The 115,343-nt window shown below is 71.6% G+C and carries 96 protein-coding genes (2 of these 96 cut by a window edge); 53 read left to right on the top strand and 43 right to left on the bottom strand.

The features are described from left to right. A protein-coding gene (locus tag NAG42_RS35870; protein WP_438872495.1) for an endo-1,4-beta-xylanase crosses the window boundary here: on the bottom strand, positions 1 to 386 show its start. Its footprint begins 1,081 nt before the window's first position; 386 of the gene's 1,467 nt are visible here — the first part of the coding sequence; it begins with the start codon at positions 384 to 386; its stop codon lies beyond the left edge, outside the window. 490 nt (positions 387 to 876) lie between these two features. Between NAG42_RS35870 and NAG42_RS35865 the strand changes: the two genes are divergently transcribed. Together NAG42_RS35865 and NAG42_RS35860 are read left to right on the top strand one after the other, a co-directional pair. Next, positions 877 to 2,136, top strand: coding sequence for a CE1 family esterase (locus NAG42_RS35865; protein WP_250036538.1), 1,260 nt, complete (start codon positions 877 to 879; stop codon positions 2,134 to 2,136). A gap of 101 nt (positions 2,137 to 2,237) precedes the next feature. Further along, complete coding sequence (locus NAG42_RS35860; protein ID WP_250036536.1) at positions 2,238 to 3,437, top strand: serine/threonine-protein kinase; 1,200 nt, start codon at positions 2,238 to 2,240, stop codon at positions 3,435 to 3,437. Positions 3,438 to 3,472: 35 nt separating this feature from the next. On the opposite strand, the gene NAG42_RS35855 is transcribed toward NAG42_RS35860, so the two are convergent. From NAG42_RS35855 to NAG42_RS35815, 9 genes are all read right to left on the bottom strand, one after another. After that, the gene (locus NAG42_RS35855; protein ID WP_250036534.1) at positions 3,473 to 4,852 is read right to left on the bottom strand and encodes a non-reducing end alpha-L-arabinofuranosidase family hydrolase; all 1,380 of its coding nucleotides are present in this window, start codon (positions 4,850 to 4,852) and stop codon (positions 3,473 to 3,475) included. Between the two features lie 201 nt (positions 4,853 to 5,053). After that, positions 5,054 to 6,415, bottom strand: coding sequence for a glycoside hydrolase family 10 protein (locus NAG42_RS35850; protein ID WP_250036532.1), 1,362 nt, complete (start codon positions 6,413 to 6,415; stop codon positions 5,054 to 5,056). A 264-nt stretch (positions 6,416 to 6,679) separates the two neighbouring features. Beyond that, positions 6,680 to 8,197, bottom strand: coding sequence for an FAD-dependent oxidoreductase (locus NAG42_RS35845; protein ID WP_250036531.1), 1,518 nt, complete (start codon positions 8,195 to 8,197; stop codon positions 6,680 to 6,682). 55 nt (positions 8,198 to 8,252) lie between these two features. Beyond that, the gene (locus tag NAG42_RS35840) at positions 8,253 to 9,290 is read right to left on the bottom strand and encodes an aldo/keto reductase (protein ID WP_250036530.1); all 1,038 of its coding nucleotides are present in this window, start codon (positions 9,288 to 9,290) and stop codon (positions 8,253 to 8,255) included. A 65-nt stretch (positions 9,291 to 9,355) separates the two neighbouring features. After that, entirely contained in the window at positions 9,356 to 11,941 is a 2,586-nt protein-coding gene (locus tag NAG42_RS35835) for an ATP-binding protein (protein WP_250036529.1), read from the bottom strand. Positions 11,942 to 11,999: 58 nt separating this feature from the next. Further along, a complete protein-coding gene (locus tag NAG42_RS35830; protein ID WP_250036527.1) occupies positions 12,000 to 13,235 on the bottom strand; it encodes a lipopolysaccharide biosynthesis protein in 1,236 nt (411 codons plus the stop codon). After that, a complete protein-coding gene (locus NAG42_RS35825) occupies positions 13,199 to 14,221 on the bottom strand; it encodes an NAD-dependent epimerase/dehydratase family protein (protein ID WP_250036526.1) in 1,023 nt (340 codons plus the stop codon). The genes NAG42_RS35830 and NAG42_RS35825 overlap by 37 nt, the downstream gene beginning before the upstream one ends. Then, positions 14,218 to 15,003: a glycosyltransferase family 2 protein gene (locus tag NAG42_RS35820; protein ID WP_250036524.1), complete on the bottom strand. Its 786-nt coding sequence runs from the start codon at positions 15,001 to 15,003 to the stop codon at positions 14,218 to 14,220. Before NAG42_RS35820 ends, NAG42_RS35825 begins: the two co-directional genes overlap by 4 nt. Further along, positions 15,000 to 16,178, bottom strand: coding sequence for a nucleotide sugar dehydrogenase (locus NAG42_RS35815; protein ID WP_250036522.1), 1,179 nt, complete (start codon positions 16,176 to 16,178; stop codon positions 15,000 to 15,002). Before NAG42_RS35815 ends, NAG42_RS35820 begins: the two co-directional genes overlap by 4 nt. Positions 16,179 to 16,269: 91 nt before the next feature. Here NAG42_RS35815 and NAG42_RS35810 point away from each other — a divergent pair, with 91 nt between their 5' ends. Genes NAG42_RS35810 through NAG42_RS35795 form a run of 4 tightly spaced genes read left to right on the top strand, consistent with a single transcriptional unit; the run spans position 16,270 to position 20,681 of the window. After that, positions 16,270 to 17,028 carry an FkbM family methyltransferase gene (locus tag NAG42_RS35810; protein WP_250036520.1) on the top strand — a complete coding sequence of 253 codons (759 nt, stop codon included), beginning with the start codon at positions 16,270 to 16,272 and terminating at the stop codon, positions 17,026 to 17,028. Then, positions 17,025 to 18,836, top strand: coding sequence for a hypothetical protein (locus NAG42_RS35805; RefSeq protein ID WP_250036518.1), 1,812 nt, complete (start codon positions 17,025 to 17,027; stop codon positions 18,834 to 18,836). Before NAG42_RS35810 ends, NAG42_RS35805 begins: the two co-directional genes overlap by 4 nt. Beyond that, on the top strand, positions 18,833 to 20,485 hold the full coding sequence (locus NAG42_RS35800; RefSeq protein WP_250036517.1) for an MmpA family trehalose lipid delivery protein: 1,653 nt from the start codon (positions 18,833 to 18,835) through the stop codon (positions 20,483 to 20,485). Before NAG42_RS35805 ends, NAG42_RS35800 begins: the two co-directional genes overlap by 4 nt. A gap of 34 nt (positions 20,486 to 20,519) precedes the next feature. Beyond that, positions 20,520 to 20,681, top strand: coding sequence for a hypothetical protein (locus NAG42_RS35795; RefSeq protein WP_250036515.1), 162 nt, complete (start codon positions 20,520 to 20,522; stop codon positions 20,679 to 20,681). On the opposite strand, the gene NAG42_RS35790 is transcribed toward NAG42_RS35795, so the two are convergent. Then, positions 20,666 to 21,847 carry a glycosyltransferase family 4 protein gene (locus NAG42_RS35790; protein ID WP_250036513.1) on the bottom strand — a complete coding sequence of 394 codons (1,182 nt, stop codon included), beginning with the start codon at positions 21,845 to 21,847 and terminating at the stop codon, positions 20,666 to 20,668. The genes NAG42_RS35795 and NAG42_RS35790 overlap by 16 nt on opposite strands. Positions 21,848 to 21,950: 103 nt before the next feature. Here NAG42_RS35790 and NAG42_RS35785 point away from each other — a divergent pair, with 103 nt between their 5' ends. From NAG42_RS35785 to pgfA, 4 genes are all read left to right on the top strand, one after another. Further along, on the top strand, positions 21,951 to 23,651 hold the full coding sequence (locus NAG42_RS35785) for a substrate-binding and VWA domain-containing protein (protein ID WP_250036511.1): 1,701 nt from the start codon (positions 21,951 to 21,953) through the stop codon (positions 23,649 to 23,651). Next, positions 23,648 to 28,036 carry an alpha-(1->3)-arabinofuranosyltransferase domain-containing protein gene (locus tag NAG42_RS35780; RefSeq protein ID WP_250036509.1) on the top strand — a complete coding sequence of 1,463 codons (4,389 nt, stop codon included), beginning with the start codon at positions 23,648 to 23,650 and terminating at the stop codon, positions 28,034 to 28,036. Before NAG42_RS35785 ends, NAG42_RS35780 begins: the two co-directional genes overlap by 4 nt. Next, entirely contained in the window at positions 27,960 to 28,712 is a 753-nt protein-coding gene (locus NAG42_RS35775; protein ID WP_250036507.1) for a class I SAM-dependent methyltransferase, read from the top strand. The genes NAG42_RS35780 and NAG42_RS35775 overlap by 77 nt, the downstream gene beginning before the upstream one ends. Before the next feature lie 99 nt (positions 28,713 to 28,811). Further along, the gene (pgfA, locus tag NAG42_RS35770; protein WP_250036505.1) at positions 28,812 to 29,879 is read left to right on the top strand and encodes a cell envelope lipid trafficking protein PgfA; all 1,068 of its coding nucleotides are present in this window, start codon (positions 28,812 to 28,814) and stop codon (positions 29,877 to 29,879) included. A 59-nt stretch (positions 29,880 to 29,938) separates the two neighbouring features. Here pgfA and NAG42_RS35765 read toward each other — a convergent pair whose 3' ends face one another. From NAG42_RS35765 to NAG42_RS35755, 3 genes are all read right to left on the bottom strand, one after another. Continuing rightward, the gene (locus NAG42_RS35765) at positions 29,939 to 30,961 is read right to left on the bottom strand and encodes an SMP-30/gluconolactonase/LRE family protein (protein WP_250036504.1); all 1,023 of its coding nucleotides are present in this window, start codon (positions 30,959 to 30,961) and stop codon (positions 29,939 to 29,941) included. A 28-nt stretch (positions 30,962 to 30,989) separates the two neighbouring features. Next, positions 30,990 to 31,721, bottom strand: coding sequence for a hypothetical protein (locus tag NAG42_RS35760; protein ID WP_250036503.1), 732 nt, complete (start codon positions 31,719 to 31,721; stop codon positions 30,990 to 30,992). An 83-nt stretch (positions 31,722 to 31,804) separates the two neighbouring features. Then, positions 31,805 to 32,236 carry a hypothetical protein gene (locus NAG42_RS35755; RefSeq protein WP_250036501.1) on the bottom strand — a complete coding sequence of 144 codons (432 nt, stop codon included), beginning with the start codon at positions 32,234 to 32,236 and terminating at the stop codon, positions 31,805 to 31,807. A 124-nt stretch (positions 32,237 to 32,360) separates the two neighbouring features. On the opposite strand from NAG42_RS35755, the gene NAG42_RS35750 reads away from it, so the two are divergent. Next, complete coding sequence (locus tag NAG42_RS35750) at positions 32,361 to 32,660, top strand: hypothetical protein (RefSeq protein ID WP_250036500.1); 300 nt, start codon at positions 32,361 to 32,363, stop codon at positions 32,658 to 32,660. Between the two features lie 51 nt (positions 32,661 to 32,711). Here the strand turns inward: NAG42_RS35750 and NAG42_RS35745 are convergent, their stop codons facing one another. Further along, positions 32,712 to 34,061 (bottom strand): glycoside hydrolase family 6 protein, encoded by a 1,350-nt coding sequence (locus NAG42_RS35745; protein WP_250036498.1) that lies wholly within the window; start codon positions 34,059 to 34,061, stop codon positions 32,712 to 32,714. After that, positions 34,025 to 34,567, bottom strand: coding sequence for a hypothetical protein (locus tag NAG42_RS35740; RefSeq protein ID WP_250036497.1), 543 nt, complete (start codon positions 34,565 to 34,567; stop codon positions 34,025 to 34,027). The genes NAG42_RS35745 and NAG42_RS35740 overlap by 37 nt, the downstream gene beginning before the upstream one ends. 119 nt (positions 34,568 to 34,686) lie before the next feature. Here NAG42_RS35740 and NAG42_RS35735 point away from each other — a divergent pair, with 119 nt between their 5' ends. The 13 genes from NAG42_RS35735 to NAG42_RS35675 all read left to right on the top strand — a co-directional run bounded on the left by NAG42_RS35735 (position 34,687) and on the right by NAG42_RS35675 (position 50,849). Beyond that, the gene (locus tag NAG42_RS35735; protein ID WP_250036495.1) at positions 34,687 to 37,725 is read left to right on the top strand and encodes an AfsR/SARP family transcriptional regulator; all 3,039 of its coding nucleotides are present in this window, start codon (positions 34,687 to 34,689) and stop codon (positions 37,723 to 37,725) included. A gap of 86 nt (positions 37,726 to 37,811) precedes the next feature. Continuing rightward, positions 37,812 to 38,063: a DUF4242 domain-containing protein gene (locus NAG42_RS35730; RefSeq protein WP_250036494.1), complete on the top strand. Its 252-nt coding sequence runs from the start codon at positions 37,812 to 37,814 to the stop codon at positions 38,061 to 38,063. Between the two features lie 13 nt (positions 38,064 to 38,076). Then, entirely contained in the window at positions 38,077 to 39,825 is a 1,749-nt protein-coding gene (locus NAG42_RS35725; RefSeq protein WP_250036493.1) for an AfsR/SARP family transcriptional regulator, read from the top strand. Positions 39,826 to 39,949: 124 nt separating this feature from the next. Beyond that, on the top strand, positions 39,950 to 41,497 hold the full coding sequence (locus tag NAG42_RS35720; protein ID WP_250036491.1) for an LPXTG cell wall anchor domain-containing protein: 1,548 nt from the start codon (positions 39,950 to 39,952) through the stop codon (positions 41,495 to 41,497). Positions 41,498 to 41,606: 109 nt separating this feature from the next. Beyond that, positions 41,607 to 42,533 carry a hypothetical protein gene (locus tag NAG42_RS35715; protein ID WP_250036490.1) on the top strand — a complete coding sequence of 309 codons (927 nt, stop codon included), beginning with the start codon at positions 41,607 to 41,609 and terminating at the stop codon, positions 42,531 to 42,533. A 34-nt stretch (positions 42,534 to 42,567) separates the two neighbouring features. Next, entirely contained in the window at positions 42,568 to 43,743 is a 1,176-nt protein-coding gene (locus tag NAG42_RS35710) for a lycopene cyclase family protein (RefSeq protein ID WP_250036488.1), read from the top strand. A 32-nt stretch (positions 43,744 to 43,775) separates the two neighbouring features. After that, a complete protein-coding gene (locus NAG42_RS35705; protein WP_250036486.1) occupies positions 43,776 to 44,468 on the top strand; it encodes a hypothetical protein in 693 nt (230 codons plus the stop codon). Continuing rightward, positions 44,465 to 44,821, top strand: a complete 357-nt coding sequence (locus NAG42_RS35700; protein ID WP_250036484.1) for a transcriptional regulator — start codon at positions 44,465 to 44,467, stop codon at positions 44,819 to 44,821. Before NAG42_RS35705 ends, NAG42_RS35700 begins: the two co-directional genes overlap by 4 nt. Positions 44,822 to 44,895: 74 nt before the next feature. Beyond that, positions 44,896 to 45,066: a hypothetical protein gene (locus NAG42_RS35695; protein ID WP_250036482.1), complete on the top strand. Its 171-nt coding sequence runs from the start codon at positions 44,896 to 44,898 to the stop codon at positions 45,064 to 45,066. Positions 45,067 to 45,194: 128 nt separating this feature from the next. After that, positions 45,195 to 46,127: an NADP-dependent oxidoreductase gene (locus tag NAG42_RS35690; protein WP_250036481.1), complete on the top strand. Its 933-nt coding sequence runs from the start codon at positions 45,195 to 45,197 to the stop codon at positions 46,125 to 46,127. A gap of 778 nt (positions 46,128 to 46,905) precedes the next feature. Next, complete coding sequence (locus NAG42_RS35685) at positions 46,906 to 48,669, top strand: AfsR/SARP family transcriptional regulator (protein ID WP_250036479.1); 1,764 nt, start codon at positions 46,906 to 46,908, stop codon at positions 48,667 to 48,669. 187 nt (positions 48,670 to 48,856) lie between these two features. After that, positions 48,857 to 49,717: a phytanoyl-CoA dioxygenase family protein gene (locus NAG42_RS35680; protein WP_250036478.1), complete on the top strand. Its 861-nt coding sequence runs from the start codon at positions 48,857 to 48,859 to the stop codon at positions 49,715 to 49,717. Between the two features lie 166 nt (positions 49,718 to 49,883). Further along, positions 49,884 to 50,849, top strand: a complete 966-nt coding sequence (locus NAG42_RS35675) for a carboxypeptidase regulatory-like domain-containing protein (protein WP_250036476.1) — start codon at positions 49,884 to 49,886, stop codon at positions 50,847 to 50,849. A gap of 46 nt (positions 50,850 to 50,895) precedes the next feature. Here the strand turns inward: NAG42_RS35675 and NAG42_RS35670 are convergent, their stop codons facing one another. Together NAG42_RS35670 and NAG42_RS35665 are read right to left on the bottom strand one after the other, a co-directional pair. Beyond that, the gene (locus NAG42_RS35670) at positions 50,896 to 51,963 is read right to left on the bottom strand and encodes a DUF1989 domain-containing protein (RefSeq protein WP_250036474.1); all 1,068 of its coding nucleotides are present in this window, start codon (positions 51,961 to 51,963) and stop codon (positions 50,896 to 50,898) included. Continuing rightward, the gene (locus NAG42_RS35665; RefSeq protein WP_250036473.1) at positions 51,960 to 53,294 is read right to left on the bottom strand and encodes a uracil-xanthine permease family protein; all 1,335 of its coding nucleotides are present in this window, start codon (positions 53,292 to 53,294) and stop codon (positions 51,960 to 51,962) included. Before NAG42_RS35665 ends, NAG42_RS35670 begins: the two co-directional genes overlap by 4 nt. 223 nt (positions 53,295 to 53,517) lie before the next feature. Here NAG42_RS35665 and NAG42_RS35660 point away from each other — a divergent pair, with 223 nt between their 5' ends. Together NAG42_RS35660 and NAG42_RS35655 are read left to right on the top strand one after the other, a co-directional pair. Beyond that, positions 53,518 to 54,906: a serine/threonine-protein kinase gene (locus NAG42_RS35660; RefSeq protein WP_250036471.1), complete on the top strand. Its 1,389-nt coding sequence runs from the start codon at positions 53,518 to 53,520 to the stop codon at positions 54,904 to 54,906. 57 nt (positions 54,907 to 54,963) lie between these two features. After that, positions 54,964 to 56,364, top strand: coding sequence for an alpha/beta hydrolase family protein (locus NAG42_RS35655; RefSeq protein WP_250036470.1), 1,401 nt, complete (start codon positions 54,964 to 54,966; stop codon positions 56,362 to 56,364). Positions 56,365 to 56,371: 7 nt separating this feature from the next. Here NAG42_RS35655 and NAG42_RS45195 read toward each other — a convergent pair whose 3' ends face one another. Beyond that, positions 56,372 to 56,902: a CGNR zinc finger domain-containing protein gene (locus tag NAG42_RS45195; protein ID WP_250036468.1), complete on the bottom strand. Its 531-nt coding sequence runs from the start codon at positions 56,900 to 56,902 to the stop codon at positions 56,372 to 56,374. A 62-nt stretch (positions 56,903 to 56,964) separates the two neighbouring features. Here NAG42_RS45195 and NAG42_RS35645 point away from each other — a divergent pair, with 62 nt between their 5' ends. Both NAG42_RS35645 and NAG42_RS35640 read left to right on the top strand, forming a co-directional pair. Next, positions 56,965 to 58,137: an epoxide hydrolase family protein gene (locus NAG42_RS35645; RefSeq protein WP_250036467.1), complete on the top strand. Its 1,173-nt coding sequence runs from the start codon at positions 56,965 to 56,967 to the stop codon at positions 58,135 to 58,137. A 96-nt stretch (positions 58,138 to 58,233) separates the two neighbouring features. Next, positions 58,234 to 60,291 (top strand): carbohydrate binding domain-containing protein, encoded by a 2,058-nt coding sequence (locus NAG42_RS35640; protein ID WP_250036465.1) that lies wholly within the window; start codon positions 58,234 to 58,236, stop codon positions 60,289 to 60,291. Between the two features lie 305 nt (positions 60,292 to 60,596). Here NAG42_RS35640 and NAG42_RS35635 read toward each other — a convergent pair whose 3' ends face one another. The 3 genes from NAG42_RS35635 to NAG42_RS35625 all read right to left on the bottom strand — a co-directional run bounded on the left by NAG42_RS35635 (position 60,597) and on the right by NAG42_RS35625 (position 61,713). Then, positions 60,597 to 60,923: an STAS domain-containing protein gene (locus NAG42_RS35635; protein WP_250036464.1), complete on the bottom strand. Its 327-nt coding sequence runs from the start codon at positions 60,921 to 60,923 to the stop codon at positions 60,597 to 60,599. A gap of 7 nt (positions 60,924 to 60,930) precedes the next feature. Further along, complete coding sequence (locus NAG42_RS35630) at positions 60,931 to 61,419, bottom strand: ATP-binding protein (RefSeq protein ID WP_250036462.1); 489 nt, start codon at positions 61,417 to 61,419, stop codon at positions 60,931 to 60,933. Between the two features lie 69 nt (positions 61,420 to 61,488). Beyond that, positions 61,489 to 61,713 carry a hypothetical protein gene (locus tag NAG42_RS35625; protein ID WP_250036461.1) on the bottom strand — a complete coding sequence of 75 codons (225 nt, stop codon included), beginning with the start codon at positions 61,711 to 61,713 and terminating at the stop codon, positions 61,489 to 61,491. A gap of 84 nt (positions 61,714 to 61,797) precedes the next feature. On the opposite strand from NAG42_RS35625, the gene NAG42_RS35620 reads away from it, so the two are divergent. After that, a complete protein-coding gene (locus NAG42_RS35620) occupies positions 61,798 to 62,208 on the top strand; it encodes a PIN domain-containing protein (protein WP_250036460.1) in 411 nt (136 codons plus the stop codon). A gap of 34 nt (positions 62,209 to 62,242) precedes the next feature. On the opposite strand, the gene NAG42_RS35615 is transcribed toward NAG42_RS35620, so the two are convergent. The 3 genes from NAG42_RS35615 to NAG42_RS35605 all read right to left on the bottom strand — a co-directional run bounded on the left by NAG42_RS35615 (position 62,243) and on the right by NAG42_RS35605 (position 63,948). After that, positions 62,243 to 62,785 carry a hypothetical protein gene (locus NAG42_RS35615; RefSeq protein ID WP_250036459.1) on the bottom strand — a complete coding sequence of 181 codons (543 nt, stop codon included), beginning with the start codon at positions 62,783 to 62,785 and terminating at the stop codon, positions 62,243 to 62,245. Positions 62,786 to 62,929: 144 nt separating this feature from the next. Next, complete coding sequence (locus NAG42_RS35610; RefSeq protein WP_250036457.1) at positions 62,930 to 63,538, bottom strand: LuxR C-terminal-related transcriptional regulator; 609 nt, start codon at positions 63,536 to 63,538, stop codon at positions 62,930 to 62,932. 143 nt (positions 63,539 to 63,681) lie between these two features. Beyond that, positions 63,682 to 63,948, bottom strand: a complete 267-nt coding sequence (locus NAG42_RS35605) for a hypothetical protein (protein WP_250036455.1) — start codon at positions 63,946 to 63,948, stop codon at positions 63,682 to 63,684. A 1,060-nt stretch (positions 63,949 to 65,008) separates the two neighbouring features. Between NAG42_RS35605 and NAG42_RS35600 the strand changes: the two genes are divergently transcribed. Next, positions 65,009 to 65,407 carry a pentapeptide repeat-containing protein gene (locus tag NAG42_RS35600; RefSeq protein ID WP_250036453.1) on the top strand — a complete coding sequence of 133 codons (399 nt, stop codon included), beginning with the start codon at positions 65,009 to 65,011 and terminating at the stop codon, positions 65,405 to 65,407. After that, complete coding sequence (locus NAG42_RS35595) at positions 65,404 to 65,607, top strand: hypothetical protein (RefSeq protein ID WP_250036452.1); 204 nt, start codon at positions 65,404 to 65,406, stop codon at positions 65,605 to 65,607. Before NAG42_RS35600 ends, NAG42_RS35595 begins: the two co-directional genes overlap by 4 nt. Positions 65,608 to 66,370: 763 nt before the next feature. Here NAG42_RS35595 and NAG42_RS35590 read toward each other — a convergent pair. Together NAG42_RS35590 and NAG42_RS35585 are read right to left on the bottom strand one after the other, a co-directional pair. Then, complete coding sequence (locus NAG42_RS35590; protein ID WP_250036451.1) at positions 66,371 to 67,561, bottom strand: right-handed parallel beta-helix repeat-containing protein; 1,191 nt, start codon at positions 67,559 to 67,561, stop codon at positions 66,371 to 66,373. Between the two features lie 116 nt (positions 67,562 to 67,677). Next, a complete protein-coding gene (locus NAG42_RS35585; protein WP_250036450.1) occupies positions 67,678 to 68,877 on the bottom strand; it encodes a PP2C family protein-serine/threonine phosphatase in 1,200 nt (399 codons plus the stop codon). A 180-nt stretch (positions 68,878 to 69,057) separates the two neighbouring features. Here NAG42_RS35585 and NAG42_RS35580 point away from each other — a divergent pair, with 180 nt between their 5' ends. The 5 genes from NAG42_RS35580 (at position 69,058) to NAG42_RS35560 (ending at position 73,138) form a co-directional block, all read left to right on the top strand. Then, on the top strand, positions 69,058 to 70,515 hold the full coding sequence (locus NAG42_RS35580; protein ID WP_250036448.1) for a sigma-70 family RNA polymerase sigma factor: 1,458 nt from the start codon (positions 69,058 to 69,060) through the stop codon (positions 70,513 to 70,515). A 99-nt stretch (positions 70,516 to 70,614) separates the two neighbouring features. After that, positions 70,615 to 71,343: an alpha/beta fold hydrolase gene (locus NAG42_RS35575; protein ID WP_250036447.1), complete on the top strand. Its 729-nt coding sequence runs from the start codon at positions 70,615 to 70,617 to the stop codon at positions 71,341 to 71,343. 2 nt (positions 71,344 to 71,345) lie between these two features. After that, the gene (locus NAG42_RS35570; protein WP_250036446.1) at positions 71,346 to 71,546 is read left to right on the top strand and encodes a hypothetical protein; all 201 of its coding nucleotides are present in this window, start codon (positions 71,346 to 71,348) and stop codon (positions 71,544 to 71,546) included. Positions 71,547 to 71,577: 31 nt separating this feature from the next. Next, positions 71,578 to 72,288, top strand: a complete 711-nt coding sequence (locus tag NAG42_RS35565) for an HAD family hydrolase (RefSeq protein ID WP_250036445.1) — start codon at positions 71,578 to 71,580, stop codon at positions 72,286 to 72,288. A 37-nt stretch (positions 72,289 to 72,325) separates the two neighbouring features. After that, the gene (locus NAG42_RS35560; protein ID WP_250036444.1) at positions 72,326 to 73,138 is read left to right on the top strand and encodes a ThuA domain-containing protein; all 813 of its coding nucleotides are present in this window, start codon (positions 72,326 to 72,328) and stop codon (positions 73,136 to 73,138) included. A 19-nt stretch (positions 73,139 to 73,157) separates the two neighbouring features. Here the strand turns inward: NAG42_RS35560 and NAG42_RS35555 are convergent, their stop codons facing one another. Continuing rightward, positions 73,158 to 73,685, bottom strand: coding sequence for a hypothetical protein (locus NAG42_RS35555; RefSeq protein WP_250036443.1), 528 nt, complete (start codon positions 73,683 to 73,685; stop codon positions 73,158 to 73,160). A 169-nt stretch (positions 73,686 to 73,854) separates the two neighbouring features. On the opposite strand from NAG42_RS35555, the gene NAG42_RS35550 reads away from it, so the two are divergent. The 3 genes from NAG42_RS35550 to NAG42_RS35540 all read left to right on the top strand — a co-directional run bounded on the left by NAG42_RS35550 (position 73,855) and on the right by NAG42_RS35540 (position 77,162). Continuing rightward, positions 73,855 to 74,448 (top strand): sugar O-acetyltransferase, encoded by a 594-nt coding sequence (locus tag NAG42_RS35550; protein ID WP_250036442.1) that lies wholly within the window; start codon positions 73,855 to 73,857, stop codon positions 74,446 to 74,448. Between the two features lie 155 nt (positions 74,449 to 74,603). After that, positions 74,604 to 75,407, top strand: coding sequence for an Fpg/Nei family DNA glycosylase (locus tag NAG42_RS35545; RefSeq protein ID WP_250036441.1), 804 nt, complete (start codon positions 74,604 to 74,606; stop codon positions 75,405 to 75,407). A gap of 126 nt (positions 75,408 to 75,533) precedes the next feature. Further along, complete coding sequence (locus tag NAG42_RS35540; protein WP_250036440.1) at positions 75,534 to 77,162, top strand: methyl-accepting chemotaxis protein; 1,629 nt, start codon at positions 75,534 to 75,536, stop codon at positions 77,160 to 77,162. Between the two features lie 7 nt (positions 77,163 to 77,169). On the opposite strand, the gene NAG42_RS35535 is transcribed toward NAG42_RS35540, so the two are convergent. After that, complete coding sequence (locus NAG42_RS35535; protein ID WP_250036439.1) at positions 77,170 to 79,434, bottom strand: putative bifunctional diguanylate cyclase/phosphodiesterase; 2,265 nt, start codon at positions 79,432 to 79,434, stop codon at positions 77,170 to 77,172. A 190-nt stretch (positions 79,435 to 79,624) separates the two neighbouring features. Here NAG42_RS35535 and lon point away from each other — a divergent pair, with 190 nt between their 5' ends. Then, the gene (lon, locus tag NAG42_RS35530; protein ID WP_250036746.1) at positions 79,625 to 81,877 is read left to right on the top strand and encodes an endopeptidase La; all 2,253 of its coding nucleotides are present in this window, start codon (positions 79,625 to 79,627) and stop codon (positions 81,875 to 81,877) included. A gap of 24 nt (positions 81,878 to 81,901) precedes the next feature. On the opposite strand, the gene NAG42_RS35525 is transcribed toward lon, so the two are convergent. Next, on the bottom strand, positions 81,902 to 82,708 hold the full coding sequence (locus tag NAG42_RS35525) for a helix-turn-helix domain-containing protein (protein WP_250036438.1): 807 nt from the start codon (positions 82,706 to 82,708) through the stop codon (positions 81,902 to 81,904). Positions 82,709 to 82,804: 96 nt separating this feature from the next. Between NAG42_RS35525 and NAG42_RS35520 the strand changes: the two genes are divergently transcribed. From NAG42_RS35520 to NAG42_RS35510, 3 genes are all read left to right on the top strand, one after another. After that, entirely contained in the window at positions 82,805 to 83,659 is an 855-nt protein-coding gene (locus NAG42_RS35520) for a serine/threonine-protein kinase (protein ID WP_250036437.1), read from the top strand. Between the two features lie 771 nt (positions 83,660 to 84,430). After that, positions 84,431 to 85,849 (top strand): tetratricopeptide repeat protein, encoded by a 1,419-nt coding sequence (locus tag NAG42_RS35515; RefSeq protein ID WP_250036436.1) that lies wholly within the window; start codon positions 84,431 to 84,433, stop codon positions 85,847 to 85,849. A 5-nt stretch (positions 85,850 to 85,854) separates the two neighbouring features. Next, positions 85,855 to 89,127, top strand: coding sequence for an ATP-binding cassette domain-containing protein (locus NAG42_RS35510; protein ID WP_250036435.1), 3,273 nt, complete (start codon positions 85,855 to 85,857; stop codon positions 89,125 to 89,127). A gap of 9 nt (positions 89,128 to 89,136) precedes the next feature. Here the strand turns inward: NAG42_RS35510 and NAG42_RS35505 are convergent, their stop codons facing one another. Further along, complete coding sequence (locus tag NAG42_RS35505; protein WP_250036434.1) at positions 89,137 to 89,724, bottom strand: polysaccharide deacetylase family protein; 588 nt, start codon at positions 89,722 to 89,724, stop codon at positions 89,137 to 89,139. Next, a complete protein-coding gene (locus NAG42_RS35500) occupies positions 89,721 to 89,978 on the bottom strand; it encodes a hypothetical protein (protein ID WP_250036433.1) in 258 nt (85 codons plus the stop codon). Before NAG42_RS35500 ends, NAG42_RS35505 begins: the two co-directional genes overlap by 4 nt. A gap of 33 nt (positions 89,979 to 90,011) precedes the next feature. Between NAG42_RS35500 and NAG42_RS35495 the strand changes: the two genes are divergently transcribed. Continuing rightward, positions 90,012 to 91,427, top strand: a complete 1,416-nt coding sequence (locus tag NAG42_RS35495; protein ID WP_250036432.1) for a YcaO-like family protein — start codon at positions 90,012 to 90,014, stop codon at positions 91,425 to 91,427. On the opposite strand, the gene NAG42_RS35490 is transcribed toward NAG42_RS35495, so the two are convergent. From NAG42_RS35490 to NAG42_RS35475, 4 genes are all read right to left on the bottom strand, one after another. Next, complete coding sequence (locus tag NAG42_RS35490) at positions 91,424 to 92,299, bottom strand: carbohydrate ABC transporter permease (protein WP_250036431.1); 876 nt, start codon at positions 92,297 to 92,299, stop codon at positions 91,424 to 91,426. The two genes, NAG42_RS35495 and NAG42_RS35490, sit on opposite strands and share 4 nt — an antisense overlap. Continuing rightward, complete coding sequence (locus NAG42_RS35485) at positions 92,296 to 93,243, bottom strand: carbohydrate ABC transporter permease (protein WP_250036430.1); 948 nt, start codon at positions 93,241 to 93,243, stop codon at positions 92,296 to 92,298. The genes NAG42_RS35490 and NAG42_RS35485 overlap by 4 nt, the downstream gene beginning before the upstream one ends. Then, complete coding sequence (locus NAG42_RS35480; RefSeq protein ID WP_250036429.1) at positions 93,240 to 94,559, bottom strand: ABC transporter substrate-binding protein; 1,320 nt, start codon at positions 94,557 to 94,559, stop codon at positions 93,240 to 93,242. The genes NAG42_RS35485 and NAG42_RS35480 overlap by 4 nt, the downstream gene beginning before the upstream one ends. A 180-nt stretch (positions 94,560 to 94,739) precedes the next feature. Continuing rightward, complete coding sequence (locus NAG42_RS35475) at positions 94,740 to 95,213, bottom strand: nucleoside deaminase (RefSeq protein WP_250036428.1); 474 nt, start codon at positions 95,211 to 95,213, stop codon at positions 94,740 to 94,742. A gap of 32 nt (positions 95,214 to 95,245) precedes the next feature. Here NAG42_RS35475 and NAG42_RS35470 point away from each other — a divergent pair, with 32 nt between their 5' ends. Both NAG42_RS35470 and NAG42_RS35465 read left to right on the top strand, forming a co-directional pair. Next, positions 95,246 to 96,016 carry an LLM class F420-dependent oxidoreductase gene (locus NAG42_RS35470; protein ID WP_250036427.1) on the top strand — a complete coding sequence of 257 codons (771 nt, stop codon included), beginning with the start codon at positions 95,246 to 95,248 and terminating at the stop codon, positions 96,014 to 96,016. A 133-nt stretch (positions 96,017 to 96,149) separates the two neighbouring features. Next, positions 96,150 to 96,926, top strand: coding sequence for a polysaccharide deacetylase family protein (locus NAG42_RS35465; protein ID WP_250036426.1), 777 nt, complete (start codon positions 96,150 to 96,152; stop codon positions 96,924 to 96,926). 183 nt (positions 96,927 to 97,109) lie between these two features. Here the strand turns inward: NAG42_RS35465 and NAG42_RS35460 are convergent, their stop codons facing one another. The 4 genes from NAG42_RS35460 to NAG42_RS35445 all read right to left on the bottom strand — a co-directional run bounded on the left by NAG42_RS35460 (position 97,110) and on the right by NAG42_RS35445 (position 100,040). Next, entirely contained in the window at positions 97,110 to 98,801 is a 1,692-nt protein-coding gene (locus NAG42_RS35460; RefSeq protein WP_250036425.1) for a M4 family metallopeptidase, read from the bottom strand. 25 nt (positions 98,802 to 98,826) lie between these two features. Beyond that, the gene (locus NAG42_RS35455; RefSeq protein WP_250036424.1) at positions 98,827 to 99,237 is read right to left on the bottom strand and encodes an HAD family hydrolase; all 411 of its coding nucleotides are present in this window, start codon (positions 99,235 to 99,237) and stop codon (positions 98,827 to 98,829) included. 114 nt (positions 99,238 to 99,351) lie between these two features. Beyond that, positions 99,352 to 99,522, bottom strand: a complete 171-nt coding sequence (locus NAG42_RS35450; RefSeq protein ID WP_250036423.1) for a hypothetical protein — start codon at positions 99,520 to 99,522, stop codon at positions 99,352 to 99,354. Between the two features lie 116 nt (positions 99,523 to 99,638). Beyond that, positions 99,639 to 100,040: a plastocyanin/azurin family copper-binding protein gene (locus NAG42_RS35445; protein WP_250036422.1), complete on the bottom strand. Its 402-nt coding sequence runs from the start codon at positions 100,038 to 100,040 to the stop codon at positions 99,639 to 99,641. A gap of 301 nt (positions 100,041 to 100,341) precedes the next feature. Between NAG42_RS35445 and NAG42_RS35440 the strand changes: the two genes are divergently transcribed. Together NAG42_RS35440 and NAG42_RS35435 are read left to right on the top strand one after the other, a co-directional pair. After that, positions 100,342 to 102,018 carry an alpha/beta hydrolase gene (locus NAG42_RS35440; protein WP_250036421.1) on the top strand — a complete coding sequence of 559 codons (1,677 nt, stop codon included), beginning with the start codon at positions 100,342 to 100,344 and terminating at the stop codon, positions 102,016 to 102,018. A 1,531-nt stretch (positions 102,019 to 103,549) separates the two neighbouring features. Next, a complete protein-coding gene (locus NAG42_RS35435; RefSeq protein WP_250036420.1) occupies positions 103,550 to 104,587 on the top strand; it encodes a hypothetical protein in 1,038 nt (345 codons plus the stop codon). Between the two features lie 292 nt (positions 104,588 to 104,879). On the opposite strand, the gene NAG42_RS35430 is transcribed toward NAG42_RS35435, so the two are convergent. Further along, positions 104,880 to 106,376, bottom strand: a complete 1,497-nt coding sequence (locus NAG42_RS35430) for a DNA polymerase IV (protein WP_250036419.1) — start codon at positions 106,374 to 106,376, stop codon at positions 104,880 to 104,882. Between the two features lie 87 nt (positions 106,377 to 106,463). On the opposite strand from NAG42_RS35430, the gene NAG42_RS35425 reads away from it, so the two are divergent. Further along, entirely contained in the window at positions 106,464 to 107,528 is a 1,065-nt protein-coding gene (locus tag NAG42_RS35425) for a magnesium and cobalt transport protein CorA (protein WP_250036418.1), read from the top strand. A gap of 48 nt (positions 107,529 to 107,576) precedes the next feature. On the opposite strand, the gene NAG42_RS35420 is transcribed toward NAG42_RS35425, so the two are convergent. Then, complete coding sequence (locus NAG42_RS35420; protein ID WP_250036417.1) at positions 107,577 to 108,770, bottom strand: thioester domain-containing protein; 1,194 nt, start codon at positions 108,768 to 108,770, stop codon at positions 107,577 to 107,579. A 108-nt stretch (positions 108,771 to 108,878) separates the two neighbouring features. On the opposite strand from NAG42_RS35420, the gene NAG42_RS35415 reads away from it, so the two are divergent. Beyond that, positions 108,879 to 111,161, top strand: coding sequence for a putative bifunctional diguanylate cyclase/phosphodiesterase (locus NAG42_RS35415; protein WP_250036416.1), 2,283 nt, complete (start codon positions 108,879 to 108,881; stop codon positions 111,159 to 111,161). Here the strand turns inward: NAG42_RS35415 and NAG42_RS35410 are convergent. Further along, positions 111,156 to 111,443, bottom strand: a complete 288-nt coding sequence (locus NAG42_RS35410; RefSeq protein ID WP_250036415.1) for a YiaA/YiaB family inner membrane protein — start codon at positions 111,441 to 111,443, stop codon at positions 111,156 to 111,158. The two genes, NAG42_RS35415 and NAG42_RS35410, sit on opposite strands and share 6 nt — an antisense overlap. Positions 111,444 to 111,579: 136 nt before the next feature. On the opposite strand from NAG42_RS35410, the gene NAG42_RS35405 reads away from it, so the two are divergent. The 3 genes in view from NAG42_RS35405 to NAG42_RS45190 are tightly spaced (each overlapping or abutting the next) and all read left to right on the top strand, a layout consistent with a single transcriptional unit that may run on beyond the window. After that, entirely contained in the window at positions 111,580 to 113,076 is a 1,497-nt protein-coding gene (locus tag NAG42_RS35405) for an ATP-binding protein (protein ID WP_250036414.1), read from the top strand. Then, a complete protein-coding gene (locus NAG42_RS35400; protein ID WP_250036413.1) occupies positions 113,073 to 114,053 on the top strand; it encodes a PD-(D/E)XK motif protein in 981 nt (326 codons plus the stop codon). The genes NAG42_RS35405 and NAG42_RS35400 overlap by 4 nt, the downstream gene beginning before the upstream one ends. Continuing rightward, a protein-coding gene (locus tag NAG42_RS45190; RefSeq protein WP_250036412.1) for a Z1 domain-containing protein crosses the window boundary here: on the top strand, positions 114,050 to 115,343 show its 5' end (the start). 1,685 nt of this gene lie beyond the right edge of the window; the window shows 1,294 of its 2,979 coding nt (coding positions 1–1,294); its start codon is at positions 114,050 to 114,052; the stop codon falls past the right edge of the window. The genes NAG42_RS35400 and NAG42_RS45190 overlap by 4 nt, the downstream gene beginning before the upstream one ends.

Raw genomic sequence — 115,343 nt, 5'->3', positions numbered from 1 at the left:
GCCAGGGTGTGCCCACGGACCTTGAGCCCGCGCTGGGTGGCCCAGTTGTAGATCTGGTCGCCGGAGCTGAAGTTGAACTGACCCCGGTTGGGCTGCAGGGCGTCCGGCTTCATCTCGTTCTCGGCGGTGATCATGTTGAACTCACGCGCGGCGATGGTCGAGTACGTCGAGTTGCTGAGCCGGCTCGCCGCGATGGCCGTGCCGAAGTACCGGCCGGATTGCGCGGCCGCGGCGCCCAAAGTGCTCTCGGCGGCGCTCGCGTCCGGCATCACCGCCATCACGCCGGCGGCCGCAATGACGGCGGCGGCGCCGCCGCCGAGCAGTCGGAGCCAGGGCGACCGGCGTTTCGCGGAGCCGGTGGAATGGACAGGAGGGCTGGCTGCCACGGTGGTCTCCTTTGCGGATCCGCGTCCCGGCGCCGAATCGCCAACGTATAGGCGCTGGTAAATCGCACCGGAACGCGGGACTGATGCACTTCGATTGCCGGTCATGCTGACACGCGTAACCGCGACGAAACAACAGTTTCGGAGAAGTTCCGGAAGCTATCGGCAGCGAGCGCCGCTGTGAGCTGCGCATCTAATGAGCTGGAGACACCACCTGCCAATTGCCATCGGGATCCGGCTCTCTGCCGCACAGATGCTGGTCCGAAACTTCCGGTCGTCTGGGCAAAAGCTTCGTGTCATATCGGTGTCGCGGCAGGCGCCAAAAATCGTTACTGAAAAACTGTTATGAAAGCTGGGCATGCTTATAGGGGACGTTGCGGAATTGTTTTATTGATTCCCTGGGAGCGCTCCCGTACCGTTTCGTCATTCCCTGACGGCGCCCGCCCCCGGCGCCCGGACTTTCTCGAGCGATCCCTCCCGGAAGGGGTTTCCGATGCTCATCCCCCGACGTGCCCGTCCCACGCCGCTCGCGGCCGCCGCCGTGTCGGTCCTGCTGGCCGTGGCCGCTTGCCTGGCCGTCCTGAACGCGACCCCGGCCGGCGCCGCGCCGACCGCCGGGTGTGGCCGGGCCCCCACGTTGACCAGCGGCACCCGCACCATCTCCAGCGGTGGCCAGAACCGGTCGTACATCCTGCGGATCCCGGCCGGCTACGACCGCGCCAAGCCGTACAAATTGATCTTCGCCTTCCACTGGCTGAACGGGAGCGCCGCCAACGTGGCGAGTGCGGGCTACTACGGGCTCCAGGGGCTCTCGGGAGAGTCGGCCATCCTGGTCGCGCCCCAGGGCATCGACAACGGCTGGGCCAACACCGGCAACCGCGATCTCACCCTCGTCGACAACCTGACCTCGTTGATCCAGGGCGATCTGTGCGTCGATACCACGCAGGTGTTCGCGCTCGGCTGGAGTTACGGCGGCTCGATGAGCTACGCGGTCGCCTGTGCCCGGCCGGCGGTCTTCCGCGCGGTCGCGGTGATCTCCGGCGCCAACCTCAGCGGCTGCACCCCCGGCACCCAGCCGGTCGCCTATCTCGGCATCCACGGCACCCACGACAGCGTGCTGGACATCTCGCTCGGCCGGTCGATCCGGGACACCTTCGTCCGCAACAACGGCTGTACGGCGCAGAGCCCACCGGAGCCGGCCCGTGGCAGCCTGACCCACGTCGTCACCGCGTACGCGGGCTGCCGGTCGGGATACCCGGTGGTGTGGGCGGCGTTCGACGGTGATCACACCCCGGAGCCGGTGGACGGTTCGACCTCGACCAGCGGCGCCCGCACCTGGGTCGGCGGAGAGATCTGGAAGTTCTTCTCGCAGCTGCCCGGGACCACGCCGTCCTCGCCCACTACGCCCTCGCCGACCACGCCCGCGCCCACCACGACCCCGCCCGCGGAGCCGGGCGGCTGCACCGCCACCTACCGGGTGACCGGCCAGTGGCAGGGCGGGTTCCAGGCCGAGGTCACGGTGACCGCCGGCGCCGCGGCCGTGTCCGGATGGCGGGTCGGCTGGACCTTCGCCGACGGCCAGACGGTCAGCCAGCTGTGGGGCGGCCGGCACACCGCCGCCGGCAACACGCAGACCGTCGTCAACGAGAGCTGGAACGGCACCCTCGGCGCCCGGGCGTCGACCACCTTCGGATTCCTCGGGACGGCGAACGGAGCCAACGGCGCGCCCACGCCCACCTGCACTCCCGCCTGAGCGGGAGGGCGACACAGACTCACCGTCCCGCCCGCGCGGGACGGTGAGTCAGGTTTACCCGGACCTGCCGGGGAAACAGATCGTGCGTGGATCCTGGTCAATTGATCGCCGGACGCTACCGGCTCCGTGAGGTGCTCGGTCAGGGTGGGATGTCGGTGGTCTGGCGGGCCGACGACGACGTGCTCGGCCGCGAGGTGGCGGTGAAGGTCCTGTCCGTCCGGCTGGCCGGCGACCCGGACGGACAGCGGCAGATCCGCGACGAGGCCCGGACGGCCGCCCGGCTGCGGCACGCGAACGTCGTCGCGGTCTACGACTACGGCGAGTTCACTGACGCCGGCCGCCCGCTGTCGTACGTCGTGATGGAGCTGGTGGACGGCCGGACCCTGGCCGACATGCTGACCGGCGGCCGGCTTCCCTGGAAGGTGGTGACGCTGGCCGGCGCCCAGGTGGCGGCGGCCCTGGCGGCCGCCCACGCCGACGGCATCGTGCACCGCGACGTCAAGCCGGCCAACGTCATGGTGACCAGCGCGGGGGTGAAGCTGGTCGACTTCGGCATCTCGGCCGCGGTCGGCGCCTTCGACGGTGACGACGGCCAGGTGCTGGGCACCCCGGCCTATCTGGCCCCGGAGCGCATCGAGGGCGGCCCGGTCCGTCCGGCGACCGACGTGTACGCCCTCGGTCTGCTGCTGTACCTCGCTCTGGCCGGCCGGATGCCGTGGCAGGCGTCGACCGTCACCCAGATGGTCCGGGCCCACATCTATGCCAAGCCGGCGCCGCTGCCGCCGGTCCAGGGCCTGCCGCCGGTGATCGCCCGGCTGGTGTCGCGCTGCCTGGCCAAGAGTCCGGCCGACCGGCCCAGCGCCATCGAGGTCGCCGAGGTGCTCGGGGAGATCGCCGGCCTGCCGTCCTCAGCCCTGATGCGCAGCGTGGCCGCGCCCACGGTGTCTTTGCCCGTCGCGAGGAAACGGCGCCCCGCTCGCGCCGTGCTGGTCGGTGCCGGAGTGGCGGCCGGGTTGGTTATCGCGGGCGGCGTCTGGTGGACCGACGACGGTCCGGTGAAACCGGCCCCGGCCGAGGCCGTCACGGCGCCGTCGGGTCCGGCGACCACCACCACACCCGAAGCCGGACCGTCGACGTCCACGCCCGGACGAACTGTGCGAGCCGCGGTGGTCGCGAAGCGCGAGCGGACCGTGACCACCGAACAACCCGAGGCCGCGGCTGCGCCGGTGAAGAAAGCGAAACCCGCGTCGCCGAAGAAGAAGCCCAAGACCAAGCACGCCAAGAAGCACGGCCGTCCCTGATCCTCGAGCGATCAAGGGACGGCCGACGTCGGCGGTCAGCGTTGGCGGGTGAGCAGGCCGGGGCGGTAGGGCAGCAGGCCGTAGTCGCCGCCGCTGCTGGGGGAGCGGCCTTGGTAGAGCAGTTGCAGGTTGCAGGGGTCGATGGTCATGGTCTGGTCGGCGGTGGTGCGCAGGAGTTCGCCGTGGCTGATGTCGTTGGTCCAGGTGGCGCCGCTGTTGGCTTTGCCGGCGAAGGGGTTGTTCTCGGTGGCGGCCTGGGGTGTCCAGGTGCCGTTGAGGGTGGTGGCGGTGAAGGAGCGGAAGTAGCGGCCGTTGGCGCCGATGGCTTCGACGATCATGAGGTATTGGTTCTGGCCTTGGACTTTGTAGACCTGGGGTGCTTCGAACAGGTTGTTGGTGGTGTCGCTCATGATGGTGGTGTAGGAGGAGCCGAAGTTGCCGGGGAAGTTCCCGATGGGCATGCTGGCTCGGTAGATCTTGCCGTTGTCGCCGGCGAAGAACAGGTACATGTTCGTGCCGTCGCCGATGACGGTCTGGTCGATGGGTCCGGTGCCGGAGCCGGTGATGCTGCCGGTGAACAACGGCTGCGCGGCTGACCACCCGTTCGCGTTTGTGGGGTCGGTCGAGGTGCGGTAGGAGAACGCGGTCGGCCCCCATTGATAGGTGAGCACCCAGATGTTCTTGGGGGCGAAGTAGAACAGCGACGGCGCGACGGTGCCCGAGGACATGGCGTTCTGACTGGCTGAGGCGAGTTCCGACCAGTTCGAGATGAGACCGAAATTCATCGATCCCCATCGGGTGCCGGTGTCGTGGGTGGTCGCGTAGACCAGTTGCCGGCCGTTGTAGGGCGCGGTGGTGAAGTCCTTGAGCGACACCCAGCCCGACTTCGGGGTGGCCAGCGAACCGGTCGAGCTCCAGCGGTACGACGACGGCAGAGCGCAGGCGGCCGGTGGCGGCGTCGTCGTCGTGGGCGGGGTGGTCGGCGGGGTGGTCGGAGTCGTGCCACCCGTACAGGCGACGCCGTTGACGGCGAAACTCGCCGGGACCGGGTTGGCGGTCGTCCAGGACCCGTTGAATCCGAACGAGACCGCGCCGCCGGTCGGGACCGCCCCGTTGTAGCTCGCGTTCTTCGCGGTCACCGCCGATCCGCTCTGCGTCAGCGATGCGTTCCAGGCCTGGGTCACCGATTGCCCGGCGCCGAACGACCACGACAACGTCCAGCCGTTCCACGCGTCACCCAGGTTGGTGACGGACACGCTCGCGCCGAAGCCGCCCTGCCACTGCGACGACACCGCGTAGTTCACCGAACAGCCCGCGGCCGCGGCGTCGGCGGGCAGGGCCACGAGTGCACCGGCCGACGCCACCACCGCCACGCCGGCCGACGCCAGTGCGGTCTGTGCTCTGTGTTTGATCATCTTTTCTCCTGTGGGGACGTCAGAGGGGACCGGGCCGCCTTGGCCCTGGCGGCGACGGCGGTGCCGACCAGGCCGAAGACGAGGACGAGCCCGCGCCGATCCGGAGCCGGTCACGCGTACGGGACATCCGGTTCTCCTCCCTGGGCGAGGTGCCCGCCGGCCCGGAGGTCCGGGCCGGCGGGTCGGCCGAGGGTGCCCGGGTCAGCCGGCGGCGCAGGTGGGAGAGCCGGTCGGACCGGAGCCGGTGCCCTGGAAGCCGAACTCGGTGGAACCGCTGGACGGGATCTGCCCGTTGTAGGCGACGTTGCGGAAGGCGACCGTGCCCGACGTGCTGCTGCTGGTCGCGCTCCACAGTCCGGTGACGGCGCTGCCGCCCGGGAGTGTCACGGTGACCGTCCAGCCGTTGACCGCGGCGGATCCGGCGTTGACGCGGACCGTGGCCACGTAGCCGCCGTTCCAGGAGTTGAGCGACACCGTCGCGCTGCACGCGGTGGTCGGCGGGCTCGTCGGCGGGCTGGTCGGCGGGCTGGTGGGCGGGCTGGTGGGCGTGGTCGGGCCGGCGGCGTTGAGGGCGTTGAGCACCGAGGTGTACGCGGCCTTCTTGTTGCCCGAGCCGTCGAACAGCAACGGGTTCTCGCCGCCGCGCCACGAGTCGGTGTCGCGGATGCCCCAGACGGTGATGCCGGTGCACCGGGCGACGGCCAGGCAGGCTCGGGTGACCCCGGCGTAGACGTTGGCCTGGTTACCGCCCTGAGCCACGTCGAGCTCGGTGATCTGCACGTCGACGCCGAGGTCGGCGAAGCGCTGGATGTTGGCCTGGTAGGTCGAGTCGAGGCCGGTGCCCAGGTGGGATTGCAGGCCTACGCAGTCGATCGGGACGCCGCGGGACTTGAAGTCGCGGACCATGTTGTAGATGCCGGTCGACTTCGCGTTGATGCCGTCGGTGTTGTAGTCGTTGTAGCAGAGCTTGGCCGCCGGGTCGGCCGCGCGGGCGGCGCGGAAGGCCGCCTCGATCCAGTCGTTGCCGGTGCGCTGCAGGTTGGAGTCGCGCCGCCCGCCGCTGCCGCCGTCGGCGAATGCCTCGTTGACCACGTCCCAGGCATAGATCTTGCCCTTGTAGTGGGTGGCGACCTGGGTGACGTGGTTGATCGCGGCGTTGCGCAGGGCGGTGCCGGACAGCGACTGCGCCCAGCCCGGCTGCTGGGCGTGCCAGAGCAGGGCGTGGCCGCGCACCTTGGAGCCGTTGGACAGGCCCTGGTTGAGGATGCGGTCGCCGTTGGTATAGGTGAACCGGCCCTGCTGGGGCTCGGTGGCGTCCCACTTCATCTCGTTCTCGGGCGTCACCGAGTTGAACTCGGTGGTGAGGAGGCGGGTGTACGTCGAGTCGCCCAGCCGGCCGGCGGCGATGGCGGCGCCGAAGTAGCGCCCGGACTGGGCGGCCGAGGCACCCAGCGTGGTGGCCGCCTCAGCCGTGCCGATCACGGCGATGCTCGCGGCTACGACGGCGCTCGCGACCGCTGCCGAGAGCAGCAGGGTGCGTCGTCTTCCGGTTCGGAGGTTCATGAGCGGGTGTGCCTTCCTGCCGGGGGATAACAGCTGCCGGCGGCGCGCGTTGATGCGAGGGATGGCGCCGTACGGCTGGGAGCGCTCCCAGTTCGTCGCATATTGCCAGCATGTATCGGACTCCTCAAGACGATGTGAACGTGACTCATTTACCCGAGCCGGCATAACAGCTTTCCGCAGCCGGAATTTAGTGCGATGTGGACCCCGGCGGCGCGACTCATCGCCTGTTATCGATAACAAACAAGAGTGGCCGCCGGAGTCGGGTCAGCGCCGGCGCGCGGCCAGCAGGCCGCGGGTCGGGACCGAGAACACCTGCACCGGCCGGACGCCGTGCCGGTGCAGGACCGCGTTGGCGGCCGTGGCGGCCGAGGCGGCCGAGCGCTCCATCAGCGCGCACGGGAACGGCATGCGGACCCAGTCGCCGGCCAGGAACAGCCCCTCGGCCTCCGTGGTCACGCTGGGCCGGGTGGCATCGCTGCCCAGATCGAAGGCCGGAGCGTCGTAGCCGATCCGGCTGTCGACGTCGACCGCTCGCAGCCCACCCATCTCCGGCCAGATCCCCGCGAGCTGCGACCACATGTCGCGCGCGGCCGGGCCGGCTTCGACATCGGCGTTCGCGGCGTACGCATGCAGTTCCACGACAGCGCCGCCGGTGCGCCGGGCCCATTGCGCCGAGCCGCGCTCGACCCGGTGGAACAGGCTCACCGAGTCCAGCAGCGGCTCGCGGGCGACACCGCTGAAGGCCGCGCGGTGGGCGGCGACGTCCCGGTCGGTCCAGAACCGGCTCACCGCGTACGGCGCCGTGGTCTCGACCGTCTTCATCCCGGTCGTCAGGCTCAGCGGCAGATCGGGCGAGGCCGCGACGATGCTCCGCGCCGCCGCCGGATCGGTGGCCAGGACGACATGGTCGGCCTGGATCTGGGCGCCGCCGGTGAGCGTGACGGTCCAGCCGGGTTCGATGCGGTCGACGCCGGCGCCGGTGCGGATGTCCGCACCGAGCGCCTGCAGCCGCTCGCTCAACGGGGCCCAGATGGCCGACTGGTAGTCGTCATCGGGCGCGTCGAAGTCGAGCCCCTCCGGGTTGCGCAGGAAGTAGAAGTGGAACTGCATGATCATCTCTGCCGCCGACATCTCGGCCGCCCGGTTGAAGAACGAGTGGGCGAACACGTCGAACAGCACGCTGCGGGCCCGCTCCGGCATGGCCAGCCGGTCGAGGAACTCGGCCGCCGACATCGAGTCGAACTCGCGGTAGGTCTCGGCCCGCGAATACCGCAGCAAGGCCAGCGACGTCGGCCCGTCGACCTCCCGCATCTCGCTCATCCGCAGGCTGGGCGAGCGCGCCATCAACGCGAACAGGCTCCAGGGAGGTCCACCCGGCAGGTTGCCGAAGTCCTCGTCCGGCCAGTCCCGCGACACCACGGGATAGTGCTCGGCCGGGCGCAGGAAGGACAACGACGGGTCGATGCGGCGCAGGATGTTGCGCCAGTTGTAGTACTGCCGGAAGAAGGCGTGGAATCCGTGGCCGACCATCTGGACCGACCCGTCGGCCATCGTGCGGGGCCAGGCCGAGAGCCGGCCACCCAGCCGGTCGTCGCGTTCCAGCACAGTCACGGTGACGCCGCGCTCGGCGAGCAGCAGCGCTGCCGTCATCCCCGCGATGCCACCCCCGACCACGACGGTACGCACCGGGTGCTCCACCGTGCGCGGCAGTGATCGGTCGACGCGGACCAGGCGCTGGGCCCGGCGAGTGGTGATTCCGGCGGCGGCGCGAAAAGGGATCATGACTGCGAATGCCCGCCCGCCGCCGGCTCAATCCTCGGCCGGGCCCACCCCGGCTTCACTTCCCGGACACGCCCTCGATGAGCCGGCTCCGCTGATTGATGCCGAGCGGACCGTACGGATAGTCGTTGGGCCGGGGAACGCTCGCCTCGTCGAGGGCGCGGGTCTCGGAGTCGCTGAGATGCAGCCCGGCCGCCTTGAGGTTCGTGTCGAGCTGGTCGAGGGTCCGGGCGCCCAGGATCGTCGACGTCACCGCCGGACGATCGGTGACCCAGGCCAGCGCCACCTCGGCCATCGACACGCCCCGGGCCTCGGCGACCCGCTGGACGGCTTCGACCACATCCCAGGTCCGCGCGCTGTTGCGCCGGTCGTAGGCCTCCATGCCCCGCTCCGGGTTGTCACCCAGGCGGGTGGCGCCGGTCGGCCGCTGATCGCGCCGGTACTTACCGGTCAGCCAGCCGCCGCCGAGCGGGCTCCAGGGCAGCAGGCCCAGGCCGGCGTCGAGCGAGGCCGGCACGATCTCGAACTCGATCTCGCGGACCAGCAGGTTGTATTGCGGCTGGAGGCTGATCGGGCCGGTCAGCCCGAGCGAGCGGGCCAGCGAGACCGCCTTGGTCAGCTGCCAGCCGGTGAAGTTGGAGAAGCCGTAATAGCGGATCTTGCCGGCCCGGACGAAGCCGTCCAGGGTGCGCAGCGTCTCCTCGAGCGGGGTGATCGGGTCCCACGCGTGGGCCTGGTAGAGGTCCACCGCGTCGACGCCGAGCCGGGTCAGCGAGGCGTCGAGCGCGCTGGTCAGATGACGCGCGGACAGCCCGGCACCGTTGGGGTCGGTCGCCATCGGGAAGCGGCCCTTGGTGGCGAGCACGACGGCGTCGGTGACGTCGGCCGGTCGCGCGGCCAGCCAACGGCCGATGATCCGCTCGGACTCGCCGGCCGAATACACGTCCGCGGTGTCGATGAACGTGCCGCCGGCCTCGACGAACCGGTCGAGCTGGGCGTGCGACACCTTCTCGTCGGATTCGTCGCCGAAGGTCATGGTGCCCAGGCAGAGCGAGGAAACGGCGCATCCGCTGCGCCCGAGTGTGCGGTATTCCATGGGCCCAAGGTAACCGCTGCCGGTCGGTCCGGCTCGGCGATCGGTTCCCCTCCCGGCCGGCGGTGTCAGTCGTGCGGTGCCAGGACGGCCAGGTGGGCGCGGATCTCGTCGGCCTCGGGCAGGCCGAGCTCGAGATAGATGGTCAAGGCCCGCTGGAAGTGCCCGGCCGCCCGGGCGTGATCGCCGAGGGCGCGGTGGAGGTGGCCGAGACCCGCCTCGGCGAAGGCCTGCTCGTCGGGCAGCCCGGCGTCGACGGCCAGGGCGAGCGCGGCGGTGTGATGGGCGAGCGCGTCGGTGGGCCGGCCGGCGGCGAGGGCCGCCCGGCCGAGGAGGTTGACCGCCCCGGTCTCACCGCCCTTGTTGCCGAGTTCGCGAAAGATGGTCAGCGACTGCTCGAGATACCCGATGGCCTCCTCGGGCCGGCCGAGGGCGTTGGACAACATGCCGAGGCTGTCCAGCGCCCCGGCTTCGTTGTTGCGGTTGCCGAGCTGCCGGAACAACGTCCGGGCCTGGGTCAGGTGCGCGGCGGCGTCGTCGTACCGGCCCGCCCGCGTCTCGATGTCGCCCAGGATGTTGAACGCCTGGGCCTCGCCGTGCCGGTTGCCGGACTGCCGATGCAGCACCAGGGCCTGCTCGCAGTGGTCGATCGCCTCGGGGAAACGGCCGGCCCGTTCCAGGACGAGGCCGATGCCGCTGAGCATGTTCGCCTCGCCGTTGCGGTCACCGGCCTGCCGATACAGGTCCAGGGCCTGCGTCTTGTAGTCGATGGCGGCCTGGTAGCGACCCATCCACTGCACGACGGTGCCCAGGTCGTAGAGGGCGGCCGCCTGCCCGGCCGGGTCCCCGATGAGGCGGAACAGCTCGAGCGCCCGCTGAAGGTCGTCCGACGCCTGCCCGGGCAGGCCCAGCCGCCGGTGGGCGACGCCGCGGTCGGTGAGGGAGTGGGCCTGTCCGGCCAGGTCACCGAGGTCGTGAGCGGCTCGCAGGGCGTGGCCATGCACGGTCAGCGCATCGCCGTGGTGGCCGCCCTTGAGGTAGCGCGACAGGGTGCGGGCCAGCCGCACGGCCCGGGCCGGCGAGCCGTGTGTCGCGGCGTGGGCCACGACGGCGATCAGCGTGGGCCGCTCGGTGTCCAGCCAGGCGACCGCGTCCTCGGGATCGGTCAGCTCCGGGCCCGGGGCCGGGTCGGCCGGCCGCGGCGGACGCTCGTGAGCCTCACCCGGGTGCAGCGCGTTCATGGCTGCCCCGGCGGTGGCGAGATAGTAGTCGGACAGCCGGTCGAGCGCGGCCCGGCGGGCGGCCGGCGGGTCCTGGTCGAGCGCGCGATCGGTGGCGTGCAGGCGGACCAGGTCGTGGAAGCCGAACCGCCCCGATCCGGTCGGCTGCAGCAGATGGTCCCGGACGAGGTGCTCGAGGCCGGTCGCCGCGGCGGCCGGCTCGGTGCCGGTCAGGGCCCCGGCCGCGTACGCGTCGAAGTCCTGACCCGGGTGCAGCGCGACCAGCCGCAGCAGTCGTTGCCGGGCGGCCGGCAGATCCTGGTAGGACAGATCGAGGGCCAGCTCGACCCCGGATTCCAGGCGGCGGCCCCGGTGCCGGTCGTCGAGCCGGTCGGCCTGGTCGGCCAGGGTCCAGTCGGGGAAGCCGCGAATGTGCCCGGCGACCAGGCTCAAGGCGAGCGGCAGGTAGCCGCAGCGGGCGGCGATCCGGGCCAGGGCGGCCGGGTCCGGCGCCCGGTGGGTCTCCGCGACCGCGGTCCTCAGGAACGTCACGGCCTCGTCCGGGGTGAACACGTCGACGGAGAGGGCGGTGGTCGCGGGCAGACCGGACAGGCTCCGCCGGCTGGTGACCAGCGCCAGACAGCCCGGCGTGTCCGGCAGCAGCGGCCGGACCTGCTCGACCGTGGCCGCGTTGTCCAGTACCACCAGCGCCCGGGTCCCGGCCAGGCGGGCGCGGTAGGCGGCGGCGCGGGCCTCCAGACCGTGCGGGATCCGGTGGCCGGACACGCCGAGCACGCGCAGGAACCCGTCGAGCACCGCCGCCGGGTCGGCCGGCGGCTGGGCCGGGTCGGGGTCGAAGCCGCGCAGGTTGACGAACAGCACCCGGTCGAACAGACCCTCCCCGGCCAGCAGGTGACCGGCGCGGACGGCGAGCTGGGTCTTGCCGACCCCGGCCATCCCGGCGATCGCCGAGATCACCACGGCGCCACCGTCGCGCCGGGCCGCACTGAGCGCGAGACGCAACCGCTCCAGCTCGTCCGTGCGACCGGTGAAACCGGCCAGATCCTGCGGCAACGTGTCGTGAACCCGGACCTGCGACACGGCGTCGATCTCGCCACCGACCGCCCGCAGGGCCTGCCGCCACAGAGCCACATAGCCCGCGTCCGGGTGCACCGCCTCGACCACGGCGATGACAAGGTCCGCGTTCAGCCGCCGCCGCCCGGCCCGGAAGCAGTCGGCCACGGTGGACTTGCTGGTCAGTTCCGTCGCCGGCCGCCCGGCCGCGGTCCAGGCCGCGTTGACCCGCTCCTTGATCGTGTCGTAGGACGGGTTGCCGCCCCACACCTTCAACAGCCGGAGCCGCTCGGCCACGTCGTCCAGACCGCCGGCCCGCCCCGGATCCGGCGGCCCACCGAACCCCTCCGGCTGCAGCATTTGCTCACCCATCGACATGTCGCGATCACTGACCGCTCGACCCTATCCACCCCGGCGGTCAGGCGCCGGGTCGGACTCGCCCGGAGCGGCCGGCGCCGAGCCGGCGCTGGCAGAGGGCGGCGCCGGTCAGGGCCAGGGCGGCGGTGGCGGCCGCGCACCACATGATGGCGGGCAGGGTCGGTGGGACCAGCCATTCGGCCGTCACCACCAGGACCGCGGTGGCCGCCCACAGTGGGGCCGACGGCCAGCGGGCGCCCGCCGCCACCTGGGCGTTGATCAGGACGAAGACCAGGGCGTAGAGGGCGCCGGTGGTGGCGAAGACCGGCGCGTAGCGGCCCAGCTCGGCGTAGCCGGCCCCGCCGGCCAGCTGGAAGGCCAGGCCGCCGGCCGCCGCCGAGGCCGCGACCAGCAACAGGCCGCAGGCGGCGACCAGGCCGACGGCGGTCAGCAGGGCGCGGCGGCTGCCCTGGGCGAGTTTGGGCAGGGCCAGCACGGTGACCACCTGCGGGGCCCACAGCGCACCCTTGGTCAGCACGGCTCCCACCGCGTAGGCGCCGGACGCGTCGGCCGGCAGCACGTGGCGGGCCAGGATCACGTCGGCGTACGAGACGGCGAGCATGGCCAGGGTGGCCGAGCCGGCGGTGAAGACCTGCCGGGCGGTGAGGCCGTGGTCGCCGGTCACGGCGCCGGGGGTGCGGGCCAGGACGGCCAGGACGAGCGGCACGCCCAGGGCCAGTGCGGTGCCGAGCAGCACGGAACCGGTCAGTCCGAGACCGAGCAGCAGGCCCGCGATCAGGCCCGCGTACCGGCCGGTGGCCAGCACCGACATGCCCAGCGCCAGGCGCAGGAAGCGCTCGTCGCCCTGCAGTTCGCCCAACCGGCGGCCACTCAGGACGATCGCGAAGGTGTAGACGGCGAGCAGGGGAGTGAGCGCGGGCGGCAGGTCGAGCAGCGGGCCGGCGACCGGCGCCAGCAACAGCACCGCGCCGCCGCAGACCAGCGCGGTGACCACGGCGACCCGGCCGGCGGTCGCGCCCGGGTGACGGGCCCGGCGGACCGCCATCGCGATCTGCAAGCCGGTGCCGGGCACCGAGGCGATCGCCACGATCGCCAGCACGGTGGCCAGCGCGCCGAGGTCGCCGGCGCTGAGCCGGCGGGCGCCGAGCACCGGTACGACGTACCCGAAGGCGTTGGTGACCGCGCCGGCCACCGTGACGGCGGCGCCGGCCAGGCCGATGCTGCGCCGGGACGGGGTCGTCAGAGACGACCCTCCGCGACCGCTCGGGTGATCCACGGGATCACCTCGTCGAGCATGGCGTCGAGCGGGGTGCCGGCGGTGAAGCCGAGCACCTCGCGGGCCTTCGTCACGTCCGGCACCCGCATCGCCACGTCGTGCGCGAACGGCTCGTCGCTGACGTGGCGGAACGGCACGCCGGGCCCGTTGACCTTGCGCCAGATCAGCTCGGCCAGCTCGAGCACGGTCGTCGACTGCGCGGTCGAGAGGTTGAAGTCCTCGTTCACGGCGGCGTCGTGCTCCATGGCGGTGACGATGCCGCGAGCCAGATCCCCGCCGTACGTGTAATGCCGCACCTGCTCGCCGGTGCCCAGGACGTGCAGCGGGTCCTGTCCCTTGAGGACCTTCTGCACCAGGTCCGGGACGACGTGCGACATGGCCAGCTTGACGTTGCCGGAGAGCACCTCGGCGTTGCCCAGGGCCCGGCCCTCGCCGACGCCGACGCAGTTGAACGGCCGGACGATCGTGTACGGCAGCTGGTACTGATCCCAGGCGGCCCGGGCGTAGTACTCCACGGCGAGTTTCTGGAAGCCGTACGAGGACCGCGGCGGCGGCACGGCCTTCTCGTCGCCCTCCTTGCTGGGCCACCGGTCGGTCGACTCGTAGACCATGGACGACGAGATGTACGTGACCTTCTTCAGCCGGCCGTCGCGGTGGGCCGCGATCGCCGCGTCGCACGAGGAGGCCATGATCCGCTCGTTGGTGGCGAGCAGGTCGTACGCGTACGCGTGGAAGTAGGAGATGCCGCCGATCATCGCGGCGCCCGCGATGAAGTGGTCGCAGCCGGCCAGCAGCTCGCCGACCAGGCGCGGATCGCGCGCGTCGCCCTCGACGAACCGGAAACCCGGGTGGTCGTCGTAGGCGTGCGCGACCTTGCCGTACTTCGAGTAGTCGTCGAGGCCCACCACCTCGTACCCCCGGCCGAGCAACTCCTCGACCAGATAACCGCCGATGAACCCGGCCGAGCCGGTGACCAGCACCTTCACTTGGAGGTGCCCTCCTTGTCGCGATCGGCCGGCACCGTGTCCGGCTTGCGGGCCGCCCAGCGGACGGCGAGTTGCTCCTCGGTCAGCCGGGGACCGAAGGCGAAGAGATACCAGCGCAGGTAGCTCGGCATGAACCGGCCCACGTCGAAGGTGGACTGGCCCAGCTGCCGGTCGAGCCAGATGGTCGGGATCTCGGCCACCGGGCGGCGCATCCTGGTCGCCTTCGCGGTGAGCTCGATGCCGATCTCGAACCCGGTCCGCGATTCGATGCCCACCTCGCGGACAAAATCGGTGTCGTACGCCTTGAAGCTGTTCGTCGCGTCCCGGGTGCCGACCCGGGCCAGCCACCACAGCGTGCGCCCGGCCCAGCGCGAGGCCATCCGCTTGAACCGCGGCCCGCCGACCTGCTGCCCGCCGGGCATGTAGCGCGACGCCGCGGCGACCACCACCCCCCGGTCGACCAGCCGGGCCAGGTCGTCGATCTGCCGCGGGTCGTCGCAGCCGTCGGCCATGGTCACCACGGCGACGGGCGCCGTGGCGGCGTCGATCCCGAACCGGATGGCGTTGGCCGGCCCCCGCCCGTACGTGTTGAGCACCGTCCGGACCCGGGGGTCGTGCTCCGCGAGCTTCTCCGCGTACGGCACTGTGGTGTCCTCGGGCATGTCGTGCACCACGAGGATCTCGGCCGGCAACATCACCTCGCGCAGGATGCGCTCCAGGTGCCGCACCACGTCGGCGCCCTCGTTGTAGACCGGGATGACGACCGAGACCCGGGGCGTCATACCCGCACTCCCGTCCCGGTCAGCCCCCACATGTCGACCAGCGGCGTCTCGGTCTCGAGCTCGGCGTACTGCGGGTGGGGCGCCGCGATGATCAGCAGGTCGGCCCGCTTCAGCACCTCGTCCAGCGGCAGGAGGCGGTCGTCGGGCACGAACGGGTCGGTGCAGAGCGTCTCGCGGGCCTTGAGCGTCAGAATTTTGCGCAGCTTGTAGGCCAGGCTGTCGCGCGAGTCGTCGCTGCCGCCCTTGAACGCCATGCCCAGGATGCCGACGGTGAGCTCGCTCAGGTCGAACCGGTCCTCCAGCCGCGAGACCAGATAGAGCGGGAGGCCCTCGTTGATCAGCATCGCCGAGTGGCCGAGCACGAAGTTGTTGCGGTTGAACGCGGCCAGCTGCATCGTGTCCTTGAGCAGGCACGGCCCGGCGGCGAAGCCGGGCATCGGCAGGTCGTCGGCCCGCGGGTACTCGAAGGTGACGGCGTGCCGGATCCGGGCGAAGTCGAGGCCGAAGTCGTTGGCCATCATCCAGAACTGGTTGGCCGCCGCGAACTTCAGGTAGCGCCAGGTGTTGGTGAACAGCTTGGCCAGCTCGGCCTCCTCCGGCTCGAGCCGGACGATCGAGTCGGTGAGGGTGCGGAACAGCTTCTCGGCTCGGTCGAGGGCCCGCGGTGTGCGGGCGGCGACGATCTGCGGCAGCGTGAAGAGCTCGGTCATCGCCTTGCCCTCGGCGATCCGCTCCGGGCAGAAGGCGACGTCCACGTCGAGACCGCGACCGGCCAGCAACCGCTCGGTCAGCGCGGTAACTCCTGGGTAGACGGTGCTGCGCAGCACGATGAGCTGGCCGTCGCGCAGATGCTCGACCCCGCGCTCGATGGCCCGCGGCACCGCGCCGAGGTCGGGGTTGAGGTGCTCGTCGACCGGGGTGCCGACGACGACGATCAGCGCGTCGGCCTGACCGACGCTCGACGGGTCGGTGGAGGCGCGCAGACGGCCCGCCGCGAGCGCCTCGGCCAGCGGCTCGGCGGCACCGTGCTCAGCGAAGGGCATCGATGCCGCGTTGACCCGATCGACGGCGGTCGCATCGATGTCGTACAGCACGACGGAGAGTCCGCGCGAGGCCAGCGCGATGCCCAGAGGCAGGCCGACACGGCCACAACCACCCACGACGCAGACGTCCACACACGGCTCCCTTCACTTCGGTGCCTGGAGGTTACTCGTGAGTCAACTTCGGGTCTACCCATGCGCGAAACAGGCACTATGGTTCGTCACCATGGCCGGCACGTTGACCACCCGATTGAGCTCGCGCATCGCCGCGGCACTACCGTCCGACGCCGTCGCGGGGGCGGTGCGATTCGCCTATCCCCGGGTCGAGCCGGAGCTCGCCCGGCTCGCCTCCTACGCACCCCGAGGCGGCACGGCCGTCGACGTCGGAGCCTGGTACGGACCGTGGACACGCGGCCTGCGCCGGATCGCCGGCCGGGTGGTCGCGATCGAGCCGACGGCCGAGCTGGCCCGGTGCGTCGCCACCGCGTTCCCCGACGTGCGGGTGGTCGAGGCGGTCGCCTCGGACCACGCCGGCACGGCCGAGCTCCATCTGCCACCCGGCGGCCCGGGCACCGGCACCTCGTCGCTGGAGCAGCCGACCGGGCGCACGGTCACGGTCGAGCGGGTCACGATCGACCAGCTGGAGCTGACCGACGTCCGGTTCCTCAAGATCGACGTCGAGGGTCACGAGGTGCCCGCGCTGCGCGGCGCCGAGCGGACGCTGCGGCGGGACCGGCCGATGATGATCGTCGAGCTCGAGGAGCGGATCCAGGAGGTCGAGCCGGTGCTCGAGCTGCTCGCCGGGTGGGGTTACCGCCCCTACGTGATGCCGGCCGGTCGCTGGATCCCACTGTCCGAATTCGACCTGATCGGTCACCAGCGGCAGGCCCTGGCCCGGGTCGGGCAGAGCTTCGCCCGGCGGGTGGTCTGGCCGAGGCCGCGGTACGTCAACATGGTCCTCTTCCGGCCGGAGGGCCGGGCGTGAGCGTTGCCGCCGTCCCCGCGCTCCGGGCCCGGGTCGACCCGGTCGACGCCGTCGCCGGCCTGCTCATCGTGCTCAGCGTGGCCTGGCGGGCGGTGGTCTCCCGGCGCGGCTTCCTGGCCGTCGACGACTTCCCGATCGTGTCCCAGGCCGACGCGTACGGGTTGGACTTCGAGCACGTGTTCGGTCTCTACAACAACCACTTCATGCCGGCCGGTCGCTTGATCACGCTGGCCGTCGAGCGGCTCGCGGGCTACGACTACCTGCCGTTGCTGGCCCTGATGCTGCTCGGTCAGCTGGCCGTCGGGGTGGCGTTCTACCGCCTGCTCAAGCTCATGCTGCCGGCCGGCTGGGGTCTGCTCCTGCCGCTCTGCCTGCTCGTGTTCAACCCGCTGACCCTGGAGCTCACCGCCTGGTGGGCGGTCGGCGTCAACCTGCTGCCGATGCAGCTGGCGATGATCGTGGCCATCGGCGCCCAGGTGCGATACCTGCGCACCGGCGACCGGCACCACCTGGTCACGCTGGCCGCCGCGGTGCTGGTCGGCCTGTTCTTCTTCGAGAAGGTGCTGTTCGCGGTGCCGCTCGTGTTCCTGGTCGCGCTCTGCCTCTACGCGCCCGGCGGCCCGGTCCGCGCTGTCGTCACCACGGTCCGGCGGTGGTGGCCGGCCTGGGCCGTGCTGACCGTGATCGTGCTGGTCTACCTCGGCGCCTATCTGTCCATGTCGACCGCTTCCACGCTGCGCGAGCCGTCGTCGGCCGGGGAGGTGGGCACGTTCCTCCGCCAGTACTTCGGCGAGTCGCTCGCCCCGGGTCTGCTCGGCGGGCCGTGGAGCTGGCTGGCGGCCGGTGACGGCACCGCGGTCGTGGCGCCGACCGAGGCTGCCCGCTGGATCTCGTGGGCCGCGGCCGGGGCCCTGATCGCCGGGACGATCTGGTGGCGCCGCTGGGTGGCCGTGCGGGCCTGGACCCTGCTGCTGCTCTTCGCGCTGCTGGCCGCCGGGCTGATCGCGGCCACCCGGCTGGGCTCGGCGCTCAGCGGGGTCGCCGGTCTGGTGCCGCGCTACCTGGGTGACGTCATGCCGGTCGCGGCGCTGTGCGTGGGGATCGCGGTCTGCGGTCTGCGAGCTCTGGACGGCACGGTGGAGCAACCGCGGCGGCCGGTGCCCGTGGCCGCGCTGACCGCGGTGGCGGCCCTGTTCGTCGCCAGCAGCCTCTACAGCAGCGTCGATTTCGCCGCCGACTGGTCGCACAAGGCCGGGCGCGACTACCTGGCCACCGCCCGGGCCGACCTGGCCGTGGCCGAGGCGGGCACGGTCTTCATGGACCAGCCGGTCCCCGAGGAGGTGGTGCCGGGCATGTCGAGCCCGTGGAACATGCAGTCCCGGTTCTTCGGCCCCGAGCCGTCCGGCCCGACGTTCGTCAGTGAGGCCCAGCGGCTGTCCGTCTTCGACGACTCCGGGCACGTCCGGCCGGCCTGGGTCGAGGGTGTGCGGGCCGAGCCCGGCCCGGTCAAGGGCTGCGGTTACCAGGTGACCAAGGGCCGCACGGTCCGCATCCCGCTGCGGTCGGCGGTCGTCGACTACTGGCAGGTGCTGCGGATCGGCTACCTCAGCGACAGCGACACCACGGCGACGGTCCGGATCGGTGACCACCCGGCCCGCTCGTTCCCGGTGCGCCGGGGCCTCAACGCCATGTTCGTCCTGATGCTGGCCGGCGGCGACCGGATGACCCTCGAGGCCGACGACGCGACGGCGAACATCTGCACCGACGAGATCGAGATCGGCACGCTGGTGCCGCAGCCGGTCGGGTGAAGACGCACGCCGTCGCCGCCGCGGTCACCGCGGTCGTCCTGGCCCCGCTGGCCCGGCCCGGCTACGTGCTGCGCTACGACATGGTGTTCGTGCCGCGGCAGCCGCTGAACTGGGAGATGCTGGCGCCGGCCGACTCGCTGCCCCGGGCGGTGCCGCTGGACGCGCTGGTGTCGGTGGCCAACCTGGCCGTCCCGGGCTGGCTGCTGCAACGGCTGGCGCTGGTGGCGGTCGTCTATCTGGCCGCGCTCGGCGCGGCCCGGCTGATGCCGGCCGAGCGGACCGGCCCGCGGGTGGTGGCGGCCCTGGCCTACGCGTGGACGCCGTTCCTGGCCGAGCGGCTGCTGCTCGGGCAGTGGGCGCTGCTGCTCGCCTACGCCGCCCTGCCCTGGCTGGTGGCCGCGGCGCGTGACGTGCGGGCCGGGCGGCCGGGCGCGCTGCCCCGGCTGGTCCTCGCGGCCGCGCCGGCTGCCGTCACCCCGACCGGCGGGCTGATCGCGCTGGCCGCCGTCGTGGTGCTGCTGCCGCTGCGCTCGCGCACCACCGCGATCGCCGCGGCCTCGGTCCTCGGGCTCAACGCGCCCTGGCTGGTCGCCGCGCTGACCGGGGCGGCCGGCGGCGTCTCCGACCCACAGGGTGTGCCCGCCTTCGCCGCCCGCGCCGAGAACTGGGCCGGCGCCTGGTGGTCGCTGGCCGGCACCGGGGGCATCTGGAACGCCGCGACCGTGCCGGCCAGCCGGGCCTCGGTGCTGACGCCGGTGGTGACGCTGCTGGTGCTCGCGATCGCGGCGGCCGGGCTCCGGGTCCTGCGCCGCCGCCTGCCGGGTGTCGCGGACCGGTTGCTGGTGCTCGCGGCGGGCGGTTTCCTGCTGGCCGCGGCGGGTGCCGGGCCGGGCGAGCCGCTGCTCGAGTGGGTGGTCGGCCACGTGCCGGGCGGCGGTCTGCTGCGGGACGGGCAGAAGTTCCTCATCCCGTACGCGTTGGCTCTGGCCCTGGCCTTCGCGGCCGGAGCCGAGCGTCTGGCCGGGGTCTTCGCCCGCCGCTTCGAACCCGCGGCGGGCCGGATGGTGCTGGCCGGCGCGGTGCTGCTGCCGGTGGCGGTCCTGCCCGACCTGGCCCTCGGCGCGCTCGGCGCGTTGCGGCCGGTCAGCTATCCGGCCGACTGGAACGCGGTCGCCGACCGGGTGGACGCGGCACCGGGCGAGGTCCTCTCGCTGCCGTTCGAGGGTTACCAGAGCTATTCCTGGACCCGCGGCGTGGTCGTGCGCGACCCGGCCGCGCGCTACCTGGACGCCCCGGTGCTGATGAATGACGCACTGCGGGTGGGGCCGGTGACCGTGGCCGGGGAGAGCCCGCGGGCCCGGACCGTGGCGGAGTCTCTCGCGGCCGGCCGGCCCGCCGCCGAGCTCGGCTTCCGCTGGGTGCTGGTGCGGTCGGGAACCGCCGGTCAACCGCCGGCGAGCGTCCTGACCGGACTCCGGCTCGCCTACGCGGGGCCGGATCTGCGGCTCTGGGAGAACCCGGCGGCGCCGCCCGCCCCGGCCGCGGCACCCGATCGGCGCGTCCTGGCTCTGGCCGCCCACGGAGCTGCCGCCGCAATCGTGATCTTCTATGCCCTGGCGCTGCTGCGGAGGAGACCTACTCCGTGGTAACGTCCGCCAATTCGCACCGGGGAGGGAGTAGAGCATGGCCAAGCTGGCAACCTTCGTTGTAGCCCTGGTCGCCGGGGGTGTCCTCGGCGCGGTGGGCGTCATCGCCATGATGGGCGCGGTCAACCCGTCCGCCGATCATGTCGCCCAGACGACCGACATCGTCGATGCCTCGACGAGCGTCTACGGCACTCGCTGATCGGTCTTCCCCGGCTGAGCCGCGGGAAGCTGCGCGGCAACCACCTGGGCGACGGCCTCACCGGCCATTGCCCAGGTGAACCGCCGGGCGTACGACGCCGCGGCGCAGCCCATGCTCGACCGGAGCTGAGCGTCCAGCAGCAGCTCGCGGGTGGCCCGGAAGAATTCGAACTCGTCCTCGACCAGCACGCCGGTCTCCCCGTCGGCCATCGCGTCGACGACGCCGCCCGCGGAGCGGAACGCGACCGACGGCGTACCCCGCGCGCCGGCCTCCACGATGGTCAGACCCCAGCCTTCCTTGATCGAGGGCTGCAGCATCAGCCATGAACCGCAGAGCAGCTCATGCTTGTGCTCCTCGGTGACGAACCCGGTGAACCGCACGTGCTTCTCGATGTCCAGGTCGGCCGCGAGCTGCCGCAGCGGCTCGTCCCACCAGCCGTGACCGGCCACCACCAGTTCGACGTCGGGCATCTCGGTGGCCAGCAGGGCGGTCGCCCGCATCGCCAGTTCGACCCGCTTGTGCGGAACGAGGCGTCCGAGAACGATCAGACTCGGGAAGGGCGTGCGGGGCACCGCCGGACCGACCACCGCGGTCGTTCCGTTGTGGATGACGGTGATCCGCTCGGGGTCCACCCCGAGACCGGCGAGCTCGCCCCGGCTCGACTCCGACACAGTGATGTAGCGGCACCGCCGATACACCCGGACGGCCAGCCACGACTCGATCCACCAACCGATCCGGGCGATCCGCGGACCGAACAGCACCGGCCACTGCTCCCGGTGCACGTGGTGCACGAGCGCGATCACCGGCCGCCGTGACCACAGCTTGCTCAGGAACGGGATGCCGTTGCCGACGTCGACGATCACGTCCGGGCGGCCGCGGCGCCGCCGGGACAGTGGACCGATTCCGAATACGCCGGCGAGGTAGATCAACGCCGCCGCAAGGTATACGGTGTGCCGGCCGCCGCGGCGGATGATCCGGAGACCGTCCGGGTTCGTCTCCTCGGCCGGCGCGACGCCGTAAGCCTGGCAGACGAGGGTCGCGCGGTAGCCCCGGGAAACCATTTCGGCGGCCACCCGCTCGAGGAAGACCTCGGAACCGCCCCCCTCCGGGTGGGCGGTGTCCCTCCAGTTCAGGAACAGCACGTGGGCGCCGAAGACATCGGTCATGGTCTACTCGTTCACACCCCTACTGGCGAGTACGATTCACGATCGCGTCACATTAGGGCAGCCTGCCGAGAAACCGCAACGGCTCATCGACGAGGGGAGACCAGTGGCCGACGGGAGCCTTCGCACGCGACCGGAGTTCTGGCCGGTCACGCTGCTGAGCGTGGCCCTGGTCGCCGTTCTCGGCGGATGGAGCGCGGTCTCCTATCTCGAGCGGACCCGCAGCGACCCCGGCTGCGCCGAGCAGATCACGACGCGGGTCGCCGCGGCGCCGAGCATCGCCCCCGCGGCCCGGGCCGTCGCCGGGCGGCTGGCCGAGCGCGAGCCCTGCCTGACGGTGGTCGTCGAGGCCCGGGAGTCCGCGGATGTCCTTCGTGACCTGTCCCGGGGCACGGGCGCGTCCTCGTCGTCGCCGTCCTCGTCGGCGCCACCGCCCCCGGTCGCGGCGGCGCCCGACGTCTGGTTGCCCGAGTCGACGCTCTGGCTGCGGCGCGCCCGCGCAGCCGGCGCGTTCCAGGTGCCGGCCGAGGGCGTCTCGGTCGCCACCACCCCGGTCGTGCTGGCCCTGGACAGTGCCTCGGCCACCCGGTTGAGCCGCGGCGGCGCCCTGAGCTGGGCCCGGCTGGTGGCCGGGGCCCAGGCTCCGGTGCCGGTCACACTGCCCGACCCGGCGACCAGCCCGGTCGGCTTCGCGGCCCTGGTCGGCATCCGGGCCCTGGCTGACAAGACTCGGCCGGGCGACGCCGCGGCCGGTGCCGCGGCCATCATGCGGCGCCTGGCCCCGCGCACCGTCTCGGTCGAGGGCGAGACCGTGCCGGCGCCGGTCGGGCCGGGCCCCCAGGAGAGCGCGATGGTCAGCACCGAGCAGTCGGTGCTGGGGAGCGTGGCCCGGGGCCGCGGCGAGGTCGCGGTCTATCCGCCGGCCGCGCTGCCCGGCCCCGACTACCCGTACGCGGTGCTCGGCACCGGTGACGAGCAGGGTGGCGCCCCGGCGTTCCTGCGCGCGCTGCTCGCCGCCGAGGGCGCGCAGACCCTGACCGGGAGCGGGCTGCGCACCCCGGCCGGCGCCGCCCCGGCCGGCATCCCGGCCGCCACCAGGATCCGTAAGGTCGTCTACCCGCCCGCGCGCCTGCCGGACGACACCGCCGCCGTGGAGCTGGTCAACGCGTGGGGAGGGGTGCACATCAGCGCCCGGATGCTGGCCGTCTTCGACATCTCCGGCTCGATGGCCGCGCAGGTCCCCGGCTCGTCCGAGACCCGGATGTCGGCCACCGTGCAGGCCGCCCAGGGCGGCGCCAAGCTGCTGCTGGGCACCACCGAGATCGGGGTCTGGGAGTTCTCCACCGACCTGGAGGCCGGGCGTGACTACCGCGAGGTGGTGCCGGTCGGACCGGTCGGCCCGCGGCGGGCGGCGATCATCGAGGAGCTGGGCCGGATGAAGCTCAAGCCCAACGGCGGGACCGGGCTCTACGACACCACGCTGGCCGCCTACCGGGACGCCACTCGCAACTGGACACCGGGCCGGATCAACATGGTCCTGATCCTCACCGACGGGCGCGACGACGACCGGCGCGGCATCAAACGCGCGGTGCTGCTGCGCGAGCTGGGCGAGCTGGCCGACCGCAAGCGCCCGGTGCCGATCCTGTTCATCGGCGTCGGCCCCGAGATCGACCGCGACGAGCTGCAGCAGATCGCCACCGCCACCGGCGGGCGGGTGGCGCTGACCGCGAAGCCGTCCGGCATCCGCCAGATCTTCTTCACCGCGCTGGCCGAGTTCAGCTGCCTGCCACCGAAGTGCCGCCGATGACCGCCGCCCTCGACCGCCGGCGGCGCCCGGCCGTCGCCGCCGGGGCCCTGCTCCTGGTGGTCCTCGCCTTCCTGCAACGCCCGGGCCGCACCACTTTCGACACCAAGCTCGACCTGGCCGAGAACCCGATCGGCTTCATGGCCCGCTCGCTGCACCTGTGGAACCCGTGGGCCACCTCGGGCGAGCTGCAACAGCAGGCGTACGGCTACCTGTTCCCGATGGGCCCGTTCTTCGCGGCCGGCGACCTGCTCGGCATCCCGCCCTGGATCACCCAGCGGGTCTGGTGCGCGCTGCTGTTCTGTGCCGCCTACTTCGGCGTGCTGCTGCTGGCCCGGGCTCTGCGGATCGGCACCGACACCGGCCGGATCATCGGCGCACTGGCCTACGCGCTGGCGCCGCGCATGCTGACCGAGATCGGGCCGCTGTCCTCGGAGATGCTGCCGGTCGTCGTCCTGCCCTGGGTGCTGCTGCCGCTGGTGGCGGTCCGCCGGATCGGCTCCAACCGGCGGGCGGCCGCGCTCTCCGCCCTGGCCGTGGTCTTCATGGGCGGCATCAACGCCGCCGCCGTCGTGATGGCCCTCGTCCTGCCCGGCGTCTATCTGCTCACCCGGCCCTGGAACCGGCCGCTGTTCCGGCTGATCGGCTGGTGGACGCTGTTCGTCACGCTGGCCAGCCTGTGGTGGATCATCCCGCTGTTCCTGTTCGGCCAGTACAGCCTGCCGTTCCTCGACTACATCGAGTCCTCCGCCACCACCACCGCGATCACCTCGCTCTTCCAGGCCATCCGCGGCACCAACCAGTGGAGCGGCTACATCGTGCAGGGCGAGCCGTGGTGGCCGGCCGGCTGGATGCTCGTCGACCGGCCGGTGCTGATGGCCGCGACCGCTCTGGTCGCCGCGGTCGGCCTGCTCGGCCTGTCGCTGCGCGCGCTGCCCGAGCGGCGCTTCCTGGTGCTCGGCGCGCTGACCGGTCTGACCCTGCTCACCATGGGCTACGTCGGCACGATGGACAGCCCGTTCGCGCCGCTGATGCGCGACCTGCTCGACGGCCCGCTGGCCCCGCTGCGCAACGTGCACAAGTTCGAGCCGGTGCTGCGGCTGCCGATCGCGCTCGGCCTGGCCTACGCGGCGAGCCGGGTGCTCGCCGTGCCGCGCCTTCGGCTGCGCCTGCCGGCCGCCCCGGTGGTGGCCGTGCTGCTGCTGGCCGCGGCCGCGCCGGCCTGGCTCTTCGTGCTGCGCCCCGGGCCCGGCTGGTCGGAGATCCCGCCGTACTGGAATCAGGCCACCTCCTGGCTGGCCGCCCAGGACGCCCAGGCTCGCACCCTGGTCGTGCCCGGATCCGGGTTCGCCCAGCACTCCTGGGGCCGGACGGTCGACGAGCCGATCCAGCCGCTGGCCGACGCGCCCTGGTCGACCCGGCACCAGATCCCGCTCGGTTCCGAGGGCAACATCCGGGTGATGGACACCGTCGAGCAGGTGCTCGCGCAGGGCCGCGGCTCGCCCGCGCTGGCCGCCTTCCTGGCCCGCTCGGGCTACCGCTATCTGCTGGTCCGCAACGATCTGGATCGCGCGGCCTCCGGCGCCCCGCCGATCGCCGTGGTGCGCCGGGCGGTGACCGGCTCGCCCGGTCTGGTCGCGGCGGCCACGTTCGGCCCCCGGGTCGGTGCGGCCGGTGCGGCTCCCAGCCCGGTCGACGCCGGCGTCTCCGTGCCGGCCATCGAGATCTTCGAGGTGGACCGTCCGGTGCCGGCCGTGTCGGCCACCGCCGTCAAGGACGTGCCGACGGTCAGCGGTGGCCCGGAGTCCCTGCTCGGCCTGCTCGAACAGGGACTGGTCGACGAGGCGCAGCCGGTGGTGCTGGCCGGCGACGGGTCCGGTGACCTCGGTCCCGCCGGGTCCGGGCCGCGGATCGTCACCGACGGCCTGCGCCGGCGCGAACTCAACATCGGCCGGATGCGCGACAACGTCAGCCAGACCCTGACCGCCGACGAGAAGACCCGGCAGGGACGGGTCCGCAGCGACTTCCTGCCGTTCCCGGCCGACGGCCACCAGACGGTCGCCGCCTACCAGGGTGTCCGATCCGTGCAGGCGTCGAGCAGCGAGAGCTTCGCCGACTCGTTCGGCCCGAGCGACCCCTCGGGCCTGCCGTTCGCGGCACTCGACGGCGACGAGTCGACCGCCTGGCGCTCGGATGCCTACCAGTCGGCCCGCGGGCAGTGGCTCGAAGTGGTGCTGGAGACGCCGCAACGGGTCACCGAGGTGACCGTCGACTTCGCCGACGACCTGCGGGTCGCCGCCCCGGTCGCGGCCGTGCGGCTGACGACCGACCAGGGCGTCGTGGACCGCGTCGTCCCGGCCGGCCCGGGCCGGCACAAGCTCTCCACGCTGCCTGGTCTGACCACGACCGTACGGGTCACCGTCCTGGCCCTGCAGCCCGGCTATCAGGGTGCCGTGGCCCTGCGCGAGCTCGAGATCCCCGGCCTGACCGCGCAGCGGGGCCTGCGGGTGCCGGCCGACGTCCCGGCCGGCGCGCCGGCGGTCTACGCGTTCGAGCGCTCACCCCAGCAACGCGGTTCCTGCTACCCGGTTGCCGGTGTTGTCCACTGTGACCAGTTCCTGGCCCGCTCGGGGGAGGAGCCGCTCGGCCTCGACCGGTTCTTCACCACCACGGCCGGCGCCACCTACGATCTGCGGCTGACCGCCCAGCCCCGGCCCGGCGGCACCCTGCCGTTGACCCGCAAGGTGTCCTCCTCGGCGTCGTCGGTGCTGACCGGTGACGTGACGGCCGGCGCGCACGCGGCAGTCGACGGCGACCCGGCCACCGCCTGGCTGGCCGAGCCGACCGACGACACCCCGACACTGCGGCTCTCCTGGGGCCCGGCCCGCCGGTTGGACCGGGTCCGGCTCGTCGTCCCGGACGCCCCGGCCGCCGCCGAGCCGACCCAGGTCCTGATCACCACGCCCACCGGCCAGACGGTCGCCCCGGTCGGCGCCGACGGCTGGGTCCGCTTCCCGGCGGTCACCACCAAGCAGCTCGGCATCACGATCACCGGCACCCGTGAGGTCGTGTCGGACACCCGGGGCAACGGCTGGCCCGCGCCGGCCGGTCTGGCCGAGGTCGAGGTGCCCGCCCTGACCGGCCTGCTCACCCCGGCCACCGCGGCCACGCCGCTCACCGCCCGCTGCGGCAGCGGGCCGGGCGTCGAGATCGACGGCGTGGCCTATCCGACGTCGGTCGCGGGCACGCTGGGCGACGTCCGGGCCGGACGGGCCCTCCGGGTCACCGTCTGCGACGACTTCGTGAGCGAGTCCGTACCGCTGGCGGCGGGGGAGCACCGCTTGCGCACGGTGCCGTCGGCGGCGTACGTGGTGGACTCGGCGACCCTCGTCCGCGGCCGAGCCGCAGCCGTGACCACCCGCCCGGTCGAGGCCACCCGCTGGGACCCGACCGAGCGGCAGGTCACCGCGGGCGCCGGGGCCGAGTCGCTGCTACTGGTGCACGAGAACTTCAACGCGGGCTGGACGGCGACGCTGGACGGGCAGCAGTTGCGGGCGGTGCGGGTCGACGGCTGGCAGCAGGCGTTCGTGCTCCCGGCCGGTGACGGCGGCGCGGTGACCCTCGAGTTCACCCCGGACCGCCCGTACCGTCTCGGTCTGGCCATCGGGGCCGCCTGCATCCTGCTCGTGCTGCTGATGGCGATGGTGCCGGTCGGTAAACGCCGGCTGGCGCGCGCCGTGGCCCCGCCGGCCTGGATGTTCCGGGGCGTGCCGGGTGGTGGCGGGTGGGTCGTCGTGCCCCTGATGCTGCTGGTCGTCGCGATCGGTGGGGCGGCCGGCGCGGCCCTGCTGCTGGCCGCGCTCATCGTGCGCCAGCTGCGCCCGGGCGCGCTGCCCGGCATCGCCTTCGTCAGCGCCGGCGCGGGCTTCGCGGTCGCCGTCGGCGGTCGCCTGCTCGGGCACGGGCAGGAGTGGGCCTACGGCGCCTGGGTGCAGGTGGCCATGCTGGCCGCGGTCTGCGCGGTGGCGGCGACCGTCGCGCCCGCGGCCGGCCGGCCGGATGACCCGGCGCCGGCCGTGGCCGCGCCTGTCCGCCACGGAGTGCGACCTGCTCTACCGCCCGCGGCGGACAAGAACTCGGTAGAACCAGGTGGCACTGCGCCGAGCGACAGCGGAGCCGACGACAGCGAGGCGGACGACAGTGGACCGGACGGCAGCGGAGGAAACGGCAGTGGACCGGACGGCGGCCGACCAGACGGCAGTGGACCGGACGGCAGTGGAGCAGGCGGCAGTGGACCGGACGGCGGACCGGGTGGCACCGCATCGGGCGACGCTGAGCCGGTCGATCTCGCTGTTCCAGGCGTTCCTGGTGGAGCAGACCGACCCTGACCGGTTCTATTCCGTGCTGGCCGGCGACTCGGTGCGCCAGCTGGCGTCGTACGCCGACCTCGACGGGGCCCGGGTGCTCGACGTGGGCGGCGGTCCGGGGTATTTCGGCACCGAGTTCGCGAAGGCCGGCGCGACCTACCACGGCATCGATCCGGCGGTCGGCGACTTCGCGGCGGCCGGCGCCGAGGTCTGCGGCATGGTCCGGGGCAGCGGCACCGCCCTGCCCATCCGGACCGGCTCGATCGACGTCTGCTACTCGTCCAACGTCCTCGAGCACGTCGCCGACCCGGAGGCGATGCTCGACGAGATGGTGCGGGTGACCCGGCCCGGCGGCATCGTCTATGTGTCGTACACGCCGTGGCTGTCGCCGCACGGCGGTCACGAGACCGGGCCGTGGCATCTGCTGCTCGGCGGCGCGGGGGCCCGGCGCCGCTATGTGCGCCGCAACGGCAAGGAGCCCAAGAACCGGATCGGCGAGACGCTTTTCGCCATCAGCGCGGCCCGCAGCATGCGCTGGGCGCGGGCCGCCCGCCGGGCCGGCGATGTCGCCGTCGTCGATGTGCTGCCCCGGTATCACCCGGGCTGGGCGTGCTGGGTGGCCCGCGTGCCGCTGCTGCGGGAAGCCCTCACATGGAACTTCACGATCGTCCTGCGGCGCATTGAAACGTCCGAATAATTCACCGCTCAGGAACATCTCGTTCAGGGGTCGCTTTCCATTGATACTCAGTAGTAACCTTCCGCCAGCCCCGTCCTTTCCCCATTTCGTGGAGGCACCATGAGGTCCCGCGTCCTCGGCGCCGTGCTGTTCGGTCTCGGCGTGCTGGCGTTGGTTTTCGCCGGCGGCCTGGCCTACATCGTGGCGCCCACAGTGGAGCAGTTGCCGTACGACCTGGAGCCCACCCAGTCGGTCGCCACGGCCCCCAACGCCCGCTTCCTGCAGATCACCACCGGCAAGGCCGAGGTCGTCGAGGGTGTCGAACTGCGCTCGACGATCACCGTGACGCCGGATGCCAAGGCCACCGCCGCTCTCGAGAAGCCGCTCGACGGCGAGGCGGTCGTCTGGCTCGTCGGCCAGCAGGTCGTCCGCACCGACACCAACGCTCTGATCAGCGCCTACAGCACGTCCCTGGCTCTCGACCGGGAGTCCGCCGCGGCCCAGCAGTTCAACAAGTCGTGGCTCGACACGGGCAACAACCAGGAGACGGTCAACTACTCGGGCCAGATCTACAAGTTCCCCTTCGGCACCGAGAAGAAGGACTACGAGATCTTCGACCGGGACATCCTGGCCGCCCGGCCGGCCAAGTTCGTCAAGACCGAGCAGATCGAGGGCCTGGAGACCTACCAGTTCACCCAGGAGATCAGCGACGAGATCCAGGAGCTCCCGGCCGACCGGCTCGCGGCGATCACCTCGCAGCTGCTCAAGGGTGAGCCCGGCAAGGTCCACTACAGCAACACCCGTACGGTCTGGGTCGAGCCCGCCACCGGCCAGTTCATCAAGGTCCAGGAGCACCAGGTCAAGAACCTGGTCGCCGACAGCGGCCAGTCCGTGTCGATCCTCGACGCGACCTTCACCTACACCGACGACACCATCAAGAGTGCCGCCGACACCTCCGCCGACAACCGCCAGAAGCTCCAGCTCGTCGGCCTCTGGGGCCCGATCGGCCTGGCTGTCCTCGGCGCCATCCTGATCATCGCCGCGCTCTACCTGCTCAACCGCCGCCCGGCCACCGCCGGCGCAACCGCCCCGCGCCACAACGCCCGCCACTCGGCGTCCGGCAGCGACGACACGACGGTCGATACCGCCAAGACGGCGGACGACGCCCCCACCCACAAGGTGGAATGACGCGACTCCGGCGGTGCCGGTCCGGGCTTGCGCCCGGACCGGCGCCGCGGAAAAGTGTTTCAGGACAACGAGATCCGGGCGATAGCCTTCTCGGTGAGGCTGCCGAGCCAGAGGGTGTCGCCGTGCTGACGGACGCCGGTGGCCATGACGTAGCGGCCGGCCGGTCCATGCAGTGCCCGCAGCACGGTGCCGTCGCCGTCGACCTGAGCCGCGATGGTGTAGGGCAGCGGTTGAGGTTGCAGGCGCGTCGGCAGCACGGCCGCGACGCGCCGCAGGACGGGATGCGGCAGCAGTCTTTCGGCGAGCGCGACCCGGGGGCTGGCCAGGGCGATCCAATAGGTGCCGTCCCCGGCTGACGACATGTTGTCGGGGTAGGCGGGCAGGTCGTCGAGGACGCGGACCGCACCGTCGGGAAGCGACAGCCGCACCAGGCGGTGCGACACGGTCTCGCAGAGGAGCAGGGCGTCCTCGGCCGGGGTGAGCGCGATCCCGTTGGGGAAGTGGAAACCCTCGGCCACCACGTCGGTGCGCCCCGACCCCGGATCGTAGGCCAGAACCCGTCCGTTGGGCCGATGCTCCAGCAGGTCGCGCCGCCAGTGCGAGACCGGGAACCGGGTCGAGCTGTCGGTGAAATACACCGTGCCGTCGCGAGCCACGGCGGCGTTGTTGCACAACAGGATCCGCCGGCCGGCGACCCGGTGCGCGAGATCGGTGATCGTGCCGTCGGCAGTCAGCCGCAGCAGGCCGCGGTAGGCGTCGCACACGATCAGGCTGCCGTCGCGGGGGTCGATCTCGAGGCCCAGCGGCCGGCCCCCGGTGTCGGCGATCAGATCCGGTACGGCGCCGGCGTGCGCGTCCGGCCTCCAGCGCCAGATGTGTCCTTCGTGGGTGCCCGAGTAGATGTGGCCGTCCGGGCTGACGACGACGTCCTCCGGGCCGTGCCCGTGCGGCAGCGGCAGGAGCTCGAGGTCGTCGAGGCGGGTGTCGGCTGGAGCCCACACCCCGGTCAGCGGCGGCGGAGTGGTGGCGGGCAGTTTCACCGGCCGGATGAGCCAGGGCGCGGGCGGGCGGGGAATCGGCATATCGCTATCTTCGCCCCTGAGGGAGGCCTCAGCCGCGCCACGCTCTGATGGCCTCACCGGCGTCGCGGACGAACGTGCTGACGAGCTCGGGGTCGCTGCTGCTGCGCTCGTACTCGCTGTCGTAGAGGATCGTCACGACCGAGCCGAACCGCAGGAGCACGATCCGGTTCGTCTGCTCGCCGCCGGTCGGGTCGCCGGGCAGATCGAGTTGCGGCTGGACCAGGTCGATGGTCAGTGCCTCGTCGGCCGCGCCGGAGAGCGGCTTCGTCCGTACTTTGATCGTGGTCTCGCCGTTGCGGAAGGACTTGCAGGCGGCCAGGCCGTCGCGGGCCCGGTCCAGGAACCCGGTCGCGCTGTCGCCGTCGTACGACCTGATCGTCTGATAGAGCACCCCCTGCGGCACCGAGCCTTCGGGAGCGTCCGGCCCCTGATAGAGGTTCATCATGGCCGCGCTGGCCACCACGCCCTCCCCGGCCGCCAGCTCCCGGTCGCACAGCTTCGGCACCGCCGCGGAGCCCTCGGCCGCCCGGCGCTCCCGTCGCATGTCCTCGGGCATCGTGAGGAACGCCGACGCGGGAATCGTGCGCGCCGCGCCGGATGACCCGGACGGTGCGCTTCCGGCCGCCGTCGTCGCCGACGGCAATGTTGTCGCCGGGCCCGAGGGCGAGGTCGGGCTACCGGCGCCGCCGGCACAGCCGGCCACGGCGCTCAGGGCGACGACCATGACGGGCAGCGTGCGGCGGAGCGATCGGTTGGCCATGGGGATCTCCTCCGGTGTGGTCGGCCGCGCTGACGGGGGCTGGCGTGCCGGGCAGTGCCCGGCACGCGAGGATGGGAAACGGATCAGCGCCAGACGCGGTAACGGACGGTCTGCGGCTGCGGCTCGAGGTAGTCGATCGCGTAGATCACGCGGAACGAGGTTCCGGCCGGGACGCCGGTGGCGAGCACCGTTCGCTTGCCGGCCGGGATCGAGCACGCCCGCACCGGCTCGGTGTAGGTGGGATCGCGCCCGTCGGCCGACAGCAGAGCCACCAGGAACGTCTGGCACCGGTCGGCGGGCCGGGCGACGTCACGGATGTTCGAGACCGAGATGGTGGTGCAGCCCGGGTTGTTGTCGGCGATCGGCATCGAGGCGATGCGGCCGCCGGCGTAGAAGTCGGCTTGGGGCCGGATCGAGGTGCACCGTGGGGTGCTTGCGGTGGCGGCGGCGGCGGGCGAAACCGTGATCGCACCCAGGGCCGCGGCGGCCGTGATGACACAGGCAATTTTCTTCATGGCGTCACCGTGCACCAGCGATCACTCAAAGTGATCGGATCATGTACGGGCTGGCACGTTGCCGGGAGACAACACCGGTGCCCTCGGTGCGGGCCGCGGTGGCCGGTGCTGAATCATCATCGGTATGGCAGTGATGGTGGAGATCCACTTTCCGGTGACCGCTGAGGACGAGTGGGTCGACGATGTCGGTGACTTCCTGATCGACCTGGAGGAGGAGCTCGGCTTCGAGGAGTACGAGGACGGCGAGGAGTTCGGTGACGACTACATCTTCTTCCTCGCCGGCGCCAGCGAGAGGACGTTGCTCAAGGCGGCGTCCCGGGTGGCGACGCGGGAGGGCGTGCCGCCGGGCGCTTACGCCATGGTGACCGACACCGCGGCTCCCAAGATCGGCATGGGCCGTCGGGTGAGCCTGCCGGTGCGGTGACCGGGCGGCCCGGTGGCCTGCTCGCCACCGGGCCGCCGCTTCACTGAGCTGTTACGCCGTGCAGGTGAGGCCGGGCGTGCCGGCCGCGCCCGAGGCGATGAAGCCGAACTCGGCGGTCGCGCCGGGCTGCAGCGAGCCGTTCCAGGCGGCGTTGCGCACGGTGGCCGTCGAACCGTTCACGGTCAGGGTGCCGCCCCAGACCTGGTTCACCGTCTGGCCGGCGGCCAGGGTCCAGGAAACCGACCAGGCGCTGACCGCGCTGCCGCCGGCCTTGACCGTGATCTGGCCCTGGAAGCCGCCCTGCCACGAGCTCGACGTCACGTAGGTCGCGCCGCACGCACCGGCCGGCGGAGGCGTCGTCGGCGGCGTGGTCGGTGGCGTGGTCGGTGGGGTGGTCGGCCCGGATGTGGGTGGGGTGGTGGGCGGGGCCGGGGCGCCGGTGGCCAGGCTGGCGGCCAGGTCGGGCTGGAACGAACCGGCCGCGTACCGGCAGCCATCGGCCTCGCCGGGCGGCTTGATCCAGAGGTACGCGTCGATGTTGGCGTCGCCGGTGTCGAGCGTCGGGTAGCGCCCGATCCGCCGGTCGGTGTTGTCGTCGCCGCACCAGTCGCCGGCCGCGCCGCCGTTGCGGCTGGTGTCGATGACCTGACGCTTGCCGGTGATGCCCCGGCCGGACAGCGCGCTCAGCACCGACCGGCCGAACGCGGCCTCGCCGGCGGTGGACTGGAAGTTCGAGGCGTTGGTGTAGAAGCCGTCGCCGTCGGCCACGCCCGCGTTGGCCAGACGGTTGGCCTGCTCGGACCCGCTGTTCCAGGCCGAGTGCCCGCCGTCCAGATAGACCTTGGCCCCGGCGGCCTTGAGCGTCCGGGTCGCGGTGGCCAGGGCCTGGTTGCGAGCGGTGATCTCGCTGCTGCTCAGGCAGGTCTGCAGGGCGATCGAGTCGGGCTCGAGCAGGATCAGCGTGGTGCGGCCGGCCAGTCCGCGGGCGATCCCGGAGACCCAGGTCTGATACTGGGTCAGGTCGGGGGCGCCGCCCGCGCTGGCGCCGCCGCAGTCGCGGTTGGGGATGCCGTAGACGGTCAGCGCGGGCACCCGCCCGGCGCCGGCCGCCGCACCGACGTACGCCGAGACCTCGGACTGGACGGTGCTCAGGTTGAAGTTCGACAGCCAGCGGGTGGCGGGCTGACTGGCGATCCGGGAGCTGATCAGCGCCGTACGGGAATCGCCGGGGTTGGCGGCCACCCAGCGGGCGACGGCGGTGTCGGGGTCACGATAGAGGGTGCCGGAGAGCGTGCCGGCCGAGGCGGTGCCGGCGACGAGCCCGACGCCGGCCGTGGCGCACGCGACCGCGGCGGCGACGAGGGTCAGCCGTCGCGAGCGCCGAGAGACAGAGGGGGACAAGGTGCTTCCTTCCGACGGGGACTTTCGGGTATGGGAGCGCTCCCGAAAGGTAACCCGGCAGCTGGGAGTGAGCAACCAAGAGGCCGTGATCGATCCGTAAGGCGGGAAATGTCGTCCGCGCGCAGGGCGAGGAGCAGGTCGTCGATGCCGTCGATGATGGCGCTGATCTGCTCCTCGTGCGGCTCCGGGACGGACCCGGGCGTGGTCATCGCGACCGGGGCCGAGCCGAGGGCGGCACGGTCGAGCGCGAACCGGGTGACGCAGTCGGCGATGCTGCGGTGGAGCTGCTCGGACTCCTGGGTCAGGCGGATCTGGTCGGCCCGGTGGTGGCGGCGTCCGATCAGGAGGGCCGCGACGGTGGACCAGCCGAGCAGGTGCAGGCTGAGCCAGGTCAGCGGCCGGCCCAGCGCCGGATGCCCGGTGGCCAGCGGCACGAGCAGGGAGAGCAGCGCGCCCGCGGCGACGATCGGGCCGAGCGGGGCGAACCGATGGGCGGACCGTCGCACGAGCACCTCCCGGGTCGGGATCGTCGGAACTCCTTCACGATGCGGTGGGCCGGGCACCGGCTGAGCACGAAGTGGGCACGGGGTGGGCACGGGACGCGGGCGATCGCGACAATGCAGCGGTGACAGTCAGCGCTCCGGTGAGGTTCGGCATCCTCGGTCCGACCCTGGCCCGGTCCGGCGACGGCCGGGTGGTGCCGATCGGCGGCCCGCGGCTGCGCGCGCTGTTCGCCCTGCTGCTGGCCGGCGCCGGTCAGGCCGTCACGGTCGAGCGGCTCATCGACGGCGTCTATGGGGACCAGCCGCCGGACGGTGCCGTCAACGCGCTGCGGTCACAGGTGGCCCGGCTGCGCGGGCTGGTCGGCGACGCCGTCGCGTCCGACCCGGTCGGCTACCGCTTCGGTGGCGACCCCGACGAGGTCGACGTCCACCGGTTCGTGCGGCTGGCCCGGGCCGGGCGAGCCGCCCTGGACGCGGGCGACCACACCCGGGCCGCGGCGGTGCTGCGCGAGGCCCTGGACCTGTGGCGCGGGCCGGCCCTGGCCGATGTCGGTGCCGCCTCGTTCGCCGGGCCGCTCATCGTCCGGCTGCAGGAGATGCGGGTCGCCGCGCTGGAGGACCGGATCGAGGCCGACCTGCGGTGCGGCGGCGCCGGGCGGCTGGTGGCCGAGCTGCGAGAGCTGGTGGCCGAGCATCCGCTGCGCGAGCGGCTGCAGGCCCAGCTGATCAGCGCGCTGGCCCGGGCCGGCCGTCCGGCCGAGGCGCTGGCCGCCTATGCCGACGCGCGACGGATCCTGGCCGACGAGCTCGGCGCCGACCCCTCGCCGATGCTGACCGATGCCTACTTGGCGGTGCTGCGCGGGCAGGCGCCGGACGCCCGCCCCCGCCCGTCGTCCACCGTGGAGATCCGGCCGCCGGCCCCGAGGACGCTGCCGGCCACGGTTGCCGACTTCACCGGACGCGATGCCGACCTGACGGCGATCCGGCTCGCCCTGGGTGAAGGCGGCGGTGGCCGGCTGGCCGTGCCGATCGTCGCCATCGCCGGCCGGGCCGGGATGGGCAAGACGACGCTCGCGGTGCACGCCGCGCACGAGCTGGCCGACCGGTTCCCCGACGGGCAGCTCTTCGCCGGCCTGCACGCCGGTGGCCCGCGCCCGGTCGAGGCGGGGGCGATCCTCGAGCGCTTTCTGCGCCTGCTCGGGGTGCACGGCGGCGACATCCCCGGCGGCACCGACGAGCGGGCGGGGCTGTTCCGCGCCTTGCTGGCCGACCGGCGGGTGCTGATCGTGCTCGACGACGTGGGCCGCGAGCAGGACGTGCTGCCGCTGCTGCCGGGCAGCACGTCGTGCGCGGTGCTGGTCACCAGCCGGCGCCGGCTGGCCGGGCTGGCCGCGGCCACCGTCGTCGACCTGGGCCGGTTCTCGCCCGAGCAGTCGCTGGAACTGCTGGGCCGGGTGGTCGGCGGCGACCGGGTCGGTCAGGAGGCGGCGGTCGCCCGGACCCTGGCCGAGCAGTGCGGCTATCTGCCGCTGGCGCTGCGCATCGCCGGGGCGCGGCTGGCCCTGAGGCCGCACTGGACCGTACGGCAGATGGCCGTCCGCCTGGTCGACGAGGAGCGCCGGCTGGACGAGCTGGTCCACGGCGGGATGGCGATCCGGGCCAGCATCAGCCTCAACCACGACGCGCTCAGCGACCCGGCCCGCCGGCTGTTCCGGTTGCTGGCGATCTCGGACGCCCATGTCTTCTCCGGCTGGACCGCGGCGGCGCTGCTCGGCACCTCGATCGACCCGGCCCAGGAGCCGCTGGACGAGCTGGTCGACGCTCAACTCGTTCAGCCGATCCTCCCGGCGCGCGGCCTGCTCACCCACTATCGGTTCCACGATCTGGTGCGGGGTTTCGCCCGGCAGCGGCTGGCCGCCGACGAGCCGCCGGGTGAGGCCGATACGGCTCTGCGGCGCATGCTGGACGCGGTGCTGGCGCTGACCCGGGCCGCCACCGGGCCGGAGATGGCGGCCGGCGTGCTGTCCGACCCTGGCCGGACGCCGGCCTGGTCACCACCGCCGATGCTCCTCGACGCGGTGACCGCCGATCCGATGGCCTGGCTGGAGCAGGAGCGCCCGGTCCTGGTGGCCGCGGTGCACCAGGCGGCGCGGGCCGATCGGTCCGAGCTGTGCCACGACCTGGCCAAGGCCGTCCAGCCGTTCCTGAGCCTGCGGGCCTATCACGACGACGCCCACGCCGTGCTGACCGTCGCGCTCGACACCGCCCGGCGCACCGGCGACCGGCGGGGCGAGGCCGTCATGCTGTTCGCCCTGCGCACCGATGTGGCCGATGTTCCCGACCCGGACAGCGCGCTGCGGGACCTGACCCGGGCCGAAACCCTGTTCCGGGAGCTCGACGACCGGCCGGGGGTGGCCGTGGCGGTGCGGGCGCAGGGCTTCGTGGCGTATCTGCACGGCCGGACCACCACCGCCATGCGGTTGTTCTCCCGGGCCCTCGAGATGACCCGCGCGCTGCAGCACGACGGTGAGGTCGCCTACATCCTGCAGATCCTGGCCTCGATCCACCGGCTGCACGGGGAGCCCGGCACAGCGCTGCGGTTGCTGGCCGAGGCGATCGGCTTCGCCCGGGCCAGCAACAAGCCCCGGGTGGTGGCCCAGGTGCTCTACCGCACCGGTCAGGCCCAGCTGGAGACCGGTGACCGCGAATCGGCGGGCGTCGTGCTCCGGGAGGCCCTCGCCGTCGCCCACGCGGCCGGTGACGCCGGCGGGGAGGCGCACATCCTGGTCGAACAGGCTCGGGCCGAGCTGCTGCACGGGGCGCCGGATGCCGCGAGCGCGCTGCTGGAAGTCGCCCGGGAGCGTGCCGCGGCGGCCCGCGACGCGCTCGCCGAAGGCCATGCGCTGACCGTGGAGGCCGAACTGGCGACCCTCCGGGACGACCACGAGCGGGCGGCCGAGGCGCTGCGGCCGGCGGCCGGGAAGTTCCGGGCGGTCGGCAGCCTGGTGCATGAGGCTTACGCGCTGATCTCGCTCGGCGAGGCCCAGCAGGCCCTCGGGGACGAAGCGGGCGCTGCCGCCAGCCGGGTGCGGGCGACGCGGCTCATCGACCGCACCGAGCCCACCATCGGCGTACGGCTGCGAAGTCGCCTGGGACCTTGAGGCGTCAAACGCCGCGTCAAACAGGGGCGCTGTCTGCTGACTGCTGAGCCCGGGATCGCCCGGGACGCCGCAGTCAGGAGCAGGAAATGCCCGTTTACATGGATGTCCACAATGTCGAGGGTGGCGTGGCGGCGAGCGACGTCGCCGCCGCGCACCAGGCCGATCTGGCCACCCAGGGTCCTCATGGGGTCAACTACTTGAAGTACTGGGTGGACGAGGAGGCCGGGAAGATCTTCTGCCTCGTCGAGGCGCCCGACGCGGAAGCGGCCAACACCGTGCACCGCGAGGCCCACGGTCTGGTCGCCGACGAGATCTATCCGATCAGCGCCCAGGGCTGAGAGAGGAGGACCGGTGGATCTCACGGTGCACCTGCTCGGCTCCCCGTGGGTCGACCGGTCCGACGGCCTGTCCTATCAGGTCCGCAGCCGCAAGAGCTGGGCCCTGCTGGCCTGTCTCGTGCTCAGTGAACGACCCCAGGCCCGCAGCCGGTTGGCCGGTCTCCTCTACGCCGAGGCCGACGACCCGCTGCGGGCCCTGCGCTGGGGGCTGGCCGAGATCCGCCGCTGCCTGGGCGTGGAGGTCGACGGCGACCCGGTCGTCCTGCGCCTCCCGCCCGGCGCGGTGGTCGACGTCGACGTTCTCCGCCACGGCTCGTGGACGGCCGCGGTCGACCTGCCGGGCCTGGGCGCGGACCTGCTCGACGGCATCGCGGTCCGGGGCTCGGCCGCGTTCGAGTCGTGGCTGCTCTCGGAGCGGCGCCGGATCGCCGCCGCGGCCGAGGCGATCCTGCACGAGGCGGCGCTGGGGCGGCTGGCCGCGGGCGACCTCGAGGCGGCTCGCACGCTCGCGGTGCGGGCGGCCGGGATGAACCCGCTCGACGAGAACCACCAGGCCCTGGTGATCCGCCTGTACCGGCTGGCCGGCGACGACCGGGCGGCCGAGAAGCAGTACGCGGCGGTCACCGGGCTGTTCGCGAAGGAACTCGGCGTCCGGCCGGGCATCGCCGTGGAGACGGCGATGCGCGAGTCCCGCCAGGAGCGTGACGTCGTCGCCGACGACGCCTCGCTCGAGGCGATCGCCGAGTCCGGGGCGGCGGCGGTCGCCGCGGGGTCGGTCGAGTCCGGCGTACGGTCGCTGCGGACCGCCGTCCGGCTGGCCGACCGGGCGGGGTCGGACCGGTGGCGGCTCGCGGCCCGGCTCCGGCTGGCCGAGGCGCTGATCCATTCGCTGCGCGGCCTGGACGAGGAGGGCCTGGCCACCTTGCACGAGGCCGACCGCATCGCCTGCGCCACCGGCGATCGGGCGGCGGCGGCGCGGGCCCGGGCCGAGATCGGGTACGTCGACTTCCTGCGCGCCCGCTACGACCGCGCCGAACGATGGCTGACCGACGCGCTGGCCGTCGCCGGTGGCTCGCCCGCGATCACCGCCCGGGTGAGCACCTACCTCGGCTCGGTCCAGAGCGATCGCGCGTTCTATCCGCGGGCCAGAGCCCACCTCGACCGGGCGATCGGGCTGGCCGGCGACGCGCGCACCGAGGCGTACGCCCTGTCCATGCTGGGCCGGGTGCATCTGCTCACCGGCGAGCTGACCCCGGCCGCCGCGCGGCTCGACGAGTCGATCCGGGTCGCCGAGCGCGACCACTGGCTGGCGTTCCTGCCGTGGCCGCAGGCTCTGCGGGGCGAGGTCCACCTGGCCTCGGCCGACCCGGGCGCCGCCGCCCGCGTCCTCCAGCAGGCCTTCGCCCGCGCCTGCCAGATCGGCGACCCGTGCTGGGAGGGGATGGCCGCCCGATCTCTGGCGCTCGTCGCCGAGGCGGCGGGGGACACCGGCCGGGCCTTCGACCTGCTGGCCGACGCCCGCACCCGGTCGAACCGGCTGGCCGACCCGTATGTCTGGCTCGACGCGCACATTCTCGCCACCCAGTGCGAGCTCGGCCACCGGCACGGGCACCCCGGCACCGGGGTCTGGGCCGACGCTTTGCGGCGCCTGGCGTCGCGCACCGGGATGCGCGAGATGACCGTCCGCGCCCTGCGGCACAGCGACCGGCCCGGCGACCGGGAGACCGCGGCGTTGCTGGCCGCCGACATCGAAACCAGCTGAGGCGCCAAGATCTCGATCAGGTCACGACGGAACGGAAACGTTCCCACCGGGCAGCGAGCAGATTCGAGGGACATCTATGCTGCGTCGGCTCCAGACCGGAGCAATTCACGGGAGGCCCCTCTACATGTACCGCTCTCTCGGCCGGCGCTTGCCCTTCGGCGCCGCCGCTGTCGCTGCCGCGGCGTTCGCCTTCGCCGCCCCCGCATCCGCTGCCGCCCCCTCCGTCGAGGTTGTGCTGTCCGACGTCACCGTCGCGGCCGGCGCCGACATCGTGGTCTCGCCGATCCTGTACGCCAACCAGGACACGACGTTCAGCAACGCCACGATGACCTTCGAGCTCTCCGGCGACCTGGGTGGCGCCCAGCTCAAGAACGGCGAGTTCGGCGACTGCGAGCAGGCCGGCCCGGCCAAGCTCACCTGCACCATGCCGTACGAGTTCGAGCTCGGCCCGGACGGTGCGGCCGGTTACTTCGAGGCGCTGCTGGCCGCGCCGAAGTCCGCGCTGGGCAAGACCGGCAAGCTCACCACGGTCCTCACCGCCGACGGGCTCGAGACGATCACCTCGTCGGCCGGCGTGACCGTCGCCGAGGGGGTCGACCTCGCGGCCGGCAAGGGGGCGAAGGTCAGCGTCAAGCTCGGCGCCGGCTTCGACGCCAAGCTGCAGGTGCGCAACACCGGCGACAAGGTCGTGCACGGTGTGGCGATCAGCTTCAACACCGACTACGCCTTCACCTCACCCAAGCAGTTCTCGAACTGCTGGTACGGCGACGGTCAGGTCAACGCCTGCGTGTTCGACCAGGATCTGCAGCCGGGCGCGACCTACCAGACCACCCTGCCGTACAAGCTGCGGGCGGGCACGGCCGCGCCGGGCGGCGCCTACGGCGAGTTCCAGTGGCTGACCGGCGACGACTTCCAGGAGCGGCTCAAGTTCCTGGCCGACAACGGATACGAGGGCCCGGGGGCCAAAGGCAAGGGCGGCGCGCTCGGGCTGACCGCGCTGACGACGCTGCGGGCCGCGCAGCAGACCGACATCGACCTGGACAACAACTGGCAGAACCTGGAAGTCCGCGTCCTCGGCAAGCAGGGCACCGACTTCGTCGCGGTCGGCGCGACCGCCCAGGGCGCCGAGGGCGACACGGTGTCGCTGCCGGTCGGCACCCGCAACAACGGTCCGGCCACGGTGGACTCGAGCCGCTCGGGCGCGAACGCGGCCACGGTCATCGTCACCATCCCGGCCAAGACCAAGGTCGTCACCGTGCCCAAGGGCTGCGCCAAGGCCGAGGACGACAGCGTCAAGACAAACCCCAAGGCCGTGCAGTACGTCTGCTACAGCGCTTCGCTGTTCCCGGCCAAGACGACTGTGCTGTGGAAGTTCGACGTCCAGCTGACCGCCGACGTCACCAACGCCAAGGGGCTCGTCGAGGTCAACCCGCCGTGCCAGTGCGAGCGGTTCAACAAGGACACCAACAAGAAGAACGACGCCGCGGCGATCGTCATCAACCCGGTCGCCGGCGCGGGTGACGAGGGCAGCGGCGGCGAGGGCGGCGGCGGTGGCCTGCCGGTCACCGGCACCCAGACCGCGGCGATCGGCGCGGCCGGCGCCGTGCTGGTGCTCGGCGGTGCCCTCGGCTTCGTCCTGATGCGGCGCCGCCGCACCCGCTTCGAGGCCTGATCCAGCGGGCGGTGACCTCCTCTCCCCGGGAGGTCACCGCCTACTTTCGACCCGCGGACCTCACCTTTGGTCGGTAGCCGGCGCCGGTGGCCGCGTGGTCGGGTGAGGCATGACCTGGCGTCCCGTACTCGCGGTGCTGGTCGTGGCGCCGGTCCTGGGCGAGATGCTGTCGACGGCCACGCCTCCGCTCGACCTGCTGCTGCCGTGGAACTTCGCCCTGTTCACCGCGCTCTACGGAAGCGGCGCCCTGCTGTGCCGCGAGGCGGCCCACCGGTGGGGCTCCGGACTGACCGGGTTGCTGTTGCTCGGTGCCGCGTACGGCATCTACGAGGAAGCCCTGGTCGATCGTTTCTGGTTCGACCCCGCCTACGCCAGCGACACCGGTGTCGGCGACTACGCCCGGGCCGGCGAGACCAGCCTGTTGCTGGCCACGCACCTCACCGCCTTCCACGCCGCGGTGAGCGTCGGCGCCACCGTCCTGATCGTCGAGTGGCTCTTCCCCGGCGATCGTGATCGAGCCTGGGTCCGGCCGTGGGCTCTGATCGTGCCCGCCGTCGCGATGCTCGGCGCGCTGTTCGTCACCTACGAGGAGTTCGTGCGGCCGCCGGTCGGCCCCACGCTCGCGGCCATCGGCATCGCCGTGCTGCTGGTGGCGGCCGCGTGGCTCCACGGTCGCAGGCCGTCCCGCGTCACCCGGGCGCCGGCGCGTCGCCCCCGGCCGCGGGTGCTCGGCGTCGTGGCCTTCGTGTGCACCGGTTCGCACTTCGTCCTGGTCTACGCGGTCCCGTCGACCGGGCTGGCGTGGCCGGCCGGTCTCGCCCTGACCCTGCTCCCGCTGGTGACCGGTGTGCTGATCGTCCGGCGCCTCGCCACGACCGGTGCGCGCGGCCGGGACGGGCTCTGGGTGGTCACCGGGATCCTCGGCTTCTTCCTGACTCTCGACGTGCTGGTCGGGCTCGGCGGCCGCTACGACCTGAGCGTCGGCGCGCTGCTGGTGACAGCGGGTCTGATCTGGCTGCACCGCCGGGCTCGGTGAGCCCGAGCAGGGGTGGGCGTGGGAGGCTGGCCGGGTGAGTTCTGTGGTGGACGTCGACCTGGCGTTGGTGGGGGGAGGCGGCGCCGCGTCTCTGGTGCTGGCCGCTCTCGGTCGCCGGCCGCTGCCGGGCGTACGGGTGGCGATCATCGACCCCGTGCGCAAGCGCGGGCAGGACCGCACGTGGGCGTTCTGGGGCACGCCGGGCAGTGTGCTCGATCCGTTGCTCAGTGCCGGCTGGGACGCGGTCGATGTGATCACCGCCGCCGGCCGCCGGGTGCTGCCGCTGGCACCGTTGCGGTACGCCATGCTTCGCTCGGCACCGCTCTACGAGCTGGCCGGGCGGGCCGAGGAGCATCTCGGCGCGCTCCGGATCACCGCGCCGGCCGGGGATCTGCGCGATGACGGCCACCGCGTCGTCGTCGCCGGGACCGACGGTGTTCCGCTCGTCCGGGCGGCCTGGGTGCTCGACTCCCGGCCCCGGCCACCGCGGCGGCCGGGGCGGACGAACTGGTTGCAGCACTTCCGCGGCTGGTGGCTGGAGGCCGACCGGCCGGTGTTCGACCCGGACCGGGCCGTCCTGATGGATTTCCGGACGCCGCAACCCGCTCAGGGCGTCTCGTTCGGCTACGTCCTGCCCGTCAGCGACCGGTTCGCGCTGGTCGAGTACACCGAGTTCTCCCCGTCCGTGCTGACCGGCGAGGCCTATGACGCCGCGCTGCGGGATTACGCCGCGCTGCTCGGTCTCGACCTGACGACACTGCGGGTGCGTGAGGTCGAGGACGGCGTCATCCCGATGACCGACGGCGTGTTCGACGCCCGGCCGTCGCCGCGGGTGGTGCGGCTCGGCACGGCGGGGGGCGCCACCCGGCCGTCGACCGGGTTCACCTTCTCCGCGATGGTGCGGCAGGCCGAGCAGATCGCCCGGGAGGTCGGGGCGGGCCGGCCTCCGCTGCCGGAGCCGCCGTACCCGGCCCGTCACCGGTGGATGGACGCGGTGCAGTTGCGGGCTCTCGACCGGGGGCTGGTCGACGGGGTGGCCTTCTTCGACCGGTTGTTCGACCGCAATCCGCCCGAGCGGGTGCTGCGCTTCCTCGACGGGGCGACCTCGTGGCGCGAGGATCTGGTGATGATGGGGTCGAGCCCGTTGCTGCCGATGACGCGGGCTGCCGCGGGTGATGCGGTGAGCCGGTTGCATCAGCGTTTGCACTAGCGCCAATTGGTTTGTTGTGGAAACCTAGTGGCATGACCGCTGAATCGGTGCCCGCCGCCGACGATCCGCGCCGGGTGCTGGCCGACCTGCGCGCCCTCACCCGCCGGGTCCGTCTCGACCAGCGGATGACGTGGGCCGCCCTGCTGGTGCTGGCCGTGGCGACGTTCGCCGCGATCCCGTTCGACTGGTTCGGCCTGTGGGTCAACTGCCTGCCCGACGGCGGCTGCCAGTTAGCCCGCCGCGGCATGCTCTATTACTGGCCGTGGGCGATGGTGGCGGCCTACGCGGCCATTGCCGTCTGCTACGTGCGGGCCGCGCGGGCGCGCGGGGTGGGAACCCGGGTGATGCCGTACGTGATCACCGGTGCCGCCTCGACCGTCGTCTTCCCCGCCGCGTGGGTGGCGGTGACCGTGTATTTCGCGAACCACCCGATCCCCGAGGGTCCGCTGCCGTACTGGTATTTCGTGCTCGACCGCCTGGTGATGCCGTGGGGCATGATCGGAGTCACCTTGCTGGTGCTGGCCTGGTTGGAGCGCAATGTCGCACTGCTCTTGTTCACGCTTGCCTACCTGGCCCTCGTGCTGCTGGTGCTGCCGATGAACTTCGGTTTCGGGCCGCCGCACTTCGGGATCCGGGCCGGGATGGCGGTGCCGCAGGTCATCGCCGGCGTCGTGCTGCTGCTGGGTGCGCTCGGCTTCCGGGCGGCCCGCCGGCGACGCCCGTGACCGCCGTGGCCGGCGCCGAGGGCACCGGTGCCGCGCATCCGGTCACCGGGCTCGACGAGGTGGTGCACCAACGCGTACGGCTGGGAATCCTCACCATCACGCACGAGGCGCGCCGCGTCGAGTTCGGCTATCTGCGGACCCAGCTGGAGCTGACCGCCGGCAACCTCTCCAAGCATCTGAGCGTGCTCGAGGAGGCCGGCCTGATCGAGGTGGAGAAGGGGTACGAGGGTAAGCGTGGCCGCACCTGGATCACTCTCACCCCGGCCGGCACCACCGCGCTGACCAACGAGATCGGCCGGCTCAAGCAGCTCATCGCCCGCGTCGAGACCTCCGGCGAGGCGGCGGAGGACTGACTCCGGACCCGGACAACCTGTCCCGGGACAAGTTCGGCCTTCACCCGGCTTCCGGTTCACCCCACGCTTGACCGGTGGAGATCGCCGCGCCGGCCCGGGCGATGCACTTGAGCCTGAGCGAGCGTGACCACCTGTTCGGGCCGGCCAGGCATCCGGCACCGCAGCGGGTCCTCCGGGCGGACCACATCAGCCCGACCAAATTGCGCATCGTCGACCGGTCTTCGGCGCCCAGCCAGTCTCCGTGAGCTACGAGACGCTGCAGCTGCCAGCCGCGGTCCAGCTCACAGCGCAGAGATGTTGCTTCGAACTCGAAGCGATGTATGGTGAGTGAGTGCTTCGAACTCAAAGCATAAACAAGAGAAGAGGAACTCCGATGAAGGCAATGCGTTTCCACGAGTACGGCGACCCGGGTGTCCTGACGTACGAGGACGTCGAGCAGCCCGTCCCCGGGGCCGGCCAGGTCCTGGTCCGGGTCGCCGCGACGTCGTTCAACGGCGTCGACGGCACCATCCGCGAGGGCTTCATGCAGGGGCCGATCCCGGTGAAGCTGCCGCACACCCCGGGCATCGACGTCGCCGGCACCGTCGAGGCGCTGGGTGCGGACGTCGACAACGTCGCGGTCGGTGACCGGGTGGTCGGCTTCCTGCCGATGGCCGAGCCGGGCGCGGCCGCCGAGTACGTTCTCGCGCCGGCCGGCATCCTGGCTCCCGCTCCGACGACCATCCCGCTGGTCGACGCGGCCGCCCTTCCGGTGGTCGGCCTCACCGCGTGGCAGGCGCTCTTCGACCACGCCGGGCTGACGGCCGGCCGGCGCGTGCTGATCAACGGCGCCGGCGGGGGAGTGGGCGGCTATGCCGTGCAGCTGGCCAAGAACGCCGGCGCCTACGTGATCGCGGTGACCGGCCCGAGCAGCAGTGACCGGGTCAAGAGCGCGGGCGCCGACGAGGTCATCGATCACACCGCCACCGCGGTGCCCGCCGCGACGACCTCGGTCGACGTGGTGCTCAACCTGGCCCCGATCGAGCCGGCCCAGCTGGCCTCGCTGCTCACCCTGGTCCGGGCGGGCGGCGTCCTGGTCAACACGACGGTGTGGATGCCCGCGCCGTCCGACGAGCAGCGCGGCGTACGCGGCATCGACCTCTTCGTCCGCAGCGACGCCGGCCAGTTGGCCCGCCTGGTGGCCCTGGTCGATTCCGGTGAACTGCGGGTCGACGTCGCCCAGCGGGTGCCGCTGGCCGAGCTGCCCGCGGTCCACGCCCAGGCCGCCGCGGGCGCGCTGCACGGCAAGACCGTGATCGTCGCCTGACGAAGCCCGCCCACAACCCCTCCGAACTTGAGCTCCCCTGACCAGCACCGGCATCTCCCCGTTCGATCCGCCCGGAACCCCCGCGTACGCCGAGGCGACGGCCTCCTTCCAGCTCGCGGCGACGGTCGACCCGAGTGCCACCGACCGCCCGGATCTGTTCTGGGCGCTACGCGGGGCGGCGGCGGGTTCGGCGTCGTCGTGGAGGCCGAGATCGAGCTGGTGCCCCCTGCACGGCATCGTCACCGGCATGACGGTCTGGGATCCGGCCGAGGCGGCCCGCCTGGCCCCGGTCTGGCAGGCCTGGACCGCCCCGCCCGGGCGTCCCGTGCTTGTTCAGCAGCTGCCACGACTGCTTCAGGCGGTCCCCGCCGACGTGGTCGAAGACCGCGCCCATCCCGCCCGGAGGTCGGGCCGGGACGCCGGACGAAACAGATGGTGCGAGGAATGCATTGACCGACATCACGCTGATGTCGGATTCGAGGAATCGCCCGGGAACCACGGTCCGGCGCTTTTCGCCTGCTGTCGAAGAGTCGTTTCCCCGCCGCCGGAAAGGGATGCGGCAATGCGCGCGATCCGTGACCGGGCCGCCCGGCGCCGGTCGACCGGCCCGCTCGGCGGGCCAGGACGGGGTAGCGGGGCGGGGTCGAGGTGTCTACGGTCTGCTCAAGTTTCAGGTTCGTCGAAACGATCGGCCGTGTCTTCGCGGCGTTTTCGCCCCGTTCGCGCCCGTCCCGGGCCCGGATGGCCGCCGGGGTGGCGTTTCACGGGGGAGGTATGGGTGCGGTATCAGATCCTCGGTCCGCTGCTCGTGGAATACGAGGGGCAGACCCGGCCGGTGACCGGTGGCAAGGTGCGCACCATGCTGGCCGCCTTGCTGTTGCACGCCAACCAGCAGCTGTCAGTGGCCCAGCTGGCTCAGCGGATGTGGCCCGGCGACGCTCCGCACTCCCTGCGCCGCGTGGTGCAGACCAACATCGTACGGCTGCGCCACGAGCTGCCCTGGCCGGGCTCAGTGGTCACCGGACCGGCCGGCTACTCCGTGCTGGTCGAGCCGGGTGACCTCGATGTGCACGTGTTCGACCGGCTGGTCGACGAGGCCGCGACGGCTCCCGGTCTGGACGATCAGGCTCGCCTGCTGCGCGCGGCGCTCGGTCTGTGGCGCGGGCCGGCCTGCGCCGATGTCGCGTCGCCGTGGCTGCACGAGATGGACCTGCCGTCGCTCAACGAGCGCCGGCTGCTCGCCTTGGAGCGGCGCATCGAGGTGGACCTGCTCCTGCACCGCACCGACGGCATCGTTCCCGAGCTGCGCCGGCTGACCGTCGAGCACCCGTTCCGCGAGCGGTTCTGGGTGCAGCTCATGGCCGCGCTCTTCCGGCAGGGGCGGCAGGCCGAGGCACTCAGCGCCTATCAGTCCCTGTCCCACCGGTTCATCGACGAGCTGGGTGTCGAGCCCGGCACCGAGCTGCGCGAGGTCCATCAGCAGATCCTGCGGGGCACCGGCCTGCACCCCCTGCTCGCCGAGGCCACCGCCCCGATCCAGGCCGCGTCCACCCCGGCCGCGGTGCCGCGGACGCTGCCGCCGGCGACGCCGCACTTCGTCGGGCGCGCCGAGGAGTTCGCCACGCTCGACTGGCATCGGGACGAGGCGGCCGCCGTGGTCGTGCTGGACGGCCCGGCCGGCATCGGCAAGTCGGCCCTGGCGGTCCGGTGGCTCCACGACAACGCCGCCGACTATCCCGACGGCCTGCTCCATGTCGACCTGCACGGGTACGCCGACGAGCCACCGCTGGAGGCGTCCGAGGCCCTGGCCGTGCTGCTCGGCGACCTGGGTGTCGCCGCCGCCGACCTGCCGGGCGGGGTGGCGGCGCGATCGCAGCTGTTCCGCACGCTCACCGCGACCCGCCGGATGGCCGTGCTGCTGGACAACGCGCTCGACGCCGATCAGGTGCGCCCGTTGCTGCCCGGCGCGGCCGCCACCGCGATCGTGACCAGCCGCAATCAGCTGCGCGGCCTGGTCGTGCTCGACGGCGCGATCCGGCTGACCGTGCCCCGGCTGGAGCCGGCCGAGGCGGCGTCCCTGCTCGGGCTCAACCCGCGCACCGAGGAGGCGGCCCGGCTGGCCGAGCTGTGCGACCGTACGCCGCTCGCCCTGCGCATCCTGGCCGAGCGGATGGCCCGGATGCCGCACGTGTCACCCGCCTCGTGGATCGCCGCGCTGCTCGACGAGGCCGAGCGGCTGGCCGCCCTCGACGCCGGGGACGGCGCCTCGGGGGACCTGCCACGCTCGTTGTCCTGGTCGTACCGGCGTCTCGATCCCGCCACGGCCGAGCTGATGCGACGGCTGGCCGTGCACACCAGGAAGGCTTTCACGACGGGGTGGGCGGCCGAGGTGGCCATGCTGGACGTCCCCGTCGTCCGCCAGCACCTGGACCATCTGGTCGGCGTGCACCTGCTCGAACAGCTCAACCACGACCAGTACCGGGTGAGCCTGCTGGCCGGGCTCTACGGGCGGCACCGGGCACTGCTCGACCCCGCCCGCTGACCCGGCCGGCGTTCCGGCTTCACTTCGGCTTCACCGCGGTTTCACGGCCCGGGAATGCCGAGAATTCCCCGATCCCCCCGTTGTGCCCGCGACGACGGCGCCAGAAGCTTCAGTGCGAGCAACGGGGGAGCCGATTCCGGCTTCGTTGACTCGGTGGGAACACGACGATGAATCGGATGAGGAATCAATGGCCAAAGAGCTCGCCGTCGACGTGAACGCGTTCTGGGAGAACGGCTACACCATTATCCGCAATGCTTACTCGCGTGACGAGATCAAGAGTCTCCGGGAGGCGGCGATGGCCTCGCGCGGCCGCGGCCCCGGTGACCTGCTCTCCAACCCCAAGATGCGCAGCGTTCTGGTCGACGGCCGCTTTGTGGCGGTCGCCCGCCAGATCCTGGGCAGCGACGACATCTGGTACTCGGGTGACAGCTCGTTCACGATCAATTCCAACCAGCGGGGCTTCCACAAGGACAACGTGGACCGCAAGGACGGGAACGGGCCGGACTGGAAGGGCCGCTACACCCTTCTCCGGTTCGGGATCTACCTGCAGGACCACTGGTCGCACACCGGCGGGTTGAATCTGCGCGCGAAATCGCACAATACGGCCGATCACGCGTACGGAAAGAACGTCTATGTCCGGACCCGGCCGGGTGACCTGGCCGTGTGGAGCATGCGCACGACGCACAGCGGCAACGGCGTCCTCTACAAGTTCCCGAAGTGGGTCCACCCCGAGCCCCAGGACATCCCCAAGATCCCCAAGTGGCGGGTCGCCAAGGCCGACGGCGACCGGGTCGCGGTCTTCGCCGCGCTCGGGCTCGACGACGCCCACCACGACCGCTACGTCGAGTACATGAAGACCCGGACCTACATGGTCAACTCTTTCCGGGCGTCGCGCTACGACGACGAGACCCTGCTCGAGGCGAAGAGCGCCGGCCTGCAGGTCCGGCGGATCGCCGAGGAGATCGAGGGCGACGACACGGTCGGCAAGAACCTCGCCTGGGAGCCGATCCCGTACGAGGTCGGCGCGGCCAAGCGCCGCCAGTCCTAGGCTTCGGCCGGCTTGAGGGACGGCGCCCGGTGCATCCGGGCGCCGTCCCTCTCGTCACTCACAGTGGACACTCCTGACTTCGTGCCAAGCCCCGCCGTCCTCCGATCACCGGCGCGCGGTCGCTCCTAGCGTCTCCCCTACCTACCTGATGGAAGGGGAATCCGAAGTGCAGTCGAATCCAGTTCGTCGCCGGGCGGTCCTGGCCGGTGCTCTGGCCGGGATCGTGGCGGCAACCTCCGCCGCCGGTCCGGCTCTCGCCGCCGATCCGACCGGCAGTATCTCCGGCGTCGTTCGTGACACCCGGGGCGCGGTCGTCCCGGACGCCGCCATCGCGGTCTATCTCAACCCGTCCAGCGACGCCGTCCAGGAGTTGCAGGCCGACTCCCGGGGCCGGTTCACGGTGTCCGGCCTGGAGGCCGGTCGCTACAAAGTCCGGATCGGTCTGGGCGGCTGGGCCGAGTGGGCCCCGGGCCGTGTCTCCGGTCCGGACGAGGCCAGGACCTATCAGGTGCGGGCCGACCGCACCACGGTCGCCAACAGTGTGGTGACCGCGGCCGGGATCATCGCCGGCCGGTTCTTCGGCCCGGACGGGCAACCGGCGGCCGGCGCGGCCGTCAACATCACCAACGTCGACAACGCCTCCGGGCACGGCGGCGTCACCGCGGCCGACGGTACCTTCCGGATCCGCGTCCAGCCCGACCAGACCTTCGTCGTCAACTACGCGGCCGGCCCGGTGGGCCAGTACGTGCCGCACACCTTCGACCCGGCCCAGGCGACGAAATTCTTCGTACGGTCGGGGCAGACCATCCGCATCTCCGACCGGGCGATCGCCCTGGCCGGGATCTCGGGCCGCCTGACCGACGCCGCGGGGGCGCCGGCCGGGGGCGTGAACGTCAGCTTCATCAACGTCGACACCATCGCCCAGTCGGACACCGCCACCTCGGCCGACGGCACCTACGACTTCAGTGGTCTGCTGGCGCCGGGTCGCTACAAGGTGCGGTTCACCGCGCCCGGCGGCCGCCAGTACGCCCACCAGAAGACCGACTACGACTCGGCCGACGTCATCACCTTGACGTCGGGGGAGACCACCGTCGTCGACGACCAGCTCCTGTGGGTCCCGACGCCGCAGTAGCCCCATCGGCCCGAGGCCGCCCCGGACGCCAGTCGCCCGGGGCGGCTCAGTCGTTGCCGGCGAAGGCCCCCAGCCGTTCGATCGCCCAGGACAGGGTGATGTCGCGCAGGGCGGCCGCGTCGTCATCGCCGTAGAGGGTGGTGTCCCGGGCCCGCCGGAAGCGGCCGGCGAGGGCCTCGCCCAGCTCGACCCGCACGTCGGCGGCGCGCAACGGCAGATGCGGGAAGGCGGCCATATATCCCGGATCGCGTCGCAGGGGCCGCGGGCCGGGGATCTCGCGTGGTCGCGGCAGGCCGAGGACCACGGCCCGGTCCCGGGCCGCCCGGGCCGACCGGGCGTCCTCGCCGCGGCCCTCCTCGATCGTGACCCGGACCGGGCGCAGGCCGAAGTTGCTGCAGTTGGACAGGTCGTCGCCGCACACGTTGGGCACGACCAGCAGATCGAGCAGGGCGACGAGCTCGAGGTGGTCGCCCGGCCGGGCCTGGTTGCGCCGGATGACCGCCTCGCCGCCGGGGCCGGTGGCGGTGTGCATGAACAGGTTCAGGGACTCGTGCAGGTCCCACGGGTCCAGGCCGTACTCCCGCTGGGCCTCGTTCTGGATCTCCTGGCAGTTGGTCCGGTCGTGCAGGCCGAAGAAGGCGCTGTAGATCAGCCGGCTGCAGAACGGGAACTGGGTGTCGGTCGAGGCCGTGCCGCCGGTGATCGCCATGATCGGGCGCTCCCAGGGGGCGTTGGACCACAGCACGTCGCCGGGCCCGGGATGCGGACCCTGCATGCCCCGGGTGCGACCGGCGTGCAGCCGCTCGCGGCGGTCGCTCAGCGAGAAGACGTTCAGATCGACACACTGGTGGCCCTCGATCTGCGCGATCCGGACCACCTGGCCCGCGCTCACCTCGAACGCCTTCCCGGTGCCCGGCTCGAGGATGTGCTCGCGCACGGGCGTACGGCGGGGAGGGGCCGGACTCTCCGGCCGGACGACCCCGGCCAGGGCGTGGGCCGGTGCGTCCTGCAGGGCGGCCCGCACGAGGTCACCGATGTCCCCGAGGTGCGCGTCGCGGTCGACGACGGTCTGCAGGAAGGCGTGCTGCTGATGGTTGAGCCGCAGCGTGATCATCGCCGGGCCAGCAGCGGGCGCAGGCCGTAGTTGACGGTGGCGTTGAGGACGATCAGCAGCACCGCGCCGAACATCATCGGGGTGGTGACGAGGGCCCGGGCCCAGTCCGGCATGGTCGTGACCATCGCCTCCGGCAGCCACTGCCCGCCGAGCGCGAGGATGAAGGCGGTCCCGGCCACGGTGAGGTTGAGTTCGTCCCACCGGACCGTGCTCATCATCTGCACGCCACTCATCGCGATGATGCCGAACAGCACGGTGGAGGCGGCGGCCAGCACGGCGCCCGGCAGGCCGGCGACGAAGGCGCTGACCACCGGCAGGAACGCCAGGGCGATCGCCAGGAAGCCCGCGGCCATCGTGACGAACCGGCTGCCGACCCGGGTCACGCGCACGATGCCGGCGTTCTCCGGGTACGAGGCGGTGCCGATCCCGCCGAACAGGGCACCGGCCACCGAACCGGCGTATTCGGTGAACAGGCCGCGGTTGATGCGCTCCCGGCTCAGTTCGGTCCCGCCCCACCGGGACACCAGCGTGTACATGCCGACCGCCTCGGCGCTCGACTCGAGGAAGGCCAGCAGCATCAGCAGGACGGCCGGCCAGGCCACGGCGAAACCGAAGGGCAGCAACGAAGGCGGCCCGACGAACGACACCCCCGACATGTCCGGGACATTCCACAGCCCGGTGACCGCGGCCAGCACCGAGCCGGCCAGCATGCCGATCAGCACGGCGGCGCGGCGGACCAGCGTCGAGCCGCCGAGCAGCAGGCAGACCACCACGGTGAGCAGTGTGACCAGCCCGATCCAGAACAGGTCCCAGCCGTACCCGGGCTGGCCCTCGGCCCCGAACCAGCCGGGCAGGCCGAGCGTGGCCAGCTGCGCGCCGATGATGATGCAGATGGTGCCGAAGACCAGCGGGTCGGTGGCGAAGCGGAGGACGTGGATCAGCACGCCGAACCGGCCGATCGGGATGGTCAGGGCCATGAAGATCAGACCCGCGACGACCATCGACCCGAACGCGGCGTCCAGGCCGTAGGCCGCCCCGGCGGCTAGCACGGCCGCGAAGAAGGCGGCGGTCGGCCCCTGCACGATCGGTAACCGGACGATGCGGCTGGACTGCAGCACGGTGACGACCCCGGACAGCAGGAAGGAGGCCTGGATCATGGAAGTGACGTCACCGGTGGCCAGACCGAGGGTGATGCCGATGAGAACCGGGAAGACCCAGATCGCCGAGAGAGTCAGCAGGTGCTGCACGGCGAAGAGCGCGAGTTTGGGCGGCTGGACAACGTCGTCGAAGCCGACGTCGAGGATCGGGCGGGAGTCCGCTTCTACATCCACAACGGTCAATGCTAAAGCACGGGCGGCTTGTTGGTGACTACCGAAAGTCATGAATCCGTACGGCGGGAGAAGTGGCGACCGACGCAGTTTTCTCCTCGCCTCGCCCGGGTATGCTACGGGCCACGGCGCTGATCACCCGTCACCACGACGGCAGATCCGCCACTGTGGGTAGTTGCCGCGGCGCGGGTGACACCAGCGTCGTGTCGGCCATGGGGAGGTCGCAGTGCAACTGCTCGCGGGGCGGTACGGATTGGGTGAGGCGCTCGGTCAGGGCGGCAGCTCGGTCGTGCATCACGGATTCGACAACACCTTGAAGCGCTCGGTCGCGATCAAGATCTTCGACGAGACGGCGACCGACGTGCTGCGCGAGGCGCGCACCGCGGCCGGGCTCAATCATCCCAACATCGCTCAGGTCTACGACTACGGCGAGGTCGTCGACGGCCGCACCCGCACCCCCTATCTGGTCATGGAGTTCGTCGACGGCGAGACGCTGGCCGACCGGCTGGCCCGCACCGGCGCCCTCCGGTGGCGCGAGGCCGCCGGCATCTGCACCGACGTCGCCGCCGCCCTGGCCGCCGCGCACACGCAGAGCCTGGTCCACCGCGACGTCAACCCGCGCAACATCATGCTCACCGCGGACGGTGTGAAGGTCCTCGATTTCGGCATCGCCGCCGCGGCCGGGCAGAACGGCATCGACACCGGCGGCGGCCTGTGGGGGAGCCCGGCCCATCTGGCCCCCGAGCAGCTGCGCGGCGAGCCGGCCTATCCCTCGGCCGATGTCTACGCGCTCGGCCTGCTGCTGTTCGAATGCCTCAGCGGCTCGCGGGCCTGGCCGGGCGGGAGCGTGGGCGAGATCCTGGCCACCCGCTACGGCCGCCCCGCTCCGCGCCTGCCCCGCATCCTGGGTCTTCCTCGCGACGTGGCCCGTCTCTACGAGGCCTGCACGACCGAGGACCCCGGCGGGCGTCCCTCGGCGATCGACGTGTCCGAGGCCTTCCGGCGCGTCACCGGCCCGGTGCGCCCGCTCACGGTGATCCGCTCGGGCTCGGGCTCGACGGCGACCGAACCGGTCACGCCGTCGCGACGGTCCCGCCGGCGCGCCACGGTGATGGCCTCGGCCGCGGTCGTCGCGGCGGTGGTCAGCATCTTCGGGGTGCAGCTGGCCAACGGCACGGTGACCCCCGGTGGCAAGGAGGCGGAGGCGGCCGTGGATGGCGGCCACCCGGCGACCACGTCACCGCGGCCCACGACGGCGGCCCCGTCGCCGACCACCCCGTCGGTGCGCGAGGTCGCGGCGACGAAGCCGGTCACCGTACGGAAGAAGAACCGCCGCACCACCCGGGTGACCACTCCGACGACCGCGCCGGCCACCCCGCCGCCGACCACCAAGCCGTCGGCGCCGCCGAGCAAGCCCCCGGTGACCACGCCGCCGGCGAAGCCCCAGCCGACGCCGACCCGGACCCCGGACGCCCCGCCGCCGCCCACCGAGCCGACCGTCGAGCCGACCGAGCCGGAGGCGACCCCGCCGCCGGCCGAGGAGACGCCGGCGGAGGAGAACCCGCCGGCCACCACCGGCCCCGAGGTGCCCGAGGGCGGCCGGCTCGCGGTTTGATCTGACCCCTTGACATGTGTCGATCCCAGGCATGGGATGTTACCGGGAGGTAACACCATGCTCTGGAGTCGTGCCGCCGTAGCCCTCAGCCTGCTCGTCCCACTCGCCGCCGCACCCGGCCCGGTCAACGCCGCGGCCGCCGCGCCGGCCTGCACCGCGCCGGCGCCGAGCACCACCCAGCCCGGATACCTGGTCGCCGACCCGGACTGCGACCTCGACGGCACGCCGTTCACCGCGCTCCCCGGAGCGACGGTCCACACCGGAATCGCCGCCGGGGCGGCCTACCGGATCGAGGTGCCCGGCACCTGGAACGGCGGCCTGGTCGTCTTCGCCCACGGTTACCGCGGCACCGGAACGACCGTGTACGTCGACAACCCCGGACTGCGGGCGCACTACCTCGCCCGGGGTTACGCGTGGGCGGCCTCCAGCTATGCCACCAACGGCTACGACGTCGGGCAGGGGGTCCGTGACTCGGTCGCGCTGATCGACCGCTTCCGGCGGGACACCGGGACCCGGGCCCGGTCGGTGATCATGTCCGGCGCGTCGATGGGCGGGCACGTCACCGCGGTGGCGATCGAGGAGCATCCGCGCGCCTTCACCGGGGCCATGCCCTACTGCGGGGTGCTCGGCGACACCGCCCTGTACGACTACTTCCTCGACGCGAACGTCACAGCGGCCGCGCTCACCGGGGTGGACATCGAGTTCCCGCTGCGCCCGGACGCCGATTATCAGCAGCGCTGGCGTGAGCAGGTCGGCCGGATCGTCCCCGCGCTCGGTCTGCCGTCCGCCTCGACGCCGGCCGGTCGCACCTGGTCGGCCGTCGTGGAAAGGCGCAGCGGAGGCGACCGCCCGGGCTTCGACAGCGCGCTCACCTACTGGAACTCCGCGCCCTCACTGCCGCCGCTGGCCGACCTGCCGTTCCTGTTCGGTCTCTACCCGGGGCTGCAGGGCGGAACCGCGGGCGGCATCGCCCCCGGCAACGTCGCCGACAACCGGCGGACGGTCTATCGCAGCACCGACCGGCTGTGGCCGACCACCGCCGAGTGGCGCCTGAACCGGGAGGTGCTGCGCGTCCGTCGTACGGCCGTGGCCGACCCCGGGACGGCCGGCGTTCCCCGCGTCGACGGCCGCCCGCCGGTCCCGGTGCTCTCGCTGCACGACATCGGTGACCTCTTCGTGCCGATCTCGATGGAGCAGGAGTACGCGGCCCGCGCCGCCCGCAACGGCCGATCGCATCTGTTCGTGTCGCGGGCGATCCGCGGCGTCGGCCACTGCGACTTCACCGCGAACGAGCTGACCCGCGCCTTCGACGACCTGACGACCTGGATCGGCACCGGCCACCGCCCGGCCGGCGACGCGATCCTCAACCGGCGGGCGGTCGCCGACAAGGCCTTCGGCTGCCGCTGGACGAACGGCACCCACCGCGGCTTCGTGGCGCCGCCCTGTCCGGCCGGCTGAGACCGTCTCAGTCCTCTTGGCGGCGGCGGCGGTAGGCGCGGGTCTTGTGGCGGTTGCCGCAGACCTCCATCGAGCACCACCGCCCGCCGCCGCTGCGGGAGGTGTCGTGGAAGGCCCACCGGCAGTCCGGTGAGGCGCACAGTTTCAGCCGGTGCCAGCGGCCCGCGGCGACGGCGGCCGCCACCGTCTCGAGGATGACGTCGAGGCCGGTCACCCCGCTGGCCGCGGTCAGGCGCAGCCGACCGGCGGGGTCCGGGGTCAGGTGCAGGGAAAAGCCGGCCAGCGCGGGCGCGGCCTGCGGGGTGGCCAGCAGCGCGCCGCGCAGCGCGGCCCGCAGCGACAGCGCGGTATCCAGGTCGGACTGGCTCAGCCCGGTGTCCGGCGTGCCGCCGTGCGCTTCGAGCCAAGCCGACAGAGCGTCGACCGAGGCGAGCTCGTCGGCCGCCACGTGCTGGTCGCCGTGCCGCAGGAACGTCCGTTCGTCGAGGGTGTTGAGGAACTGCTCGACGAGGTCGAGGTCTCCGGTCGCCGCGTTCACGACACCAGCTTATCTGTTAGCCGGTGTTGACCGACGACCGACACCGCATTTACGGTTCACTGGTGTCGATTACTCAGGAGCTTCTCCACGTGCCGGACGTTGACCTCGACGACCTGCGGGCCCGCCTCCGCGCTACCCGGTGGGCCCGGCCGTGGCCCCTCCCGGCCTGGCAGGCCGGCACTGACGGCGACGAGCTGCGCCGGCTGGTCGAGTACTGGGCGTCCGGCTACGACTGGCGCCGGCACGAGGCCGAGCTGAACGCGCTGCCGTCCCACTTCGCCGAGATCGACGGGATCCGGCTGCACTACTTGCGCTTCGACGCCCAGAGCGAGGGTGCTCTGCCGATCGTGCTCACCAACGGCTGGCCGAGCACCTTCTACGAGCTGGTCGAGCTCGCGGAGCGGCTGTCGGATCCCGCACGGTTCGGCGGCGACCCGGGTGACGCCTTCACGGTGATCGTGCCGTCGCTGCCCGGGTTCACGTTCTCCGCTCAGCGCCCGAGCCTGGATGCGCCCGGTGTCCACGAGCTGTGGCATCGGCTGATGCACGACGTCCTCGGCTTCGAGCGGTACGGCGCGCACGGCGGCGACCTGGGGGCCGGGATCACCGGCCGGCTGGCCCAGGCCCACCCCGAGTCCGTGGTCGGCATCCACCTGCTCGACGTCGACCGGACGCCCCGCGACAGTGATGCCGGCCTGAGCGCCGAGGAGCAGTCCTATCTGGACGACTCGTCCGCGTGGTCGGCGGCCGAGGGCGCGTACGCCCATCAGCAGAGCACCCGCCCGCTGACACTGGCGCCGGGGCTGAGCGACTCGCCGGCGGGTCTGCTGTCCTGGATGCTCGAGAAGTACCGGGCCTGGAGCGACTGCGACGGCGACGTGGCCGGTCGGTTCGGCGACGACTTCCTGCTCACCCAGGCGTCGCTCTACTGGTTCACCAACACGATCTCGACGTCGTTCCGCCCCTACTACGAGGGCAGCCACGGTCGGGTTCCGGATCTCGTACGGGTCGAGGTGCCGACCGCCGTGGCCGCGTTCCCGGCCGACCTCGCCGTCCGCCCGCCCCGCCGGTGGGTCGAGCGGCGCTACCACCTCACCCGGTACACCGTGATGCCGCGCGGCGGTCATTTCGCCCCACGCGAGGAGCCGGAGTTGCTGGCCGCCGACATCACCGCCTTCTTCCGTCCGGCCGTTCACCCAGCGTTCACCCTGACCGGCATTCCCGGAGATTTATGATCATCTACCCTTCCTGAGGTGTGGCCCGCGTCGATGGATGCCGGCCGCGCCGGCCGCCGAGCGGTCGCGTGGTTTCCATACACGGGGGAGAACGTTGTGCGTAGACGCACGTATTCAAGCCGCCGGGCGGGCCTGCTCGCGCTGACGGTGGCGTCCACCGGCCTGCTCGCCGGACCGGCCTACGGCATCGCCGGAGGGACCGAGGCCGCGACCGGCGCCTACCCGTTCGTGGCTCAGGTGGCCGTGGGCGACGCGTACGCCTGCACCGGCTCGCTGGTCGCGCCGTCCTGGGTCGTCACCACCGCCGGCTGTTTCGGTCCCGGCGCCGCGAGCAAGCCGGACCAGCCCACGACTGTCACCATCGGACGGAGCACCCTGACCGCGGGCGCCACCGGCCGGGTGCGGGCGGTCACCGACCTGGTCCGGCACCCCGGCGGCGCCGTCGTCCTGGCCCGGCTCGACACCGCCGTGACCGACATCGCGCCGGTCACGATCGCGACCGCACCGCCCGCGGCCGGCGAGACCCTGCGCAGCGCCGGCTACGGCCGCACCGCCACCACGTGGGTGCCGGCCCAGCTCAGCACGGCCGACTTCGCCGTGGACACGGTCGACCCGGCCGCGATCGGCATCGCCCCGGCCGCCGGCTCCACCGCCGCCACCTGCAAGGGTGACGCGGGCGGGCCGCTGTTCCGCGCGGACACCCCGGCCCAGCTGGTGGCCATCAACGCCGCGTCCTGGCAGGGCGGCTGTCTCGGCGAGACCGAGACCCGCCTCGGTGGCACCGGCACCCGGCTGGACACCCTGGCCGACTGGGTCGCCCGGAACACCGCCGACCCGTACCCGGGTGTGGTCAGCCCGCCCAACCCCGGCTTCGAGAGCGGGCTGTCGGGCTGGTCGCAGTTCAGTGCGGGCGGCAACACCACGTCGACCGAGCGCGTCCACGCCGGGACGACCGCGGTGAAGATCGTGGACACCAGCACGACCGCCAACGACGGTGTGGAGAGCACCCGCATGCCGGCCGCGCCGGGCATCCGCTACACCGCCTCGGCCTGGGTCAATGTCGTCAGCGGCACGCCCGACCTCTACATCCGCTTCCTCGACGCGGGCGCCACCCAGATCGCCGCGGCCACCACGTCGTTCTCCGGCGCCGCCGGCCAGTGGAAGCGGCTGCAGGTCACCGGGACCGCGCCGGCCGGCACCGAGCAGGTCAGCATCCTGCTCTACTCGGCCCAGGCGCAGACCGGCACCTCCTACTTCGATGAGACCGAGCTGACCCGGGCGCCCGGCATCCCGCTGACCAACGCCGGGTTCGAGAGCGGTCTGACCGGCTGGACCCAGTTCGGGACGGGCGGCAACACGGTGTCCGGCGATCGCGCGTACGAGGGAATGAGCGCAGCCAAGATCGTGGACACCAGCACGACTGTGGCCAACGGGTTGGAGAGCGCCCGGCAGGCCGCCGTGGCCGGGGTCTCCTACACCGCCTCGGCCCGGGTGAACGTGGTCAGCGGCAAGCCGTCGGTCTACGTACGCTTCTGGAATGCCGCCGGTGACGTGCTGACCAGTGCCGCGACCGGCTTCACCGGCACCCCGGGCGCCTGGACCCCGGTCAGCGCCACGCTGACCGCCCCGGCCGGCACCACGCAGGTGTCCACGTTGCTGTACTACGCCCAGGCGGGCACCGGCACGGCCTACTTCGACCAGGCCGCCGTGACCCGGACGGCCGACCTCGTGGTGCCCGACCATGGCTTCGAGAACGGCCTCGGCGGGTGGACGCAGTGGGGCGCGGGCGGCAACACCGCCTCGACCGAGCGGGCCTGGACCGGCATCACCTCGGCCAAGATCGTGGACACCAGCACCACGACGGCCACCGGCCTGGAGAGCGCCCGGATGCCCGCCTCGGCCGGCGTCCGCCACAGCGCCGTCGCCCGGGTGTTCGTCGCGTCCGGGACGCCCTCGATCTATCTCCGCTACTACAACGAGGCGGGCGCCCTGATCACCAGTACGGCCGTCGACTTCACCGGCCCCACCAACTCGTGGCAGTGGCTGCGGGTGGCCGCCACCGCGCCGGCCGGCACCACCCAGGTCTCGGTGCTGCTGTATTCGAAGGCCGCTTCCACCGGCACCGCCTACGCCGACCACGTCGTCGTTCAGTGACGCGTCGCTTGGTGGGCTCCGGCGGAGCCCACCAAGCTGCGTTGTTTCGCCGCCGAGCGGTGGCTGTCGACTTCGGGAGAGGGTCGAGCGTCGTAGGAAGCCGCGATCGCTTCGTCGCCGCGTGCCGATCACCCGAAGCCCGTGGATCCGGTTTCGGGACGTGCCCGGGCTTTCGGGTCCGGCGTACTCGTCAGAACCCTGAAGCCACGGTGGCTGCGCTGTCAGATGTCCAAGGCCGCGTCGAGGTCGATACGCGGTGAGGTGACCGGCCATTCCCCGTCACGACCCGGGCCGGCGATTACGGATCAGTCGCGTGGCGACAACGTCGGCAGGACGCCCGCGACGGCGAGGACCCGGCTGACGTGGCCGCGGGAGCCGGTCAGCACGAAGCGGCGGCCGTTGTCCTGGGCGCTGTGGTAGGCCATCACGAACGCGTTGACAACCGAGGAGTCGATGAAATCGACCCCGGTCAGATCGGCCCGCACGGTCGCGGTGCCGGGCCGGCGGACCTCGGAGGTCAGCAGCGTGCGCAGACGCTCGCTCATGCTGAGGTCGAGCTCGCCGGTCAGGGCGACGGTGATGGTGCCGCCCTCGCGGGTGACCTCATGCTGCCAGACTGCGCCGGTCGCCATCGGTCTCTCATCCGGTCTGGGGACGGCTGGAACCCCGGTCGGCGACGGTGACCGGTGGCTCGGCCGCGGTCAGGCAGAAGGTCACGGTCGCGGTGACGCCGGCCGGGGTGTCGCTGATCAACAGCGTGTCGGTGAGCAGGCGGGCCAGCATGATGCCGCGACCGCCGGTCACATTGGCCGCCGGGGGCCCGGCCGGCAACGGAACCCCGTCGGCGAACCCGCCGCCGTGGTCGATCACGTCGCAGATCAGCGTGTCGTCGTCCCGGCGCAGGCGCAACAACCCACGGCCACCGCCGTGCCGCACGGCATTGATCACCAACTCGTGGACCGCCGTGACGAAGTCGTCCAGGGCGTCATCCCGCAGACCGGCGGCCTGCGCCTGCCGCGCCACGGCATGCCGCAGCGCGGTCACCTGCTCGCGCGCGAACTCCTGCGCGAGCATCTCGCCCGCCCGGGACCCGTGCACGCCACCGGCGTGGGACTCGGACAGCTCCATCGCGCAACAATAAACCGGCCCCGAGCGCCACCTTGTTTGTGCCGGGACAATTGTTGACCCGGGTGAGAGTCAGCCGCTGCGTCGGTTGCCGTACTGCCGGGGGCTCTGCACGGATCCGCGGCCGACCGGGCGCTGACCCTTGCTGAACACCTCGGGCTTGGCCGCGCCCTTGCCTTTCGCGCGGCGGGCGGCTCGGTTGGTGAAGACCTCAGCCTCCTCCGGCGCGGCCTCGGTCTCGTCGACCGGCTCGGTTTCGTCGGCCGGGGTCCCGGACGTGGCGGGGGAATCGGTCATTGTGGCTCTCCTGACATATGGCCCGCGCTCACGCTATCGCAGCCGCGCCCCGTGGGCGTCACGGCGCGCCCTAGGCTGCCGGACATGAGTCGTTACGTCATCGATGCCGTCACGCTGCTGCACCTCGTCGACAACGGCCTGCCCGCCGGACCGGGCATCCAATTGGTCGCGCCGAACGCGATTCGCTCCGACGCGATGCAACTGCTGCTCGAGGCGGTGCGCCGGGGCGAGCGTACGGATCGGGAAGCGCTCCGGACCCACGATCGCCTGACCGAGGTGAAGATCCGCCTGCTCGGCGACCGGATGTCCCGGGCCACGGCTTGGCGGATCGCGCGGGAGCACGAGCAGTTCACCCTGCGCGAGGCCGAATACCTGGCGGTCACCCGGCTGCAGGCGGACGCCCTGGTCACCGTGGACGCCGAGCTGGCCGGCCGGGCGCGGGCGCTCGTCCCGGTCGGCTCGCTGACCGACGTGACCGGTCCGGCGGCCACCTGAGCAGGTGACCGCCGGACCGCCGCGCACGACCGGGTCAGAGCTGGCCGAGCAGAGCCAGCAGGAAGTTCAGGATCGCGGCCAGCGTGCCGGCGCTGGGGTTGCCGTCGAGCAGGCCGACGATCGCGCAGAGCAGGTTGCCCAGCAGGTTCCCCGGCCCGGGCACCGCGTTGATGACCAGGTGCACCTGGTTGAGGTCCACGACCAGGCCGAGCAGGTCCAGATGCAGCGGGCCGAGAGTGAGGTCGAGGACCCGGCACGTCGCCTGGGCGACGGCCGCGGGTGCGCTGACGGTCTGGCTGACCGTGCCGACGGCGCCACCGGTCGAGTCGGTGAGCGTGCCGGTCAGCGTGCCGGTGGCCAGGAGGCTGCCGCCGCGCGCCACGAACTTCGACGGGGTGAAACTGCCGGCGAAGGTGCCGGTGCCCCCGGCCGCGTCGGTGAAGGTGCCGGTGATCGGTGTGCTGGGAACGGCGGTGGTGGCGGGTGGCGCGGCCGCCGGGGTGCTCGGGGCGGCGCCGGCCGCGTTCGCGCCGATGGTGGCCAGCCCCAGTGCCGCGAGCACGGTCACGACGATCATCGAGAGTCGTTGCCGATGTGTCATCGTTCCTCCTGCAGATAGGAAACCTTTCACCGATAAGCATCGATGTCGCCCGGGGTCCGCCCCAGTGAGCGTTGTCATCGGCTGACGGTGAGAGGAGTGAGGAACGGTCGCTGACATAAGTCACTGGAACCAGCCCGCGCTCTCGGCTACGCGGACCGCTTCCAGCCGGTTGCGGGCACCGGTCTTGCGCAGGATCACCGAGATGTAGTTACGGACCGTGCCGGCGGTCAGGTGCAACCGGGCGGCGATCTCCACGGACGGCACCCCGGACGCGGCGACGCTCAACACGTCCAGTTCCCGGGCCGACAGCGGACTGCGCGGCGCCGCCACCAGGGCGACGGCCAGGCCGGCGTCGATCACGCGTTCGCCCCGGTCCAGCTGCCGGATGGCGCGCACCAGATCGCCCGGCGCGGCCTGGGTGCCGATGACACCGCGGACGGGAACGTCGAGTACGCGGTGCAGTCGTCCCGGGTCCTCCGGCCCGGCCAGCACCAGCGTGGCGCAGCCCGGCTGCTCCGCGGTCAGCCGCGCGAACAGGCTCAGACCGTCCCCGGCGAGCAGCCCGACATTGACGACGGCGACGTCCGGCGGCACGGCGCGGGCCATGGTCAGCGCCTCCCCGAGACAGCCCAGCTCGGCGACGACGGCGAAGTCCTCTTCCTGGGACAGGGTGGCGGCGAGGGCGCCACGCAGCAGATTCATGGGTTCGACGAGCAGAATGCGGATCACGATGGCCTCCCAGCCAGGAGCTTCGCGGTGGGAAAGGCCGACGTTCGGGGGAGCTTCGGATCCCGTACGGGATGAGCTCGAACCTCCCGAAGCCGGCCGGCCGTCGCCGGGGTCGGCGGCGGCCCGATTCCGGACCGCGCGGATCAGCTGGGAGGACCGCAATACCGGACAACACGCCCGGAGGTGCTCGCGTCGAAGGGCAGAACAGTGCTGGCGGCGGCGAGGCCGGGCCACCAACGGGACGGGATGATGCCGATCAGGGGTGCGGAACCCCCGCCGGAGTCGCGGGCGTGCCCGGCCCCGGCCGAGTTGTCACCCGGCGCCGGCCCCCGCCCCGGCGCGACCGGCGGCAGCGTGCCCGGGGCCGCCCGCAACCCGTGCCGGCTCGCGCCGGCTTCAAGGCGCCCCACCGTCGAAGCCGCCGTCAGCGGGGCTGAAAGCGGCACAAATGCCAGGCCAGGAAGTTGCGCGTCCGAGTTGGCCGGAGATGCAGCCGGCAAGGAGGTCCCTCGCGCAAGCGAGACGGCGGGCGCTGTGGGGGTGGCTGGCATCGTGGCGGTGGTCGGCGCTGTAGGGGTGGCCGGTCCTGCGGGGGTGGTCGGCGCTGTAGGGGTGGCCGGTCCTGCGGGGGTGGCCGGCATTGCGGGGATGGCTGGCATTGCGGGGATGGCTGGCATTGCGGGGGTGACCGGCATTGCGGGGATGGCTGGCATTGCGGGGGTGACCGGCATTGCGGGGATGGCTGGCATTGCGGGGGTGACCGGCATTGCGGGGATGGCTGGCATTGCGGGGATGGCTGGCATCGCAGGGATGGCTGGCATTGCGGGGATAGCGGGCACTGCCGGGATAGTTGGCGCCGCGTGGATAACCGGCATCGTGGGGAGAGTCGGCACTGCGGAGATAGCTGCGACTGCGGGGATGGCTGGCAGAGCGGAGACGGCCGGCAGGGCGGTCACGGCGGCCGGCGCCACGTCCATGCCGCCCCGAAGGAAGGCGACCTTGGGATCCGGCCGAGCGATCAACCGTTGGACCTCGTTCACGCCCGCCGCCGGCCGGAGTTGCGGCCAGTTCGTGCCCCCAGGCATCTCGGAGAGCGCCGGTAGCATCGGAGTGGCAGACGTGTCCGAGTTGTCCTTCAGCCGTGCTGCGACCCGAGCCCCGGGCGCCACTCGCTCGGTCGTCCCGCGACGCGCCGCCGCCACTACGGCCTCCGCTTGTCGCACCGGCCCTTCCCACACCGCCGCCGCCGAATTCGCAGCCGCATGCTCAGGGCCCTTCAACGCCGAAGCCACCCGGCTCCCGACCCGAACCACACGCTCGTCAACTTCCGGTGCCGCGACCCTCCGCCCCTCCACCTTCTCATCGACAGCCGTCGACCGCTCCTTTTCCAGCGGCTCCGCCTGCTCTCGCACAACTTCCCGCAGCGCAGCCTTTACCGGCACAGCGGCCCGGGAGGTGGCCTTTGGTGGCGTGGCGGTGCGCGGGGTGGCCTTTGGTGGCGTGGCGGTGCGCGGCGTGGCCTTCAGTGACACGACTTTTCGCGGCTCCGCTTTCGATGGCACGGCGCTGCGCGGCTCAACTTTCAGCGACGCGGGTTTTTGCGACGCAGACTTCGACCGCGCGGCCGTTCGGACCTCGGCCTTCCGCGGCTCAGCCTTCAGCCTGATGGTCTTTCGCGGCTCGGCGTTCCGCGGCTCGGCCTTGAGTATTACCGATTTCCGCGCCGCTTCCAGACGGGCGCGAGGCGAAGTTTGTGCGGCTTGTCGGCTCGAGCTCGATCGCTCAGCGACCCGCGGAGCCACGCGGATCTTCACGGCGTCGCCGGCCACTTTCTCCACAGAGGCCCGCGGATCACCGTTCGTCAGGTGATCCGTCTGACCTTCGTCGGCCCGGGCGTCATGATCGAAAACGCTCATGGCGATGTAGGCGGCCACCGCCAAGCCGACCATGAAGAAGAGGCGAACAATGCGCTGAACCGCCCCTGCCACAAAAACCCCGCGCAAACTCCACCTCCCGCCGGCGAATTCGTCAAGCCATCGATAAACGCCTACCCCTACATCGATGCCTGACACCGGACCGGCGTGCCGTTATAGGACCGGCACCGGTGTGTCGCGCGGAGAGCCTGGCGTTCCCGTCTCCGGCCCAGCGGTCCGGTCTCCCGCCTGGCGTTCCCGACCAGCCCCGGCGATCTCACCCGCCGTGGCGTTCCTGTCCTCGGGCTGGTGGTTGTGCCTGCGGTCTGGCGTTCCCGGCCAGGCCGCGGCGATCTCGCCTGCCGTGGCGTTCCTGTCTGCGGATGGTGGTCGTGCCTGCGGTCTGGCGTTCCCGATCGGGCCGCGGTGATGTCGCCTGCCGTGGCGTTCCTGTCTTCGGGCTGGTGGTCGTGCTTACGGCTGGCGGTACCGCCCCGCCCGCTTTTGCCCTCCACCGCTCCAGCTTTCGCCACGCCGCATCCGGACGGTGAGTCTTCGGACCCCCGCCACCGGCTGCCGACCGGAATAACCCTCAAAGTGGCCTTCCGGACAAAAGGCGCAGGACGCCAATGAGGACGGTCTAGCGGTTGATCAGTGAAGCGCGCCGCTCGAACACGGCATCTGGGACGGCGCCGAGGTCAACGGTGCGTCCCGCTCGGAGTCCGCGAGGGCGACCTTCGAGGCGCACTGGTGACAGCGGCCCCCACGAGCTGGGCGCCACGGCGCTCAGGCGGGCCTGCGCGCTGATGTCGGAGGCATGTGCCGGCAAAGCGGCGTGGCCCACCGAGGCCGACCGTCGATCACGCCGAGGCGGTATCAAGAATGGGCACGCGGCTCCGGCCTGGAGAAAGCCGGAACCTCAACAGGCGGCTTTGCCGTTCAGTTTCTCGGTGCTGTGGCGCTGGTAGCCCACCTCCGCCCCGCCACGCAGCGTGATGCTGTTGCAGCGGTGGCTGGCCGGCGCCGAGTGGCTCACGAAACTTGCCGTGCTGATCGTGTTGCCCTCGAAGGTCACATTGCTCAGGTCGCCGTCGAGGATGGGGGGATCCTCGGAGCCTGTGCTGGTGATGGTGTTGCCGCTGATGGCTATCTGCGCGTTGCCGATGGCGAAGTCGCCCTCGGTGTGCAGCACCAGGCCGCCGTGGGAGTTGCGGAACGTGTTGTCTCGCAGCTTGATGTTGCGGGCCGACGAGTCGGGGCGGTCGCCGCCGATCTCCAGGATGCCCTGGATGTTGGAGCCGGTGTTGTCGTGCACGTCGAGGTCGTCGGCGTAGTTCCACACCTCGACGAAGCCGCCGTCGTGGCCGTAGTCGTGGCTGGTGTCGCGGCAGTCGGTGCAGCTGCTGCGGCCGATCTCGACATTGCTCGCCTCCACCGAGAAGCCGATCGCGCCGTAGTCGTCGTTGCCGCCCGGGGTGTCGCGCACCATGTGCAGGTCGCGGACCGCCACCCGGTCGGCCGCGGCGCCCCGGGCCTTGAGCAGCACGCCGACGCCGACGTTGTCGATGCTGCTCGACCGGACGATGCTGTTGTCGCCCTGGATCTCGACGCCGTTGGTCTCGGCGTCGGTGACCCGGATGTTCTCGACGATCTGGTACGCCCCGGAGAGCAGCACGACGCTCTCGGAGCCCGCCGAGCCGCCGTCGATCACCGGCGGCGCACCCTCGCCGTACGCGGTCAGTCTGATGGGTTTGGCCTTGGTGCCGTCGCCGCGGAGCTGGACCGTCGTCTGCCAGGTGCATCCCCGCGCCAGCCCGATCGCCGCGCCCGGCTCGAGTGCCCGGGACGTGGCGGCCCGGATGCTGCGCAGCGGTTTGGCCAGGGTTCCTTTGTTGCCGTCGTCGCCCTTCTCGCAGTCCACGTGGATCCCCTGGAAGGGGGCCACCTTGGGCTTCGGCGGCGGCGGGGACGTGACATAGGCCGCCGAGCCGAGACTGGGGGCGACGCTGACCGTGGCCCGGGGCGACGCGGTGGCGCTCGTGCTCACCGAGGGTGCGGGATCGCTCACGAGGGCGGTGTCGCCGGGGGTGTCTTTCACCGTGGCGAACACGGCAGCACCACCGGAGAGGACCGTCGCCACGGCAGCGAATGCCAGGGGGAGTCGGAGGCGTCGGCTGGGCATGGCGCCACCCTATCTGAACTGTGGATCTGTCATATCGATCATGGTCAACGGCCGGGTGCGGGGGGCTCGCCCAGCCAGTGCAGGAGCAGGACGGTGGCGTCGTCCTGGAGGCGGTCGTCCTGGTACTCGAGGATGGCGTGCACGAGGCGGCGGGTGGTCTCGGCGGCCGGAAGCTGGTCGGCCAGGGCCCGCTGGGCGAAATCGATCAGGCGGTCCGTGCCGAAGGGCTTGCCGTCGCGGTCGCGGGCTTCGGTGATGCCATCGGTGTAGAGCAGGACCTGGTCCCCGGGTTCGAGGGCCTCCTGGATGATCACCGGCGGCCGGTGGTGACCGAGGGTCACCGGCAGCGCGGTGGGCGTCGGCAGGACGGTGACGACCCGGCCCCGGCGCAGCACGATCCCGCTGGGGTGGCCGGCCGAGATGACCTGCAGGACGCCGGTCCGCTGGTCGAGCTCGGCCAGCACGGCGGTGATCATGCCGGTGCGGTCGTGGTCGCGGATGGCCTCGTCGAGGTGGTGATAGGTGGCGGTGAGGTCCTGGCCGGCGCGGCGGGCGTTGCGGTAGGCGGCGATCGCGATCGACGCGAGCACGACGGCACGCATGCCTCCGGCCGAGCCGTGGCCGACGGCGTCGAACAGCGCCAGGTGGGCGGTGTCGCCGTTGACGGCGTAGTCGAAGGCGTCGCCGCCGACGTCGTAGCAGGGCTCGAGGATGCCGGCGATGACGGTGCGGCTGGTCGCGAAGGTGAGCGGCGGCAACTGGGCGCGCAGCATCTCGGCCGCCAGGCGCATCGGCTCGCGGCGGCGGAGCCGCTCGATGGTGTCGCTGTAGAGGTCGCAGGTGACGACGAGCTCCCCGACGAGCGCGGCCACGATCGCGCAGTCGGCGACGGCCTGCTCATCCAACGGCCGATCGGCCATGACCCGCAGGACACCCATGCGCTCGCTGCCGTCGAGCAACGGCACCCACACCACCTCCCCGGCGGTGTCCGGCGTGCCGCGGACGGGTTCCAGGGTGCTGTACGCCCGACCGGCGAGAGTCCCGTCGACCAGCACCGGGTCGCTCTCCGGGGACAGGGATCCCCGCAGCGGCAGGAGCACCCGCTGCTTATGATCGACGACGTAGATGATCAGTGCCGTGACCCCGAGCGCGGGAGCCGCTTGCATGGCCATGTCGGCCAGATCCTCGGGGCGGGCCCGATAGCCCTGGCGCAGGAGCTGCCGTACCGCGTCGAGTGCGCTCACCGTGACCTCTTCCCGGCCCGGCTCGCTGCCGGCACGGCCGCCGATTCAACCAGAGTCCGGGCGCGTTCGACACACAGGGCGAGGTCAGACGGGTCACGCTTGAATGCGACGCCCGGTCCTCATACCATCCGGTCGCAGATGTGAGCGTTAACCCGCGGCGTACCGGAATGAGGGCTTGGGATGGTTCAGCCTCGATACGGCCGCGACGAAGCGGTGGTCGTCGCGGCCCGCGCCGGTGACCGGGACGCGATGAACGAGCTGGCCCGTCGCCATCTGCCGCTGGTCTATCACCTCGTGCGGCAGGCGCTGCACGATGACGCCCAGGTCGACGACGTGGTGCAGGACGTCATGGTGCGGGCCATGCGGCAGCTCGCCGGCCTCCGGTCACCGGCCAGCTTCCGGCCCTGGCTGACCGCGATCGCCGTACGCCAGATCGGGAGCCACCTGGCGCGGGAGCGACTGGCGGCGGAGCGGGCCGAGCCGCTGACCGCGGCGATCGACCACCCGGACGCCGCCGCCGAGGTGGAAGGACCCGCGGTGCTCCGGGTGGCGCTGGCCGGGCAGCGCCGTCAGGTCCGCCAGGCGACCCGCTGGATGGGCGCCGACGAGCGCACGGTGTTCTCGTTGTGGTGGCTCGAGCTGATCGGCGAGCTGACCCGGGCCGACGTCGCGACCGGTCTGGGGGTCGGCCCGGCGCACGCGGGGGTGCGGATCCAGCGGATGCGCGAGCAGCTCGAGATCAGCCGGGCCGTCGTCGCCGCGCTGGAGGAGGTTCCCGGCTGCGACGTGCTCGGCGACGTCGTCGCGACCTGGGACGGAACCCCGAGCTCGGCCTGGCGCAAACGGATCGGCCGGCACGTGCGGTCCTGCCCGGTCTGCGGGCGCACGGCCGCCGGCCTGGTGCCCGCGGATCGCTTGCTGCCCACCCTGGCCCTGCTGCCCGTGCCGATCGCGCTGGTCTCGGCGGCTCTGGCCAAGGTCGCGGCGAGCCACTCCCCGGCGGTGGTCGCGTCGGGCGTCTCGACGTGGGCTGGTGGGGCGCTGCACGCGATCACCGCGCACCCGCTGGTGGCTGTCGTCGGAGCCGCTGTCCTGGCCGTGGGCGTCTCGGTGCCGGCGACCGGGTGGGCCACCGCCCCGCAGGCGGCCCAGGTCCAGCGCCCGGGGCCGGTGGTGCCCCAGCCGGGTGCGTCGACGGCGCCCCTGCCGATCGGACCGGTCTCACTCGAGTCGGCCGCCGCCCCGGGCCGGTACGTCGCCGTGGCCGACGGGGAGGGTGCCCTCGAGGCGGTGGGCCCGGCGAGCCCGGCCGCCGACCGGCGGCGGGCGACCCTGAGCGTGGTGGGCGGCCTCGCCGATCCGGCCTGCATCTCGCTGCGCGGCCCGGACGGCCGCTATCTGCGCCATTCGTCGTTCCGGCTGCGGCTCAGCGCGGACGAGGGCACGGTCCTGTTCCGCCGGGACGCCACGTTCTGCAGCCGCCCCGGCTTCGTCGCCGGCAGTGTCTCGCTGGAGTCGTACAACTTCCGGACCTTCTACCTGCGGCGGGTCGGAGATCAACTGTGGGTCGATCAGTTCGAGGGCAGCGACACGTTCCGCGCCGACAGCTCGTTCTTCGCCCGTCCGCCGCTGGCCTGACGGTAGTTTTCGTTCACTGATACTCCAGACGACGCACTCAGCATTGCCGTGGCGGCGCAGCGTGACAGCGCCGTTCACCCTTCGCTGAGGAGTACAGACATGGTCAAGCCCTCGATCGTTCTCGTGCACGGCGCCTGGGCCGATGCGTCCAGCTGGAACACGGTCGCTTCGGAGCTGCGCGGCCGGGGATTCGGCGTGCAGGTGCCGCCGAACCCGCTGCGGGGTGTGGAGTCCGACGCCGCGTACCTCTCGTCGTTCCTCACGCAGCGGACGAGCGGCCCGGTCGTGCTGGTCGGTCACTCGTACGGCGGTGTCGTCATCACCAACGCGGCCGGCCGTGGGGGAGACGTCCGGGCCCTGGTCTACGTCAACGCCTTCGTCCCGGCCGAGGGCGAGAGCATCTTCCAGCTGCTGGGCGGCTCGGGGTCGGCCCTGGACGTGCCCGACCCGACCACCGTTCTCGACATCGTCGGCTACCCGGGCGCCCCGGAGGGTGACGCCGAGGCCTTCCTGAAGGCGGACACCGTCGACCGCTTCTTCGCCCCGGACCTGCCCGAGGCCGACCGGTGGCTCGTCCTGACCGGTCAGCGCCCGATCACGTTGAGCGCCAACGCCGGGCCCTCGGTTGCCGCGGCGTGGCGGACGCTGCCGAGCTGGGCCGTCGTGGGCACGGACGACCTCGTGATCCCGGCCGAGACCCAGCGGTCGATGGCCGAGCGGGCCGGTTCCAAGGTCTTCGACGTCGCCGCCTCGCACCTGTCGCTGGTGTCGCACCCCGAGGTGACCGTCGAGGCGATCCTGGCCGCGGCCGCTCACCTGGGCGACTGACCGTGCGGTCGGACACGGCCGGGGCCCCGCTGAGACTGGAGACCTGTCGGACGGGCCGGGCCGCGCAGATCTGGCAGGTCGTCCCGGCCGGCGACTCCGGTCAGTTCGAGCTGCGCGGCGCCTTCGGCATCCTGCACGTCGACGGCCGGCTGGTGACCTCCGGTGGCCGCACCGGCCTCCAGACCCTGGACTTCGCGGGCTGATCACGGCGACGACCCCGGTAGGGTCGGCGCCATGTCTGCCCCGGGTTCGTTCGATGCTGTGCTGTTCGATTGCGACGGGGTCCTGGTGGACTCGGAGAGCATCACCAACGGGGTTCTCCGGTCGATGCTGCACGAGCTGGGCTGGCCGATCAGCCAGGCCGACTGCTTCCGGCTCTTCGTCGGCCGGGCGCTCAGCGACGAGACCGCGATCATCACCGCCCGCACCGGCTTCGTCGTCACCGACGACTGGCTGCTCGAGTTCCGCCGCCGGCGCAACGAGGCGCTGGCGGCGGCCCTGCAGCCGATCCCCGGGGCGGTGGCCGCGGTGCACGAGATCAACACCTCGACGGCCGGCCGGATCGCCTGCGCCAGCGGGGCCGACCTGGGCAAAGTCGAGCTCCAGCTCCGCAAGGTGGGCCTGGACGAGGTCTTCGCCGGCAAGATGTTCAGCGGCATGGACCAGCCCCACAGCAAGCCGGCACCCGACGTCTACCTGGCCGCGGCGGCGTTCCTGGGCATCGACCCGGCCCGCGCCGCCGTCGTCGAGGACACTGTTCCCGGTGTGACGGCGGGGGTGGCCGCCGGCGCGACGGTCTTCGGCTTCTGCCCGCCGGACAGCCCGGCCCACCACCCACCGGAGGCGCTCCAGGCCGCCGGTGCCACCCACATCTTCACGTCGATGGCACAACTGCCCGCTTTGGTGGGTTCCCCCCGCCCGGCCGGAAGTCATAACCTTCGATAGGTGGCCCGGCCTCCGCGGGCCCGGCTGAGGAGGCGTCATGAGGCTCGTGGTCAGGTTCGTGGTGGCGATGGTCGTGGCGGCCGCCCTCACCGTTCCCGTGGGCTCGGCCGCCGTGGCCTCCGGCTCCCGGTTCAGCGCGCTGGTCTTCTCGAAGACCGCGGCCTTCCGGCACGACTCGATCCCGGCCGGTGTGGCCGCCATCCAGCAGCTCGGCGCGCGTCACCACTTCCGGGTCGACGCGACCGAGGACGCCGGGGCCTTCACCGACGCCAACCTCGCCCGCTACGACGTGGTGATCTGGCTGAGCACCACCGGTGACGTCCTCGACGACGCGCAGCAGGCCGCCTTCGAGCGCTACATCCGGGCCGGTGGCGGCTACGCGGGCATCCACGCCGCCTCCGACACCGAATACGACTGGGCCTGGTACGGCGGACTGGTCGGAGCGTATTTCCGCGACCACCCGGGCGCCGTCAACCCGCAGTTCCAGGTGGCCACGGTCAACGTTCTCGCCCGTGACACGGCTGCCACCAGGCCGCTCCCGCGCCGCTGGCAGCGCGAGGAGGAGTGGTACAACTTCCGCACGAACCCGCGGCACACCGTCCGGGTCCTGGCCGAGGTCGACGAGCGCACCTACGACCCGCGCGGCTACAGCGTGCCCGAGGGCTCACCCGGCATGGGCCGCCACCACCCGGTCACCTGGTGCCAGCCGTACGACGGAGGCCGCGCCTTCTACACCGCGATGGGCCACAAGGCCGAGTACTACACCGACCCGCTGCTGCTGGCCCACCTGCTCGGCGGCATCCGGATGGCCGCCGGCGTCACCCGCTTCAACTGCGGCCGCGAGAACTGAGCCGAGGGCGGGCCGGAGGTCAGCCGCGTTCCCAGACCGCGACGGCCTCCTCGCCGTCCTTCGGCACCCAGCCCAGGGCCTCGGGCCGCGCCGGGGTGCCGGTGAAGGTCAGCGTGAGCGAGCCGGTGCCGGTCCCGAACCGGACGGGTTTGGTCTGCCGGGGGTCGTTCTCCCAGCCCTTGGCGTCGTAGAGCGTGAACATCGCCGGGTCGACGACGAACGGCCGGGCGGCGGAGACGGTGAGCTTCACCTTGGCCCCGTGCGCGGAGTAGTCAGCCGACGCGAGCTTGACGGTGGCGACCGGCGCGGCTTTCCTCGTGATCGTGACGACCTGGCCGGCCTGCACATAGGTGAGCGCCGGGTCGTCGTCGCTGATCGCCGGCACGGCCGGCGCCGGTGCGGCAACGGCCGGGGGAGCGGCCACGGCGACGGGAGCGGCCACGGCAACCGGGGCCACGCCCTCGACGGCACCGGCTCCGGCCCAGGCGGCCGTCGGGATGGTGGCGACGGCGAGGCCGGCGAACAAGGCGGCGACGGGCTTTCTCAAGGCGATGTCTCCGGTCTGTGTGGCGTTGTATATGACAGTTCAACGCGGCGGACCACGCCACCACCATGCCTGCCACCACCATGCTTGTGTGGCAGTCGACACATCCTACCGGCCGCGGCGAAATCGGCCCGCCCGCGCCTCCCGATCACCGTTTCGTACGCTCGTACACATGACTTCTGCCGACCTCGCCGAGGACGATCCGCGGTCCATGCGTGAGCGCATGCTGGCCGGCGACCTCTATCGCGGAGCCGATCCCGAGCTGGAAGCCGAGATGCGCGAGGCCATGGTGCTGACCAAGGCCTTCAACGACAGCGATCCCCGCGACCCCGAGGCCCGCCAGGCACTGTTGCGGCAGCTGCTGGGCTCGATCGGGGCCGAGGTGGAGATCCGCCCGCCACTGCACGTGGACTACGGCCGCCATCTGCACGTCGGCGACCGGACTTTCATCAACTTCGGGCTGATGGCCCTGGACGTGGCCGAGATCCGGATCGGCCAGGACGTGCTGATGGGGCCGAACGTCCAGCTGCTGACGCCGACCCACCCGATCGATCCGGGACCGCGCCGCGCCAAATGGGAGTCGGCCCGCCCGATCACCATCGGCGACAACGTGTGGATCGGCGGCATGGCGGTGATCTGCCCCGGCGTGACCATCGGCGACAACTCGGTGATCGGCGCCGGCGCGGTCGTCACCAGGGACATCCCGGCCGACGTGGTCGCCGTGGGCAACCCGGCCCGGGTGATCCGCTCCGTCCACGAAGGCTGACCGCGAGCCGCGGGCGCCTCGTCACGCGACATCCGGGTGCGTGCGAGCATCGATCTGCCCGGCGACCCCGCTCGCCAGTGACGAAGCGCTGCCGAAGCGCTGCCGAGGCGCTGACGCGGGACACGCCCCGGGCCACCACCGAGCCGGGAGGAACTGTGCCGGAGCTGCCAGAGGTCGAGTCGGCCCGGGCCGTCATCGAGCGGTCGGGGCTGGACCGCAAGATCGTCGACGTGGACGACTCCGACACCTATGTCTGCCGGCCGCACCGGCCGGGGCAGATCCGGGACGCGCTGGTCGGGCGTAGCCTCGTGGCGGCGCACCGGCGGGGTAAGAGCATGTGGTGCGACACCAGCGACGGCGGGCCCGAGCTGGGCATCCACCTCGGCATGTCCGGCAAGATCGTGATCGCCGACCCGGACGGTGCGGAGACCGACGGCGGTGACTACTGGGAGGGCCGCCGCCGGCCCGGGGACCACCGGTGGTCGCGGTTCGCGCTGAGCTTCGCCGACGGGGGCCGGCTGCTGCTGGTCGACCCGCGCCGGCTGGGCCGCGTCCGCCTCGATCCGCCGGTCGAGTCGCTGGGTCCGGACGCGGCCACGATCACCCCGGCCCGCTTCCGGGCGGCGCTGGCTTTCGGTACCGCTCCGGTCAAGGCGCGCCTGCTCGATCAGGACGCCGTCGCCGGCATCGGCAACCTGCTGGCCGACGAGATCCTGTGGTCGGCCCGGATCAACCCGGGGCGTCACGTCGACCGGCTCACCGCCGACGACGTCGACCGCCTGCTGCGGGCCACCCGCCGGGCGGTGCGCTCGGCGATCAGGGACGGCGGCGTGCACACGCTGAGGCTGATCCCGTTCCGGGCGGCGGGCGGACGCTGCCCCCGCGACGGCGCTCCGATGGTCAAGAGCACGGTCGGCGGGCGGACGAGCTGGTGGTGCAGCGTCGAGCAGGCGTTGTAGGGCGTATCCGGTGGTTCCGCGGGATCCACCGGATACGCCTTGACAAATCGGCTCAGTGGTTTCCCGGCTCGGCCGAACGGCAGGGTAGGCACTGCCGACGGTGCCGCGTCGACGGCAGGAGACCACATGAACGGGCCAGCGAGCACCTCCCGGGCCGGCAGTCGCCTCGACAACCTGGGGGTCGGTGCCAAGGTCATCGTGGCGGTGGCCGTGGTCGCCGTGGTGGCGCTGGGGACGGCCGGGGTGGCCTGGGCGCGGCTCGGCTCGCTGGACGACCGCATCCAGGGTCTGAAGGCCGAGAACCTGACCCGGCTGGACGCGCTGGTCGGCGTGCAGAACGGCATGGCCGACATGTACCGGGGACTCTTCCTCTACCAGGGCGCTCAGACGGCGGCCCAGAAGGACCAGTACGAAGAGGAGGCCAAGGCCGGGCAGGCCGTCCTGGACGCGGCCGGCGACCGATACGTGGCCGCGCCGGACGACTCCGACACCTGGAGGACGCAGACCGCGGCCTTCGGCGGTGCCTGGGCGCAGTACAAGGCGCTGGTCAACCTCCTGCTCTTCAAGGACGCGCCGCCCGCCGGGATCGACCTGCCGGCCTCCCTGGCCGACCAGTACACGCTGTGGGGCAACGCCGAGAAGACGATGAACACGGCCATCGACCAGCTGATGACCCTGGAGCGCTCGGAGGCGATGCGCAACAGCACCGAGGCCCACGACGAGGCCACCGGCGCTCGCCGGACGATCATCCTGCTGGTCCTGGCCGGCGTGCTCCTCTCGGTGGCGCTGGCCGTCCTGATCGGCCGCAACATCTCGCGCCGGCTGGCCGGCGTCCGGACTGTGCTCGACGCGGTGGCCGACGGTGATCTCACCCATCAGGCCGCCGTCACGGGCCGCGACGAGGTCGGGATGATGGGCGGCGCGGTGAACCGGGCCACGGCCTCGATCCGGGAGACCGTCACCGCCCTCGGCGACTCCTCGCACCTGCTGGCCGAGTCGTCGCGACAGCTGTCCGAGTCGTCGGCGGCCATCGCGAGCAACGCGAGCGAGACCTCGGCGCAGACCAGTCTGCTGGCGTCGGCCTCCGAGGACGTCTCGCGCAGCGTGCAGACGGTGGCCGCGGGCACCGAGGAGATGGGTTCGGCGATCCGGGAGATCTCCCAGTCGGCCAACGACGCCGCCGGCGTCGCGTCCCAGGCGGTCACCGAGGCGGCCGCCACCAACGCGACGGTGGCCAAGCTGGGTACCTCGTCGGCCGAGATCGGCAACGTGGTCCGGGTGATCACCGCCATCGCCGAGCAGACCAACCTGCTGGCTCTCAACGCCACCATCGAGTCGGCTCGCGCGGGCGAGGCCGGTAAGGGCTTCGCCGTCGTGGCCAACGAGGTCAAGGAGCTGGCCCAGGAGACGGCCAAGGCGACCGGGGACATCTCTCAGCGGGTGGAGGCGATCCAGGCCGACACCGACGGCGCGGTGGCCGCGATCGGGCGGATCTCGTCGATCATCGCCCAGATCAACGACTATCAGATGACCATCGCCTCGGCCGTCGAGGAGCAGACCGCCACGACCAACGAGATGAGCCGGTCGATCGGCGAGGCCTCGACCGGATCGGCCGGCATCGCCGACAACATCGCCGCCGTGGCCGGTGCCGCGCGGACGACGACCGCCACGGTGGCCGAGACGCAGCGCTCCGCTCAGGAGCTGGCCCGGATGTCCACCGAGCTCCAGTCCGTGGTGGCCCGGTTCCGGGTGTGACGGCCGATCATCGGACGGCGAGCCCGGGGTCGAGGCGGCTGTGCAGGCGGCCGCGCAGGTCGGCCGCGCTCATCGGGCGGGCGAAGAGGAATCCCTGGGCGCGTTCGTAGCCCAGCTCGGTCAGGCGGGTGGCCTGCTCCGGGGTCTCCACCCCCTCGGCCACCGCCTGCAGCCCGAACGCGCGGGCCATCTGCACCACCGCGTCGGCGATCGCGTCCGAGCCGCCGTCCGGCACGAACGAGCGGTCCAGCTTGATCTGCTGCACCGGGCAGGTGGCGAGCAGGGTGAGCGTGGACGCGCCGGTGCCGAAGTCGTCCAGCGACAGCTTGACGCCCAGCTCGCGCAGACCGCGCAGGTTCTCGCCGGTCGCCCCGCCGCCGACGGCGACCGACTCGGTGATCTCCACGGTCAGCCGGTGGGCCGGCAGGCCGCTGTCGCGCAGCGCGGCCGCCACCACGGCCGGGAAACCGGCCTCGCGCAGTTGCCGGGCCGACACGTTGACCGACACCGTCAGCTCGTCGGGCCAAGTTGCCGCCTCGCGGGTCGCGGCGCGCAGCACCCAGGTGCCGAGCGGGACGATCAGCCCGGACTGCTCGGCGGCGTCGATGAAGGCGCCCGGGCCGAGCAGCCCGTCGGCCGGATGCTGCCAGCGCACCAGCGCCTCGGCCCCGGTGATCCGGCCGTCCGGCAGCGTCACCACCGGCTGGAAGAACACGACCAGCTGATCCTCGAGGATCGCCGTGCGCAGGGCGGCCACCTGCCGGCTGCGCTCGGCGCCGCGGGCCTCCATGCCCGGGCGGTACCGCTCGTAGCCGCCCTCGCCGCGCCCCTTGGCCTCGTACATCGCGATGTCGGCCTGGCGGAGCAGGTCACCGGCGTCGTCCCCGCCGCGGCCGTCGACCACGCCGAAGCTGGCCCGGACCGTCATCGGCTCGCCGTCGATCAGGGCCGGCTCGAGCAGGGCGGCCGCGATCCGGGTCAGCGCCAGATCGACCTCGGCCCCGGCGACTCCGGAGAAGAGGATGGCGAACTCGTCGCCGCCCAGCCGGGCCACCATGTCCTCCGGCCGCACGCTGACCCGCATCCGCTCGGCCACGTGGACCAGCAGGGCGTCGCCGGTGGCGTGCCCGAGGGTGTCGTTGACGAGCTTGAAGTCGTCCAGGTCGACCAGCACGACGCTGACCGGCCGGTCGGGGCCGGCGGCGGCCAGGGCGGCGGCGACCCGGTCGCCGAACAGCGCCCGGTTGGCCAGGCCGGTCAGCATGTCGTGGCTGGCCTCGTAGCTGAGCCGGTGCTGGAGAGCGTCGTTCTGCCGGAAGGTGATCAGCTGACGGATGGCCACGAGCGTGGTGAGGGTGACGGCGACCCCGTCGATCAGCATGCCGTTCCCGACCGACCACACGTTGTGATAAACGACCATGGCGTCGACCGCGGCGATGCCCACGTACGGCATCAGGCTGTAACCGCGCGGCGCCCGCTCGCGCCGCTCACCGGCCGCGGTGTCCACCACCTGCACGCGCGCGCCGGCCGCGGCGGCGTAGGCGGCCACGGGCAGCACCAGCACCAGCAGGTTGCCGTCGGGCTGGCTGGGGTGCAGGAAGCTGATCGCCGAGCCCAGCCCGCCGATCAGGGCCGACGCGCCGATCCAGTAGAGCCCGCGCCGGGCGAACGAGTCGACCCCGGCCAGCACCACCTTCGCGGCCAGATAGACGCCGTTGAGACCGGCGCCCATGATGACGGCCGCGGCGAGCACCCGGGGCACGGTGACCCGGCCGTCGGCGAATTGCCCGGATGCGGCGAAGTGCCAGATCAGCAGGCCGGCGGCCGAGGTGAGCGTGCCCAGGTCGAGCCAGACCCCCGTTCTGCGGGCCCGGCTGCGGGCACTGAACGGCAGACCGACCAGGGGAGCGGTGAGCACGATGCCGCCCAGGACGTGCAGCACCACCGAGGCCGGGGTCAGCCAGCCACCGGCGCCCAGCTCGGAGAGGATGCGCAGCACCGCGACGCCGACGAACAGCGAGGCGCCGGCCCGGACGGTCAGCCAGTAGCGCCGGACGACCGGCGTGGAGGCCGGGTCGGTCTGCGCCCGCCGGCAGAGCAGCAGGGTGGGAATGATGACCGCGATCATCAGCAACCAGTTCACCGGCGCCGGCCACAGCGGGCCGGTGTGCTCCTGCACCAGGAACGCGGCGACATCGACGATCAGCAACCCCGTGACGGCCTGGAACGCCCGATCGGCGAAGAGCGGCGGACGTCCGGGCGTGGTGGGCATGCCCATCCCTATCGACGCGGCCACCGCCGAGGTGAGGAACCGGCCCGGACAGTTTCGCCTCCAGTGAACGCCGGAAGAGAGCGGGAACCCGGTGGGTTGAGCCCGGCATACTCAACTTTCTCGGAGGTACCGAGTGACCAGCAAACGACTTCCCGTGTTGTTCCTTGACGACATCGTCCTGCTCCCGGGCATGGTCGTTCCGGTCGAGCTGGACGAGGCGGCCCAGGCGGCCGTCGACGCGGCCCGCACCGCGGCCGGCTCCGAGCTGCTCATCGCGCCCCGGCTCGAGGACCGCTACGCGTCCCACGGCGTCGTGGCGAGCGTCAAGCAGGTCGGCAAGTCCCGCGGCGGGACGCCCGCCGCCGTGTTGCGCACCGGCGAGCGTGCCCGCATCGGCAGCGGCGTGACCGGCCCGGGGGCGGCGCTCTGGGTCGAGGCCGAGCCGGTGGCGACCACCGCGCCGACCGAGCACGCCCGCGAGCTCGCCGCCGAATACAAGAAGCTCGTCGTCACGGTGCTCCAGCGTCGTGAGGCGTGGCAGGTCATCGACTCGGTCAGTGCCATCGACGACCCCGGCGACCTGGCCGACACCGCGGGCTGGGCTCCCTACCTGCCCAACGACCGCAAGCGCGAGCTGCTGGAGACCCCGGACGTCGAGGCCCGCCTGCGGCTGCTGATCGAGTGGACCCAGGACTACCTGGCCGAGTCCGAGGTCAGCGACAAGATCGAGAGTGACGTCCGCGAGTCGGTCGAGAAGCGCAACCGCGAGTACCTGCTGCGCGAGCAGCTCAAGGCCATCCGCAAGGAGCTCGGCGAGGGCGAGGCCGACGACAACGACGACTACCGCGCCCGGGTCGAGGGCGCCGACCTGCCCGAGGCCGTCCGCGAGGCCGCCCTGCGCGAGGTCGGCAAGCTCGAGCGGGCCGGCGACCAGAACCCCGAGGCGGGCTGGATCCGCACCTGGCTGGACACGGTCCTCGACCTGCCCTGGAACGTCCGCACGGACGACAACACCGACCTCGTCGCGGCCCGGGCGGTGCTCGACACCGACCACCACGGCCTGGACGAGGTCAAGGAGCGCATCGTCGAATACCTCGGCGTCCGCGCCCGCCGCGAGTCCCGGGGCCTGTCGGTTGTCGGCGGCCGTGGCTCCGGTGCCGTGATCCTGCTGGCCGGGCCGCCCGGAGTCGGCAAGACCTCGCTGGGCGAGTCGGTCGCCCGCACGCTCGGCCGCAAGTTCGTCCGGGTCGCCCTGGGCGGCGTACGGGACGAGGCCGAGATCCGCGGACACCGCCGCACCTACGTCGGGGCGCTGCCCGGGCGCATCGTGCGGGCCATCCGCGAGTCGGGTTCGATGAACCCGGTCGTCCTGCTCGACGAGGTGGACAAGGTCGGCAGCGACTACCGCGGTGACCCCGCCGCGGCACTGCTGGAGGTGCTGGACCCGGCGCAGAACCACACGTTCCGCGACCACTACCTCGACCTGGACCTGGACCTGTCCGACGTGTTGTTCATCGCCACGGCGAACGTCCTCGACACGATCCCGCAGGCGTTGTTCGACCGGATGGAGCTCATCTCGATCGACGGCTACACCGAGAGCGACAAGGTGGCCATCGCCCGCGACTTCCTCGTGCCCCGGCAGCTCTCGCGCGCCGCGCTGTCCGAGGGCGAGGTGACGGTCACCGAGGACGCGTTGCGGGAGATCGCCGCCAACTACACCCGCGAGGCCGGCGTACGGTCGATGGAGCGGTTGCTGGCGAAGGCGTTCCGCAAGGCCGCCCTCAAAGAGCTGCCCGCCACCGTCGAGGTCGCCGACCTGAAAGACCTGATCGGCCGGCCGCGGTTCACCCCCGAGTCGTCCGAGCGCACCGCCGTCCCTGGCGTGGCGACGGGTCTGGCCGTCACCGGGATGGGCGGCGACGTGCTCTTCATCGAGGCGTCCCTGCTGCCCGGTGACAAGGGCGGGCTGTCGGTCACCGGCCAGCTCGGCGAGGTGATGAAGGAGTCGGCCCAGATCGCACTCTCCTACGTGCGGGCCCACGCCGAGGAGCTCGGCATCTCGCCGGAGCAGCTCGACCACCCGATCCACTTGCACGTGCCCGCGGGCGCCGTGCCCAAGGACGGTCCGTCGGCCGGCGTCACGATGACCACCGCACTGGTCTCGCTGCTGCTCGGCCGCAACGTGCGGGCCGAGGTCGGGATGACCGGTGAGGTCTCGCTGACCGGGCGGGTCCTGCCGATCGGCGGCGTCAAGCAGAAGCTGCTGGCCGCCCAGCGCGCCGGGCTCACCGAGGTGTTCGTCCCGCAGCGCAACGAGCCGGATCTCGACGACGTCCCGGCCGATGTGCTGGCCGCACTGACCGTGCACGTCGTGGCCGACGTACGGGAGATCCTGAGCACCGCCCTGGAGCCCGTGTCGACCGGTCTGGTCGCGGCGGCCTGACGCGTCCCGGGGCGACGGCTGAGATCAGCCGTCGCCCCGGGCGCCTCCGGAAAGGCAGGCCGTTGTCGCCGATCCGCCACCGGCCGGGGACTCGACGGTGACCACGATCTCGACCGGGCCCGGCTCGACCAGCAGGATGTCGCCGTAGACGGCCTGGCCGTCGAACGTCGCGGTGAACGGACGACCGACCGTGCCGGTGGCCGGCCGCCGGGCCACGATCGTGATCGTGGCATCCATGCGCAGATAGAGCATCCGGTCGCTCGGGACGAAACGTCCCCAGGACGCCTGGTGGGCCGGTGAGTGCCGCAGCTCGGCCACCCCGAGCAGTTCCTGACGGGCCGTGTGCACCTCGACCCGGTCGAGGGTCCGGACGGCGGCCGGGTCGGCCGCACACCCGCAGCGCTTGGGGTCGGCATTGTCGGCGACCGGCTCGTCACGGCCCACGAAGCGGGGTGTGCCGCCGGGCTCGAGATCGACCCGCGCCTCGGAGTCGATCGTCGGCGGCGCGGGCGAGAGCCCCAGCGCGATGCGCGCCGCCCGCCACCGCTCGCGCCAGTCCTCCACATCGCCGTCGCAGGCCCGGACGAAGCCGCTGGTCACCTCCCACGTCGGGAGTCGTTGCCCACTCGCGGCGGCGGACAGGCTCGCCTTCGAACAGAGCGCCCGCGGGGCCAGCTCACGGTAGGTGGGATCGCCGGCCTGGTGACGCAGGGCTCGCAGCGCCTCGGCGAACCGCAGCACCGGGGCCGGGGCGGCGGGATCGAACGAGCGCTCGGGCCGGGCCTTCGGACGTCCCCTCGTACGAGAATTGTCCAGGTATTGATTGTCCAAGCCGCCGCTCGTTTCGGCCAATGCCCGAGCCTGCCAGTCTGGCCGCATGGCGCGAGACGGATCGGCGACCCGGAGCGACGGCTAGTGTCCCGGCCGATGCCGCTGACCGAGGCCGACCCGCCGCGGGTGGGACCGTATCGGCTGGTCGGCCGGATCGGGCGCGGCGGACAGGCAACCGTCTATCTGGGAATCGACACGACCGGCGGTGGGACCGACGCCGCCGTCAAGGTGCTGCACGCCGACCTGGCCCACGAGCCGCGGCAGAAGGACGGCCTGCGGCGTGAACTGGCCAACGCCAGCAAGGTCGCCGCCGGGGTCACCGCGAAGATCCTGAAGTTCGAACTGGACGGCCGGCTGCCCTACATCGCCAGCGAGGACATCGAGGGATCCACGCTGAGCGAAACCGTGCGGGACAAAGGTGCGCTGACCGGGGGCGTGCTGAGCAGCGTGGCGATGCAGACGATGCTGTCACTCGAGGCCATCCACGTCGCTGGAGTGGTCCACTGCGACTTCAAGCCGGACAACGTCATCCTCAGCCCGCACGGGCCCCGGGTGATCGACTTCGGCATCGCGATGGCGCTGGAGTCGACCCACCGGATCGGGGAGATCGCCGGGACCTATCACTACATGGCCCCGGAGCAGATCGCCAACGCCCGGCTGACCGCCGCGGTCGACCTCTTCGCCTACGAGAGCGTGCCGGTGATGACCTCGTCCGGCCGGCCACAAGCGGACTGGACCGAGAACATCGAGAGCATCGACGGGTCGGCCCGGTGGTCCCAGGACGACGGCCGCACCGGCACTGTCATCTTCTACACGCTGACCGACCGGCACCAGGCGGCGATCTGGTGGGAGTCGGACACCGACCCGGTCGCCTGCGCGGCCTTCGGCGCCCGGGGCAGTCAGCAGGACCTGCTCGACGGCTTCCTGCGCCGCGGTTTCCACCTGGAGTGAAGGCCCCGAGCGGGCCGATGCCGAGCAGTGGAAAACCGGAGTGCGACTCGCCCTCACCCCCGCATTCCAGGAACCGAGAAGGACCGCGGGATCGCGCATGTCGATGCCGATCGAATCAGAAAGCGCACAGCCTCGGTCGGGGATCGTGAATGGTTTTCTCCGAGTGAGCACGCTCAAACGGGGAAGTGACCGTGCCCTTCCCCCGGATGGGCTGACGGTCGTCATGGCGCACGTGCGCCATCCCATTGACAACCGCGCGAATACTATGATCGTCTTCGATTGCTGGATCAGGAACCTCGTGATTCGACAAACATCACCGAATGGAGGTCATCGATGAATCCATCGCCCGTGACCACCGTCGGAGCGGTTGCCGGATTCGTTGTGAGCACGCGTTTTCAGCTCCGCCGCGCGTCAGTCCACTGTAGTGGAGATTTATTGAAAGACTCTTCACAAAACCGTTGCGCCGGCTCCGGTCCGGCCATATGTTCATAGCGGCCCGATCACCGACTGATCACCGGAGATCGAGGCTTCGGATACACGGGGAGGTGAAATCCATGAAGCTTTCCACTGGCGTCAACCGGCTGCCCAAGGTGTCTCCCGCTCTTCGTAGCGAGACCTACAAGCACTGCGAGTAAGAAACGAGATGGCGACGGCTCGAGCCGTCGCCATCTTTGTTTTCCATGGTCAGCGGAATGTGTGGGGACAATGAAAGTCACAGTGGACACGAGGGGTGGGATTCCGTTCGTCGTCGCCCGATCGATCGTGCGAGCGTTGCGAGGGACCCTCGACGTCGAGGGCCGCGACCTCCGATTCATCGACCATTCCGATGGTGGTGACGCCGGCAGCGGGAGCAGCCCGCTGAAGAGTCACCTGCGCTTCCGGAACAGGACGCGGTGCCTGGTCGGCATCCGTGGTCTCGCCGCCTCGATGGCGGCCCGGAGCCTGGTGGTGTCGGTCGAGGTCACCGGCCCTCTGCATGCCGGCGACGCCGACTTCCTCGAGGTGCTGCGGCAGCGCGGTGTGCTGAGCGTCGTGCTGTCCGGCGAGGCCGCGTCGGAAGCGAATCCCGCGGACGAGGACGACGTCGTCCAGGGAGACGCCGCCTGGATCGCCGGCCTCGAGCTCGACGACGCGGGCTGGCTCGAGGCCCGCCGCCGGATCTCCCGTTACCTGCGGTGCGGCGACTCCTGGACCGCGCGATGGCTGCTGGAGATCGCGCTGCGGCGCGGCTCGCGTCCACCGGTCGAGGTGCTCGACCTGTGCGGATTGATCTATCAACTGCAGGAGCTGCCCGAGCCGGCCGCGTACTTCTTCGGCGAGGCCGTCCGTTCCCGGGGCCGCTACGGCGCCAGTGCCGCCAACAGCTTGGCGATGTCCTTCGCCCGCCACCTGCCCCGGGCGTTGCGCGACCTGGAGCGGGCCGACCACTACCTGGACCTGGCCTTCGAGATCCTCGGCGAGGACCCCGACCCGGACGCGGTGGCCCTCGAGACCGCGCTGAACTGGAACTCCCGGGCCTATCTCCGGATGGTCGCGGGGCGTCCGGCCGAGGCACTGGAGGTGATGCGGGCCGCGGTGTGCTGGTTGCCGGCCGGGACCCGGGGCACCCAGGCGCACGCCGTCCTGGTGAACAACCTGGGCCGGCTCCTGCAGCGTTCCGAGCCGGCGTCGAGCGAGATCGAGCCGCTGCTGCGCGAGGCCACCGACGTCGAGCCCCAGCACCCGGAGTTCTGGCTGGACCTGGCGATGTACCTGGGCGACGCCGGCCGGTACGAGGAGGCGATGGCCGCCGCCACGTCGGCCGACGCGCTCACCGGTTCGATCGCCGAGATCCCGGCCCTGCGCGGCTTTCTGCATTCCGCCGTCGGTGACCACGCCGCCGCGATCGCCGAGTACCGCCGATCCCTGCGGATCGACCCCACCAACGCCGACACGCTGGTGTCGGCCTGCCGGACTGCCGCGGCGGCCGAGGACTATCCCGAGGTGCTGCGGCTGTCCGGCGAGCGAGCCGGCGAGCTCGGCCCGGACGCCGCCGCCGACCTGGAGCTGCTGGTTCTCGAGGCCCGGTCGTTCGTGGAGGAGCTCTCCATGGCGGAACTGCGGGACGAACTGGACCGCCTGGCCCATCGGTTCCCGGAGTCGGAGAATGTCCGGGCCAGCCTCACCTCAGTCGAACAGGCAGCAGTTTGAAAGTGTTGCGGTACCTGGGACACGCCTACCGCCGAGCGTTCGTCGCGCCGTCGGAGTTGCGGGTGGCCGACGCGGGCGAGGCCGGGCTCGACTACTCCGCCGGTACGGAGGCGCTGGTCGACCTGACCGTCCGGCGGGGACTGGTCTTCGCGGTGCTGTGGACGCTGCGCCGGGCCATGCTGGGTTACCTGCTGTTCGGGGCGGTGCTGGTCACGGTCGCGGCGGCGGTGCCGCCGGCCATCACCCGGGCGGTGGCGGCGTTGTCGGCCGGGCGCAGCGCGTGGGGGCCGCTGACCGTCCTCTCGGTGCTGGCCGCCGGGTTCGCCCTGGCCCGGTGGGCCTTGACCTGGCGTGCCCGGGACCTGCAACTGCGGGCGTCGCTGCTGGTCCAGCGGGTGCTGTTCCACCGGCTGCAACGCGTCGACCCGGGCTGGCTGGTCGAGCAGGGGCGCTCCACCAGCTCGTACCTCATCACCTGGCCCGACCAGATCTCCCAGCTGGTGTTCCTGGCCGAGTTCGTCGTCTACGCCGTGCTCATCATGGTGCTGGCGGGCCAGCTGATCGCGACCTTCGGCCTGCTCGGCGCGGTGGTCATGGCGCTGGTCGCGGCGGCCACCTTCGCGCTGCGGCCGCTCGGCCGGGCCACCGTCCGGCTGGCCGTCGCCTACCTCGACCTCGACCACGGCCGGTCCCGGCTGGTCGACGACCTCGCCCGCCAGCGGCGCCAGGTGCGCCGGGCGCGGCTGCTCGTCCCGCTGACGCTGACCTTGCAGCGAGTGCGGGCACCGCAGCTCCGGCTGCTGCGACGCCGGGCCTGGCTGTCCGGCTCCTACGACGCGATCCTGGACAGCCTGCCGGTGCTGTTCGCGGCCGTCCTGCTCGCCGTGGCCCAGCTCAGCGGCGGCACTGTGGCGTCGGCGAAACTGGCCGCGGTGCTTGTCGCGAGCCGCATGATCGTCAGCGCCGTCGGCGAGAACCTGATCACCGCGCGCGTCGTGCAGAGCGGCAGCGAGCTGGCCCGCTCGGTCGACGAGCTGGTCCGGCAGGCACCGCCGATCGTTCCCGCGGGCACGCTGGCGGCCGGCGCGCTCCGCGTCGCCGGCATCGACGTCGCGCCGGGCACGCGCGTCGCGGTCACCGGGCCCGGCGCCGGGTCACTGCTCCGGACAATCGCGGACCAGGCCGACGTACGCGGGGGAAGCGTGCACTGGCTGGGCCGCGACCATCGGGCGTTCGACGGCACCGTCGCCGATGTCGTCACCCTCTGGTCGGGCGAGGTGTCCGATCAGCGGTACGCGGACGCCCTCGAGCGCAGCGGGCTGGCGGCCGAACTGGCCGCCCGGGACAGCGGCGACGCCACCCTGTTGTCCTCCTCGGCCCGGGTGCTCTCGGACGGGCAGTCGGTGCGCCTCGGCCTGGCCCAGGCACTCTGCCACGACAGCGACGTGCTGGTTCTCGACGACGTCTTCGCGCCGCTGGACCCGGCGAGTGCGTCCCGGATCGCCGAGCGGGTGCTGCGGCCGGCGAGCCCGCAGACCATCGTCTATTCGACCAGCCGCCCGGAACTGGTGAGCTGCGCCGATCTGATCCTGCAGGCCGAGGCAGGCACGGTCACCGCGTCGCGGCCGGCGGGCGTCCCCGCGTCGCGGACGGCGGGCGCCCCCGCGTCGCGGCCGGCGGCCGGACCGGCGGGACCGAAGGCCGACGACGTCCGCCGGCTGCCCCTGGATCGGCCGGCCACCGTGGTCGCGCCGGCTTTCGACAACCAGGACGATGCCCGCGTCACGTCGGTCGCCGCGCTCATGCGGATGATCTTCGGAGTGCCGCTCATCGTCCTGATGACGCTGGCCGCGGCGGCCGGCATCCTCGGCGAGCTGTTCCTGGTGGGATACACGCCCACCGCGTCGGCCGCCTGGACCTATGCCGGGGTGGCCGGCGTGGTGCTGGCCGCCTATCTGGTCCGCCACATCACCTCGTACCGTGCCTCGATCACCGCCGTCGACGGCCTGCACTCCCTGGTGACCGACCAGGTCGTCCGGCCCGGCGACCGGTCCGACCCGGCCGCCGTGGCCGGTCGTCTGGGGCGCGACTTCGCCACCGCCGAGTCGCAGGCCCCCCGGGTGCTCTCGATGGTCGCGATCGGCGTCACCTCGCTGTTGATCAGCGTCGCGGTCGTCGCCGCGGGCAACCTGATCACGGTGATCCCGTCGGCCCTGCTGTGCGGCGGGCTGGCCCTGGCCTACGTTCGCAGCCGGGCCGCCACCCAGGCCGCGCTGCGGTTGAGCGCCGCCGCCCGGGCTCCGCTGATGAACTTCGCCGTGGCCGCGGTCGGGTATCCCGGATTCCACCTGAACCCGTCGATCCGGGCGGCGCTGTTCGCCCGCTTCGACGACCTGGCCGCCCTGCGGGCCGCGTCGGCCCACCGGCTCCAGTGGGTGCGCCTGCGGCTGCTCCTGCTGGTCGAGCTGATCGGGGCCGGCTTCTTCCTGGCCTGCGCCTGGGCGGCCCCGCTGACCAGGGACGTCATCGCCCCCGCGGCGCTGGTCTACATCGCGTACTCGCTGAGCCAGCAGGTCGTCACTGTGGTCGAGCGGGCCCAGTCCGGCGAGGTGGCCTCCCGCCAGGTCGACCGGGTGCTGGCCCTGCTGCCGGCCGGCCGGCCGAGCCACCGCGACCTGATCCATCCGTCCCCGCCGGCCCCCGAGGCGACCGGGGTTCCCGGCCCGGTGGAGCTGCGTGACGTCGTGGTGGACACCGTGGAGGACAACCGCACCCCGGCCCCGCTGAGCGCGGTGCTGCCGGTCGGTTCGCTGACCTGGGTGGCCGGCCCGTCCGGCATCGGGAAGAGCTCGTTGCTGGAGACGATCGCCGGCTTCACACCGCCGCGGTCCGGAACGGTGGTCGCCCCGCCGGCGGTCTTCGTCGACAGCGACCTGCCCGATCTGTCGATCCCGGTGTCGGCGATGGGCCCGGGCCTGGACTGGATCTTCACCCTGACCGGCCGGCCGGCGCCCGGCCCGCAGACGCCGGTGAACCGCTTGCCGCCCGCCGACCGGCAGCTGGTGGCGATCGCCCGGGCGGTGCGGAGCGGGGCGCCGCTGATCCTGTTGGACGAGGCGACCTCCAGCCTGTCGGTGGCTGACGAGCGCGCTGTGCTCGGTGTGGTGCGGCGCCCCGGCCGTACGGTGATCGCCGTGTCCCATCGCCCCGACAACCAGGACCTGGCCGAGCAGGTGCTGAGCCTGACCCCGGCCCGCCTGAGCGACGCCACCGGCTGAGCGGGCGGGTCAGCGCGAGGGCGGCACCCGCTCGATCGACCAGTTGGAGACCAGGTGGCGGATGCCCTCGGCCCGCGCGGTGCGGTCGCCGAGCTGATCCGGGTCGAAGCGGGAGCCACCCTTCCAGGCGCCGATCCGCGGGCGGTAGCCGGTGATCGCCTCGATGCGGGCGATCGGGGCCAGCACCTCACGCTGCACGGTCAGGTGGGTCACCTCGGCCACTGTCGCGTGGCCGGCCGTGTGGAAGCCGATCTCGTGCACGGCGGCGATCTGACGCCACTCGTCGTCGGTCACGTTGGCCAGATGCGGGTCGTAGTGCTCGAACAGCGGGAAGAAGTACGCCTTCAACCCGAGCGCCGCGCACTCCTCGGCGCCGAACAGGGCGGCGTCGCGCATGCCGTCGTAGAAGGCCACGAACACCCGCGGTCCGTCGGCCGTCGCGGGTTCGTCCGGGTCGTACCGGGGGCCGAGGCCGGCCACGTGACGCAGGGTCTCACGCACCGAGGCGCGGTGCTCGGCGCCGATCTCGTGGAAGTTCAGGGCCACGATCGGCGACCGGGTCAGCGCGGCGCTGTGCCCGCTCGTCCAGCGGGTCACGGCGCCAACCCCTCACCGAGGGCGGACTGCAGGCGGTAGGCGTCGACCGAGAACAGCCCCAGGTCGTCGAGGTCGATGCCGAGCCCGCCCGCCGCCCGCGCCACGACCTCGGGCTGCTCGGCCCGGTCGTCCGCGTCGCCCAGCGTGTCGCTGCTGAACAGCACCATCGGGATCGCCGTCCCCTCGACCGACTGGCTGAGGATCATGCGTTTGAGCTTGGTGGAGTTGGTCTCCGGGTTGTGCTCGGTCGGCACGGGTGGCTCTCCTGCCGTGAGTAGGGTGATCCAGTGTCTCTCACCAGCGTGATCGGTCAGTATCGAACCGTCCTGGCCCGTTTCGGTCAGGTCGTCGACTTCGACATCTCGGGCCTCGACCGCCTGGGCATCCCGGTCACGAGCTGCTCCCTCGTTGCGGACGGCCGGTTCCGGCACCACGGCAACGGCTACGGCGCGACCCCCGAGGCGGCCGAGGTGAGCGGGCTGGGTGAGCTGGCCGAGGGTGTGGTGTCGGCCCAGGGGCTGGCCGGGCGGCACGCGGCGGGGCGCTCCGGGTCGTACGCCGACCTGGTCGCCGCCGAGGGCCGGGACCGGGTGGCCGATCCGCGCACGCTGGGACTGCCCGCCGGCTCGCCCTACGACGAGGCCATGCCCCTGCTCTGGCTGCCGGTGACCCGGGTGGCCACCGGCGAGAGCGTGTGGCTGCCGGAGGACTTCGTGGCCAGCGAGCCCGGCGAGGCGCGCGGCCCGAACCGGTTGATCACGCCGATCACCAACGGGCTCGGCGCCGGGCTGGACGACGAGCGCGCGCTGACCCACGGCGTGCTCGAGCTGCTGCAGCGGCACACCAACGGGTTGCGCTTCCGGGCCCTCGACCGCCGCTCGCCGGTGATCGCGCCGGAGACCCTGCCCGAGTCGATCCGGGTGCTGGTCGACCAGCTGGCGGCCCACGGTGTGCGGCCCGTCCTCAAGCACGCGGCCACCGCGTCGGGGGTGTGTTCGACGTACGCGATGGGGGTCGACCCGGACCCGGGCGCCGGCATCCGGGTGACCGCCGGTGGCGAGGCGGCGCACCCGGACGCCGAGGTCAGCCTGACCAAGGCGCTGCTCGAATACGCCAACTCGCGCTCCCGGAAGGCGTTCTGTTTCGGTGACCGGAGAGCCGCGCGGGCGGTCGCCCCGGCGGCCTACTGGGAGAGCCTGGGCGAGCTGGGGCGGGGCGAGCCGCGGGCGTACGAGGCGATGGTGGCCTGGGCCGGTCGGCCGCTCGAGACGCTGCGGTCGCTCACCGCCCCGGACGAGTCCCGCGCCGTCGACTACGCGGACATTCCCGTCGCGGTCGCCGGGTCCCCGCTCGAAGGCCTGGCCGGCGACGACTTCGACCACGACGTGCTGGTGGCTCGGTCGGAGGTCGACGGTGTCGTCGCGGTCAAAGTCGTGGTGACCGGTCTGGAGGTCGAGACCCTGTCGTACGGGCGGATCGGCGAGCTCGGGGTCCGCGACTCCCTGGCCGGTGACCTCGACATGGTCCGCGTGCAGCCGCAACCCTCGGGCACCCACACGGCCCGGGTGATGCTGACCGCCGAGGCCGAGGACCGGCTGGGCGGCCCCGCGTGGTATTCGTACGCGGTGGCCGACCAGCTGGTCGGGCCGCTCTATCCCCTCTATCGCGAGCCACCGCGCCACTCGGTCGAAGTCAATTCCTAACGGATTCCGGTGCGGGCGATGCCCTCCACGAAGTAGCGCTGGAAGACGGCGAAGACGATCAGCATCGGCACGATCGACAGGAACGACATGGCCAGCAGCGGCCCGAAGTTGTTGCTGAACTGCTGGATCAGGAACTGCAGGCCGACCGGCAGCGTGTAGGAGTCGCTGTCGGTCAGCACGATCAGCGGCCAGACGAACTCGTTCCAGCGCCACATGAACGTGAAGATGACCAGCACCGCGATGAGCGGCCCGGACAGCGGCAGGACCACCGAGCGGAACGAGCGCAGGTGCCCGGCGCCGTCGATCCGGGCCGCCTCGAGCAGCTCGTCCGGAATGGACAGGAAGAACTGGCGGGCCATGAACAGCCCGAACGCCTCGGCCAGCCGCGGCAGGATCACCCCGCCCAGGCTGTCGAGCAGGTTGAGGTCGATGACCAGCTGGAACTGCGGCACCATGATCACCTGAATCGGCACCATGAGGGTGCTGATGATCAGCAGGAACAGCAGGTTGCGGCCGGGGAAGCGCAGCTTGGCGAAGGCGTAGCCGGCACACAGGTTGATGAACACGGTCGCCACGACCGACACCACGGCGATCACCACCGAGTTGCCCAGCCAGCGCAGGAACGGGTACTGCCGCCACGGGTCGACGTAGTTCTCCAGGTGCCAGCTCCGCGGCCAGAGCGACACCGGCAGCGACGCCAGCTCGTCGGTGCTCGCCACCGAGACGCGCAGCATCCAGTAGATCGGGAACATCAGCACCAGGACGCCGGCGATGGCCAGGACCAGGCGCAGGCGGTGACCGCGCGACGGTGCCGGCTGCCCGGTGTCCGGCTCGGCGGCGACGCGGCCCGGGGGAGTCGCGACGGTGGTCATAAAGCCTCGTCCCTTCGTCGTTGCAGGCGCCACTGGACGATCGTCAGGGCCAGGACGATGACGTACAGGATCATGCCGATGGCCGCCGCGTAGCCCTGCCGCCGCTGGTTGAAGCCCTGGTCGTACGCGTACTGGACGAGGAAGGTGGTCGAGGTGCCCGGGCCGCCGCGGGTCAGCACATAGACCACGTCGAAGACCTGGAAACTGGTGATGATCGAATAGACGACCAGGAAGAACGTCGTCGGCGCGAGCAGGGGCCAGGTGATCCGGCGGAACCGGCGCCAGCCCGCCGCCCCGTCGACCGCCGCCGCCTCGTAGATCTCGCGCGGGATGCCCTGCAGGCCGGCCAGATAGACGACCATGCCGAAGCCGATGCCCTGCCAGGTGGTCACCGCGATGACCGACAGCAGGGCCGCCGTCCCGCTGCCCTGCCAGTTGACGTCAGGCAGCCCCATCCGGGTGAGGAGCTGGTTGACGATGCCGGTGACCGGGTCGAACAGCCGCAGGAAAATCACGCCGGCGGCCACCCCCGAGATGACCACCGGCAGATAGATCAGCGCCCGGAACAGCCCGCGGGCCGGCATCCACCGGTTGAGGAGCAGGGCAGCGCCGAGACCGAGGGCGATGCTGAGCGGCACCGAGACCACGGTGAACAGGACGGTGTTGCGCAGCGCGGTCCAGAACGTGGGGTCGGCGGCGATGGTGCGGTAGTTCTCCAGCCCGAGCCAGCGCATCCGGCCGAAACCGCTGTAGCGGTGCAGGCTGTACCAGGCGGTCAGCGCGATCGGCACGAACATGAAGACGGTGAACACGAGCAGCGCCGGGCTGGTGAGCACGATCCCGGCCCAGGCCTCGGCGCGCCGCCCGGCGGTCCGCACCTTTGACCGGCGGACATCGTCGGAGGCGCCCCGCCCGGCGTCCCGGGCCGTGGTCGCCGTGCTCAAGCCTTCAGAGCCTTCTGTACGCCTTCGGTCAGTGCTCGTACGGTGTCGTCGGTCTTGGCCGAGGGGTTCGACAGGTATTGGTCCATGGTGTCGATCAGCGCCTGGTTGATGCCGGCGAACGCGCGCGAGGTGGCCGCCTTGACCAGGCCGTCGGGCATCGTGGTGGCCTGCTGCTGGAAGACCGGCATGAGGTCGGGCCGCGAGGCGTAGGCCAGCTTGGCGTCGGTCAGGTCCTTGCGCACCGGCAGGACCGTGGTCTGCTCGCAGAAAGTCTGCATGTTCTCCTTGGTCACCAGGAACTTGGCGAACTCGGCGGCCACGTCCGGGTTCTTGGCCCCGTCGGTGACCACGACCGCGTTGCCGCCCAGATCGGTCGCGGCGGCGCTGTCCTTCATCAGGTAGGTGACGCCCCACTCGAACTTGTCCTTGACGGCGGCGTCGATCGACGGGATCAGGAAGTCACCGGCCTGGATCATCGAGATCTTCTGGGTCGGGAAGATCTCGTCCGGATAGGTCGGCCGCTTGACCAGGACGCTCGGCGCGTGCAGCCCCTCGGTGTAGAGGCTGCGGGTGAACTCCAGCGCCTTGCGGGTCTGCGCGGTGTCCAGGGCCGGATTCTGCAACGAGTCGTCGAGCAGCGTGCCGCCGGCCTGGTAGAGCGTGTTGAACCAGCGGTAGGCGCCGTACAGCTGGTAGTTGAAGGCGAACGGCGAGACGCCCGGGTTGGCGGCCTTCAGCTTGCGCAGCACGTCGGTGAACTGCTCCCACGTCCAGGCCTGGTCCAGGCCGGCCGGCACCGAGGTGATGCCCGCCTTGGCGAAGTGCGCCTTGTTGTAGACCAGGGCCGAGGTGTCGGTGTGGTGCGGGACGCCGAAGGGCTTGCCGTCGGACTGCACCGCCGACCACAGCGCCGGCAGGAACGCGTCGCCGAAGGAGTCGCCGAGGTAGTCACTGAGGTCGGCCAGCGCGCCGTTCTCGGCGTAGCTGCCGACGTCGGTGTACGAGACCCGGAACAGGTCGGGTGCCTGGTTGGCCTGCAGCCGCCGGTCGACGACCGTACGGATCTGGTCGTAGGGAAGCACCTCGATCTTGATGTCGGCGCCGCGGGCGGCCTTGAAGTCGGCCGCGAGCTTCTTGAACGCCGCCGCCTCCTGATCGTTGGCCCAGGTGGTGAACGTGGCGCTGCCGGTCAGCGGGCCGCTGGTGGCCCCGCCGCCCTTCGCGTCGTCGTCGCCCGAGGAGCAGGCGGCGAGCCAGCCGGCCGCGCCGGCCGCACCCACTGCCTTGAGGAATGTTCGCCGTCCGACCGCTGACATTGCAGTACCTCCACGTTTGCGAGCACTGCGGGCTCGCCGTGACCCCGCTTCATAGCCCTAGCATCGACGCAACAAACGACGCAACATGTCACAGCCGGATAACGATGGGCACTCGTAGCATGCGCGTCGGTACCCTCTGTGGTCCAGAGTCCGGTATGGGCGAAAACGGTCGACGGTGGCTCATCGCTGCGCGGCCCGGTGGTGCAGAGCGCGCATCTGCTCGTCGAACGGCGCCACCGGGCCGGTGACCGGCAAACCCGGGACGAGCGCCGTGATGGGCAGCACCGCCACCGGCGACGCCGGCTGTCCCCACCCGGCCCGCCAGGCCGCCAGCTGGGCCCCGGAACCGGCGTACACGATCGGACCGAGCCCCACCCAGCCGTGCGCGGCCGCGCACATCGGGCAGTGCTCGCCGGAGGTGTAAACCGTGCAGGCCGCCCGGATCCCGGCCGCAAGGTTGGCCGCGGCCCACCGGGCGAGCATCAGCTCCGGGTGCGCGGTCGGATCAGCCTCGGTGACCTCCCGGTTGCGCTCCTCGCGCAGCACGGCGCCGTCCGGCCCGGCCAGCACCGATCCGAACGGGTGGTCGCCGGCCGCCGAGGCCTCGGTCGCGAGCTCCACACACCGCCGGAGGTATTCGTCGGTCGTCCCCATGCGCTTTCCGTCCTCTTCCCTAGGCTGAGCCCATGACTTCGAGGCCCGTCCGGATCGGGCTGCAGCTTCAGCCGCAGCACGCCGACTACAAGACCATCCGCCGTACCGCCGCCGAGGCGGAAGAGCTCGGCGTCGACATCCTGTTCAACTGGGACCACTTCTACCCGCTCTACGGCGAGCCCGAGGGCCTGCATTTCGAGTGCTGGACCATGCTGGCCGCCTGGGCCGAGCAGACCAGCCGGGTCGAGATCGGCGCCCTGGTCACCTGTAACAGCTACCGCAACCCCGAGCTGCTGGCCGACATGGCCCGCACCGTCGACCACATCAGCGACGGCCGGCTCATCCTCGGCATCGGCTCGGGCTGGTTCGAGAAGGACTACCAGGAGTACGGCTACGAGTTCGGCACGGCCGGCGGTCGCCTCGACAACCTGGCCGAGGCGCTCCCGCGCATCGAGTCCCGCTTCGCCAAGCTGAACCCGGCGCCGACCCGCAAGATCCCGGTGCTGATCGGCGGTGGTGGCGAGAAGAAGACGCTGCGCCTGGTCGCCCAGCACGCCGACATCTGGCACAGCTTCGGCGACGTCGCGACGATCGAGCGCAAGGCCGGCATCCTGCGCCAGCACTGTGCCGACGTGGGCCGCGACCCGGCCGAGATCGAGCTGTCCACCGCCGTCAGCGGTGACCCCGCCGAGTCGGGCTCCGCCCTGCGCGATCTGGGCGTCTCGCTGTTCACGGTCAGCGCGAGCGGCCCCGACTACGACCTGAGCGACCTGCGGGCGTGGCTGGCCTGGCGCGACAGCTGATCCATGCTTCCCGGGGCTCGGCCGGCTCCTCCTTCCGGCCGAGGCCCGGGACCGGGGAAACCGGCCCGGGGGCCGAAGCGCACCCCACCCATGATCAATCAGGCTGCGAGGCCGGATCGATGGTGGGAGATTGATGGTTACTCGTCGGGCGATGCTGCGTGGGGTCCTGCTCACCGCGGGTGGTGCGGCCACGGCCTTCGCGGGGTCCGATCACCTGGAGCACTGGCTCGGCTGGGACCGGCCGCCGCTGGGTGGCGGGTACGCCTCGGCGGCCGACAACCTCGGCGCGGTGGCACACGGCGGCGTACGGATCCACTACTTCCGGCCGACCGCCGAGAAGCTGGTGGCGCTCACCTTCGACGACGGGCCGCGGCCCGAATACACGCCGCGGTTCCTCGACGTCCTGGACGAAGCGCGGGTCCCGGCCACCTTCTTCGTGGTCGGCCGCCACCTCGACGAGCACGCCGGCCTGGTCGGCCGCCGCTGGGACCGGCACGAGGTCGGCAACCACTCGTGGTCGCACGACGACCTGGCCACCCTCGACCTGGCCGGCGCCCGCCGCGAGCTGGAGCGCACCCACGACGCCATCAAGCGGCACACCGGCCGCGAGGCGACCCTGCTCCGCCCGCCCTACGGCCACCTCGGCGGATCGACCGTGCTCGCGGCCGACACGATGGGCTACGACATCGCCCTGTGGTCGCACCAGATGCGCGAGCGCGAGTACGCCGACGACCCCGGCGCCCAGGCCTACGACCTGATCGACACGATGCGCCCGGGCTCGATCGTGCTGGCCCACGACGCGGGCGACCAGCGCCGGCTGGTCGCCCTGCACGCCCTGCCCGCGCTGATCGCCGGCCTCCAGGCCCGCGGCTACCGGTTCGTCACCGTCTCCGAACTCCTGAACGGCTAGATCTGGTCGGCCACGAGAGGCGCCCGACCCGGACGCCTCGCCGGCCCGCGTCGGCGCCAGGCCCGCGTCGACCGCCGGCTCCGCGTCGACCGCCGGATCCACGTCGCCGCGGGCCTGCGTCGCCGCCGCGTCCGTTCGGCCCGAGGTGCGGCGGGGCCCGGCGGTTCGGCTGAGGGATCGGGGTCAGCTGATGCCGACCGACCCGTACGCCTGACGGATCGCCGCGATCTTGGCGTCGCGGTCCGGGCTGCCGCCGAAGTAGGTCAGGCCCACGTCGACGATCGCCTGCAGGGCGGCCGCGAACGTGGCCAGCGGGGTCAGCCGGGTGAGGCCGAGGTAGACCAGCACCGCGACGTCCTGCACGGTGAAGCCCGGCGTGGTCAGCAGGTTGTGGATCGCCTTGTTGTGGATGTTGCTGTTGACGTGGACCCACCCGTTGTCGTTGCCGGGTCCCGGCTTCTCGCCCGGCCGCAGGCTCCGGAACTTGTTCATGTGGTCGGGGTGCCCGGTGCGGGTCGGGTCGGCGAAGTCGCGCAGCGGCAGGCCGTTGCTGCGCAGCCCGGCCCCGATCTCCCAGTTCCAGGTGGCCACGTCGTCCCGGTCGGGCGCGGTGTACCAGTTGTTGATGATGACGCCCAGGCTGTCGGCGAACGACTCGTTGAGGGCGCCGGACTGGGTGGCGTAGACCAGCCCCGAGGTGCTCTCGACGACACCGTGGGTCAGCTCGTGGCCGATGACGTCGAGGTAGCGGGACAGGCTGACCAGGCGCCCGTTGCGCTCGATCTGGCCGTACCACATGCGCTTCTGCCACCAGAAGGCGTTGAGCAGCGCCGGCGGCGGTTGCATGCCGGCCGCGGTCGTGTTGACGAGCGAGATGAGCACCATGCCGCGGTCGTCGATGCCGTCGCGCTGAAGCACCGACGTGTAGAAGTCCTGCACCCGCGCCGCGTTGACATGGGCCGAGACGGCGGCCCGGTTGGTCGTGCCGTAATCGCTCGTGTCGGCCGGCACCGTCTGCGGCGGCACCGGGGGATCGTTGTCGATGTCGGCGAACTGGAGATCATAGGTGCGCACCGAGCGGGACTCGTCCTCCAGCAGCACCGCGGTGCCCGCACCGGACAACCGGCCGAAGAAGACCTGGGGCTTCTCGTCCTCGTCGATCCCGGTGCATCGCGTCGGGGTGGCCGGACCGGCGGTCGGCACCGCGCTGTACGTGAACAGGATCTCGCCGTCGTGCGCGTCGACCAGGAAGTTGTAGCTCACCGGCAGCGGCCGGCGCCCGAACCCGTGCCCGTCCATCGCCTCGTCCGGGTCCGCGCCCTCGGCGTCGTTGTCGTCCGGGGGAGCGGCGGGCAGCTCGCCCAGGAACCACGCCAGGTGCCAGGCGCCGGATTCGGCCTCCTGATAGAACATCAGCCGGCCCCGCGCGACGGCGTCGGCCGGGATCGTGGCGCCGGTGTATTCCCGGACGCGATCGAGCGCGTCGGCCCGGCTGAGCGACTCGACCGGGCTCACCCCGGTGACCTCGCCCAGTTCGGCGTTCACGCTGACCAGCCGGCGGTCCGGCGTCAGCTCGACGACGGCGGCCGCACCGAAGACCGGGATGTCCTGATAGGACTGGGTGAAGCGCACCTGATGGGTGCCGAGCGGACCGAGGTCACGTTGGGCCTCGACCACCAGGCCGGGCACCAGCTCCGGGCGTTCCGGCTCGGCGATCGCCCGGGCGGTCGGGCGCTCGTCGCGTTGCAGCAGCTCGTCGAGGTAGTGCCGGGCCGCGGTCTCGTCGCTGCCGAAGCGCCGGGTCGCGCCCTCCAGCGACTGCGCACCGACCGTCGTGGTGTCGTGGTAATTGAAGGATTCCAGTGACATGGCCATGTGGCCCTCCGTGATGGGTTGGGTGTCAGCTGTCCAGCAGATCCAGAGCAACCGCGGGACTCGGCCGGACGTCGAAGCCGGCCTCGGTTGCGCGGGCCCGCTCGCCGTCGTTCTCCCCGACGAAGACGAGCCGCGCGCCGGGGCACGACTGGGCCGCCGCCCGGTGGAAGATGGCCGGCGTCGACTTGGAGCCGTAGATGACCAGGCCGGGGTCGAAGAACGGACCGAGGCCGGCGTCGCGGAGCGCCCGGTCGACCTCGCTGGTCGGGATCGGTCCCGGATCGGACAGGACCCCGAGCCGCAGACCCCCGTCGCTGAGGCAGCGCAGGACGTCGGCCACGCCGGGGAGCACGTCCATCGTCGCGATGGTGGGGCCCGGGCCGACCGTCACGTCGGCCAGCGTGCCGCCGATGTCGAAGAAAACCAGAACTTCCATGTCCTGCCTCCGTGCCGCTTGCTCTGACCTCGATAGGAGGAACGGCACGGCCCGGAGATACACCGGTCGCCGCCCCACCGTGGCGGAGCGGCGACCGGGTCTCGCGGCGGCGGGTTACTCGGCCCGCAGCGGCTTGGCCAGGATCTGATCCGTCGTCGAGCTCGGGACGACCTCGGCCCGCAGCGGCTTGGACTGCAACGCCGCGGCGGCGATGCCCCCGCTGCTCAGCACCAGCGCCCCGGCCACGGCCAGCGCGCTCACAGTGCGGTGAAGAGTGGATTTCATTGGTGGTGCCCCCGTTCGTCTGGACAGCTTCCGAGCGTGCCCTTCGACCTGCCGCACGCTACAACCGGCGGCGCGTGATCGGGGGCGAATGTCCTCGATCTGCCCGGCCGGATTCCTTACTCGACGGTGATCGCCGCCTTCATGAACGGGTGGATCGAGCAGTGGTAGGCCTGCGGGCCCGCCGCGCCGAAGGTGTGGCTGAAGGTCTCACCGTCGCCCATCGGCTGGGACGAGAACGAGTTGTCGTCCGCCACCACTGTGTGATCGGTCGAGTCGGCGAACGTCCAGGTGACGGCGGCCCCCGACTTGACCGTCAGAGCGGCCGGGTCGAAGGCGAAGTTGTGGATGTCGACCGAGTTCGCCGAGTCCGCCCAGTCCGCCGACGTGGCCGGGGACGGGCCGGTCGCCGGCTGGGCGCCGCCGGACGGTGTGCCGGATCCCGACCCGCAACCCGCGGCCGCCGCGACCAGGAGGGCGGCGACCCCGAACGAACGCGGTCCGGACAGGGAAAGTTTCATCGATGCCTCCTCGCAGCGAGCGTGACCGGTTGCCCCCGGACTATCACGGGCGCGGAAAAGATCGCGATGAGCGTCGTCACACGCCCCCGGGAACGGGGGAAATAGCGGCATCACGGCTGTTCGCGCTGATCGGCGCCATTGTCCTGACCGCGACCGGGCTCTATCCCGGTGGCCCGTTCGGTGCCATTGTCGACTCGTACGGCGCCGATGACGACGCGTACCCCGCCGTTCCGGCTGGACGTCGGCGGTGACGCCGTCATCAGCGGCTGAAGCCAACACCGGCCGGGAGCGGGTGAGCGGGATGCTAGAGCCGTCGATGAGCACCGGCCAGGAGCCGGCCCGTCGTTCGGACCGACTCGTCCGCGCCCGGCTCGGGCTGGCCGGGGCGGCGGTGGCGGTGCTGTTCTATTGCGCGGCACTCACCCCGTCACTGTTGCCCCGGGCCTGGTATCTGCAGGGCATCGTGGCCGGGCTGACCGCGACAATCGGCTACGGCGCGGGCGCCACCCTCGGCGCCCTGGTCCGCCTGATGTGGCGGCGCCGGTTTCCGCGGGCGACCCGCGTCGCCTGGTGGGCCCTGCTGGCGGTGGCCGTGCTGGGCGGCCTGACGATGCTCGCGCTCGGCACGAAATGGCAGCAGGAGCTTCGCGCCCGCCTGGACATGGAGCCCCTGGCGACCTACGACATCGTCCGGATCGTCGGCGTCAGCGTGCTGACCTTCGTGATCCTGCTGGGCATCGCCCGGCTGCTGCGGCTGGGCATCCGCCGGCTGGCCCGGTTGCTGCGCCGGCGGGTGCGGGTGCCCCGGCCGATCGCGTACGGCGTCGGGCTGACCGTGGTCACCTATCTGACGGTCGGCTTCGTCGACGGATTCCTGGTCGACAACCTGCTCGCGGCGGCCGACCGCACGGCCTCGCTGGCCAACGGCCGCACCACAGCCGGCATCGTCGCACCGCGCACCGCGCTCCGCTCGGGCAGCCCGATGTCGGCCGCGCCGTGGCACTCGCTCGGACTCCAGGGCCGCGAGTTCGTCGGCACCGGCCCGACCGTCGACCAGCTGACCGCCTTCGCCCGGCGACCCGCGCGGGAGCCGGTCCGGCTCTACGCCGGTCTCGAGACGGCGGAGTCGGCGCAGGCGCGGGCCCAGGTCGTGGTGCGCGAGATGGACCGGGCCGGCGCGTTCGACCGGGCGGTGATCGGGGTCGTCACGCCGACCGGCACCGGGTGGGTCGACCACAACGTCACCGACGCGCTGGAATACATGTACGGCGGGGACACCGCACTGGTCTCCATGCAGTACTCGTACCTGCCGAGCTGGATCTCGTTCCTGGCCGACCAGTCGAAGGTGTCGGAGTCGGCGACCGCGCTGATCACGGCGGTGCACGCCCGATGGTCCGAACTGCCGGCGGCGACCCGGCCCAAGCTGCTGCTCTTCGGCGAGAGCCTGGGCTCGTTCGGCACCGAGACGGCGTTCGCCAACTCGGCCGCCATGACCTCCGGCGCCGACGGGATCCTGCTGGTCGGGCCGCCGTTCGCCAACCCGATCCGGCAGGCCCTGCTCGACACGCGAGACCCGGGCAGCCCGATCTGGGATCCGGTGTTCACGGCCGGCACGGTCGAGTTCACCCAGCACCCGCCCGACCTGCGCACCCCGGCCGGCGCCCGGCCACCGGCGGTGGTCTATCTGCAGAACTCCTCCGACCCGATCGTCTGGTGGAGCCCGGAGCTGATCTTCCAGCGCCCGGCCTGGCTCGACCACCCGCGCGGGCCCGACGTATCGCCCGACATGCACTGGTATCCGCTGGTCACGTTCTGGCAGACCGCGGTCGACCAGGTCTTCGCGATCAACGTGCCGGCCGGTCACGGTCACGTCTACGGCTCCGGCGTGGCCGACGGCTGGGCCGCCCTGGCCCCACCGCCGGGCTGGTCGGCCGCCGACACCGTACGGCTGAGGCAACTGCTCGACCGCGCCGGCTGAACCCCGTGACGCGGCGCTCCGGAGAGGGCCGGACGTTGCACCATGCGAACCGGTTCATCACCGCGCCGGGCAACCCGTTGCCAGGCCGTTTAACTAGCTCACGAGGTAGGCGGTTCCTCGATGGCGGGCTTGTACAGGTTTACAAGAGCTCGGCCGATGCGAGGGCCTAGCCGCCCCTCAGCGCCACCGCCCGCGAGAAATGCACCACCTTTTCCCGCGGAGATCGCTGACGGGTTATCGAGTGTGCTGTACTTCGCCACCGTCCCGCACGTGGCCTCGGCTAGATACCATCACCCCGAGCCCAGGATGAGCGGAGAGCCTAGATGAGTCGTCCCCGGATCGGTATAAAGCGTTGGGCTAGGCCGATCATTAAGAATCGATGGTTCTATGCGGGTGTCTCCGTAGTTCTAGGGATTCTGGTGCTCGCTGGCTCTTGGGCAGTTAGTGATTCAGTCTGGTGGTCAGGTGTCCTTGTAAATGCGGGGACAGCTCTGCTTTTGTTCACCCCACTGGCCGTATACGGAATGCATGTTGAAAATCAGTTCGACCAAGTACGCCGAGGGCAGCAAAAGATCGAACGCCAACAGGAGGAAACGGCCGCCGGATTGGCCTCGTTGACGGAAGAGGTGTCACAAGCTCAGGGTGAGCTTCGGCGTACCCGTGAGGAACTTGCAGATATCCTCTCAGAGAGGCTGGCGGAAAGTCGCTCTAATGACGCCACAACGTTCCAGGACGTGGAAGAGCGGCCGTCTCATCGGGGCCTCTTCGAGGCCCTCATGCGCGCCTCGAAGCTTGGGCTAATTAGCCGTGACGGCTGCAGAGTAAAGCTTCGGAGCACGACTCTTTATCTTCGATTCCAACGGCCTGAGCCAGGGCCCTTCGGGGAGCTGCCGCACCCAAACCAAGATTTGCCTGTGCAGATTGAAAGTATCGATGCGCGGCCGCTCCGAGATCTCAGATGGCGCTCTGACCAAGGAGCAGAGGATTTTTTAGTGGAATTGAGCGAGGAATTGATTGGGCTGGCTCAGTATCCAGGCGACAGGAGCTTCGGTCCGGACAGTGTTTTTTCGCCGTTGAAGGCGATGCTCGAGCTAGCTAACAGGTCCGCAACCAGCGGGAGCTCTGAGCCCCTCACAAGTGTTATCGAGTTTTGTCCGCCACAGTGGGTTATCACCTCGAGCCATCTAATCGCGGTCGATCCCCCATACGCCATCCCAATGATCCGGATGCGGGAGTCACGATGGCATGAGCACATGAGAGAAAAAGTATGGCTGGACTATGATTCGTTCACGTACGCATTCTCCGTTTCGCGTGTCCTGTTTGACGCGGGAAAGCTCGATGTGAAGCCACTCGAATTAGCCGACGAGCCGCCGTTCTAGCCGGTAAACCTTGGCCGAATTCACTATCGATCGCGAATTCACAGACGGGGAGTCGCGTGATGGCTCGAGCAACCACCCTGCCTCCCGGCTGAGGCCAGAACTCCAATGGCCGGGTTCGCCGCCAGTTGCACAGGCGTGGAAGTATGGTAAGCATGGGTCAGAGTTCGGGACTAGACGCATGGTTTCTGCATGAAAAGCTGGTGTGCAACCTGTTTGCCGATGACCAACTCGCGAATCTTGCTCAACGAATGCCAGACAAGAGCCATCCTCTCTATGAGACATTCCGAATGGATGTACTCGAGAAGAGTGTGACGGACTATCTCTCGAATAGCGAGATCCCTTCATTAGCGATCGAGCAACAGCGAGGAACTCTCCGGGCTGGGCAACTTGTCTGGCTGGAGCAGGCTATCTCTTTCAAAGGAGCTGGGGCATCCTGGACGGCGGTGCGCACGGGGAAGGATACGGCCGCACGTGCTGGATTCACTGCTCGCCTTGATACGAACAATGATGTACGGGTCAAAGGTGATTACAGTGCGTCGCGCCTTACTTGCAGTTCCGCGCCAGGCCAGCTGTCCGGCACCAACCGACAATTCCTTCTCGGGTATGTCACCGGGGTCGAAGCCACCGAGATTGGCCTCCGTCCCCTAGTAAGAGCTCGACGCTGGGATCCGATGCGCTCGAATGAGGCTGGCTGGCTGGGTGGAAATTCTACCCGGGTATGGCCAAGCATGATCGATCAGTTTTCTCACGTCGATTTCCGCGGCAGGCCGTCCAGATCCGAGCTTGAATTGCTAAAAGGCGTGCCCCAAGAGGCCGTGAGACAAGCCTTCGCCGAGATTCTCGGTGAGCCTGATGTCCCGCAGGCTTCGGGGTCCGAACAACTCGTCCTTTGGATTCAAAATAGACTGTCAATCGAAGGAAGTCCACTACGCGCCGCCGTAGCGTTCAAGTGGCCCGCGAAGTTCTCTCCTATGACTACCGCCGACTTGAGAGAGAATGTTAACCAAGTCGACATGCTGAGCGAGGCGGCAACCGACCTGATTGTCATGCAGCATTGTCATGCCATCACTGCGCCGGTAGTGAACTTGCTCAAAGCCTATGCTGGCGACCCGCGCAACTTCAGAAAGTACATGACGATAGACGGATACGACACGCTAAAGATCCTGCGTTCTTCGAACTTCCAGGTCTAGTTTGCCGAACCGGAAACGGTTCGCGCAATGCCTTACCTGGTGGCGCGGGCGCGACTGCCCCGCTTGAACCCCGCGAGGCGGCGCTCCGAAGAGGCGCGCGGGCGCGGCCGCGCTGGTTGAACGTGGTGAGGCGGCGTTTCACGGAGGCGCGCGGGCGCGGCCGCGCTGGTTGAACGTCGTGAGGCGGCGCTTCGCGGAGGCGCGCGGGCGCGACCGGATCTGGGTGGTCGCCGCGGTGTCCGGTGACATCGACGGTCTCAGGCCGGATGGCCGCCGTGGAAGGCGGTCGCGGTCATCTCCACTCCGGTGGGTCGGCCGGCTGAAGGGCCGGGTCGTCGCTCGGGAAGGTGCGCACCGGACCCGGCGGTGTGGTCGGGCCCTCGAAACGGACGGTGACGCGTCCCCGGCCGCTGCCCCACACCCAGCCCGGCCCGTGGTCGTGGTGCCGCACATCTTGGCCGGGCCGCCAGTCGGAGACCACGGCCGGCCGAAGGGCCACGCTGGTGCTCGCCGGCTGGAACTCAACCGGTTCGCCCGGCTGGCCCGGCTCGGCAGGCTGGCCCGGGTGGCTCGGCCGACCCCGTTCGGTGGGCTGGCTCGGCTCGCCCGGGTGGCTCGGCTTGCCCGGGTGGCTCGGCTTGCCCGGGTGGCTCGGCTTGCCCGGGTGGCTCGGCTTGCCCGGCTCGGCTGATTGGCCCAGCTCGCTGTCGGTGATGGTGGCGAACAGGTCGTCCTGCACGAAGCCGGCCAGTGTGGTGACGCCGACGCCGAGCAGGCGGACGCCGGCTGATGTGTCGACCTCGGCCAGCAGGCGGCGGGCGGCCTGGGCCACCTGGCGGGGATCGTCGGTCGGCTGGGCGCGGGTCGCGGCGCGGGTGATCGTGGTGAAGTCGTAGTGCCGGACCTTGATGGTGATCGTGCGGGCCGACAGGCCGCCCGCGCGCAACCGGCCGCCCACCCGGGTGGCCAGCAGGTCGAGCTCGGCGTTGAGCCGGACCCGGTCGGTGAGGTCGACGTCGAAGGTCTCCTCGGCCGAGACGGATTTCGCCTCGCGCTCACCGACGATCGGCCGGTCGTCGTCGGCCCGGGCCAGCCGGTGCAGCCCCGCCCCGTGGGCCCGGCCGAACCAGTCGATCAGGTCGGGCAGCGGCACCCGGGCCAGGTCGCCGATGGTGTGCAGGCCGGAGCGCCGCAGCCGCTCGGCGGTGGCCGGGCCGACACCGGGCAGCCGGGTCACCGGCAGCGGATGCAGCAGGGCCTGCTCGCCGCCGGGCGGGGCCACGGTCAGCCCGTCCGGCTTGTGCAGGTCGGAGCCGATCTTGGCGACGAGTTTCGAGGTGCCGACGCCGACCGACGCGGTCACCCCGCCGGTGGCGGCCGCGATCGCCGCCCTGATCTCGTCGGCCAGGGCGGTCACACCGGGCAGGGAGAGGTCGTGCCGGCCGGCCGCGGCCAGATCCACATATGCCTCGTCGATCGAGACCTGCTCGATCAGCGGGGACACCTCGGCCAGCAGGGCCATGACGACCTCGCTGGTCTTGCGGTAAGCCGCGAACCGGGGCGCGAGGAAAGCGGTGCCCGAGGGGCAGCGGCGGCGGGCCTCGGCGGTGGGCATCGCCGAGCGGGCACCGAACCGCCGGGCCTCATACGACGCGGTGGCCACCACGCCACGCCCGGCCACTCCGCCGACGATCACCGGCCGGCCCCGCAGCGACACCTTGTCGCGCTGCTCGACCGCGGCGAACATCGCGTCGAGGTCGACGTGCGCGATGCTCGCCTCTCGTCTCACTGTCGCCTCCCGTGCCTCAGTTCGCCGTTCATCAGGTCTAGTGTCCGCCGGGGGTACGACAGAATCGGTGAACAGGGGGTGGGAGTGGTGGACGGCCGACGCACCTGGCAGCCGCCCCGGCCGGTCGGCCGGGGACGCGCCGATCACACCGCGATCGTGGGCTGCGCGCTGTATGTCGACGGGGTCGCCGTCGACAGCCCGGGCTCGGCCGCTGACCTGCCGCGGCTCTTCGAGCGGGCTCGTGAGCAGGACGGCGCGTACGTCTGGCTCGGCCTGCACGAGCCCACCGAGGCCGCGCTGAGCCGGGTGGCCGACGTCTTCGGCCTGCACCCGCTGGCGGTCGAGGACATTCTGCACCGCGAACAGCGGGTCAAGCTCGAGCGGTACGAGGATGTGGTGTTCCTGGTCGTCCGGGCCGCGCAATATGTCGAGCACGAGCGGCTCACCGCCACCAGCGAGATCGTCAGCACCGGGTTCGTCCGCCTCTTCGTGGGCCCGCACTTCGTCATCACCGTGCGGCAGGGCACTGTCATGGAGCTCAGCTCGCTGCGCGCCGACCTCAGCGCCGAGCCCGGGCGGCTGGCCCGGGGCCCGTGGGCGGTGGTCCATGCCATCCTCGACCGCCTGGTCGACGCGTACGTGGACATCGCCGCAGCCGTGCAGACCGACATCGAGCTGACCGAGGCCGAGGTCTTCGCGCCCGGCACACCGGTCACGGTCGAGCAGATCTACCAGCTCAAACGCCAGCTGATGAAGTTCAAGGCGGCCGTGCTGCCCCTCCAGCGCCCGCTGGCCGCCCTGGCCGGCAAGCAGTTCGGCGACCCGCCGAAGGAGATCCGTCGCTACTTCGGCGACGTCGCCGACCATCACACCGCGGCTGTGGAGCAGGTGGTCGCCTTCGACGACGTGCTCAACACGCTCCTGCAGGCGCGCCTGGCCCAGCTGACGGTCGACCAGAACAACGACATGCGCAAGATCGCCTCCTGGGCCGCCATCGCCGCGCTGCCCACCGCGATAGCCGGCATCTACGGCATGAACTTCACCCACATGCCCGAGCTGACCTCGCGCTACGGATATCCCAGCGTCCTGCTGCTCCTGCTGGTCAGCGCTTTCGTCCTGCACCGGCTGCTCCGCCGCGCCGGCTGGCTGTGAGGTCCCGGCCGCCGGCCGGGGCGGCATCCCGCCCCGGCCCGCGAGCGATCAGGAGGTGAAGCGGAGGCGGCGCCGGCGGACCAGCAGGACCGCCACGGCGCCCGCGGCCAGCAGCACGAGGCCACCGCCGAGGACGGTGCCGGTGGGAGCGCCGGTCACCGGCAGGCCGCCGTCGTCGCCGCCGCCGGTGCCACCGCCCGTGCCGCCGGTCGGAGTGGCGCTGGGCGTGGTGCTGGGCGTCTTGCTGGGGGACGCGGTCGGCGTCGCGGTGGGGGAGCTGCCGGCCGGCGGGCTGGGCTGCGGGGCGGGATTCGACCCCCAGGCCGGGAACTTCTTCGCGAAGGTGCCGGAGACCGGGTCGCCGTACGGCAGCGCGGGGGTCAGCGGCGGGCGGCCACCCTCGGCCACGAACGCCAGGCCCGGGTTGACGGCGTGCTCGGCCGTCACCGTGACCGTGGTGTCCTCGTCCGGGTCGATCGACCGGACGAAGGTGAGTCCGCCGCCGTTGGCGACCCGGGTGATCAGCCAGGTGCCGCCGTCGTAGCGGCTGTCGGTGACGGCGTAGCCGTTCTCCACCTCGACCGTCATCCGGTTCGCCGGGCCCTTCACGAACAGGTCGGGGGCATCGACGAAACTGCCCTCCTCGAACGTCACCGTGCGCTGCGGTTCGGGCGCGGTGATCTCGACGCGGGTCAGGTAGTCGTAGACCTTGCGCATGACGGCGTACTCGTTCTGGGCGCCCGCGCCGGCCCCGGAGCGCCAGGCACTGAGCGAGACGTTGTTCCGGACCTTCCAGATCGCGGCCTGGGTGCCCATCCTGAGCAGGAGGTCGACCGTGGCCCGGGAGGCGCCCGCGGGCACCTGCACCCCGGCGGCGGCGATCAGAGCGGCCCGGTCGCTGGACGGATAGCCGTGCTCGATCACCCACTGGACGTAGGCCAGCCGGTTGGCCCCGGCCTCGGCCCACGTCGTACCCGTGTAGTCGACGGTCCCGCTGAGCTGGGTGGCGGTGTAGGCCAGGGAGAAGGCGGGGACGACCCGGCCGCCGTCCACGGTCATCTGCAGACCCCGGACGACCGTCGGCTTGCCGCCCAGCAGCAGGGTGCGCGAGGTGCCGTCGGGCCGGGCGACGGCGGTCAGCTCGTCGTCCTCGGCCGCCACGGCCGGTGCCGCCGAACCCAGCAGCAACCCCGCTCCGACCAGAAACGCCGGGATCAACCGGCCCAGCAGACGTTCTTTCATCACTTCTCCCCGTTGATCGTGTGCCCGGGGATTATCAACCATGATTGCGACCGGCGGGCAACCGGTGGGGGTGTTCATGCCGGCCGGTTCGCTGCCGATCGTGTGGACATGGGACAAAGGCGAGCGTCGGGCGCAGCCCGGTTGCTGACGGCGGCCGTGTGGGGATCGGGTGCGGTGCTCGGGACCATCCTCGTGCAGTCCGTCACCGGCTGGGGCAGCGACGCCCAGGCCAGGGTGATCAACGACCTGGCCTACCTCCCGGCCACGCTGCTGACCGCGGCCCTGGGTCTGTGGCTGATCCTCAAGGGTCGCCTCGGCCGGCGGGAGCGCCGGGCCTGGATCCTCTTCGAGGCGTCCTTCGTCGCCCAGGTCGTGGCGCACTCGGCCTCGCTGATGCAGAACTTCCTGCCCGAACAGCCCTCGTACCCGGCTTTCTCGGACTACTTGTACACGGCGGCCATCCCGCTGGTCGTGGCCGGCCTGCTGATGTATCCGGTCGCTCACCGCAGCGCGACGGAGCGCCTCAAGCTGCTGATCGACTCGCTGATCGTCGTGGCCGGCGCCTGCATGGCGCTGTGGTATCTGGAGATCGGCCCGCTCATGGAGACGCCCGGCGCGGACCCGGTCGTCATCCTGTTCTCCACCGCCGTACCCGTCCTCGATCTGCTCCTTGTCTTCGCGCTCATCACGCTGCTCCTGCGCCGCCCGGAAGCCGGTGCCGCAGTCGGTCTGCTGGGCGGCTCCATGGCGCTCAAGGTGGTCGCCGACAGCACCTACACCATCGGGTACGTGCAGTTCGGCATCGGCTTCCAGCCGGGCAGCTGGCCCTTCGTGTTGTGGGCCACCGGCGCCTTCTTCTCGCTGCTGGCCGTCCACCGCCGGCTGCGCCAGGACAGCCTGGCCCAGGGTCAGCTTCCGGGCCGCGGGCGGCTGGGCTGGCTTCCGTACGTCGCGGTGGCCCTCGCCTACGGCCTGCTCGCCTTCGCCGCCCGCAACCAGACGCTGTTCCCGCTGGGCGGCATGATCTTCGGTGCCATCGCCCTGACCGCCCTGGTGATCGCTCGCCAGGTGTACGCCCAGAAGGAGAACCGGCGCCTGGCCGTCACCGACCCGCTGACCGGGTTGTCCAACCGGGCCCTGATCGCCGAGCGCCTGGCCGAGCTGACCCGGCAACCGTTGCGCGAGGGCCGGCACAGCGCCGTCCTGCTGATCGACCTCGACCACTTCAAACCGATCAACGACGCGTACGGGCACGAGGCCGGCGACGCCGTGCTCAAGGCGGTCGCGACGGCGTTGCGCGCGGTGATCCGCTCCGGCGACACGGCCGGGCGCCTGGGCGGCGACGAGTTCGCGGTCGTCCTGCCCGCGCTGCCCCACCGGGCCGTCGCCGAGACCATCGCCCAGCGGCTGGTCGACGCGCTGCGGACGCCGGTCATCTTCGGCGACCTGGTGCTCGGCGTGGAGGCCAGCATCGGTGTGGCGTTCCGGGACGAGACGACCCCGGACAGCGAGCAGCTGATCGCCCACGCCGACGCCGCCATGTACGCGGTGAAGCGGTCCGGCCGCGGCAGCTACTGCGTCTACACGCCGGAGCTGGACACCAACGCGCGCGACGCCGAGCTGCGGCGCGCGGTGGCGAACGACGAGCTGGTGGTGCACTTCCAGCCGGTTGTCGACCTGACCGGAGGCGACCGGATGGCGGTCGAGGCGCTGGTGCGCTGGAACCATCCGACCCGCGGGCTGCTGATGCCGGGCGCCTTCATCGAGCTGGCCGAGGAGACCGGCGCGGTGATCCCGATGGGGGAGTGGGTGCTGCGCGACGCCTGCCGCCAGGCCGCGGGGTGGCGGACCGGCAACCCGGACGCCGACGGGGTCTGGCTCAGTGTCAACCTGTCGGCGCGACAGGTCATGCAGGCCGGCCTGGTCGAGACCATCCGCGGCATCCTGGACGAGACCGGCTTCCCGGCCGGCCGCCTGATACTGGAGCTGACCGAGAGCGTGATCCTGCAGCCCGACGAGCAGACCGTGGCCCGCCTGAGCGAACTGCGCGACATGGGCATCGGCATCTCGGTCGACGACTTCGGCACCGGATACGCGGCGCTGAGCTATCTGCGGACCCTGCCGGTCAGCGTCCTCAAGATCGACCGCTCGTTCGTCGAGGGCATCGACACCGACCCCGACGCCTACGCCGTGGCCGAGGCCGTGGTCCGCCTGGCCAAGGCGTATCGCCTGCACGTGGTGGCCGAGGGCATCGAGACGGCCGAGCAGGCGCGCTGCCTGGTCGAGATGGGCTGCACCTACGGCCAGGGCTACCACTTCGCCCGCCCGATGCCCGGCCCGGCCCTGGCCGAGTTCCTGGCCGGCACGAGCCGGGTCGGACTCGCGTCATGACGGCGTCTTGAACGGGTCGTGCTCGTTGATGAACTTGTCTATCCGGGCCTGATCCACCCGCCGGACGACGGTGCCGACCTCCTGGGCATCCCGGATGGTCTTGGCCAGCGTGAAGGCCGACGTGACGACGTAGGCCAGACCGAGACCCAGGAACGCCCGGATCCAGCCGCCCACCGGCAGATAGAAGATGCCGGCGGCCAGACCGAGCAGAGCAACGACAAACGACGCGGCCGCCTGAATGTAGAACGCGGCGGTGACCTTGGGTGCGGCAGGAATATCCATGCCGCTCATCGTGCTGCCGCCGCCCCGGCCGCGCGTGAGTGCCGATACTCATCCCGTCCGCGACTGCGGTACCCCGGTGGGTGGGTGTTGCGCGAAAGCCGCAAAAGGCCAAATCTTCCCGCCTAGATTGGCAGGCGTGAGCGACGTGCTCGAGCGCAGAGTGCTGGAACCGGACCCCGGCATGATCAAGGGTCTGGGTGTGCACCACACGATGGAGTCCGCGGTCGCGGACCTGATCGACAACAGCGTCGACGCCGGCGCCGACCGGGTTCTCGTGCGGTTCGACACCGAAGGTGTCCAGCCGGTCGGCCTGCACGTCGCCGACAACGGGCGGGGGATGGACGGCCACCAGGTCGACGAAGCCATGCGATTGGGGCGCCAGCGCGACTACGGCGCCCGCGACCAGGGCCACTTCGGCATCGGCTTGAAGGCCGCCTCCTTCAGCCACGCCGATACCATCACCGTCCGCACCACCCCGGCGGGCGGCGAACGGCATGGCCGGCGTCTGCGTCGCGGCGATGTCCAGCGGGACTACAGCTGCGAGGTGCTCGACCCCACGACCCTGCACCCGGAAGCGTTGCTCTCCCGGGTCGGTGGAGTGACCGGCACGATCGTCAGCTGGTCGGACACCCGCTTTCCGCGTACCGGGGGCGCCGGACTCGGCAACTGGGTCGAGGACACCCGGACCCGTCTCAGTCAGCACCTGGGTCTGGTCTACCACCGGCTGATCGCGGCCGGGCGCCTGCGGATCGACATCGACATCTACGACCGTGACCTCGGCCGCGCCGGCATCCCCGAGTCGGTCGCCGCCGTCGACCCGCTCGGCTTCGCGGTTTCCGCCGTTCCCGGCTATCCGCGCACGCTCGTCGCCCACGTCGGCGGCGACCGCATCCCCCTGCGTTGCCACGTGGTGCCGCCCAAAGCGGGCGGGCCGAACTACCGCTTGTACGGCCGGGACGGCGCCGACTTCCAGGGCTTCTACGTCTACCGCCACGACCGGCTGCTGCAGGCCGGTGGCTGGAACGACGTGGTCACCGCCGATCGGGCCCGAGCCCTGGCGCGGGTCGTGCTCGACGATTTCGCGGCCCTGGCTCCGCACGTGCGGCTGAACCCCGAGAAGAAGGGCATCGTCTTCAGCCACGACCTGCACGGTGCGATCACCCGGGCCGTCGACGAAGCCGACCACCGTACGACCTTCGCCGACTACCTGAGCAGGACCGAGACCGTCTTGGCCGACTCCCGCAAACGCCAGCACAAGCGGCGGCCGATGGCCGAGCCGGCCAAGGGCCTGCACGAGGACGTCCGGCGGGTCATCAAGGCCGAGGTGCCGCTGCGGACCGAGGAGGAGCCCGTCCAGATCCGCTGGGACGCCATGGCCCCCGGACGCTTCTTCGAGCTCGACCGCGAGACCCGGACCATCTATCTGAACAAGAAGTACCGTTCGGTGCTCACCGGCGGCGCCACCGGCCTGAGCGACGCGCCGCTCCTCAAGACGCTGATGTTCCTGCTCACCGAGGACCACTTCAAAGGCCAGCAGTGGGGCCCGCGCGACAAGGACCTGCTCGAGGTCTGGGACGCCGTGCTCGGCGCCGCGGTGCAGGCCGAGCTCAATTACCGGAGCACCCGCCGATGAGCGCGCCCATCGCCGAACGGCATCTGTCCCGCGAGGCCCTGGCCGACTATCTGGCCGGAGCGCCCGCGGCCATCGGCGTCCCCGGCAACCCCCGCTGCCGCATCGACATCGACCCGCCGCGCCGCGAGATGGCGCTGCGCACCCCGCACGACGGCCAGGAGCCACCCGACCTCTCGCTCTACGAGTACGTCGAGGCCCGGGTCGTCCGCGACGAGGGTGCGGAGTGGACCGAGTTGCTGATCCGCTACGGCGACAGCGAATACGAGGCCTACCTTCTGCTCAGCGACATCGCCGACCTGATCCAGCAGGACGGGTTGCCGTTCGGCGCGGCGGTCCGGTCGTCGCTCACCACGTTCGGCGACCTGCTCACCCGGGTCGGCAGTCTGTCGGCCGAGAAACAGACCGGCCTCTACGGCGAGATGCTCTTCCTGGAGTCGTGCATCCGCGAGGTCGGTCCCGGGGCGGCGGTGCCGGCGTGGAAGGGTTTCGCCCGCAACGAGCACGACTTCGTGTTTCCCGGTGCCTGCTTCGAGGTCAAGACGACCCGTACGGAATCCCGCCGCCACACGATCGGCAGCCTGGAGCAGTTGCAACCCACCCCGGGCACGCCGCTCTGGCTGGTCTCGATACAGATCACGGCGGCCACGCCGGTCGTCGGACGCAGCCTGGCCGGGCTGATCGACGACGTACGCACCGCGGCCGGACCCGAAGTGGGCGCGCTCGACATCTCGCTGGGCCTGGCCGGCTGGCGCGAGCGCGACCGTCCGCTCTATCAGGACTGCCGGAGGCTGCGCAGCGCGGCGACGGCGTACGAGGTCGACGGCGGCTTTCCGGTGCTGAACCGCGCGGTGATCCAGCGCGGGTGCGCTCAGCCGTCGCTGATCGTCGGCGCCAGCTACGCGATCGATGTGACCACCCTCGAGCCCGGCCGGCCACCGTCGCCGGGCGACGCGTTTGTGACCGGGAGCGCGACGTGACCATTGCCGCCTGGGAGACCGCTCTCGACAGTGCCGTCACCGGACTGCGCAAGAACGGCCCGTCCGCTCTGCTCAAACCGATGAACGCCTACCTCGACGACGACCTGCCGCCCGCCACCGCCGACGACCTCGAGCAACTCCTGCTGGCACACAATCAACAGAGCAGCGCTGCCCTGCGCCATCTGGCTCTGCTGCTGGCCGAGTGGGATCTCGCGGAGGACCCGGCTTGGAAGGCCGAGGGCACCGCACCGCGAACGGCTGAGCGCCGTCAGTGGGTTTATGAGAGGTTGCGGCTCCCGGCCGGCGCCGCGGCTCGCCTCGACCTGCTGGCGCCGGTCGCCACTGTGAAGCCTCCGGGACCGATCAACGAGGAATGGGTTCCGTGGTACGAGGGGAAGCGGCTCGAGCAGTGGGCGTTCTATTGGCCCCACTACCGTGACTACCTGCTCGACCAGCGGGGCTGGCACGGTGGCACCGTGGCCGAGCTGGATGAGGCGACCACCAAGGTCATCCGGCGCATCGCCGACCCCACCAAGGCCGGGCCGGCGGAGCATCTGCAGAAGAAGGGCCTCGTCGTCGGCTATGTGCAGAGCGGCAAGACGGCGAACTTCACCGGTGTCATCGCCAAGGCCATCGACGCCGGCTACCGCCTCGTCATCGTGATGACCGGGACCATCGAGCTGCTGCGCTCACAGACCCAGCGACGCATCGACCGCGAGCTGGTCGGGCGGGAGAACCTGCTCGAGGGAGTGGAGAGCGAGACAGCGGCCGAGTTCGACTACGCCGACGACGAGGGCTGGGCCCAGGACGAGTTCGTCCGGCACGGCGACGGATTCGGCGACCTCGGCTATCCGGCCATCGAGCGGCTCACCCGGCTCAACAAGGACTTCGACATCCTGACGGCCGGGCCGGGCACGATGAAGCTGTACCCGAAGGACTCCAGCCGGCCGTACTACGACCCGGTCAATCTCCAGTCCGCCCCGGTGCGGCTGCTCGTGGTCAAGAAGAACGCCCACGTGCTGCGCAAGCTGGCCAAGGACCTGGCCAAGAGCAAAGGCCTGGATCAGCTGCCCACGCTGATCGTCGACGACGAGTCCGATCTGGCGTCGGTCAACACCAAGAACCCGGCCAAGACCGACGAACGCACCGCCATCAACCAGGCCATCGTCGATCTGCTCAAACGGCTGCCGCGGGCCCAGCTGGTCATGTACACCGCCACGCCGGCGGCCAACGTCTTCGTCGATCCGCAGGCCGAGGGCATTTTCCCGCGCAACTTCATCCTGCCCCTCC

This window comes from Paractinoplanes maris (assembly GCF_023544465.1).
GTDB lineage: Bacteria > Actinomycetota > Actinomycetes > Mycobacteriales > Micromonosporaceae > Actinoplanes > Actinoplanes maris.
Note: the sequence above shows the minus strand (reverse complement) of the source record. Positions and strands in the feature narration are given on the sequence as shown.

Bases quoted from the DNA above. Each gene is read 5' to 3' on its own strand.
- NAG42_RS35865 (WP_250036538.1), top strand. From the start codon at position 877: ATGCTCATCCCCCGACGTGCCCGTCCCACGCCGCTCGCGGCCGCCGCC.
- NAG42_RS35855 (WP_250036534.1), bottom strand. From the start codon at position 4,852: ATGATCAAACACAGAGCACAGACCGCACTGGCGTCGGCCGGCGTGGCG.
- NAG42_RS35850 (WP_250036532.1), bottom strand. From the start codon at position 6,415: ATGAACCTCCGAACCGGAAGACGACGCACCCTGCTGCTCTCGGCAGCG.
- NAG42_RS35845 (WP_250036531.1), bottom strand. From the start codon at position 8,197: ATGATCCCTTTTCGCGCCGCCGCCGGAATCACCACTCGCCGGGCCCAG.
- NAG42_RS35840 (WP_250036530.1), bottom strand. From the start codon at position 9,290: ATGGAATACCGCACACTCGGGCGCAGCGGATGCGCCGTTTCCTCGCTC.
- NAG42_RS35835 (WP_250036529.1), bottom strand. From the start codon at position 11,941: ATGCTGCAGCCGGAGGGGTTCGGTGGGCCGCCGGATCCGGGGCGGGCC.
- NAG42_RS35820 (WP_250036524.1), bottom strand. From the start codon at position 15,003: ATGACGCCCCGGGTCTCGGTCGTCATCCCGGTCTACAACGAGGGCGCC.
- NAG42_RS35810 (WP_250036520.1), top strand. From the start codon at position 16,270: ATGGCCGGCACGTTGACCACCCGATTGAGCTCGCGCATCGCCGCGGCA.
- NAG42_RS35795 (WP_250036515.1), top strand. From the start codon at position 20,520: ATGGCCAAGCTGGCAACCTTCGTTGTAGCCCTGGTCGCCGGGGGTGTC.
- NAG42_RS35790 (WP_250036513.1), bottom strand. From the start codon at position 21,847: ATGACCGATGTCTTCGGCGCCCACGTGCTGTTCCTGAACTGGAGGGAC.
- NAG42_RS35780 (WP_250036509.1), top strand. From the start codon at position 23,648: ATGACCGCCGCCCTCGACCGCCGGCGGCGCCCGGCCGTCGCCGCCGGG.
- pgfA (WP_250036505.1), top strand. From the start codon at position 28,812: ATGAGGTCCCGCGTCCTCGGCGCCGTGCTGTTCGGTCTCGGCGTGCTG.
- NAG42_RS35765 (WP_250036504.1), bottom strand. From the start codon at position 30,961: ATGCCGATTCCCCGCCCGCCCGCGCCCTGGCTCATCCGGCCGGTGAAA.
- NAG42_RS35760 (WP_250036503.1), bottom strand. From the start codon at position 31,721: ATGGCCAACCGATCGCTCCGCCGCACGCTGCCCGTCATGGTCGTCGCC.
- NAG42_RS35755 (WP_250036501.1), bottom strand. From the start codon at position 32,236: ATGAAGAAAATTGCCTGTGTCATCACGGCCGCCGCGGCCCTGGGTGCG.
- NAG42_RS35750 (WP_250036500.1), top strand. From the start codon at position 32,361: ATGGCAGTGATGGTGGAGATCCACTTTCCGGTGACCGCTGAGGACGAG.
- NAG42_RS35730 (WP_250036494.1), top strand. From the start codon at position 37,812: ATGCCCGTTTACATGGATGTCCACAATGTCGAGGGTGGCGTGGCGGCG.
- NAG42_RS35720 (WP_250036491.1), top strand. From the start codon at position 39,950: ATGTACCGCTCTCTCGGCCGGCGCTTGCCCTTCGGCGCCGCCGCTGTC.
- NAG42_RS35715 (WP_250036490.1), top strand. From the start codon at position 41,607: ATGACCTGGCGTCCCGTACTCGCGGTGCTGGTCGTGGCGCCGGTCCTG.
- NAG42_RS35705 (WP_250036486.1), top strand. From the start codon at position 43,776: ATGACCGCTGAATCGGTGCCCGCCGCCGACGATCCGCGCCGGGTGCTG.
- NAG42_RS35690 (WP_250036481.1), top strand. From the start codon at position 45,195: ATGAAGGCAATGCGTTTCCACGAGTACGGCGACCCGGGTGTCCTGACG.
- NAG42_RS35680 (WP_250036478.1), top strand. From the start codon at position 48,857: ATGGCCAAAGAGCTCGCCGTCGACGTGAACGCGTTCTGGGAGAACGGC.
- NAG42_RS35670 (WP_250036474.1), bottom strand. From the start codon at position 51,963: ATGATCACGCTGCGGCTCAACCATCAGCAGCACGCCTTCCTGCAGACC.
- NAG42_RS35655 (WP_250036470.1), top strand. From the start codon at position 54,964: ATGCTCTGGAGTCGTGCCGCCGTAGCCCTCAGCCTGCTCGTCCCACTC.
- NAG42_RS35635 (WP_250036464.1), bottom strand. From the start codon at position 60,923: ATGGCGACCGGCGCAGTCTGGCAGCATGAGGTCACCCGCGAGGGCGGC.
- NAG42_RS35630 (WP_250036462.1), bottom strand. From the start codon at position 61,419: ATGGAGCTGTCCGAGTCCCACGCCGGTGGCGTGCACGGGTCCCGGGCG.
- NAG42_RS35625 (WP_250036461.1), bottom strand. From the start codon at position 61,713: ATGACCGATTCCCCCGCCACGTCCGGGACCCCGGCCGACGAAACCGAG.
- NAG42_RS35620 (WP_250036460.1), top strand. From the start codon at position 61,798: ATGAGTCGTTACGTCATCGATGCCGTCACGCTGCTGCACCTCGTCGAC.
- NAG42_RS35615 (WP_250036459.1), bottom strand. From the start codon at position 62,785: ATGATCGTCGTGACCGTGCTCGCGGCACTGGGGCTGGCCACCATCGGC.
- NAG42_RS35580 (WP_250036448.1), top strand. From the start codon at position 69,058: ATGGTTCAGCCTCGATACGGCCGCGACGAAGCGGTGGTCGTCGCGGCC.
- NAG42_RS35575 (WP_250036447.1), top strand. From the start codon at position 70,615: ATGGTCAAGCCCTCGATCGTTCTCGTGCACGGCGCCTGGGCCGATGCG.
- NAG42_RS35565 (WP_250036445.1), top strand. From the start codon at position 71,578: ATGTCTGCCCCGGGTTCGTTCGATGCTGTGCTGTTCGATTGCGACGGG.
- NAG42_RS35560 (WP_250036444.1), top strand. From the start codon at position 72,326: ATGAGGCTCGTGGTCAGGTTCGTGGTGGCGATGGTCGTGGCGGCCGCC.
- NAG42_RS35550 (WP_250036442.1), top strand. From the start codon at position 73,855: ATGACTTCTGCCGACCTCGCCGAGGACGATCCGCGGTCCATGCGTGAG.
- NAG42_RS35540 (WP_250036440.1), top strand. From the start codon at position 75,534: ATGAACGGGCCAGCGAGCACCTCCCGGGCCGGCAGTCGCCTCGACAAC.
- NAG42_RS35535 (WP_250036439.1), bottom strand. From the start codon at position 79,434: ATGCCCACCACGCCCGGACGTCCGCCGCTCTTCGCCGATCGGGCGTTC.
- lon (WP_250036746.1), top strand. From the start codon at position 79,625: ATGGTCGTTCCGGTCGAGCTGGACGAGGCGGCCCAGGCGGCCGTCGAC.
- NAG42_RS35520 (WP_250036437.1), top strand. From the start codon at position 82,805: ATGCCGCTGACCGAGGCCGACCCGCCGCGGGTGGGACCGTATCGGCTG.
- NAG42_RS35490 (WP_250036431.1), bottom strand. From the start codon at position 92,299: ATGACCACCGTCGCGACTCCCCCGGGCCGCGTCGCCGCCGAGCCGGAC.
- NAG42_RS35480 (WP_250036429.1), bottom strand. From the start codon at position 94,559: ATGTCAGCGGTCGGACGGCGAACATTCCTCAAGGCAGTGGGTGCGGCC.
- NAG42_RS35475 (WP_250036428.1), bottom strand. From the start codon at position 95,213: ATGGGGACGACCGACGAATACCTCCGGCGGTGTGTGGAGCTCGCGACC.
- NAG42_RS35470 (WP_250036427.1), top strand. From the start codon at position 95,246: ATGACTTCGAGGCCCGTCCGGATCGGGCTGCAGCTTCAGCCGCAGCAC.
- NAG42_RS35465 (WP_250036426.1), top strand. From the start codon at position 96,150: ATGGTTACTCGTCGGGCGATGCTGCGTGGGGTCCTGCTCACCGCGGGT.
- NAG42_RS35460 (WP_250036425.1), bottom strand. From the start codon at position 98,801: ATGGCCATGTCACTGGAATCCTTCAATTACCACGACACCACGACGGTC.
- NAG42_RS35455 (WP_250036424.1), bottom strand. From the start codon at position 99,237: ATGGAAGTTCTGGTTTTCTTCGACATCGGCGGCACGCTGGCCGACGTG.
- NAG42_RS35450 (WP_250036423.1), bottom strand. From the start codon at position 99,522: ATGAAATCCACTCTTCACCGCACTGTGAGCGCGCTGGCCGTGGCCGGG.
- NAG42_RS35445 (WP_250036422.1), bottom strand. From the start codon at position 100,040: ATGAAACTTTCCCTGTCCGGACCGCGTTCGTTCGGGGTCGCCGCCCTC.
- NAG42_RS35440 (WP_250036421.1), top strand. From the start codon at position 100,342: ATGCTAGAGCCGTCGATGAGCACCGGCCAGGAGCCGGCCCGTCGTTCG.
- NAG42_RS35435 (WP_250036420.1), top strand. From the start codon at position 103,550: ATGGGTCAGAGTTCGGGACTAGACGCATGGTTTCTGCATGAAAAGCTG.
- NAG42_RS35420 (WP_250036417.1), bottom strand. From the start codon at position 108,770: ATGAAAGAACGTCTGCTGGGCCGGTTGATCCCGGCGTTTCTGGTCGGA.
- NAG42_RS35415 (WP_250036416.1), top strand. From the start codon at position 108,879: ATGGGACAAAGGCGAGCGTCGGGCGCAGCCCGGTTGCTGACGGCGGCC.
- NAG42_RS35410 (WP_250036415.1), bottom strand. From the start codon at position 111,443: ATGGATATTCCTGCCGCACCCAAGGTCACCGCCGCGTTCTACATTCAG.
- NAG42_RS35400 (WP_250036413.1), top strand. From the start codon at position 113,073: ATGAGCGCGCCCATCGCCGAACGGCATCTGTCCCGCGAGGCCCTGGCC.